A 112,182-nucleotide genomic window follows, 5' to 3' on the forward strand; every position below is an offset into this window, starting at 1 on the left:
TCTCCATGCGTTGCACTTCTAGTTTTTTTGATGGCGGCGCAAAATATTTTATAGTATTAAACTGGGCTTTGACTGAGAATGAAATTGCCACTGCAGCAACTAAAAAACTATTTTTCATTTGGTTTATAAAAATATTTTACAATAATCTCTACTTCTTCCCTGATCCGAAGCATATTGGTCATCAGTTCATCTTCCTTGTCCCTAAATTTCACTCGCACCGGCATCTTTGGATAATCCGCCTCTTCTTTTTCGATAGATTTTCTGTCAAGATTAATTTTTCCTGAAAACGCGGATGTTTTGTATTCGTCAGTTTGATTTTCTTCACTTTGCGCTATAATACCCACCATTTCTCCAGTTCTGAGGCTGGATATCTTTGCAGCAGGAATCATGTTATCCATTTTTTCATTTATTGATGTTGTAGTTCCCTGTTGAGAAATTGACTGTGAATATGATTTCTGTTTGATTTTACCGAACATAGTTTCAAGCCATTGCAGTGTTTCCTTATGTCTAACAGAGCCTGAAAAAATATTTCCCATAATAGATGTAATCGTATCTGCGGCTTCTTTCTTATAATATTGTTTAAGCTGTGTTAATTCCTGTAAACCAAGAACAACTGCGACTTTGTTGCTTCTCGCTGTAGCAACAAGGTTATCGATTTTATGGATATAGATGGTAGGAAATTCGTCAGCAATGATCGCACCTGGAAGATTACCTTTATGATTGATTAATCTCATTAATCTATTCAGAACAGCGGCGTAGAGCGCTGAATTAATATCCTGAGTATCAGGATCTGAAGCCAAGATGAGTATCGTAGGGTCGTTTGGATCGGTTATTTTGAGTTCAATATCATCTCCTGAAAAAATATATGCCGTTTCTTTCGTTCTTAGTCGTGAAAGGAAAATCTTAACCGTACCAATTTGGCCTTCTAACTGGTCGAAAGCCTGATTTCTGTAAGCCGATTCAAACGGCGAAAGCAATGATGTCAGTTCAAAATTTGAAAACAATGTATCAAAGATTTCCTTATAGTCCCTATTCATAAATTCAAGAATGTGAGGTAAATCTGAGAATTTTCCGTTGTCATACTTTGCAAAAAAATAGATGGTTGCAGCCAAAAAGTTAATTGCAGATTGAGTAAAGAACTGGTCAGAACCACCGCCTGAATTGCCGCCTTTCTGCATTGAGGAAACGAGGGCTTCCGCAATTTCTTGGGCATCGATAAGAGTTCTTATGTAGTCTTTCCGGAGCGGATTTACACGATAAGACATTTCAACTTGGTTAAGATTAATGATCGCGAATTTGTGCTTGTAATCTGGGTCTTCAAGCTTTTTCTTGATATAATGGTAATAGGCAATCTGAGCCAAATCAGGAAATTTGAAATCATAAATACAGGTGCAGAACCCCTTAGCCACCATCTGTCGAATGGTAGGGTTAATCACACCGTATGACTTTCCCGATCCGGGAGTTCCGATGACCATTGTTCCTCTGAATGGATTAATATTTAGCCATCCGTTATTAGTTCTTCCGCTATAGCGAAATTTATACGGAATATTAATTGAGTATGGAGATTCTACTAATTCAGTGTTTTGAGCGAAACTTTCTTGTTCGGTATTCCACCTGTCTTTGCCCATTTGTGTTTTCAGATATTTTGAAATTGAATCCGCTCCCATCTGAGTTATCATAACCCCAATTAGTGATAAGGCAATGTATCCTATCCCAAATACATTGACGCCGAAACCTATCACAACATTGTGGGTATTTCTTGCTTCGGAAGCTAAAATAATGGCACCTAACATTAGCAGGAGTCCTATTAGAATTGGTACTACAATTTCTTTTACGATATTGAGGTCTTTCTTTTTTTTAGCCTTTGTCCCTGTGGCTACGATGCCGATCAAAAGCACCGTAAACAGTTTAGCTGCCAACGGAGATTGAAGGAATGGCATCCCAGAAAAACTTTCCAACAGGTTGGAAAGAACAGGGATGTTTTTACCTCTATACAATACAATTAGACAGTCTAGAATAGTCATTCCGTAAACTGCCCGCTGCATAAATCCGTAAATTTTAATCTGGTGCTGTTGCTCCTGCATTTTTAAAACCTACTATGAAAATTCTTTGTTGTTTGATATTTTAGCTTGTAACTTGCAATGCTAATAATAGACATCAATTTATTAAAGAGTATCAGCGTTTAATACATCTGAATAATTTACTTTCATTTCTATTGTTCTTCCGGAAACTTGTTCCTCTATCAATCTGATTTTCAGTATCTTACTATCGGGAAAGGTAAATTTATCAAACACATAGATATTCCTGAACGACTTCCTGAATTTCCTTTTACCGTTCCACTGATACTTTGGCGTCAAGTCAATACTCTGATTATTTGTGGCCTTGTATATTTTCTTATCCTCTATTGAAAACTTGATGTCTTCAATATCATATCCGAGATTTGACTGATTTTCTACGGATATATCGAGAAATATGTGATCGTCAATCACATACACATTGTTCAGTGACATTTTAAGTTTTAGATTTCTTTCCGTTCTTATCGGTTTTTTAGCTTTGCTGAAAAGAATTTTATTAGCAAAACTTCTCATCTCACTCTCAGACATTGCCATTGAAGGATATTGCATTGGATGCATATCTTCCGCTTGAATTTGAATCTGTGTTGTTGTGCTTGCTGAATTGGAATAAACAACCTTATACTGAGCCATAAATGATTGAGCAACCAAAGTGATTACGCCAATATCTTCTCCGTTGTAATATTCGAATGGTTTTCCCTGTACTGAATCTATGACAGAATGGTCGTTTAATTTAACCCTTGCTATATTTCGTGCGGGGAGATCGCCAGAAAACTTGTTTGATGAGAGGTCGACAAACTGAATAGGTTCCGGAGAAATAAAATGAAGGTTTACATCTTTTGCCATCAGAACGGTTGTAAGGTTGTTCATTTGTTTGATTTCTGTTGGCGTCTGTGCAAATGCCACGAAAGAAAAGAGCAGCACAAGTGTGGAAAAAATCTGTTTCATAAATTTAATATGGATTAGAATTACCGGTTTCTTTCTCATCTACCAAATAGATGAAGCTGTTGTATTTAAGTTTTGCTTTGTTCTTCTGAATTATGTTAGCCATAGACTGGGAGGCTGAAGTAAAAAACTTTGATCCCATACTGGCAAAGAAGTTCATGTTATCCATCTCAAGATTTTGCCCCTGAACACTGTTTACTCCAAATTCCCGCATCATTTCCCGAAACATTGAAGCAGGAACATAAAGCCCTTTCATTCCGTCAACATCGTAAATTGCAAGATTCACAGGGTATATTTTCCCTCTTGAGAGAACGCTTAAAATATTAAGGTTTACCCTCTGCATTGTAAATCCAGTGATTTGTCCGTAAAGAATTGAACCTTTTGGAATAATGTTCGTTCCTACAGCGATATCTTCCAGAATTCTGAAGCGAATCCGGCTTCCCAGATAACCTTTATTAGTTTCGTCAAGCACCGCCTTTATAAAATTGCTTTCATATTCCACAGAAACGCTGTTAAAATGTGGACTAAGGCCAACCTTAGAAACGGACAGCGATGAATTCAGGAAGGCCTTCATTTTATCTTTATTTTTTTTCAGCTTTTCCTCCGCTTTAAGTTGCGCCTGATATTCAGGATCTCTGACTTTTTCAATACTATCCATCACAAGCATTTGCTGCCGCATCACCTTTACGGGATCATAAGGTTCCTCTTCCTTTTGATATGCTTGCGATTGCATAACATTATTCGAAGATGCCGTCCCTGAAATCTCTGAATTCAGCATTCGGATAATGTCTTTAGACCGTTGGAAATCCTGTTCATCCTGCTTTTGAGCATAATAATTATGCCGACGGATTTCTTCCTGCCGTAATTGTTTTGTGCGTTCAAATTCAAGTGAGTCAATCCTTCTTTTTTGGTATTCCGATAAATTTTCACTGTATGTATTAAGAGAATCATTCTCTTCATCTAGCCCATCTAGCATTGACCTGTTTTCGCCTTTCTCAAAATATATTTCGTAGGCTTCGTTTTTAGAAATTATTTTCTCGCTGCTTTCTCCAAGTTCCGTTGAAAGCTCTTGCGCTACCTTTGCTCTGTCACCAATAAACAATCCTGAAACTTGCGTTACGATTAATATTGATGGTATAAGGGCAATTAATGGAATAATATACTTAGGTTGTTTAAAGTTAATTTTCTTTAAATTCATTTCTTAACGCTTTCATATTGTTGTAGAAGATATTTAATCCTAAGGCTGTCATCTGCCGAAAGTTGTGATTTTGAAGCTTTATCTCGTAGAATCTGTAATTCTTCGGTAATCATCTTCATTTTCTGCTCCTTTTTTTCATATTTCTGTTGAACATTCACAAGTTTTTCATTATTCGAGAATTTCGGAATCATTGAAATTGATGATTCCGGAAATAGGAAATACTGCGTAATTGACAATACCATTGAGACAGCTATCAGGATTAAGGATATTTTATAAAATTGTTTTGGATTTCTGTTTAAAGTCTCAATGGCTTTTCTGTAATGCTTTTTCATCTCTCCCTATTTGTAATTTCTGTGTTATCGATAATTCTCCAGTTTGTTAATAGGACACCGTGCGGATTTTTTGGGCTTCTGATGATGTCTTGCAGGGCACCTTCGGTAATTAGATTTCTGGTTATTACCGAAGTCTTTCTGATAATAACCTGCCTTCCAAAATAACGAAAGAATTTTTTTGACATATCAAGCTGAATTGAATCTGTATGCATCGTCATCATTCCGCTTGAGGCGATTAACTGGTTGTAAAAACCTCTATCACGTAGGTTGGCATATTCCTTCTTACCTGAATCATCAATCAGATATAAAGATTTCTCAATATTTTCCCTAATAAATTCATCATCCGGAGCAAGGGTAAAAAACATACGATGAAACAGTTCAACCTGTGATTTATATTCTACCGGCCTGTTGAGCATTTCGTCTGTTTGCTTAACCAGCAAAGGCACACCGTTGTCTAGAATATAAATTGACTTCTGAGCATTTCTTACCATTGAGTAAGCAGTAATAAAAGCTCCTGTGGAGACAATCAGTGCCGCAACAATTGATGCTATAGAAACTGTTCTGTTTATTTTAATTTTTTCTTCTATGTTTTTAATGAGTGCCATGTGCAATTTGGATGTTTATCGTTTTGTAGTTGTCATTGTACGAGCAGACGCCGCTATTTCTTTTCCTGTTTTGGCAGCTGCAGCTGCTCCCTTGGTTACAATATTGCTTCCGGCCGAAGCTACACTTTTGGCTGCGCTGTAGCCGCTTTGCGCAGTTTGCTTAGCTTTTGACATAATTTGGGATCCGCCGCCGCTAATGATAGCATCTGCGATAGTTGGCGTCATTCTGATACCAATTGCTGTTACGATATATGGAACGGTACTGAATACCAGCATATGCAGAAAACCGCTTTGCGAAACGAATGTCAAAACCAGTCCAGGATCGGTAACTGTACCGCTTTCATCTATTAGTTTATTGTATCTATCCAGTTCCATTTTATACCCCGCAATAATTAATTGCTGACCGATATTGATTATTGTATAGCAAATGAATGGGTATAAGTTTATATTGATATATTTTGCAACCCAGTTACTAAAATTACTGTCAAAACCTGGAATCAAAGACAACCCTACTGGAATAGGGCCGAGAACCAGAAGAACATAGAGCCATATTTTATGAATGAAGAAGATGCAATATGTGCAAACACGGAGGATAATCAGCGCTAAATTTTCTATAGCATATGCAATGGTTCGCTGAAATTCAAAACTTAATCTATTAGCTAATTCAAGGAGCGGTCTTTCTATATTGTCCATAACATCCTGCGTATCCTCCTTAATATCTTGTACTATTTCTCCGAGTTTCCCTAACTTATTATTTGCTAATGCTTCTGTCCTTTCCACTTTTCTTTGTTCAAGCTGTACCTGAGCGTTTAATTCAAATACTTTATCCAACAGCATCATCTGTCTTTCGTACTTTTTTACCCTATATTCATCAGCGTCTTTCTCAATTTTTTGAAAGATGGCTTCAGGTGTTTCCGAAAGAGATTGTAGAGGCTTTTTGATTAAATGTGTAAACGGTACCCAATTACTCAATAGCATTGCGATTACAATAGGCTTTATCATTGGCGTTACCTCCCATGATCTTAAACCCTCCTGCATCTGCCAGCCAATAACACTTAGTTGTATTAACGCACCAGTTGCTCCTATGGTGCGTCCAATAATACTGAATTGCCGGGCGCGAGATTCGATTTGAGTGTCCAAATTCTTAAAAACCTGCATAAACCATGTTTCAAAAGTTCCCTGCCCTTTGAGAAATTCCACCAATTTGGCAGCGTCAGCTGGATTTACTGCGCCTGGACTTGCTGTTTGCTGTGCAATTGCGAGTGCAGGAAAACACATCAGCATTGCCAGTATTATGAAACAAATTTTTCTGTTATTCATATGATTAGAATTTGTCTTTGTATTGCGCCATAACTTGTTTGACTATCGCAACATCACCTTCCATCTGAGGAATATTTTTTTCACTTTTTTTCATTTTTGCCCATAATTTGTTGATCTCTAGAAGGGTAATGCCTTTTTCCCGATACCTTCTAAGATTTGAAAGGAAATCTCTCCACTCCATTAAAGCCTCATGGTATAGAAGAAATCGTTTTCCTCTTGGCATATCAGCTGATCTGGCTATCTGGTATTTATCCTTTGCCATATCTAATTGTTCCTTCAAAGACTTCAAATCTCCAAGTGATTGTGCAAGTTCAAACGATTCCTGATTTTTGAAGCCCCATTCCATGTAATTCACTGGTTCATCAGGAAAATTTTTTAGAGGTGTTAACATTCGTTTGTAATAAAGAAGCCAAAGTGGGTCGGCATCTACGGTAATGGGTGTCATATGCATAAAGTCCGCAAGTTTTCGTTTCGCTATGGAATCGGATTCAACCTCAATTTTTTTAGCGTCTGCCTCCTCCTCTAGTAGAAGGAGGTATCGTTGATTTTGTAGTCCGGTTGGTTTTAGCGGTCGGATGTCCTTCCCATTCTTATAGTCTCTGTTTTGTGATGGTGCCATCCATCCCCAAACAGATGCATATGCAACATTTGTGTTTATACCTAAAAACCGTTTTGCGGTCGGCTTCCAGTCTCCCCATTTCTGGAAGACATTCCTTTTTTCCTGAGCGACTATCGATGGGTCGTTAATTATTGTTACAGTTTGAGCAATTGTCAGTTGGCTGATTAACAACACCGCCAAGCATCTTTTGTTTAAAAATTCCATTTGTAAGTTCTAATAATGTCTTCTACAATAAATTTATCTGCATGTATCCAAGAATTTAGTTTAGGTACCTGCCAAAAAAATGACTGTTTTTTTGCGCTGTTTAGCCTATTTGTCAGATAAACTATATACATGTTGATTAGTCTGGCGTGATGAAGCATTTCGTCTATCATTAATGTTCTTTCATATGAATCCATTATATTACGATCGTTTACATGCAGAATTACATCCTGCACCTCTTTTTCCATTTCCGCAATTTCTTGGAATATCAGTACATAATACTTGTAATAGAGCGGTGCAAAGTGAGGATTGTTTGCAGTGGCTTTTCCGAGCTTTGCAGTGTTTTCACCAATCTTATTGAAATACTGAAAAAGGTATTTCAACTGCTTCCCTTGCTGGACTGTTGAATGAACTTCAGTTAATGATTTGTGAATATAATCCGTGATGAGCATCACCTGTGCGGCCTTTTCTGATATCTTTTCATAAAATTCAACCTGTTTCTTATATGAGTTAATATAGGCCTCCTCACTGGCTGTTCTCGCCGCAGAATTCACTAGTACTTGTCCTAAGAACTCAGGATTAAATGACAGTCCATATGAAAACTGGGCTGTGGCGTAATGACTTAGACATAATGCTGCCGCTGTATAAAATAGTTTAAGATTCTTCATGCTAAAAGTCTTTTATATCCTTCATGATATCCTTAACAATTTGTATATCTCTGTTTACATAATATTTTATAGAGAACGCTTTGAATCTAACGGTCTTCTTAAAATCTCTTACCAAAAACAATGTATTATAGGCTGAAGACTTTAAATTCCAAACTTCATTTAGGGCGTGGTTAAGTAAAATCTGCCGCTCAGCCTTTTCCATTTGATTGATGGCACCATACGATGAAACAATCCCTATCAAGAACCTTGAAATCATCTGTACCTGGTCTGCAAATTCGATCTGATCCTTCAGAGCTACAATTGCAGCATATGGGGTATCCTCAATTTCTTTAATTATTTCCTGTTCTATTTCTTTGATATCTTTAAATTCGAGATATAGTTTATAACCTGTAGGAATACCTTGAAGTGCAAAATCTACAAACCTTAACCGCTCCTGTATTTTTGTAGAAACCTTCTTTAATTTGTTCCATTCATTATTATTGTATTTTTCCAATACAGTCTGTTTTACCTGACCCTTACGCATGTCAACCTGCCTGTTATGTTCCTTCAATGTAGCTTCAATCTCCATATTTATCATCATCGGAGAGCAATATTCCTTTCTCTGTGCGTTTAGCAAAGAGGATACAACGACCAAAATCAGAAACAATCTTTTCATGTTTTTAGAAGTAAAATTTATATTGCTGCATTATGTTCTCTACAATGTTTTTGTCCGTGTTGATATAGCCTTGGAATGGATTTAGGCTTTTCCAAAAACCTAATCGATCTGCTCTTTCCAAAGCCAATTGGATAGATAGCAGATAAATGTTCAGCATCCGTAAATCATAGTTTATTTCCTCCAAAAGCCTATATCTATCCCCTGATGTTGCTAAATTTAATTCTCCTGGTGAAAGAATCTGTGACATTTTTGTAGTACACTCTACAATATGTTCACGGGTTGTTTGCGTGGCTTTTATTCCAAAAATGGAATACTGGGGATGTTTTTTAACCAATTCTCCAATACGCTGTGTTTTTTTTTTGGCATCGTTTAATATTTGCCCATATGTATTTCACTTGTATGGCGTTTTCTAAAGTCCCGGATACCTCACTCAGACCTTTATATAGTTTGTTCTGAATATTATTTGCCCGCTCCATCTGAAGGGATACAAATCCTTGAAGCTCTTGCAATTTCTCACTTTGCTCGATATGTTCTTTCTGTCTGTCACTCAGCGTCTCTGAAGCAAGTAAAATCGCAGCTGTCGTTGTTACATCGGCATAAATGCTCTGACTTTTAGCATTTAAACTACAGATTGTTAGCAGTATTACTAGAAGTGCCTTATGATGCATTGCTGTATTTATTAATTAGTTCATCGAATGTAATTTTCTTATCCTCCATTTCGGACTGCATATCCCTAAACAAATTGTTCGATTTAGAGTTCCTTAACCTATAATTCTCATAAAAACTGATCACAGAATCAGAAATCGGTTTTTTATTCAAATTCGTCAGCTGGACTAGAGCGTCAATATTTTTCCCGAGTTTGTTTGCATCATCTACAAATCGCATCAATGCTTTGTCATAATCTCCATCGATATTGTTTGCGTAATATTCGATTGCAGATTTCTCAGGTTTTTCAGTGGTGTAGGTTAAGTATTGCTCCAATGAAACCTCGTTTCCGTATACTTCACCTACAGAACCTCTTTTAAGATAGAATTCCTTAAACCTTGCACGACCATTCTTATTATTTAGATTGTTGATTGTGAATATTTTGTTCTGCTCGATCTGATTCAGGGAAAGAAGCGATGCAATCTTGTCAAAATTGTCCTTAAATTTTGTTTGGTCAAGCAGGATAAATGTGTCTGAGTTATTTATAATTGAATCCTTCACGACAGCATTTCCAATGATATCATCCAATTCTTGCGTAACAACAACAGCTTCTCCCCAGAATTTCCTTACGGTCTTGTAGAGATAAAGGATATATCCTCCCATGAGTTTGGAAGCGATAGCCTTCCAAGCCTCCTCAATGATCAGAGCCTTTCTGCGATCTTTTCTCAATCTCATCTTTTGAATAAATGTGTCCATGATGATGAGCGTAACAATGGGAAAGAGTTTGGGATTGTCTTTTACATTGTCAATCTCAAACACGATGAATGGTTCTTCAAACAATGTGTTATCTGCGGACTCGTTTAGCGTGGTGCCATATCTTCCGCCTTTGTAAAAATCTTTCAGAACGAACTGAAAATTACGAAGGTTAAATTCTCTATCGTTCACTGGATGCTTCTTATTGTTCAAGTATATTGGCAAAAAGCTGGATGCGAAATCATAAAAACTGTTGAATGACAATTCCTGGACTTTAAGGGTTTCCTGAAGAGCCATAATTCTTTTAATTAGAGCTTTCCGAAAATGTTCTGATTTGTCGCCGCTGGCTTTATATAACTTGATAACTTCATTCGGCGATATTAAAATCAGGGCATTCTGGTTATATTCACTACGCTTTTCCTCGTCATTCAGCGTTTGATATGCTTCCAAAATTCTAAAGAATACATCAGGATTGTAATTGCTATTCTGTTTGTTATTATCGGGATGATATTCCGTGATTAATTTTCGCCCTTGCTTACGGATCACATCTGTAGGAGAGTCAATCGGAATTCCCAAAATGTCATAATAAGTACTGTTGTCATTGAGTAGATAGTCGACATCATCGTATATATCATCTTCATGAATATTAAACTTGTCCAGATAAATCAGCAGCTCCTCATCCGTTTTGCTTTCATACCAAGCTGAATTTGCGGTGAAATATTGTTGGTAGTAAGCCATCATTGTGTTATCGAGAATTGATTTCTCTGTATTGTTCATCGTCGCGTCGGCACCTTTCCAAATTAGAAATATAAGGTTGGTAAGAAACTCGATCTTTTCTATATTGAATTCCTCTTTGCTCATTATAAAAGGGTTCATCGTTATCGGTTTCTCTTCGGTATATTGAATGTATCTCCCTCCTTTGTATTTGCATGTCCCGGAATAGGAATCACCAGTATCAACTATGACCACATCGTAATTATAGGTTAGGTATTGTTCAACTATATTATTCATTAGAAACGATTTGCCTGATCCAGATGGGCCAAGCACGAATTTGTTTCTGTTATTTATCCTTCCTGTTTTCATTGGGAGATCGCAAGGATCTATCTTTAACGGAACTCCTTGCCTATCAGTGAATCTAAGATAGAATGGCGAAGGTTCGTTTACGGGGTAACTTTCTTTAAAAAAAAAAGAAATCGCCGCCTCGCTGGTTGTCATAAATAAATCGTAATCCCGTAATTCTGCGGCGTTACCTGGGAGTGAGCATCTAAATAATTCTAGCTGATTCGTCGCTCTCTTACTTGTTACTATACCTTTCATAAACAGTTTGCTGTCTATTAAAGAATGAAGTTTATCAAGCTTCTCGAAGGAATCGGCTGAATACACCATTGAGAAATGTGCATCAACGATTAGTTGACCATCAATGGCGATATTATGAAGCAGTGTGGCGATTTCTTCCGCATTGATTGCATTGGATGGGCTGTTTTGCGCCAATCCCTGCAGTTTTCTCTGTCGCTTGTCCAGATCGCGCTGTCGTTGAGTTTGGTTAGGGATTGAAATAATCTGATTGTAAACCACCGTCGTATAATCTTCCATTTCATTTATAAATGAAAAATTATCTACCGCTGTGGAAGCAGCGGCCCCACTACCTCCAATAGTTGAGTAAGTTTCGATTTCGTTGGGAAGTTGAATATCCTCCACATCAACGAAGGAAATACCTCTGACCCATTGCCTGCCGATTTTTAAATATTCATCTGTTGCACTGATATTGTTAAGGTTGGGCACATCAGTAAAATGCATAGCCATTTGCCTAGCTATATAGTATTCATAATCTTTAGCAGAAATATATTTAGGTTCAAAGCCATTGCTGTTTAGAAGAAGTATAATGTACCCCTAAACTCAGACCACGAGTTAAGTTTAAAAAAAAGAATTAATTTTAACTCGTAAAAAGATGAAAAAACAAAGACGAAAATTTACTCCAAGCTTCAAGGCACAGGTTGCCCTCGAAGCACTGAAAGAAAGGCAAACGTTGGCAGAATTAGCCTCCCGGTTCGAAGTCCATCCCCAGCAAATCCAAAACTGGAAGAAGGAATTTTTAAGCAAGTCCGAGCAGGTTTTTGCTTTAGAAAAGAAAAAAGAACACTCCGCCGGGAAAGAGGAAAAGCTCTATCAGAAAATCGGGCAGCTGCAGATAGAAATCGATTTTCTAAAAAAAAACTTAGGGATGCTCGAGGAATAAAGGAAAGACAGGAAATGATAGACAGGAAGCACCGGCTGAGCATCCGCAAACAGTGCGATTTACTATGCATCAACAGGAGTAATTTGTATTATAGTCCGCAAAGAGAACGCGATGCAAATTTAATATTGATGACGGAAATCGATAAAATCCACCTGAAATATCCCAGTTTTGGCATCCGAAGGATCACCCGGGAACTCAAGGAAATGGGCTTTAGCGTGAACCGGAAGAGGGTTCGCCGCCTGATGCAGGTGATGGGCATCGCCACCATTTACCCTAAAAGAAATTTGAGTAAATTGGGCAAGACAAGCTATATTCGACCGTATCTTTTGAGGGGTTTAAAAATAGAAAGACCCAACCAGGTTTGGCAGATAGACATCAGCTACATCCCGATGAAAAGGGGCTTTATGTACCTTACGGCGATTATCGATGTGTATAGCCGCTATATTGTGGGCTGGCAACTTTCCAACACTTTGGAGATGGAAACCCAGACTTCGGCGATGAATGAGGCGATAAAGAAATATGGCAAGCCTGAAATCGTTAACTCCGACCAAGGGAGCCAGTATACTTCATCAAACTGGCTAGATTGCATGGAAGGACATGGCATAAAAATCAGCATGGACGGAAAAGGTAGAGCTACGGACAATATTTATATTGAACGCTTTTTTAGAACGATAAAATATGATTACATTTACTTGTATGCAATAGAATCAGCATGGGAATTGAGAGATGGTATTAGAGATTTTATTGATGAATATAACCAAAGAAGACACCAAGGAATTAATCATCAAAAACCAAAAGATTTGTTTATTTTTGAACCAACCAACAAACTTAAATCTGCTTAACCGTGGTCGAAATTTGGGGGACAGGATAGAAGGTAAACCTTTTGGGCTTTATCCCGTAATTCTTTATACTTTTTTTCAGAGAATTCATATTTCGCTTTTTTATTTCGAGTGTCAACTAAATCTGTAATAAAAAGAAGTGAATCAATCACCCTGAATTCTCTTCCGTCAAAATGTTCGGAATATTTCTGCTGAAGAAAATGTTTAGATTGTTCAGCCTTATATGTTTGTTTGCTAAATATGTCGAGCTTCTGTACGATGTGCTCCTCTCCGACAATCGAGACCACCTGGTTCATAACCGAATGAAAATTCAGATAAGCATCCGGATCGGCAGAATATTGCTGAACGATGTTCTTCAGTTTAAACCCAATAACAGGATTACCATAATGACTTATAACGGTGTCAAACGACCATCCGTGCGTTTCGCCAAAATCGTATCCTATAAATGGAATTTCAAACTGTTTTTCTTTTTTTTTCATTTCTTCTTGAGTCTTTTTCCCATCATATTTGGAATTTCGTGAACTTCACCGTCATTTTTAGTTTTGCTGTATAAACCCTTCTTGTCTTGTATTTTGAATATTATTAATATACCAACGCCTATAATAGCAAGACCTGCAACAGTCCCTAACGTTCCAACCGTCGCTGATAAAACCGCCAGCAACAAAAATCCTCCGAAAACTACTCCTAATGCGTAATAGATATATTTCTCCTTTAAGCCAAGAAAATACAGGGGCTTCTTCAGCCCCTTGTATAAGTAAAATGCCATGCTTAAGACCCTTTCATCATTGTATCTAGGAATGTAGGCATTAAGAAAAGAAACAGGCAGGCACCTGACCAACCAACGATTTCCTTATTGATATCTTGATCGCCGTTATTCCATTTGTTGTAAATCCGCACACCTCCTATTAGACCGGTAATGGCACCGATTGCATAGCAGATTTTTCTCACGTCACCTTTGTAACCGCTCAATGTATTTGCTGCCTCAGCCAATGCTGATTGAGCGCAAACCGGTACAAAGGCCAACATTACCAAGCCCAATGTTAGCATTCTTCCCAGCAGTTTTTTCTTGTTTACTTTGCTGAGACTCATTTTCAATCTGTTCATAGTTTATAAATTAAAAGGTTATTAAATTGCATATTTTCTTTCAACATATACCGTTTCGCCTTCTACCTCTTTGGCGACCACCAAACGATCACAGTTATTAAGGATGTTCATAAATTCCTCTGAGGTCATTCCTGTATCCTTAGGTTTCTGATCTTCTCTTTCTGTCAGTATGTCCTCCCCCTTCGGTTTGCTTACTTCCTCATTTTCTTCTTCTTCGAAGTCAGTAAAGTCAAATCCGTTAATTTTGCTTTCTTCTTCATAGACTTCTTGGAAATATTCATCGGGCAAATCTTTCTCGTCGAACTTCATTTTCTGCATGTGGCCTGGCGTTGTGATGTTTGCCATATCATCAAAGGAAACATCTACCGGTTCACCTTGTTCCTTCTCTGCCAGTGCAGCAATAGAGAAAACAGTTTCCCCCTGCTGATTCAGCGTGGGTTTTTCTTTCTTGAAGAAAAGATCATATGTGATCATGCCTGCGTAATACAGCACATACAGTCCTAATACGATAAGAGTAATTTTTCCCATAAAATCTTAAAATGTTGTATCAAAAGCTGTGTTCATCTTGGATATCAATTCAATACAGGTTTCCCTTGTGGCTTCTTTAACATCTGTCGGATAAGTCCTTGTATTAATCTTATGCATACAGTTGCGTTTGTAAAGAGGTGCCTCGATAAGAACCCCCGCATTCTTCAGATACGCATCAAATGTTCCCTGGGTGGGGTACCTATAGCCTTTATCCATTCTGCTCTTGATATAAAACCTTGTTCCCATAAATTGGCATTCATCAAGCATTGCATTGAACATAGCTGTAGATTTGGTAGACAAATCAGAATACTCAAAAGGAATTACGAACGCATCTGTTAGCTTTAGAAGTTGAAGATATGCAGCGTCCAGTGTTCCTGCTAAATCAAATAGCCATATTTCAGACGAATCATGATTTCCCAGCATCTCACTCGTATCGACTAATCTACCTGCATCTGCTACCAAGTTTATAACCTCATAAAGAGGCTCCTTTTCTGGTAACGATTCAGAATCTCGCAGCCATCGGGTATAGAATGACTTCTGATAATCGTAGTCAAATACCGTTAATGTCAATCCTCTTTCAAGACTAAGGAAATTAGCAAACGCCATTGCAAAAGTTGTTTTTCCTACACCGCCTTTTTGGTTTGAAATAGTTACAATCATCTATCTCCTTTTTCTTCGTTTTCGCTTTAATAAATTATCTTGACCGGATTCTTCCGTAGTTTTCCCCGTATAATGTGGTTTTAAAGTTTCCATTATAATTTTGTCGGCGGATTTCAGTATATCCGTAACACCTAAATTGATTTGCTGAGGAGCTTCCGAAAAATCCTGAATTTTCGTTGCAATTTCTTGGCTCAGCAGTTTATCCGCTGACTCAATTTTGTGAGATCGGAAATCAATAATGAATTTCTTTCCGCTATATTCGATGAGGCTAGCTTCACTTTTTACTCCTCTAAGAAGTTTAATGTATTCCTTACGAAGTTCCTTTCTTTCTTCGAAAGTAATTCTGCCTTTGGTTCCTAAAACCATGTTCGGTTTCAGACCTTTAAATTTGGTTGACAGAAAATTAACCAGAGCATCCCTATGTGCTTGACTTCCTATTTTGAAGTCGTTAACCGATTCGAAAGTCTTTTTGTCAATTCTGTCATCTGTGAATTGAAACAGCCTTTCCATTTTCAACAGACTGCTTCCCTTATAGATATTTCCTGTGCTATGGTCTATGAGTGTATAACCGAATGGTGTTCGGCCGTCTTTGGAATGAAAAACGATAGCCATTCCAAAAGATTCTTTCAAACGATGCTGGAGTTCACTGTTAAGAACGTAATTGTTTTTTACATTTTCCAGATTTCGGTGAAGCCCAAGCCCGTAGCGTTTGTCTTCAATAGTAAAAACCTTTCCAGACCATTGCTTAGAATATTTAGCAAGAATCGCCTTTACTTGGTTCTTTCTTGCTTCATCCGGTTCTTGGAAAAGTTTTGAGACATCTTCGATTTCTTTTACCTTGATACCTTTCGTATATATCGAAATCTTTTCGCGCTTGTTTTCATCAACAACAGCTTTGTAACCTGCTGTCTTTAATGCCTCTTCTAATTGTGATTTTGTCGTAAATCTGTATTTCAGAATTGCATCCAACCTTTTGTCGGTGTCTGCTTCAAATCTTTCGGCGTATGCCTGTCGCAAAGCCTGCTGTGCTTTAAGCCTCTCGAAACTTGCGTTAATCTTTTTACCTGTGCTTTTCGAAACCCTTGTGCTTACGATGTGGACATGATTATTTTCTGTGTCATTATGGAAAACTACTATATAAGGTTGTTCCCCATATCCCATCTTATTCATGAACTCCTGTGCAATGTCAGTCAGTTCCTCTTTGCTTTGCTCCCGGAACCTTGACGAAATTACAGCGTGAAACTGTGGTTTCTTTATTCGCTCGCTTTGCGAAATAGCTTTTAAGTAAATGCGTACTTCGCCGGCACTGTCACCGACATATGATGGGAAATTCTTTTTCAGCATTAATTCCCCCTTCTCGTTCGCTATTTTTTTGTCGTTATATTTTACACCATTGAAATTATCTCCGGCAGAATTCAAAATTTTAACGACCATGTGTCATCAATTCATAAATCTGATTCACTCTCTCGATTTCGAGCTTTTTCAGTCTTACTATTTCGATTAGCAACTGGTTAAAATCTTTAAGTAAATCATTTGAAATATGCTTCTGAGCGTTGGCAATCTTCGCAAATTGGTTAATATTATTTTCAACCTTCTTGTAAATATTGTCGTGCTTTTCAAGGAACTCACAAACCGTGCGTTTTTCACCAATGCTGATTCTGTTTTCGACAGAATTCACAATCAGGCTTTTCATAGAAATTTTTAAATCCTGACATTTTCTGATCCACCTTTGTTTCCGGTCATCTTCAATACGGATTTCAAGTCTTCCTTCCAGCACGCTTTGTATTCTGAATAAAATTCAATGCAAAAATGATCCGTTCGTAAAAACCTTACAAGTGATGTGTTCTTTTCGGCAGAAAGAAGTGGTTTATTAATTTACAAAGTGGTTTATTACTTCTCCGGGCAAATGTCTTTTTTTAGATTCAGCTTGCTGGACTTGAGTTCCGAAAGTTCTAAATCCTTTTCCCTTCAAGGAAAGGCAAGGAAGCCATTTAGGATTGTCGGTGCGCCGCTATCCGTACAATGGCACACCTTGCAATAAACCTTTATTTTAAAAACCTTCAAAAAATAACATAGTTTGAAAAAACAATTGTGTGTATGTATATTATAAAATAATATTATATAATATATACACAGAAAAAAAGAAAAATCTGAGACCTACAAATTATTTTTATTGAAATTTCTGAAAAAAAATGTAACAGTTTGGTTATCAAAAGATTATTTTTAAATAATTGTTGCAAAATCTGCAACAATGAAGTGCAGAATCTGCAACAATGAAGTGCAAAATCTGCAACAATGAAGTGCAAAATCTGCAACAATGAAGTGCAAAATCTGCAACAATGAAGTGCAGAATCTGCAACAATGAAGTTCAAAATCTGCAACAATGAAGTGCAAAATCTGCAACAATGAAGTGCAAAATCTGCAACAATGAAGTGCAGAATCTGCAACAATGAAGTGCAGAATCTGCAACAATGAAGTGCAAAATCTGCAACAATGAAGTGCAAAATCTGCAACAATGAATAAAAAAAAACTGTCCAAAAAGACAGTCTCTATTTATATATGTTTTCTGTAAGTTATAGTTTCACTTCAAACATCATTACAGCTTCTCTGATATCGATATCATACTTTTTGTTGTCGATTAAAACCTCTACAACATAGGCTTCATCATCCTTTCTCCAACTGGTTACTGTGCCTTTTTTATTCGCAATCTTTTTGGCGTTTCCGGACAAATTCTGAATATCCGCCACCGTATCAGCAGTGCGATTGATTGCTTCTGCACGGTTCATAACTTTTGTGGCTCCAACTACAGTCTTAATATTGTTTGATCCCATCCCAACAGCTCCGACAATGCCACCTGTTGCACCGGCAATTTTACCAATACTGCGCACGTTCATCACGTTTCCTTTTGGATTTATAGAAAGAAAATCCTTTCCAGCAGACGGCACACTGATTTGAATTTCATCCCCCTTGCTGATGCTTTTTTCTCCAATTATCAGTTTGCCGCCCTGCTCTCTGATACCGCTGGTAATGACGCCAAAAAGTTGATTAGTAGGATCATTACTTTCTAACTGTGCTATCATCATTGCTGTTATAACATTGTCGGATAAACCAGCCTTCTTTAGGCCTAAAATAGATTCAGTAGTAAGATCATAATCTCCCTTTGTAGTTTTGATTTTCCCTTGGATAAGTTCATCACTCAAGCCGGCATCCTTCATTTTAAGGATGGTAGCGTTATCCAATCTTTCCTGTGAAAACACTGCTGAACTGAATATCATTGCAGTTGTGAGTAAAATTTTCTTCATTTTAATGATGTTCGTATGACAAAAATACACCAATTATTATTCTAACGCCGTTAATAGTGTAAAATCTTTGGCTTCAAACATTTCTTTTTCATCTCTGTCTTTGTTTAGGTAATCCAGTTGGCTTTGAATCATCTCAGGAAACGCTTTATTCCAGAACCACTTCTGTATTTTAATCTCTGCTTTACCTTCATTTTCGCCCAATATTTGGCAAACTTTATTAGGAATAAAAAGCCACGGAGAAATGGTTATGTTACCAACCTTACAACTTAGCGTTGCCCTAACCGACTTTTCTTTTTGTTCGTAATCTTCTACGAAAACACTTAAACTATCTGGAGTAGATGGGTTTTGAACTTCTTCTAATTTCTCTTGCCAGAATTCCTCTTCAATTTCTAAATAATCTTCAGATTTAGTTATTTTTGATTTTGGAAACCAGGTTGTTATATTCTCTCCATTCAGATTGAATTCCACAAGCATTGCCTTTTCAGTTCTCTTTTTAATTGTAAAGTCACGTATAACCATATGGGTATTAATTTAATTTGGATTGTAGATTAGTAAGATATTCAGTAAGGAGTTTATTTTGCACTTCATTGTAAGAATTATATTCCAGTGTCATCTCTACATCTTTTAGTAGTTTATTTGCGAGATGATATTTCAAAGCAATTTTTCTCTTGTGATTATCATTTTTCATTAAAAAAAATTTCTTTCTTCTCAGAAGGCTGAGAATTTCTGATGATTGAGACTGAGCTATTTTATCCTCTCTGGTCGTAGCTTTATCTTTGACAAATTTTTCCTCAATTCCTATAAGTAAGTTGAGTTGGTCAATACTGATTGTCTGATTAATCTTTGCTATCATAATGTTATTTCTTTTTTAGTGTGAATTTTGAAAGCTATTCAAGGGAACATCTATTTTGTTCACGAAGTGAAAATATTGTTTCTTCATGTCCAAATTTCGTTTAATTGTTTGTTTACCTCCTTTACAAAATCATCTGGATTTGCTAAGCGAAAGTTATAGAGCAAATCGCCTGATGTAATACTAACTGTTCCAAGTTTAACTGATTGTCCTAAAGGATAATTTACATTTACAGATTTTACTGACCATAAGTAGATATCATGTGTGTTTTTCATAAGAATTCCGGATCTCAGTTGAATTATCCCATCAAAAACAATTATTCGAGTAGAAAGTTTAATCAACAAGATTCTAATGCAGTTGAGCATGATCAATAAAGGAATTAACAATATAGCTCTGAGGACATACGCATCTCTGACGAAAAAAAACAGTATTCCAGGAGAACATAGTAGAATCCCTACTGTAGGAATCACATACACGATCCAATGCAATTTTGCGATATAACGCACAACATTCATTTCCATGATTTATTTTGAAAGCTTGAAGTTGCTAAATTAATAATGAAACGTTGAAAATGTGTTGCCCCGTGTCTGTTTTTTTCGATAATAATTTCCGCTTGGTTGGCAGAGGGTAAGTCTATCATAGCAGGCTGACCATCATCATCTGTGTTCCAAGATGAAATTCCGTAATATTCAGGTCTGAAAATAAACATTACTACGTCGGCATCCTGTTCAATAGCTCCGGAATCTCTTAAGTCTGATAATTGTGGCCGCTTGTCACTGCGCTGCTCTAAATTTCTTGAGAGTTGAGAAAGTGCGATAACAGGGATATTAAGTTCTTTCGCAATTGCTTTTAAGCCCCTGCTTATTGACGAAATCTCTTGCTCCCGATTTTTTTTAGATTCTTGGTTTGTAACTAACTGCAGATAGTCTACGAATAAAATGCCGATATTATATCGCAATTTCATAATTTTCGCCTTTAGTCTTAGGTTTTGAATTGAAATGGCCGCACTATCGTCAATATATATCTGTAATGATTGCAGCTTGTCTTTTAATGACCAATAAGTTCGCAATTCCTCCTCGTTGAGACCTTTTCGTAATACAGCCCAGTTTGGAATGTTTGTTATATTGGTCAAAATCCTTGCTGCTATCTGTTCTGCTGACATTTCTAAAGAAAAAACGCCGACGGGAATGTGCTGTTCCACACAATCTACGATTTGCTGAACCATAAATGCGGTTTTGCCCATTCCGGGTCTTCCGGCAACGATGTTGAGATCGCTGTTTTGCCAACCACCCATAACATCGTTGATAAGTTTGAGCGAGCTCGATATTCCTATTTTCTTCCCTTCTAAGATTGCCCTGAAGTTATTTTCTACGGATTGAATTAATTCTGGAAATTGCTTTGTCCGTTTATTGCGATCAACAAACCTATCAAGAAAAAGATTATCAAAATATTCAAACGCTTTATCTCTTATCTCAAAAATGTCAACATTTGCAGTTTGCTGCGCTAAGTTTAACAGACGGGAAAATTTTGATATAAAGTCACGTTTTGTCGCTAATTCTGCTAAGTAAAATATGTGTGTTTCCAAATTTGCAGAACTTGCAACTAAAAGCGACAAATCTATGATGTAAGCATTAAGGTGAGTGATATTTTTCTTTTGCAATTCAAACGATACAGTCATCATATCAATTGCTATATTTTCATTCCACATTTTCTCAATTACTCCGTAAATGATTTGATGATCATGCACGGCAAATAAATCCTGCGAAAGCATCATGTGATAATTTTCCAAAACATTCTTCTCAATTAGCAATGTACCGAGAACAATTTTTTCGATTTCTACGCTGCTATCTATATTCTTCATTGTAAGTTGATAATGGTCTTTGTATAGTTGGTAAAACACTCTTAAAATTACCTTTATTTTTATACGCATCCATTGCTGTTCGCAATGACCCTTTCCAATTTCTAATTGGCGTCTTTCCGTTGCCAATTAGCAACTTCCAGCCGTTATCAATCCAAGATTGGTACTTGCTCGTAACAAAGAAATCCAAGCTACTGTCATAAATAGGTAGTGTTTTTGCATAATTTACAAACTCATGTAGCGTTGGGATATCAGAACTTGGAACAGAAGACTCTGTAACTTTCTCATGAATTTCCTGCTCGACTTTGTCCGCCGGTGGAATAATTAATTTATAAGTTCCGATATTTCCGAAACCCTTCCTTTTAAATTCCAAGAGACCCTTCCTTATTAATTCTTGCTTAGCCGAAGCTATTGTTCGTTTGCTACATCCTAATCGTTCTGAAAGTTTTATTTCCGAAATCTGAACGATTTCATCTTCAAAACATAATAGATATATAAGCAGAAGCTGTGAAGTTGAAGTAATCTTAGTTGTGGCCATCACTTTCCAAGCCTCTTCCAGAATCATACTTTAATTTTTTTCCTTTCTTGCAAGTAAGACATCTACTTTCTTCTTGTCCACCAAAATAATATGGCCTACCTGTATAATTGCTTCGTTAATCTTCCCTGAAGCCTTTATCCTGTGTGCAGTGCGCTTTGAGCAATGGAGGTGATTGGCAAGCCCATCGATACCATAACAATATGCTTTGTCTCCGCTCTTATTCATCGCCCTGAATTTTCCCGCATGGCCGAAATAGCAGCATCAGCATCGATTATAATCGTCCTTCCTTGCTGAATTATAGCATCACCGAAGATTCCACTTGCCTTCAGTTTGGAAGCGGTGCCGTTCGAGCAACCTAATAACTTAGCTAAACCACTGATACCATAAACATATTCTTTTTCCTTCTCCTTTACTCCGGGTTCAGTTTGTGAAAATTCTTGTAAGAGCTCACGAAATTCTCCTACGGTGAGTTCCCATAACGGTCTCTGAGCGTTCATTTTAATATATTTTTATTGTTATCAAATATTTCCTGCTCGGTATAACCTTTTTCTTTAAAAAAGTTAATGGCTTCATAACTAGCTAACCGACTGCTGTTTCTTCTGGCCTGTGCAAGCACCGAACTTTGTTTTAAACCGACACGAATAGCTAATTCTGCAGACAGAGCATTGTCTGTTAAAATTGATTTTCTAAGCTTCTCGCTAACCTTGTTCATCTTACTATTATTCTTTAAATGTATTTGTGACTATATTTGTAACTGTAACTGTAATACAATTGCAAATCTACAGTTAAATAATATAACTTCAAAATATTTTTATAGTTTTTTAAAATTTTTTCTCCCCTTTAAACCTATAATATGTCTGAGAACCAACGTTTAAAAGAATTGCAGAAATTATTGCAGTTTGACAATCAAGTAGAATTTGCTAAAAAATTAGGGATTAAGCAGGGTTCCCTCAGTAGTATCTACACGGGTAGAAATAGAGTATCAAACAACATTAAGTATAAGCTGAAAACAATGTTCAATGTAAATATGGAGTGGTTTGCAACCGGTTTCGGTGATCCGTTTCAAGATGGCTCTCAAAAAATTGAGGGCGTAACCAATGGAGGCATTAGTCAAATTAAGGGGAATAATGGAAACATCACCATCACTCATAACGATTTTACAAACCTATTAGATTTACAAAAGTCACAGCAAGAGCTTCAGGCTGAATGGCTTGAAAGACTTAAAGAATCTCAAAACCAGATCACCGAACTTATAAATCTTCTTAAAAACAAATGACCAGATATCACGGACAATTTCTTTTGGATAAAGAAAAAGGAAAATCAGATGCCAGGCTGAGATACCGGGTAAAATGGGAAGGTAATATTGTAGCATTCAATGTAGGCTACAGAGTTGAGATTGATAAATGGAGTACAGATACGCAGCGTTGCAAAATCAATACTACACACGGAAAAAAGAAAATCTCCGCCAGCATCATAAACAGGAATCTAACAAGGTTTGAAGATGCATTAGATAAAATATCCCATTCCGGACATAATTTTTCTGTAACAGATTTTAAAGAGGCTTTCAATTCTCTGGTGAATAAAAATGGTAAAAGTTCACAGAAATTAAAGTCTAAATCCTTATTTGATTTCTACGATGATTTCATCCAAGAAGAAGGTAGAAACCGATTATGGACAGAAAGCACATATGCAAAACTAAAGACCAACAAAAACCACATTTTCGAATTTAATTCATCCCTGAAGATGTCAGATATTAATGATGATTTAATGCAGAATTTGCAATTCTTTCTTCAGGATACAAAGGGGTTCCGAAATTCAACTGTGGAAAAACAGATTTCATTCTTCAAATGGTTTTTAAGATGGGCGAAAAGGAAAGATATTATGAAAGATGAGTCAGCAATTGCTTTCAAACCTAAACTGAAGAAAACACAGAAGACCATAGTTTTTCTGACACAGGCTGAATTGAAACAGTTGAAAGAATATTCACCGAAAGATGGACAAAACTATCTTAGACGGGTGAAAGATATTTTTCTTTTTCAATGCTTTACAGGTCTGCGTTTTTCGGATGTAATAAATCTTAAGAATTCGGATTTGCAAGATGGTGTATTACTCATTACAACAATCAAAACATCTGATTTATTACGCATCGATCTAAACGATTACAGTAAAGAAATAGTTTTACGATACTATAATCCAAAGCATCCAAACCTGCCGATATTTCCCACTATCAGCAACCAGAAAATGAATGAATATCTTCAGCAGTTAGCAAAAGATGCGCAAATTAATGAACCGGTTAGACAAACATTTTATATGGGAAATAAGCGGTGTGAAATCATGCTCCCGAAACATGAAGTTATTTCCAGTCATGCAGGCCGGCGCACTTTCATTTGTAACGCTCTGTCCATTGGTATTCCTGCACATGTTGTAATGAAATGGACAGGACATTCAGACTATAAAGCAATGAAACCATATATTGAAATTGCGGATGAAATCAAGGTGGATGCAATGGCCAAGTTTAACGGATTATTTTAGTCCCGCCTTTTAAAAAACAGGGACTAAAAAGCGCATAGTTTAAAAAAGTTCATGATTCTATATTACTGAGTAAATCCCGTATTAATCAGCATTCTAAGGAAATATAACACTTAGTTAATGTTTAAAATAGGGATTAAAGAATCCCTCCAACTCCACAATAACCCCTGTAAGTCATTGATTTACAGGGGTTTTTATTTTCAGGTGCTAATATAGGTGCTAAAGAAGTTTCTTTTAATAGTGGACTTTCAATGACAGATGTTATATTTAATAAAAGTATTAGTAATCTTTCACATATTGAAATAGTTTTTGAAAATCAAAAAAAAATTATTTATCAACAATGTTCTGCTTCATCTAACTGTTATGAAAATCCAAGAAACATTTTCAATCCAGCAAACTACGATGAAGAAAAGGAAACTTATAGTATCACACCTGAAGATTACCAAAACGGCAACAGATTGTAATGGAGGCTGCAACGTGACGGGAATAACTGTCGAAGGTACGCCTGCTTCTGCCCAGGATGGAGATATTTCTTTCGAAGCGTTGCGGAAGTTCGGCAAAACCGTTAACTTCGCTCGAGGCACGGTTCAGGAATTTGTTTGTCCTTAAATCCTCCGGAGATTTTTTGTAGCCATTTTATATGTTTTTAAGGGTTAATAAAAACAAAGGTACTAAAACGGCGAATGGGAAAAGCTACCGGAGGTTTAGTTCAACATCGGTTTTGCAAAAGCGGGATTGAAGTTTACATCGAAGATTTTAGCGGTTAATTAAGTTTTTAGCAAGTAGAAAGATTTCGTATTTTTAGCCCGCCTGCAGAAATACCCAAACGTTGTGCGTAATATTAAAACACTTACCGATGATAAAAACTTTTTTTGGATTATTAATTTTTACGTTGATCTCTTGTCAAATGGTTGGAAAAGAAAATGGAGTTAATTTTTCTATTGAAAACAAATCTGACCATCCTATTGAGAACGTTAGATTCACAACGTCTGAATATCTACATGAATTGAAATTTGAAATAATAAATCCGAATGAAAAAGTTTCTGACTTTCTGAATATGGAGGAAAATAGAAATGACGGAAGTTATGTAATTGAGTTCACTCGCAAAGGAGAAAATAAAGTAACAAAAGGTTTTGGATACTACACCAATGGTGGTGCTCTAGAAAAATGGGCGAAATTTCAAATAAAAAATGATACAGTAATATCGGAATTTGGAGGTACATCATATTAAAAATACTACGCACAATAACTAAGCTTTCGTCTTGTCCGCAGGACAGAAGATGAAAGCCCGTTGAACGGAAGCTCCCGTGGCTTTTCAGCAGTATGATGGTCCTCTTATGGGGATGTCGTTTTTAGAGCACCAAGGCTGCAACGTGACGGGAATAACTGTCGAAGGTACGCCTGCTTCTGCCCAGGATGGAGATATTTCTTTCGAATCGTTGCAGAAGTTCGGCAAAACCGTTAACTTCGCTCGAGGCACGATTAAGAAATTTGTTTGTCCTTAAATCCTCCGGAGATTTTTTTGTAGCCATTTTATATGTTTTTAAAAGGTTAATAAAAACAAAGTTACTAAAACGGCGAATGGGAAAAGCTACCGGAGGTTTAGTTCAACATGGGTTTTGCAAAAGAGCGGGTTAAGTTTAAACTTCAACATCTGTGCTTTTTTCCGCAAAAACCATTTTTTATTTGCTTAAAAAGAGTAAATTAGCAAATAAAAAAATGGTTTTGCTAACTGTAGTGCTGAATTGAGCTTTTGTGCTTTCTAATCCGCTCCTTCGCAAAGCCCCGAACCGTTGGTGGCAAGTGTATCAGAACTACCGCTGACAAACAAACTGACAAACAAAAAATGAACAATTTATACAGCAAAACAGACATAAACGGAATACTAAAAAGATTGGACAATCTTCAATCAAATGCCGAAAGACAGTGGGGAAAAATGGATGTGGCTCAAATGTTAGCTCACATAAATATTTCGCTTGAAACAGCAATGGGACTAAATTTTCCCAAAAGAATGTTTATTGGAAAAATCATAGGCGGATTTCTAAAAAAGAAATATTTAAATGACAAACCAATGGACAAAAATTCTCCGACAGACAAAAACTATGTTTTTACAGACAAAAAAGAATTTGAAAAAGAAAAAGCTAAAGCCATTCAACTTGTTGGACAATTTTATGAAAATGGACCTGAAAAATGCACAAAACATCCACATTCATTTTTCGGAAATTTTACACCAGAAGAATGGGCAATTTTGCAATGGAAACATTTTGACCATCATTTAAGACAATTTGGAGCATAAAAACAAGAAAAATGCACATAATCTCATTGACATATAAAACAACAATTGACGAAGTTGAAAAACATATTAAAGAGCATATTAACTTTTTAGAAAAATATTATGCCCTTGACAAATTTATATTTTCGGGGCGTAAAAATCCAAGAACGGGAGGAGTTATTTTGGCAAACAACATTTCAGACATTGAGATTCAGGAAATTATCAAAGAAGACCCATTCTATAAACATCAAATAGCTGACTATGAAATTACAGAATTTACACCAACAAAGTACGACCAACGATTTAAACCATTCATAACCGAATAAAACACCTGCCACCAATAACTAAGCTTTCGTCTTGTCCGCAGGACAGAAGATGAAAGCCCGCTGAACGGAGGCTCCGGTGGCTTTTCAGCAGTATGATGATCCTCTTATGGGGATGTCGTTTTTAGAGCGCCAAGGCTGCAACGTGACGGGAATAATTGTCGAAGGTACGCCTGCTTCTGCCCAGGATGGAGATATTTCTTTCGAATCGTTGCAGAAGTTCGGCAAAACCGTTAATTTCGCTCGAGGCACGGTTCAGGAGTTTGTTTGTCCTTAAATCCTCCGGAGATTTTTTTGTAGCCATTTTATATGTTTTTAAGGGTTAATAAAAACAAAGTTACTAAAACGGCGAATGGGAAAAGCTACCGGAGGTTTAGTTCAACATGGGTTTTGCAAAAGCGGGGATGAATTTCTCTTGCGTTGAAAGTTTCGTCATTATTAGCCGCAAAAAAACTTTTCCATTTTTAGTTTTTTTGTAATTTTGAAAAAACGAAAATGGTTTTTGCTCGGGTTCGTGTTTATGGAAAGTTTCGGATTTCTTAACCCCGCCTTCGCAAAGCCGTTTCCCGTTGGCGGTCATGCTATGAGCTGACACGATAAATCAAATAACAAACATTGACAAAATAGAATATGGTTCATAAAATTGCAATACTTGGAGACTTTAATCCAATCTATTCGACACATCATGCACTGAATGACAGTATTAGGCAGGTTCAAAAAATATTAAAAGATGAAGTTCAGTTTGACTGGATTGCAACTGACATTTTTAATTACAAAACAGCATTTAAAAAAATGTATAGTGGACTTTGGATTGCACCAGGTTCACCATACAGAAACATGGAAAACGTAATCAATACAATTACTTACGTAAGAGAAAATAATATTCCAACACTTGGAAATTGTGGCGGTTTTCAACACATGATAATTGAATTTGCAAGGAATGTCTGCGGTATCACAAATGCTGACCACGAAGAAACAAACCCAAATGCAACCGACTTATTAATTTCAAAATTGACTTGCTCGTTAGTTGAACAAGAAGAAGAATTAAGAATTACAGATACTAATTCACTACTGTTTGACACAATAAAAAGAGAAAAACTACTTGGAAAATATTTTTGCAGTTACGGAATTAATGGAAAGTACATTGACAATTTAAAAGCGAATGGACTTAAACTTACGGCTATATCACCAGATGGACAAGTGAGAGCTTTTGAAATTGATAAGCATCCTTTTTTTATAGGTACATTATTTCAACCAGCTTTGACTTCGACAATTGATGAGCCTAACCCATTAATAATTGAATTTGTTAATCGAAGTATAAAACATGAGTAAAAGCACGAACCGCCAATAACTAAGCTTTCGTCTTGTCCGCAGGACACAAGATGAAAGCCCGTTGAACGGAAGCTCCGGTGGCTTTTCAGCAGTATGATGATCCTCTTATGGGGATGTCGTTTTTAGAATTTAGAGGTGCAAAGCAGTTTTTTCGGAAGGACTGCTTTTTTTGTGGCGTTGGGTAGCCTTTGGAAGTGGTTTCTGCGGGGTTTTACCGGATTGGGTGACGAAAGAAATTCCTGCGGCGGACCGCGCTGCCCGAAAACGGCAATGGTCACCAGGTTTCCCTCCTTGCAGCACCGGCATTTATTGAGCAGCGTCTTCCGGTCGAAATCCAAATGCTGAAGCTTGGAATAGCGTTTAGATGTTCTGTCTTTTAATCGTACCATATTGGAATTGAAATTAGAGACGAGAGAAGAAGTAAGAATGTTAATCCGCTTTTAATCGCACCATATTGGAATTGAAATACAGGGAAAATTTCTACCTAGAGGAAACGCTTTCAGCTTTTAATCGCACCATACCATATTGCAATTGAAATTTCTGAAATTATCAGTTTGTGCGATATGACTAAAAACTTTTAATCACACCGTATTAGACTTAATAGTAGTTATTGGCACTATTTCGATTATCTTAAATTTTGGAAATTTCAAATCACCAGTTGGAAGAAATGTTTTTTTCATATTTCTTTATTAAGAAAATTGAGTTCCGAAATTTTCCAACCCTTTTTCTGAAAGAAAAGGCAAGGGCGTATTTTACGGGGATGTAGCGCAGCGAAATTCCGCTGAACAAATACACACAAATAGACATCGGAAACCGCGAACAGCAAAGCGTTCTGGAAGATTACAGGAAAAGTTTTGAGCAATAAATTTCTTGTCCTTATTCATTCCGAAGATTTTTTAATCATCGAATGATATCTTAAGTTTTTTTCAATAGATTCGTAACGGATAAATTTAATAGCAGATAAAATGAAGCCAACTCGTTTAAATCCAAAAAATATTCCTGCACCTGTCGGTAAATATTCACACATTACGGTTATTCCTAAAAATTCTAATCTATACACCTTTTCTGGGCAAATTGGCGTGGATATTAATGGCGGTATCCCAGAGGAAATGAATGAACAGATTCGCAATACTTTTAGGAATATCAGGCTGGTTTTAGAAAGCCAGAATTTGATTTCAGATGATGTTATCAAAGTAAATATTTGGGCGACGGAAGAAATTGATTGGGATTTTTTATATGCAGAGTGGGATTCGTTTTTCGGAAAGAATTATCCTTCGATGACTATTGGATATCTGAAAGCGTTGGGGCTTCCTGAAATAAAAATCGAAATAGAAATTTGGGCAGCAAAATAATTTTTTTAAAAACTTTCTAAATGGCTCTTATCTTTATTTAGTCCACAGAATTATTTTTTTAGTCGCCAAAATTTAGAACCATTCTCAAATTCAGGTGCTTAAGTTTCCGTAAATTTGCCGTGCAATGCGGAAGTTTATCGCCATATTTTTCCTGTCGGTTTACCTGCTTGCCTTCACGGAAGCAAGGCAGCTGCTGAAGCTGCCCGACCTTGTAGGGCACTACATCACGCACAAGCACGAAGATCCTGGCACATCTTTCTACTCGTTCCTCAGGATGCACTACCTGGAAAGCCACGGGAAAAATACCGACCCGGAAAACCACACCAAACTTCCCTTCAAAATGCACGACCTAGCTTTCGCACCGGCTTCCATCATTCCGCCGGCAAAGGAATTTAGCCTGCTGCCAAAGCCCGTCATTCCGCAGGACAGGAATTACAGCATCTTCTACATCGAGCCGTTTTCCGATGAATACCTCTCGTCCGTTTTCAGGCCGCCAAGCATCGGCTGATTTCTTTTTTTCCATTCTGCAATATTTTCAGTGATAAAATGCGCTGAAACCCTGTGCTGATAATCCTTTCGGATAAATCATCCCATTGCAGAATTTTTCAAACTAAAAATTTTCCTGGTTTTTTTAATCACTATCGTCAATAAAAACTTCGATAGAATGAATGTGTTTCTGAAATAAATCACAGTAAATAATCAGCGGTTTCACTTTGAATCTTCAGATTATTTTCAATAAAAAAACCAACTGTTTAAAAAGAAACCTTATGCTCAATAAAATCATTGAATTTTCCATAAAAAATAAATTCATCATCATCCTGATGACTTTGGGCCTAATATCGTTCGGCATTTACGAAACCACAAAATTGCCCATCGATGCAGTGCCAGACATCACGGACAATCAGGTGCAAATCATCACCGTTTCGCCAAGTCTTGGCGCGCCAGATGTAGAGCGCTTCATCACATTCCCGCTGGAACAGGCGAACAACAACATCGAAGGCATAAAGGAAATGCGCAGTTTTTCGCGCTTCGGTTTGTCGGTCATTACCATCGTTTTTGATGAAAAAATAAATGTTCACCTTGCAAGGCAGCAGGTTGCAGAACGGCTGCAGCAGGTTTCCACGGAAATTCCGCAAAATTTGGGAACGCCTACAATGGCACCGATTTCCACAGGCCTCGGCGAAATTTACCAATACATCATCCGCCCAAAAAAAGGCTACGAGCACCGCTACAACGCGATGGAGCTGCGCACCATACAGGATTGGATTGTGCGGCGGCAATTGCTGGGCACCGAAGGTGTAGCCGATGTGGCAAGTTTCGGCGGAGATTTGAAACAGTATGAAGTCGCTGTAAATCCTGCATCGCTGAAAGCAATGGGCGTCACGATTTCGGAAGTGTTCGATGCGCTTTCTGCCAACAACCAAAACACGGGTGGTGCCTATATTGAGAAGGCTGCCAGTGCTCTATTCATCCGAACGGAAGGCCTGCTTGCCAACATTCAGGATATTGAAAATACCGTCATCAAAAACCTGGACGACGGCACGCCGATTTACATCAAAAACATCGGCAAAGTGCAGCTGGGAAAGGCGGTGCGCTACGGTGCGATGACCTACAACGGTGAAGGCGAAGTGGCTGGCGCTGTGGTGATGATGATGAAGGACGCGAACTCAAACCAGGTGATAGCCGATGTGAAAGCGCGCGTTGCAGAAATCCAGAAAACGCTTCCGGAAGGCGTAGTCATCGAGCCGTTTCTCGACCGCACAAAAATGGTGAACAACGCCATCAGCACCGTGAAGAAAAACCTGATGGAAGGCGCGCTGATTGTAGTCTTCGTGCTGGTGCTGTTTCTCGGGAATTTCCGCGCCGGTTTTCTCGTGGCATCCGTCATTCCGCTTTCGATGCTGTTTGCCATCATTATGATGAACATCTTCGGTGTCTCGGGCAATCTGATGAGCCTCGGTGCGCTGGATTTTGGGCTGATAGTGGATGGCGCCGTCATCATCGTAGAAGCCGTGCTGCACAGGTTCCACCAAATTCCGGGCATCACGCAGCAGAAAATTTCGCAGAAAACAATGGACAGGGAAGTGCAGGCTTCGGCTTCGAAAATGATGAATTCCGCAGTGTTCGGGCAAATGATCATCCTGATAGTTTACCTGCCGATTCTCACGCTGGAAGGCATCGAAGGCAAGATGTTCAAGCCAATGGCACAAACCGTAATCTTCGCACTGCTGGGCGCTTTCATCCTTTCGCTTACCTACATTCCGATGATGAGCTCGCTGGTTTTGTCCAGGAAAATTTCCGGCAAAAAAACCATTTCCGATAAAATGATGGAAAAAGCGGAAAGCCTTTACGAGAAATGGCTGGCGAAGATTCTGCAAGTTCCGAAGCTCGTGTTTATCGGCGTTTCAATATTGTTCGGAATTTCCATTTTTGTAATGTCAAGGTTGGGCGGCGAATTTATCCCTACGCTTCCGGAAGGCGATTTTGCGGTGGATACCAGGGTTTTGCCGGGCAGCAATCTCAAAACTTCAACCGAAGCGGTTTTGCAGTCGCAGAAAGTTTTGCTGAAAAAATTTCCCGAGATTGAAAAAATCGTGGGCAAAACCGGAAGCTCAGAAATCCCTACCGATCCTATGCCCATCGATGCCAGCGATATGATGATCATCCTAAAACCGCGAAAGGAATGGACTTCCGCGAAAACTTACGATGAGCTTGCCGAGAAAATGACGGAAGAACTGCAGCGCAACATCATCGGCGTTACTTATTCCTTCCAATATCCGGTGAATTTGCGCTTCAACGAGCTGATGAGCGGTGCAAGGCAAGATGTGGTGTGCAAGATTTTCGGCGAAGATCTGGATTCGCTGAAAGTTTATGCGGAAAAACTCGGCGAAATTTCCAAAAAAGTAAAAGGTGCACAAAATATTTTCGTAGAGCCAATTTCCGGAATTCCGCAGATTGTCATCACCTACAATCGTGCCGCGCTTTCGCAGTACGGGCTGAACCTTGGCGATGTGAACAACATTGTGAACACGGCTTTTGCAGGTCAAGCCGCAGGCTCGGTGTACGAAGGCGAGAAGAAATTTGATTTGGTGGTAAGGCTGGATGAAGAGCAGCGGCAGAATCTGGAAAATGTGAGCAACCTGCTGATTTCTACACCTTCCGGAATCGAAATTCCGCTGAGCGCCGTAGCACAGGTGGAGCTGAAGGAAAGCGTGAACCAGATTCAGCGGGAAAATGCGCAACGCAGAATCATCGTGGGCTTCAATGTGCGCAACCGTGACATCCAATCCACCGTGGCAGATTTGCAGAAGGAAGTGGAGCAAAACCTGAAACTTCCTGCCGGATATTCCGTGAGTTACGGCGGCACTTTTGAAAATCTGCAGCAGGCAAAGGCACGGCTTGGCATCGCAGTTCCGGTGAGTTTGCTACTGATTTTGCTGATGCTGTATTTCGCCTTTCGCTCCGTGAAATACGGCCTGCTGATTTTCACGGCCATTCCGCTTTCTGCAATTGGTGGCATTTTTGCGCTGTGGCTTCGCGGAATGAATTTCAGCATTTCTGCAGGCGTAGGTTTCATCGCGCTTTTCGGCGTTGCGGTTTTGAACGGAATTGTCTTGGTGGCGGAATTTAACCGGCAGAAACAATTACACAGCGATTTAAAATCCGTGGTAAAAGCCGGCGGAATCACTAGATTGAGACCGGTTTTGATGACCGCATTCGTAGCATCGCTCGGTTTTTTGCCGATGGCACTTTCGCAGGGTGAAGGTGCAGAGGTGCAAAGGCCTTTGGCCACGGTAGTTATCGGCGGTTTGATGCTTGCCACATTTCTCACGCTGTTTCTGCTGCCAATTATGTACATTTGGTTCGAGACGCATTTTCCCAACAAAGAACGGAAATCGGAAACCGAAGCCGATGAAGAATTAATTGTTTCACCAAACAACGAAATCTGATGAAAATTTTGTTCAAGAAATATGTTTTAGCCTTCATAATTTTAAATGCTCAGCAAGCGTTTTCACAAATTCCTATTTCGCTGGAAACCGCTGTGGATAAGGCTTTTCAGAATAATCTCACTTTGCAGAACGGATTGCTGAAAATTGAGTATCAAGACAAGATCCGCAGTTCTTACCGTGAAATTGAGCCGCTACAAATTACCGCAGAATTAGGGCAGATGAATTCCATTTATTTTGACAACCGGTTTTCCGCCACGCAAACTTTCCGTTTGCCGAAATTCTACAACGCACAAAAAATGGTGCTGGAAGAAGAGTGGAAAAATGCAGGGATGCATCTCGAAATTCAGAAATGGCAGCTAAGAAGAGAACTGGCGCTGATTTACAACAACCTGAATTACCTCGATGAAAAGGAAAAACTGCTGCAGCAAGCCGATAGCATTTACCGTAATTTTTTTCGAAACGCAGAACTCAGACTAAAAGCCGGCGAAAGCAGCATCCTGGAAAAAACCACGGCTGAAGCCTACCGCAGCGAAGCGCAAATGCAGCTAAACGGCATCAGGAAAGACAGGGAAATTCTGCTGTTTCAGTTCAACAATCTGATAAATGATGCGGAAAAATTCACGAATGAAAGCGGTAGTTTTTTCAGCCAGGACCTGATGCCGTTGCTGGAAAATTTTGGTGAAAATTCCTTTGTGTTGCGCCAGCTTCAGCAGCAGAAAAATATTGAAGACGCAAGATTGGAAGCCGAGAAAGCGAAACTTTTGCCGAGCTTCAGCATTGGCGTAAATTCGATGACGATGAAGGGTGCTGGTGCGGATAATAAGGAGTACGATTACTCGAAACGCTTTCACAGCGCGGTAATTGGCGTGGCGATTCCGCTGTTTACAGGTGCGCAGAAATCCGTGATTGAAGGCCAGAAAATCAACCAGCAAATTGCGGAAAATAACTATGCCATCGGGCTGAAACAGCTGCAAAACCAGTATGCGCAGAGCTTTGGCGAATTTGAAAAACTAAAATCGGAAGTGGATTATTACAAAACGGCGGGCATTGCCAATGCGGAAAAAATTCTGTTCACCGCCAATCTTCTGCTGAAGGAAGGCGAAACGGATTATCTGGAATATTCCATTTTGGTGAATCAGGCGCTGGAAATTAAAAACAAATACATCGATGCACAGAAGCTGCTCAACGAAAAAATCATCGAGCTGAATGCATTGCACAATCAATAAAAATTAACCATAAAATTTATGAAAATGAAAAATTTCATCATAGCGTTTCTTGCGTTGGCAACGCTTTTTTCCTGCAAGCAAACTGAGGAGAAAGCGCAGGAACAATCTGCCATTTCTGCAGATGGCAACCAAATAACGCTCACGGAATTGCAGAAGAAAAACGCCGGAATTGAAGTGGCAACGCTTGAAAATCAGGACATTGCACACAAAATTCTGCTGAACGGTACGATAGATGTGCCGCCGCAAAGTATGGCGAGCGTTTCGTCTCAGCTGGGCGGCATTGTGAAATCCGCAAATTTTCTTCCCGGCAATTTCGTAAAACGCGGGCAAACCCTTGCCGTGATTGAAAATCCTGAAATGGTGCAGATGCAGCAGGATTACCTTCAGGCGAAAGCCAATCATAACCTGGCAAGGCAGAATGCGGAACGCCAAAGCTACCTGAGCAAACATCAGGCGGTTTCTGCAAAACAGGCACAAATTGCGCAAACCGAAGCGCAGACGCAGAACATTGCAGTGCAGGGTTTGGCGGCAAGGCTCTCGGCAATTGGTGTGAATCCGAACAGCGTTTCTTCGGGAAGCATCCAAAGAACGATGGCGGTACGGTCGCCAATTTCTGGCTATATTTCCAAGGTGAACACGAATGTTGGGCAATATGCTGCGCCGGCAGAAATTCTGTTTGAAGTGGTGAACACCGATCATCTGCACCTGGCACTGAAAGTTTTTGAAAAAGATTTGAGCAAAATTTCCGTAGGACAGCGCATTTACGCCTTTACCAATGATAATCCTGAGAAGAAATATCCTGCGGAAATCAAGGTGATTTCCAAAGATTTCGATGCGGATAAAAGCGTGATGATTTACGCGCATTTTCTGGAAAAAGATCCGGCCTTAATTCCTGGAACCTTTATGAATGCTGAGGTGGAAACCGATATGCACCAGGGCCTTGCGGTGCCTGATGATGCGGTGGTAAGCTGGGAAGGCAGGCAGTATATCTTTGAAGAAGTGGCGCAGAATACATACCGGATGTTCCCAGTTTCCATCGGAAATTCTGAAAACGGTTTTACGCAGCTGGTGAATTTTGATGTGAATAATGCCTCGAAAAAGTTTGTAACGAAGGGCGCTTACCAACTTCTGATGGCGCTGAAAAATGAGGAAGAGTAAAGATTTTTAAATTTGAAACGATGAAAGAAAATAAGGATATCACGCTGGAAAATCATCTGGACAACCACTTCATCAACCGCACCAACTGGCTTCGTGCGGCGGTTTTAGGTGCGAACGATGCGATAATTTCCTTATCCAGTTTGGCAATTGGCGTTGCCGCTGCAAGCACGACCAGAGAGCCGATTCTGCTTGCCACTACAGCGGGTCTGGTGGCTGGTGTCATCTCGATGGCTGCTGGTGAATATGTGTCCGTAAGTTCGCAGACCGACATTGAAACAGCCGACATTGAGCGCGAAAGGCAGGAGCTGCAGGAAATGCCCGCAGAAGAACTGGAAATGCTGACGCAGATTTACCAAAAGCGCGGACTGAAGCGGGAAATAGCGATGACGGTGGCCAGAGAACTTACGGAAAAAGATGCCTTGGCAGCGCACATCCGTGATGAACTGGGCATCACGGAAACCAGCCAGGCCAATCCTATGCAGGCGGCCTTTGCTTCAGGTGCAGCCTTTAGTTGCGGCGGCATTATGCCACTGCTCGTCACGCTTTTCGCACCGGTGGAAGGTATGGAATACTGGCTGTACGGCTTCACGATTTTATTCCTCATCATTCTCGGCGTGATTTCAGCGAAAACCGGCGGCTCAAGCGTTCCGAAAGCCATCGTCCGCATCACGATTTGGGGAACGGTGGCGATGATTTTGTCTGCCTTAGTGGGCTATCTCTTTGGCGTGAATGTGAGTTGAGAGATTTATTCTGCAGCGGTGTAGGTCGTGAAATCAATCGGCACATTGTTCGGGTCCATTATCACGAAATGCCTTTCGCCCCAAGGTTCATCGCGGATGTCCAGATAGATTTCCACGCCTTTTTGCTTAAGCTCGTGGTAGTAGGCATCCACATCGTCCACCTCAATGTTCAGGTAAATGCCCTTGCCATCGTAGGCTGGGTGAAAAATCGGATCCTGGCTCGGGTGATTCGGCATCAGGAAGCTGATTTCAGAACCTCCGTTCGGCGTGCTCATCAGGATGAAAAAATCCGCCTCGTACACTACGGAAAAATTCAAAACTTCCTTGTAAAATCTTTTCGATTCCTCTAAATTCTGCGTAATAATTCCCGGTTTCAGTTGCATTGTGGTAAAAATTTTATGGGTGATTTAATGCCGCAAAATTCAAAATATTCCCTCACCGGAAATTGTAAAAAACGGACATTATTTTATTCTGAAAATGCTTCGCCCGGCGTGATGCCGTAAAAAGTTTTGAACTCTTTTATAAAATGCGCCTGGTCGTGGTAGCTTTCATCAAAAAATATTTTCCTCCGCTGCAAACCAGAAGATGAAAGCTGCTGCCTGAGCATCGTTTGCAGCCGGACAACCTGACTGAAAATTTTCGGCGAAGCACCAATGTAATATTCAAAATACCGCCTCAGTTGCCGCTCGCTCAATCCGGTGTCAATGTCGCCAATTTTAATGTTGCCGCCGGATTTTAAAATCATGGCCAGCGCGTTGTAAAATCGCTGGTCTTCTACAAAATCAATATTCTGCAGTTTCTTTTTTAGAAAATCGTCAAGTGAATTGATGACCTTATCAGAATGCAATTCCGGTGGGATGTTTGAAATAAAAGTTGCGAAATCCGGAAGGATGTGCCGTAATTCCACTTCGGAATTGTGCAGTTGCCTGGCATTAATCCGGAACATTTGCGAGAAAAAAGACGGCAGAAAGCGTATCCCGAAATACCGAAATTTTCTGCCTAAATTGAATTGCACAAACTTTCGGCAGAAGCCCATCGTGTAGCTTTCCGCAGGGTTCATCCTGTTGAAATACACATCGGTGCAGCCGTCGGCAACCACTCTGTACACATAATCCTCAGCAAGCGGTTTTTCCGAATAAAGTTCCCAATAGCAAAAGACGGCGTGCTGCAAATGCTTTGCAGGAGGGTACTCCTCATAGCCAACGGCATCGTTGCTGCCGGAATCCGGCTGCTGCGGTACATAGAAATTTCTGATGACGGAGAAGGTATCCATAAAATTATCAGTGAAGGTAGGAAATTGCTGAGGAACGGAGCATAGATTGTCGTAAATTTAGCGCATCCAAATTCTTCCGAGCTTTCAAGTAAAAGAATGCGCAGAAAAAGTTTCCGGAGCAGGAACACCACGTGACTTCATCAGCTTCAATACGGCGGAAATCAAGGTAATCCGCTTTAATGAAGCGGTGGAGAACTGCAGCGAGATTAATGACGAGGTTTACCAGCCCGCTGAAATGACGCCACTGTACGATGCCGATGTAGTGCAGAATTTCTTCCAGCCGGATGAAGATTAATACGGGATTCCCTTCGGTAAGTGAAGGGAATATTTCGTAATTTACGGCAGATTTCAACAACAAATCAAAATATCGTGTGGTTTCAGGATCTGGTGGGCTTCCAGGAAATATCGGCGGAGAATGTGCGGGAGAATATTGCGCTGGAAGGCGAGTTTTTGACTTCCGCGATAAACGGCAGAAGCTTGCGCTGTGGAAGGCTGGAAATCCCAACGCTGCAGGAATTGCGTGAGAGGATACCGCTTTCGGATTTCGCAGGGAAGATACAGGTGGAGGAAGTCGTGGGGGATGCGATGGCGCTGCACAAGGATATCGCCAATGAAAACGCGGTATTTCAGGCGGCATCGCAATTTAACCTGCTAGAAATGGTGGGCCCGGGCTCACGCCGGAAGCCGGAGTTGACGGCTACGAAAACGATAAGACTCAGGGGCCTGCCTGCGCCATTGCCTGTGGCGCGGGAACGATTTACCGGAACTACTTCGTGCCGCTGAATGGGAGGATTGGGCAAAGTGCTGATAATCAGATTGATTGCCTGGAGGAAATAGGCAGGGTCCTGGGGAATGACGGCGATAAACTTTGGGAGATGCGGAACGGCTACGCGATGTTTTCCGAGGAGGGCTTGGCCATCCTTAATGGACGGCTGGCGGATTTAACAGGTGGGGAACGCGAAAATCTGAAGGCGCAACTGAAGGTGGGCATACAGTGGAACACGGAAGTTACGGCGGCGGAAAGCGGACATACGGTGTCGCAGGTTTACTGTTCGGCATTGCCGGTGGGCTATCATTATTTCGGGGATTCATCGGCATTTGAGGCATTCTCTCGGCTGATATTGGAAGCCGCATACGAGGCCACATTTTATGCAGCGGTGGAAAACTGGCGGCGCGCGAAATCGCCCAAACTTTTCCTGACATTAGTTGGTGGCGGCGTTTTCGGAAACGAAACTTGCTGGATTCTGAATGCCATCAACATCAGCCTTGAAAAATTCTGCGAAGTTCCGCTGGAAGTCAAGGTGGTGAGCTACGGGAGTTTGAATAGTCAGCTAGGGACGTTCTGCCAAAAGTTTTAAATTTACACATCTCAAACTTTAAATCTTTGACCAAGTATGTTCCGAAGAATATTTCCCGTGCTGATGATTGCTTTAGTAATTTCCTGTGAATCAAAAAATTCCGGGAAGGTGGAAGGTGAGGTAGACAGCCAGAATGCTGAAAGTTTTGAGCTGATAGAAAAAGTGGAGGCACTGGATCTATCGGTGGAGGGTGCGCAGATTGCTTTGCTGAGAAATAATGCCAATGCGGACTCGCTGATTAAGGCGGAAATTTACGGAGAAACCGGGCAGTCGGAATATGAGTTTTATTTTAACGGCAAGCTCAATCAGGCGAAGGAAAAGCGCTTCCGCTATAGGCAGCACCTGAACGAAAACAGCAATCCGGAGCTGATTCCAGACGGTGAGCAGACGCTGGAAACTTCCAAGGAATCAGCGGAAGAGCTGACCGCACTTTATAAAACCTGCAGAGATAAACTAGGAATTTAAAACCTTAAAATTCAGAACATTACCAGCTCCCCGAGGCACCTCCGCCACCGAAGCTTCCCCCTCCTCCGAAGCCGCCAAAGCCGCCAAAGGAGCCGCCGCCGCGCCCGAAAGAGCCACCGCCAAAACCCCCACCCATAGGCGGATACGGGAAGAAGCCACCGGTAACCACACGCCTGCCGCGCCGCGAAAGAATCACATCGTCACCGCGGCGGTATCCCCTGCCTCCGCCTCCTCCGCCGAACAGTATGCGCAGGATGATGAGAATGATAAACAAGGTAAGGAGGAAGCGCACAAGATCGAAAGCTTCGGGCCCGGGCTGTTTTGCTTTCGGGCTGAATTTCCCCTGTACCGCCTCCATAATCGCGGAAGTCCCCCGATTGATGCCCTCGTAATAATTGCCCTGCCGGAAATGCGGCGTCACGATATAATCGAGAATCTGCCCGGCTACGGATGCCGTGAGGTACTGCTCCACTGCCCTGCCCTGCTGGATGCTCATCGTGCGGTCTTCCGTGGCTATGAGAAACACCACGCCGTTATCCACGCCCTTCTGCCCTATCTGCCATTTCTGCCCGAACATTGTGGCGAGGAAATTCACATCCTCGCCTTTTGTGGAAGGTATGATGATGACCTCGATCTGAGTAGAGGTAGAATCTGCAAAGGCAATAAGCTTTCTGTTCAATGCCTGCCGCTCCTCGGGGCTCAGGATGCCCGCCTCATCGTACACGGGATAGAGGACCGCGGGCTTTTCGGGAATGCGGTACTGAGCAAAGGCACAGAACCCGCTGAAGAAAAAAGATAAAAGTAAAAGGATTTTATGAAAATGTGATCTCATCCGGGAGTTCATTGATATTATTTTCTTCGGAAGGAAAGAATTTCTTCAGTTCCTTGCCGGTCACCAGCACGGCATCCCTGAGGGCAGAGAAATAATTGCCCCGCTGAAACTCTGCCGTAATCTCATCGTGCAGCCGGTCCCAGAAGCTCTGATGCACTTCTCTGTGGATGCCCTCGTCCCCGATGATGGTAAGGTACCGCTGCTCGAAATTCACATGGAAAAGCACGCCGTTGCGCTCTGCGGTTTTGTCCATCCCCAGCCGCTGAAAGGCAGCATAAGCCACTTTGGCATTATCCCTCGGCTCGTCGGTGATTTCGTCTGTGGTGTTGTCTATGTGGATACGGATCTCTCCGGAGGTGTGGCCTTCCGCTACCTGAATAGCCTCCACGAGGGAGGCCATTTCTTCGTCAGATAAATACTCCGTCATAATTATTTAAAAACTTCCGGAGCAGTTTCTGCACCTGCTGCAGCCTTAAAGTACGGCTTCTCCCTTTTATTGGTGAAATTCGCAAGGATGTTGTTTGGGAATGTGCTGATGGTAGTATTATAATCCTGTGCCGCCTCGTTGTAGTACACCGTTTCCGTGCGGATGCTGTTTTCAATGGCGGTATATTCCCGCTGGAAGTTGATGTACTGCTGGTCGGCTTTCAAGTTGGGGTACTGCTCTACCACCGCCATCAGCCTGCTGAGGGCTCCCGTGAGCTGCCCCTGCGCCGCCTGAAATCTCGCCATATCCTGCTCAGTCATATTCGTAGGGTCCACGGTCACGGAAGTCGCTCTGGAGCGGGCTTCTATAACATTGGTAAGTGTCTCCTGCTCAAACTGGGAGTAGGATTTTACAGCCCTCTCCAGGTTGGGGATCAGGTTCGCGCGTTTTTGGTAAACAGTCTCCACATTACTCCATTTGGAGTTTACATTCTGCTCCTTCGTCACGAAAGTATTGTAGCCATTCTTAGCCCACATAAAAAGAATCCCGCCGATTACCAGCAGCGCTATGCCGATGGTGCCCGCGCTCATACAGCCTCTGTTTCTCATAGTATTTTTTATAAAAGATTTGCGAGCGCCAATATACAAATAATGTGCTAAATTTGTTAAAAATTTCAAAAAATTGATAACAGCCGTAGTTGCGATGGGCAAAAACCGAGGGATCGGGTTTCAAAACCGCATGCCCTGGCACCTCCCGAACGACCTGAAGCATTTTAAAAAAATCACCTCCGGGCATCCCGTAATTATGGGGCGAAAGACTTATGAAAGCATCGGGAAGCCGCTGCCCAACCGCACGAATATCGTGGTTTCCTCCCGGGAGGGCTGGTTTGAGGAAGGCATCCTGATTGTGGGAACGATAAAGGAAGCCTTAAAATTTGCAAAAAAGATTGATGAGGATGTCTGCATCATAGGCGGCGGGAGAATTTTTGAGCAGACGATGGATTTAACGGACGCACTGGAGGTCACGGTGATAGATGCCGAGCCGGAGGCGGATGTATTTTTCCCTGAAATTAATGAAAATAAGTTCCGCAAAGTTTCGGAAGAATGCCACGCTGCGGATGAGAAGCACGCGTACGGCTACTGCTTCCAGCGTTGGGAAAGAATCAAAGATGAATGATTTCCACGATTTGAAAAATAGCGCTTTGCGCTTTAGCGTGAAAACCAAACTTTTAATTATTGCTTTCTATCTTTGCACGAAATCTATCTATGAACAAAAATATAAAACCGGCCATCGCCGCACTGCTCATTCTGGCGGGGCTTTATATGATGATTTTTACGCGCAGCTTCGGCTGGGGCCTCGTGGTGTTCCTGCTTTCCGCCTTCCCGATCCTGCTATACTTTAAAAACGAATACATCCTGCTGGCTTTTTGGCAACTAAGGAAGCAAAATATGCCGAAAGCCGCCGAGTGGCTGGGCAACATAAAAGATTATAAAAAACAGCTGCACAAATCGCAGTACGGCTATTATCATTACCTGACCGGGCTAACTCTTGCGCAGGATACGCCGGCGAAGGTAGAGCCTTATATGAAAAAGGCTCTGGATTACGGATTGAATTTCAAGCACGACAGGGCTATGGCAACGCTAAACCTCGCAGCCGTGGCAATTTCCAAAGGAAGAAGGCAGGAAGGGCAGCGCCTGCTGGAGGAAGCGAAGAAGCTGGACTCCGCCGGTATGATGACCGATCAAATTAAAATGCTGAGAGACCAGCTGAAAATGCCCACAATGCAGAAACATATGCACAACCCGCATATGCGCCAGCGCGGGAAATATTACTGATACATTGCCCCATCCCCCTTACAGGTCGGGACTGTTTTTTTCAGGGTTGCTGCGCGATTTTTCGTTTAAATAAAATTTGGGCATCTCCCAATGATACTTTACCGCCAGGGTGCGTATGGCGACAATCAGGAGGATGGTAAAAACCTGGCTTAACGGATCGGAAATGTTCGTGTACTCCCTTAGCAGCAGGTAGGCACCGCCCCCCACAAGGCACGCCGTGGCATATATTTCCTTCCTGAAAATCAGCGGGATGCGGTTTAGCAGCATATCTCGCACCACGCCGCCCACCACGCCTGTTATCATCCCCAGATTCAGGCTGATGATGGGATGCATCCCGGCTATCTGCCCCTTCTGAATACCGATAATGGTGAAAAGCCCGAGCCCAAAGCTATCGAAAATAAACATCGGTACCTGGAAATTCTGCTCCACCGATTTAAATATCATTGCAAAAATCGCAGAGAAGAATATTACGGCGCAGATCAGCATATCGTCCATCCAGAAAACCGGCACTCGCAGCAGCATATCGCGCAGGGTACCGCCGCCCACGGAGGTTACGAAGGCAATGATGAGCACCCCGAAGGGATCCAGCCGCCGCTGCATAGCCGCAAATGCGCCGGACATTGCAAAGGATATTGTGCCAAGAATGATGATAGCCAGGTTGAGCTGATCGTTCACAACCGAGAAAATTAAATTTAAAATTAGAATCTTACCACATTTAAAACTAGACCCTTACTACTTCCGGCACTAGGAGTTCGTATTCTCCGCCGTGGCTGATGATCTCCCGCACGATGCTGCTGCTGATGAAGGATTTGCCGGAGGATGTAAGGAGGAACACGGTCTCCAGCTTTTTATGGGCAAGCGTTCGGTTGGTATGGGCTATTGCTTTCTCAAACTCAAAATCGGCTGGGTTGCGCAGGCCGCGGAGTATGTAGCCGGCATTTTTCTGAAGGCAGTATTCTACCGTGAGATTGTCGAAAGAATCTACCTCAACATTTTTAAAATGCGCTGTGGCTTTCTCAATAAATTCCTTTCGCTTCTCCAGCGGGAACATATATTTTTTTTGGCTGTTCTGCCCTATCGCGATGATCAGCTTGTCAAAAAGCGGCGCGGCGCGCTCTATGATATCCAGATGGCCGAGCGTGATAGGATCAAACGAGCCCGGGAATACGGCAATTTTCATTATTACTTACTGATGGTTTTATGGTACGCTCTCTCTACCTCGTTTCCGCAGAGGTCTTTTATCGAAATGCCGTAGTGGCGCGCCTGCTGTGGCAGTATGGATGCCGGGGAAAAGCCCGGGTTGGTGTTCATCTCCAGCATATATGGTTCTCCGTTTACAAGGATAAACTCGCTGCGGGAAAAGCCGGACATACCCAGCGCTTTGTAGGCACGCCGCGCGGCTTCTTCTACCTTCCGGCGGGCGGCATCATCCAGCCGGGCGGGGGTTATCTCCTGTGAGGCTCCTTCGTATTTCGCTTCATAATCGAAGAACTCATTTTCCGGGACTATTTCCGTAATGCCAAGCACCGTCACCTCCCCCCTGTAATCCACAACGCCAACGGAGACCTCCATACCGTCGAGAAATTCCTCCACGATCACCTCCTCATCCTCCTCAAATGCTCTCTGCAGCGCGGCGGGAATTTCTTCCGCTGTTTTCACTTTTGAAATGCCGAGGGAGGAGCCGCTGCGGTTGGGTTTTACGAAAAGCGGAAGCCCAAGTTTCGCTGTGATTTCCTCCGTCGGAATATCTTCATTTTTTTTTATGTAAATGCTCTCCGCAGATTTTATCCCGTACTTCGCCAGCACGGCGAGGGTGTCTTTTTTGTTAAAAGTGAGGGCGCTCTGGTAGAAGCCGCAGCCCGTGTAGCGCTGGCCTATGGTGTCCCAGTATGCCTGCAGCTCGCCGTTTTCTCCCGGCCTCCCGTGGATGATATTGAAGCAGACATCAAACTTCAGCCGGTATCCGCTCTGCATCTCCACGGAAAAATCTTCACGGCTGACAGGGGCCCTGTTGCCATTATCATCCAGGAAGTACCACTCATCCTGCAGGATCACCACCCTGTACACATTATAAAGCTCGCGGTCGAGGGAATCGTAAATCAGCTGCCCGCTTTTCAGGGAAACCTTGTATTCATCGGAGTAGCCGCCCATTACCACGGCTATATTCTTCTTTGTCATAATGCTGCATCAGCCAGTGGGGCAAATTTAAATATAATTTATTTTAAACCGCCGCTTTTCTTGTGATATTTGTGAGGCTTAGGGCGCCAGGGCATTAACATTATTTTTTATCTTTGCACGAATTATTCCGGCAATATTATGCTCAAATCCCTTTTTAACTGGAGAGTTCTGCTGAATTTCGTGCTTGCACTCGGCGTCTTTGCCGGCCTTGTGTGGCTTACCTTCCGCTGGCTGGATTACCATACGCAGCACGGGAAGGAAGTCCCGGTGCCGAATGTGATGAATATGCCGGTGCAGAATGCCATAAAAACACTGGACGACTCCGGGCTGGATTACGAGGTGGACAGCTTTCAGTTTGATCCCAAATACCGCCCCTACCAGGTGCTGCAGGTGTATCCGTCACCCGGCTCGCGCGTAAAGTACGGGAGGAACATCCTGCTAAAAGTAAACCCGAGAACCTGGGCAAAGGTAGTGGTGCCAGATGTACTGAACCGCTACAAAGGCCTAGCCTTCCGCCAGCTGGAGCAGGTGGGGCTGAAGGTGGGCGATACCATCTATGAGCCTAATATCCAGCGGGATGCGGTAATCCGCCTGGAGATGAACGGCACGAATATAAAGCCGGGAACCCAGGTGCCGCGCTTCTCGGTGCTGGATGTGGTGATAGGCACCGGGCCGAAGCGCAATGTGCCAGTGCCGAATGTGGTGGGGATGACAGTTGGCGAGGCGCGGAAAATGATCGCCTCTTATCTTTTCGAGGTGGGGCTCGTAACCTTTGAAGACGGCACCGGAAGCGACAGCGAGATCGTGTACTACCAAGATCCGGCGGTGAATGAGCTGCGCGACCAGGGTATGCAGATCGATATCTGGGCAAGCAAGAAATCGCCCGCGCAGATGAGTGAGGAAATCCGCAAGCTTGACGAAATTTATCGTGTAAAAATAGATACCACGCTGCCGCCCATCCGCTATGAAGAAATCCCCGTGGAGCCCTACCGCCCGCAGCCTGTGCCGATACCTGCCGACAGACCCCGAGCCGAAACTCCTGCGCCGAAACCCGAAAAACCTCCAGTAGAGCAGCCGAGAAGGGAAGAGCCTAAACCTGCCGCGCAGCCGAAGAAGGAAACCAAAGCTTCAACTGCCAATAGGCCAGAACCTGCCGCTGCACAACCTGCCAAAACTGCACCTTCCAAAGCATCTGAAAAGCCTAAGAAGGCGAGCACTGAGGACAAGCCTGCCAACGCAAAACCTGCACCAAAGGCAGAGAATAAACCGCCAGCAGAAGAAAAGCCGAAGGTTCGGAAAGTAATCGTGGAATAAAAAAAAACCGAAAGCCTTAGCGAAATGTTAAGGCTTTTTTCAACAAAAAATGAGCGAAGAATTAGAGCATTTTCCCGAAGAATTTCAGCCGGAAATCCCTTCGAACGACGATGAGAACGATGGACTTTTCGAGCATCTGAACATCGTGGTTGACAAAAACCAGGAACCTTTGCGGATTGATAAATTCCTGCTGATTTTCCGCCAAAATTCTTCCCGGAATAAAATTTCGCAAACCTGCAGGGCCGGCAATGTAAAAGTAAACGGAAAAGCAGTAAAACAAAACTACCGCGTAAAACCGGGCGACGAAATTTCCGTGCTCCTGGCAAGGCCGCCGAGAGAAAATGTCATCATCCCGCAAAACATCCCGCTCAACATCGTTTATGAGGACGATGATTTGCTGGTGGTGGACAAGGCAGCAGGCATGGTGGTGCATCCTGGTTTCGGAAATTGGGACGGTACCCTGGTAAATGCGCTGGCCTTCCATTTTGAGCAAATCGGGCTGGATACGGATTTGGACAGGATCGGGCTGGTGCACCGCATCGATAAAGACACTTCCGGACTGCTGGTGATCGCCAAAAATGAATTTGCGCTGAGCCACCTTGCCAGGCAGTTTTTCGACCGTACAACGCAGCGGCTGTACTGGGCGTTTGTCTGGGGTAATCTGGAAAACGACGAGGGGACGATAACCGGCCATATTGGCAGAAGCGAAAAAAACCGAATGCAGATGGCGGTGTATGAGGACGGCAGCCACGGAAAGCACGCCGTGACGCATTACCGCGTTCTGGAAAGATTCCGCTATATGACCTGGGTGGAATGCAAACTGGAAACCGGCAGAACGCATCAGATCCGTGCGCATTTCCGGCACATTGGCCACACGCTTTTCAACGATGAGAGGTATGAAGGGAATGTGGCTTTGCGCGGGCAAAACCTGCCTAAGTACCGCCAGTTCATCAGCAATGTTTTTGAAATCTTGCCACGCCACGCACTGCACGCCCACAGCCTTGGCTTCACACATCCTGTGACTGGGCAGCCGATGTACTTCGAGAGCCCGATGCCAGTAGATATGCAGCGTGCCGTGGAAAAATGGCGAAATTATCTGGCGAATAATTTATAATGATCTACATCCACATCCCCTTCTGCAGGCAGAAGTGTAGCTACTGCAACTTCCACTTCTCGGTCAACAAAAACCTAAGGGGGGAAATGGTAGCGGCTTTGCGCAGGGAAATCACGATGCGCCTTAACGAGCTTTCAGAAAAAACGCTGCAAAGCCTCTACTTCGGCGGCGGCACGCCTTCTCTTCTGAGCATTTATGAGTTGGAGGAAATTTTCAACGAAATCCAAAAATATTATAGTTTTTCTGAGAATATCGAAATCACTTTGGAAGCCAATCCTGATGATTTAAGCCGGGAATTTTTGCTCGAATTAAAATCTTTAGGGATAAATCGCCTATCCATTGGAACGCAAAGTTTTTATGATGAGGATTTGAAGCTGATGAACAGGGCGCATAATTCCACCGAAGCAGAAACTTCAATAAAATTGGCGCAAGATGTTGGTTTTGAAAACATTAGCATTGATTTAATCTACGGCTCACCAATTTCCGATTTTAGTATTTGGCAAAAAAATCTGCAAAAAACTGTCGATTTGCAAATTCAGCATATTTCTGCTTATGCGCTTACAATAGAACCGAAAACTGCGCTGGAAAACTGGATTAGCAAAAGGAAAATTCCATCACCAAACGAAAGCTTGCAGAACGAAGAATTTTATTTTATGTCTGCTTTTTTGAAAGAAAACGGATTTGAGCATTACGAAATTTCCAATTTTTCAAAGCCTGAATTTTATTCAAAACACAATATATCTTATTGGCAATCAAAGCCTTATGTAGGAATTGGACCTTCGGCGCATTCGTTTGACGGAAATAAAAAACGAAGCTGGAATATTGCCAATAATGCGATTTATATCAAAGAAATCAGTGAAGGAAAATTGCCATCCGAAAGCGAAACGCTTTCAGAAACTGATGCACTCAATGAATTTCTGATGACTGGTTTGCGAACAAGTTTCGGCGTAAATCTCGAATTATTATATTCAAAATTTTCCAACAATATTATTGAAAAATTAATAAAATCGATCGAAAATAAAATCTTTCACAACGAACTGGAAATTGAAAACAATTTCCTGAAAATTCCGCAGGACAAATGGTTTTTTGCAGATGGTATTGCTGCCGATTTATTTATCCTGAATGATTAATAATCGGTGGGCATTTTTTTATTTGGAAAATTTTTGTATTTTTGTTGTAACGATTTATGAGTAAATTCATGGGTTCGGGACCAAACCAATCCCCCCCCAGGTGTGCTGAAAATAAATTGGAAATAACATCTGTTTGGAGGTGTTATTTTTTTTTATTTCTAATCGATTCAATAAAAATCGTGAAATTTGCGAAAATAAAATTTTGAGAAAAAAGCAAAATTTTTCACAACTTGATGGAAATCAGCCGATTGGAATTTTCGACAGCGGTGTTGGCGGACTTACAATTGCGAAGGAAATCAAGCGCCTTCTACCGCACGAAAACCTAATTTATTTCGGCGATACGAAGCATCTGCCTTACGGCGAAAAATCGAAGGAGGCCATCATAAATTATTCCCTACAAATCACGGAATTTCTGCTCTCGCAAAACTGCAAATCCATCGTAATTGCCTGTAATTCAGCAACTGCCAATGCTTTGCTGGAAGTGAAAAATTTGGTTGGCGGCAAGGTTCCTGTCATAGATGTCATCAATCCGGTCGCCGAAAAAGTGGCGTACGAACTGCACAGCAATGTAGGCGTGATTGCGACGAAGGCCACCGTAAATTCAGGGCTTTACCGAAAAACAATTCGCCGGCACAATAAATTCATCAAGGTGGAAGAATTGGCAACGCCGCTTTTGGTGCCGGCAATCGAAGAAGGCTTCAAAAACCACGCTGTAACCAACGCCATCATCTATCACTATCTCAGTCAAAATAAACTGAAAAATATTGAAACGCTGATCTTGGGCTGTACGCATTACCCATTGTTAATCAATGAGATACAGCAATTTTACGGCAATAGAGTTCGCGTGATTGATTCGCCAAACATCGTAGCCAACCATCTGAAAATGGTGTTGGAAAAGCACGAACTTTTGAACGAAAACGAAACGCCGTACTACAAATTTTACCTTTCCGATCTAACGAAAAATTTTGAGAAAATCGCTAAAAGATTTTTCGGGAAAGATATAAGCTTAGAGTTAAAAACGCTCTGAATCACAATTTTCAATTTCGGAATTTTCTTCAGTATTTTTTACGAAAAAGCTAAAACTAAGATTTCCGTATTTCCTCGTTTCCGAAAGATTAGGATGCTCAAATTTCAAACGGCTTTGATGCTCTAAAACGAACAACCCATCATCCTGTAAGTAATTGTTACTCAGCACCATAGCAATTAATTCTTCGTATTTTTTCTCGTCAGTTTCGCTGAAAGGTGGATCCGCAAAAACAATGTCATACTGCTTTCTGCCCTTATTTTTCTTCAGCCAATCGTACACATCGGCACGCACCACATTGATTTGCAAACGCATATCCAGCTTTGCCGCGATTTCATCAATAAACGCCGTATGTTTCGGATTGATTTCCACTGCTGTTACATCCTCGTTCCCGCGGGAAGCAAACTCAAGCGAAATGGAGCCGATGCCAGCGAACAAATCCAGAACTGCCACAGAATCAAGCTCATAGCGATTGTTCAGAATACTGAAAAGTGCTTCCTTTGCGAAATCTGTGGTAGGGCGAACTTCAAAAAATTTCGGCGCGGCAATGCGTTTCGCTTTCCAGCGGCCTGAGACAATTCTGAACATCAGCTTAGCATAAAATTTTTTCCCGATGAATTTGCAAACACAATATTTACATCTGGTGCAAACTTCTGCAATTCCGTCGTAAATGTCTCATTTTCAGCAACTTCACCGTAAAGAAAAAACTTCGTTTCGGCGATTTCAAAATTCAGTTTTTTAAGCGTGAACATCACGAAATAAAGAAAATCCACTTCAGAATTGGCGTCCAGGTTATTATACAAAATCACGCGGCCTTTATCAAGCGCAAAAAACTCACACTGATTGTGGTAAAGATTAACATGAATCTCTTTGCCAGCCTTGGTTCGCAGCGAATTTAAAAATTTTTCTCCGGAAAAATTAAAGTGCGTTCTTGTATTCAGCGATTTAATTTCCCGATAAAAGCCCAGCGGAAAACTGTAATAAAACTGCACCGCATATTTTCGGTTTACAGACAGCATCAACTCTTCCCTATCCCTTTGTACATCGGCATTCAGCGCGATTAAATCAAAACCGGAATCGTGCTCTTTGAAACCTGATGGCATCAGCGTAAAATGATTGATTGCTGAAATCACAGAAATATCGGTAAATTTTTGCGATTTCAATATTTTCGAAAGTTCATTGAAAATCAAATCCTGCGGGCTATTCTCATCAGCGAAAAAAGATTTTTCTTCCAGAATTATCCGTTGATTGAAAGTGCGGTATTGCAGGCCATCCTTCGTGAAAAGCAGATTCAGCATCATAATCCGGCAAATTTACGGAAAATGCATCAGCTAAATTCTACAATGATGGAAGCAGACTGATGTTTCAGCACGGCATTGTGATGAAAAGTGATGCCAGACATACCTTCAAGTGTCTGAATAACAAGCTGTTGCAGCGTTCCATCACCAATACCGTGAATAATTTCCATTTTCTTTTGGCGGTGCGTTCTGCAAAAATCTAAGGCTTCCAGCAGCTTTTCCTTTTGAATGAAAAACCGCTCAAAACTATCGTACTTATCGGGATTTTCCACGAGTTTTTCAAAATGCAAATCAATGGTAAAATGGTTTCTATTGTGCTTTTTAGAAACAGGTTTGGAAAATTCAAATTTCTTCTCAGGCTTTACGCCATCATAAATTCCTGCATTTCGCAACACTAATTTCGATTGCGGAAATTCGTGCGAAAAGCCGTGCTCATCGATAAATGTAACGAGCTCACCTTTCACCGAAGAAATCTTTCCAGACAAATTCTCATCCAAAACCGAAACCCTGTCGCCAATTTTCATTTTTCACAAAAAATCATCGTTTATTTTGCGGAAACTTCACCGCGCTTTCCGAGCTCAATCACTTCTAAATTCTTCACTTCTCCAGCTTCAATCTCGAAGCGCATCATCGTGCGAACCTTGTGCCAGCCGATGTTTCCAGCAGCACCAGGATTCAAATGCAGCAGCTGATTTTTCTCATCAAAACCCGCCTTCAAAATATGCGAGTGCCCGGAAATAAAAAGCTTCGGCTTTCGTTCCGCGATTTCCTTCTTTGCCAGGGCAGAATATTTACCAGGATAGCCACCGATGTGAATCATCAGCACTTCCAAACCTTCACAATTGAAGCCCGAAACTTCCGAAAACTGCGCACGAACTTCCTGCCCATCGATGTTTCCAAAAACGCCGCGCAAAGTTTTCAGCTTCTGCAATTCTTCCGCAACGCCAGCGCCAAAATCGCCGCAATGCCATATCTCATCGGCTTCCGCGGCGTAATGCAGGATGCGCTCGTCAAGGTAGGAATGCGTGTCCGAAAGCAGCAAAATCTTCTTCAAAATTCTTACTTTTGCAGGGCAAATTTAGTAAATTGCGCTACTTCATCGAGTTTTCTTACAACGGCAAAAATTATTTTGGCTACCAGATTCAGCCGAAGGACATCAGCGTTCAGGAGGTTTTGGAAAAAGCTTTATCCACGATACTTCGCGAAGAAATCAGGACGACTGGTGCTGGCAGAACGGATACTGGTGTTCATGCCAAAAAGGCTTTTGCGCACTTTGATACGGCGCAAAATCTCGAGGAAAATTTAGCCGATAAGCTCAACAGCTTTCTTCCGCCCGATATTGCGGTACGAAGAATTTTTCCGGTGAAAGAAAACCTTCACGCAAGATTTGACGCCACTTTCCGAACTTATGAATACCATATTTCATTGGCGAAAAATCCGTTCACGAAAGATTTCGCGTGGCAAATCCCGAGAGGATGTTTAGATTTAACAAAAATGAATGAAGCTTGCGAAATCCTGAAAGGTTACGAAGATTTCGAGAGTTTTTCAAAAACAGGTGGAGATAACAAGACCACTTTTTGCAAAATCTATAATGCAGAATGGAAACAGAACGGCAGCGAAATTCTTTTCACGATCTCTGCCGACAGATTTCTTAGAAATATGGTGCGCGCCATAGTGGGAACGATGGTGGAAATCGGCAAGGGAAAAATGCAACCCGCTGATTTACACCAAATTATACAGGATAAAAACCGCTCATCAGCAGGAAGTTCTGCGCCGGCACACGGACTTTTCCTGGTGGATGTGGGCTACAATTTTGAATGATGCAGCAAGGCACCTGGCAAATTATCAAGCGGCTTTTTGGCATCGGGATGAAATTTCGGAGCTGGTTCATTCTTGCCCTCATCATTTCCGTTCTGCTTTCTGTGGTCTCCACCTACCGCCCGTACCTCACGATGCAGGTGGTGGACAATGACATCACCAATCTTCAGGACAAATCCTTGATGATGAAGCACATAGGCTGGCTCATCGCTCTTGTTTTCGCTGAAACTTTCCTGAATTTTTTCCTCGTATATTTCTCGAATTTCATCTCCCAGAATGTAATCCGCGACATCAGGGAAAGGCTCTACCATAAGCTGATTTATTTCCGCACTTCCTTTTTCGATAAAACGCCGATAGGGCAATTAGTGACACGCGCTGTGGGCGATGTGGAAACCATAGCCACCGTTTATACGGACGGTTTCTTGATGGTATTTGGCGATATTCTGCGCATCGTTTTTGTATTGGTGATGATGTTCCAAACGAATGTGGATTTGAGTTTCATTTCGCTGCTGATATTACCGCTGATGCTCATCATCACAAGGTTTTTCCAAAAAAGGCTGAAGAAGGCCTTCGGCGATGAAAGAAGCTGGACGGCCATCCAGAATTCCTTTGTGCAAGAACGGCTGCAGGGTATGCAGATCATACAAGTGTTCAACCGGCAGGATGCGGAATTCAAAAAATTCGACCAAATTAATCAGGAACTGAAAGCTGCGCTGCTTCGCACGGTCTTCATTTTCTCGCTGTTTTTTCCGGTGGTAGATTTGATTTCGTCCCTATTCATCGGCACCGTGCTTTTTTACGGCGGCTATATCACGATATCCGCAGGCGTCGTCATCGCATTCATCCAGTACATAAACATGCTAATACGGCCGCTGAGACAAATTGCCGACAGATTCAACAATATCCAGCGCGGAATCGTGGGCGCAGAAAGGGTTTTAGGGCTGATGGACCAGGATCTAGCAATGCCGAACGCTGGAACAATCGTGAAGGATGATATTCAGGGAAAGATAGAATTCCGCAATGTTCGTTTTTCTTACGATGAAAAGCAAGAGGTGCTGCAGGGCGTTTCCTTCACAGTAAATCCCGGCGAAACCGTGGCGATTGTAGGTGCTACAGGTGCCGGAAAATCCACCATCATCAGCCTGATAACGCGGCTTTACGACATTAATTCCGGGCAAATTTTAATTGATGATTTGGATGTTCAGGATTACGAACTTTACAATTTGCGAAGCCAAATCGGCGTGGTTCTGCAGGATGTTTTCCTATTTCACGGCAGCATTTTTCAGAACCTTTCCTTCGGGGATGAAACCGTGACTTTAGAGCGGATGAAGAAAGCGGCGCAGGAAATTGAAGTGGATGAATTCATCGAGCAGCTTCCCAACGCATACGATTATGTGGTAAGCGAGCGGGGTTCTTCTATCTCATTGGGACAGAGGCAGTTACTATCCTTTCTAAGGGCCTACCTTTCCAACCCTAAAATATTGATTTTGGATGAAGCCACATCTTCCATAGACACGGAAAGCGAAAAACTCATCCAGAAAGCCACGGAAAAAATCACGAAAAACCGCACATCCATCATCATTGCGCACCGGCTTTCCACGATAGAAAAGGCGGATAAAATCATCGTGATGGACAAGGGCAAAATCGTTGAAGAAGGGCACCACCACGAACTTCTGCAGCAAAACGGCTACTATGCCACGCTGTATCAATCACAGATTAGCGGCAGTGATGAGTGATTGGTAATCGGAAATAAGCAATCAACTATCACTTATCGATTAAGCCTCACCTATACATAATCCTCATCGCATTTAAGATCGCTAAAAGCGCTACGCCTACATCGGCGAAAACCGCTTCCCACATGGTTGCCAAACCAAAACTGCCGAGAATTAGAACCACCAATTTTACGCCGAAGGCCAGCGAAATATTCTGCCAAACGATGCGCTTCGTTTGCCGCCCAATTTTGATGGCCAATGGAATTTTCAGCGGTTTATCATCCTGAATTACGACATCGGCGGTTTCAATCGTGGCATCGCTTCCAAGGCCACCCATCGCAATGCCCACATCGCTCAGCGCAATTACCGGTGCATCGTTCACGCCATCGCCCACAAAAGCCGCGCTGCCATTTTGCGCCCGTATTTCGCGAACCTTTTCCACCTTGTCTTCCGGCAAAAGTTCGCCGTAGAAATCCGCAATGCCGATGGTTTTCGCTACTTCTTCCACCACGGAAACTTTATCGCCGCTCAGCATCGTGGTTTTTACGCCAAGCCTTTGCAGCTCGGCAACTGCAGCTTTGGCATCGGGTTTTATCTCGTCCGAAATCGCGATAATTCCGGCGAATTTTCCGACATAAGCCATAGCAATCACGGTTTGTGCGGCGGAAGAATTTTCAGCATTAAAATCAATATTAAATTTCTCCAAAAGTCTGAAATTTCCGGCGAGAAACTGCGCACCATTTATCATCGCAGAAATGCCGTGCCCAGGAATTTCTTCCAAATTTTCCACCTTAATCTCTGGATTAATTTCGCCCACAAATTGTTGAACTGCGGTAGCAATGGGGTGTGTAGTCTTGCTTTCCGCTGCGCACAGCATCTGCAGAATTTCCCGCTCATCAAAACCATGGGCAATTTTCACCTCTTGCACCTGAAAAACGCCCTTCGTCATCGTGCCGGTTTTATCCACCACTACATTTCTCACCTTTGCCAAAATGTCGAGAAAATTGCCGCCTTTGAACAAAATTCCGTTACGGCTTCCCGCACCAATTCCGCCGAAATAACCGAGCGGAATGGAAATGACCAAAGCGCACGGACACGATATTACAAGGAAAACAAGCGCCCTGTAAAGCCAATCTTTGAACACATAATCGCTGGCGAAAAAGTACGGCAAAAGGCAGATGGCTACTGCCAAAAAAACGACGATAGGTGTGTAGATTTTTGCAAATTTGGAGATGAATAATTCGGTGGGTGCCTTTTGTGAAGAGGCTTCCTGAACGAGTTGTAAAATTCTCGACAGCTTGGAATCTTCATAAGCCGCGGAAATTTCGACAAGTGCCAAATTGTTAAGGTTGATCATCCCGGCAAAAACTGCATCACCCTGAGATTTGGTGTCGGGCAGACTTTCCCCCGTTAAAGCTGCCGTATTAAAACTCGCTGATTCTGAGCGCAATACGCCATCCAAAGCTAATTTTTCGCCGGGTTTTAACTGGATGATTTCGCCGATTTTCGCTTCGGTGGCCTTCAAGATTTTTGGCTGATGATTTTCAATAACCGTCACTTCGTCCGGCCTTTGATCAAGCAGGGATTTGATGTTTTTTCTCGCCCTGTTCACAGCCATCGCCTGAAAATTTTCGCCGACGGAGTAGAACAGCATCACTGCCACAGCTTCTGGAAATTCACCGATTGCAAAAGCACCAATGGTGGCAATCCCCATCAGGAAAAATTCCGAGAAGATATCGCCTTTCGCAATGCCTGCCGCCGCTTCCTTCAGAACCGGAAAACCAACGGGGATGTAAGCCAAAATATATAGCGCCAACCTATACCATCCTGAAAACCAATCATTTACAATCCACTTTTGATCGAGAAAAATGCCGAGCATTAAAAGTAAAAAAGAAATAATGCTTGGCAGAAATAGCTTCCACAAAGGCTGCCCATCCGAATCGTGGGAATGGCCGCGGTCATGGGAATGTTCGTGGTCATGGGAATTTTCGTGAGAATGCCCGTGCGAACAGGTGCAGGAAGCATCGTGATGATTATGGAGCGCCACAGATTTTTTTGCAAATTTAAGAATATTGGGAACATTTCAATTCCGAACAAATAAATCAGAAAAAAGTTTAAATTTGCTGGATAAATCTTGCAATGAAAAAAATTCTTGCCACTTTGGCTTTTTCAACTTCTGCCCTGCTATTCGCTCAGAAAAGCGAAATTCCCGAAGCGGTAATCGTGCAGCAATATGGTGCCGGCGTTTCGGATGCGGAAGTTTTCAATGTGTATGATACTGCGCAACTTGCGAAGGAGCTGGGCGAAAAAAACAAGCTGGAAAACATTGTGCTGAAAGCGAAAGTGATGGCGATTTGCGAAAAGAAAGGCTGCTGGCTGACGCTGGAAAACGATGGCGGCGAAACAGTTTTTGTGAAGATGAAGGATTATGCATTTTTCCTGCCACAATCCATCATCGGGAAAACGGTGCTGATGACCGCTGATGCGGAGCGCAAGGAAACGAGCGTGGATGAGCTGAGGCACTACGCGAAAGATGCGAAGAAAAGCGCGGAAGAAATTGCGAAAATCACGAAGCCGAAGAAAGAAATCCGCGTTTTGGCCAGGGGCATTAAGGTGGTTTCGTAAAAATATTCTGGCAAGGAAATTCAAAGGCGGCTTTCTGAAAGGGAAGCCGTTTATCATTGAAAATCTATTTCATTTCTTGGCCTGAAAGCCGTATTTTTGCAGGATATGAAGCGGTGGTACCTTGCCCCGTTTGCCGTTCTCTACGGACTGGCGACGGGCATCAGGAATTTTCTTTACGATGCCGGAGTGCTGAAATCAACACGGTTCGGCACGCCGGTCATCTGCGTGGGGAACATTACGGTGGGCGGTTCCGGGAAGTCCCCAATGGTAATGTACCTGGCTGAGCTGCTCTCCGGATACTGCCGCACGGGCGTGCTATCCCGTGGCTATGGGAGAATCACGAAAGGATATGGCATCACCAACTACGAGAGTACTTACAAAACTGTAGGCGATGAGGCAATGCAGCTATTCGAGCGTTTTAAAAACCGCTTCGTGATCGGAGTGTCGGAAAAGCGGGTGCCCGGCGCAAAAAAAATCATCGAGGATATGGACTTGGATGTGCTGATCCTGGACGATGCAATGCAGCACCGCGCCCTGCGGCCTGGCTTCACCATTATGATGACGGATTTCAGCGATCCTTATTTCAATGACCACCTTCTGCCGGCAGGAAATCTCCGCGAAAGCCGCCGCGGCGCGAAGCGGGCGGATATCATTATGGTCTCCAAATGCCCCGCCGGGCTTACGGAAGAAGTGAAACAGGAATTCATCTCAAAGATAGCCCCCCAGCCGCATCAGCAGATCTTTTTTTCGTCAATCGATTATGATGAAAATATTTATTCTAAAACCAAAAGCCTTCCAGACAATAATTTAGCCTACTACGACATCCTTCTGATTACCGGCATCGCCAACCCGAAACCCCTCCTGCGGCATCTGGAAAAATTTGCAAAAAAGGTAAAACACCTCAAATTCCGCGATCACCACGATTTCACAGAGGAGGACATAAAAAAAATTTTTGAAGAATACCGACGCCTCGGGGATTACAAACTGATCCTGACCACGGAAAAGGACTATGTAAGGCTGAAAACCTACGACCAGATCAGGGATTTGGTGTATTTTTGGCCTATTAATGTAAACATTGACCGCGAGCCTGAATTTAAAAAAATAATTTTGGAATATGTTCGGAAAAATCAAAGAAACTTCTGACTTCATCCGGAACGAAATCGGCGAAACACCAGATTTTGCCATCGTTCTTGGCTCTGGGCTTGGCGCCCTGAAAAATGAGGTAGAAGCCATTAAAACCCTGAAATACCGGGACATACCGAACTTCCCGCAAACTACGGTGGCAGGGCATTCCGGGAAATTAATCTACGGAAGGCTGGAAGGGAAAAAGGTGCTGATGATGAGCGGAAGGTTCCACTATTACGAAGGGCACGATATGCAGACCATCACTTTTCCGTTCCGCGTTTTTCATTTGCTGGGCATCAAAAATCTCATCGTTTCCAATGCTTCTGGCGGCGTTCATCCGGATTTCCAGGTGGCGGATATTATGATTATCAAAGACCATATCAATATGATGCCGGAGCATCCTTTGCGCGGAAAAAACCTGGATGAGCTTGGGCCGCGCTTTGTGGATATGAGTGAGCCATATAGCCGGAGGATGATTGCGCTGGCGAAGCAAGTGGCGGAAGAAGAAGGCATAGATGCGAAGGAAGGTGTGTATGTGGCGCTGCAAGGCCCTACTTTTGAAACGCCTGCGGAATACGGTATGGTGCGGGCAATTGGCGGCGATGCGGTGGGAATGAGCACCGTTCCGGAAGTTATCGTGGCGAAACATCAGGGGATGGATGTTTTCGGGATTTCGATAATTACGGATTTGGGCGGGCCGGAAATTGCGTTCGCCGTATCGCACGAAGAGGTGCTTGCAGCGGCAGATAAAGCGATGCCAAAAGTTATCAGGCTGGTAAAAGGCCTGCTGAGAAAGTGCTAAAAAAACTCGCCGACTGAAATTTCAATCGGCGAGAGTTTTTTTGTTGTGAGATTAAATTAGTTTTTAATCACCTGTTTTGATTCGGTAGTTCCGTCGGCATATTTCACTTTCAGGATGTAAACGCCTTTAGGGCTTGCCGTGATGTCCACATTCTCTGCCGCGGTTTTCACAAGTTTTCCGTCAACAGAATAAACTTCCGTGGAAAGCACCTTCTTGTCAGACTTCACTGTGAAAACACCTTTGGAAGGATTTGGGTAAACCGCAGCCTTCGCCTTTCCGGTTTCAGAAGTTCCTAGCGTCTGGGTAGTCACTTTCAAATCATCTACCAGCATCATATAAACATCGGCAGAGATATAGTTGATAGCAAGGTAAACCGGCTTCTCATCGTAGGTTGCAGGGATATCCACCGTTACTTCCGTCCAGGTTGTAGGTGCCTGGCGTGTTCCGCCAATTGCCACGAAACCTTTGGAGGTAGTAGGCGCAGCGCCGCTGCCATCCATAATCGCGACGCGGTATTTTTCCAAACCGAAATCCGAAGCCAGAGACTTCACCCAGAAAGAAAACTTGTTGCCAGTGCCAAGCGTGATTTTCGGAAGAACCAACCAATCATCATTCTTCAGAACTCCGGCAGCAGGCTGCGGAACGCCTCCCCAAAATGCGAAATACTTATCGCCGCTATGCGGATCAAAATTGGATTGCTCGTTCCCGTGACCATTCACAACGCCGGCAATATTCGGGTTGAAAACCTGCGCTACCATCGGCTTGCCAACATTCGGCCAGTTAGCCGCATTCTCGTCAACGCCGCCGTAATAGGTGTTCATCTTGTCATTATCAATCAGCGTATATTTGCCGATGTTGGCAATGATGAAATCCTCGTGGCCTTCCACATTATCTTCAAAAAGCGTAACCTGTGCGGTAGCTTTCGCGCCGAATACTAACATTGCGGCAGCCAATAAATTTTTTTTTCACAATCGTTAAGTTTTAGTTTTAATGGTAAAATTAAAAGTTTTTTTCCAAAGAAGTGCAACTTTATTTCAAAAAATTTTATTCCGAAAGGAAATTTACCTAAAAATTAAAAAATTCCACCAAAGGAAATTTTACTAAATTTGGCGACATCAAACAAGCGTTTATGAACGGAACAATGCTGCAGGCATTCCACTGGTACACACCTGGTGACAGCACTTTTTACGATGATATTGCAGGAAAGGCGCCCTCCCTTTCCAAACTGGGAATTACGGCGGCCTGGCTTCCGCCGGCTTACAAGGCTGCTGGCGGCGGTTTTTCCGTGGGCTACGATCCGTACGACCTTTATGATTTGGGCGAATTTGACCAGAAGGGAACAATACCCACAAAGTACGGCACGAAGGAGCAGTACCTGAACGCCTGCAAAACCTTGCAGAAAAACAACATCTCGGTAATTGCCGACATCGTGCTGAACCATAAGGCTGGAGGAGATGAAAAGGAAAAATTCCGCGTGGTACAGGTGGACGAGCACAACCGCAACCTGGATGTTTCGCAGGTTATCGAGATTGAATCTTACACGAAATTCAATTTTCCGCGTGGCGAAAAGTATTCTGATTTCCAGTGGAATTTCAACTGCTTTACCGGAGTAGATTATGCGGAAGGCAGGGAGGGCGGCATCTACCGAATCATCCACGATCATGGCGAAGGCTGGGAAGATGTGATAGATGATGAGCTGGGCAACTACGATTTCCTGATGTACAACGACATTGAGCACCGCAACCCTTTCGTTCGGGAAGAGCTGAACAAATGGGCGGAATGGTACGAATCCCAAATCCATTTCGATGGCGTGAGGCTGGATGCCGTGAAGCACATTTCACCGGATTTCTACAAAGAATGGCTCACTCTTTTGCGCGCCAACACAGGCAAGGACATCTTTGCAGTGGGCGAATATTGGGCACCAGGATTGGTGGAGCTTCTCCTGAAATACATCGATGCTACAGAAGGCTGTATGAGCCTTTTCGATTCATCTTTGCAGCACAATTTCCACATCGCTTCCAACCAGGGCAGCGATTATGATTTGCGGAAAATATTCGATGAAACTTTGGTTCAGGCAAGGCCAGACTTAGCCGTAACCTTGGTGGATAACCACGATACCCAGCCACTACAACAATTGGAAGCACCGGTGGAACACTGGTTCAAGCCGATAGCCTACGCGTTAATTCTACTTCGGAAGGATGGCTATCCGTGCATTTTTGAACCGGATTTGTTCGGTGCCAGCTACAAAGATCAAGGAAGCGACGGCGGTGAATACGAGATATTTCTGAACAAGGTGGACGGCATAGAGGAGCTGATAAAAGCCCGCAAGGAAAATGCCTACGGTGAGCAAAGGGATTATTTCGAGGATGCCAACTGCCTTGGTTGGGTGCGTGAAGGCGACGGCTACCACAAAGGCTGTGCAGTGGTACTCAGCAATAAGGAGGAGTATGCAAAGCCAATGGAAATGGGTGCGCAGTATGCCGGACAAAAGTTTTTCGACAGGCTGGGAAGGTTTCAGGAAAAAATTACCATCGATGAAAATGGCTGGGCGAATTTCCCTGTGCCCGCAGGAAATGTGAGCGTGTGGATTCCAGAATAATTTGCAAAATTCTCAATTATTATCTTTGCAAGTATGGAATATAATACTTCGCGAAATGCGCTTCGCCTCCCGGAATACGGCAGAACCGTTCAGGAACTTGTGGAACGGCTGAAGCAGCTGCCCACAAAGGAAGAGCGCAACGAAATGGCGGAAGGCATTGTGGAATTTCTCGGGCAGAGAAACCCGCAACTTCGTGATGAGGAGAACTACCGCCACAAGCTTTGGGACCACCTTTTCATCCTGGCAGATTATGATTTAGATGTGGATGCCCCCTACCCTGCACCTTCGAAAGAACAGCTGCTGGAAAAGCCGAAAAAAATGGAATATCCTAAGCTGGAAGGCGAGTATAAATTCTACGGCAAAAGCATCGGGCAGCTGATTGACAAGGCGATTGCGCTAGAAAACGGCGAAGAGAAGGAAGCGCTGATACAGGTGATTGCCAATAATATGAAGAAATCGTACAACATCTACAACAAGGAGCATGTAACGGATGAGGTGATTTTCCGGCACCTGAAAGACCTTTCTGGCAACCGCCTGGATTTGGACGGCATTGAGACCTTGGATAAAAGCAAAATTTACCACAGCCAAAACCGCAACAACAGGAAAAATCAAAATAATCCGCAGAATAGGCGGCGGAATTTCAACCCAAATAAAAACCGCAACAACGGATGAGCACGGCGTTCCGCATAAAGGGCGGCCAAAGGCTGCAGGGCGAAATAATACCACAGGGCGCGAAAAACGAAGCGCTGCAGATTTTGTGCGCAGTTCTGCTGACTGATGAAGATGTACGCATCCAGAACATTCCGGACATACACGATGTGAACCGGCTAATTGACATACTGAGCGATCTGGGTGTGGCAGTGCGCAGAAACGGTAAGGGCGATTTCACTTTCTGTGCGAAAAACATTAATCTGGATTACATCAAATCTGAAGAATTCCGGAAGGAAGGTGCGAAACTTCGCGGTTCGGTAATGCTGCTCGGTCCGCTTTTAGCGCGTTTCGGCGAGGCGTATATGCCAACGCCAGGTGGCGATAAAATCGGCAGGAGGCGGCTAGATACGCACTTTCAAGGTTTTGCGGATTTGGGCGCGGAATTTTATTTTGATGAAAAATCTCACATCTATTCCGTAAAAGCCAAAGAGCTGCACGGTAAATTTATTTTGCTGGAAGAAGCTTCCGTCACAGGAACTGCGAACATCCTGATGGCAGCGGTTTTGGCGAAGGGCACCACGCAAATTTACAATGCAGCCTGCGAACCTTATCTACAGCAGCTTTGCAAAATGCTGAACAGAATGGGCGCGAAAATTTCCGGCATCGGTTCTAATCTTCTGACGATCGAAGGCGTTTCTGAACTGGGCGGAACAGAGCATAGAATGCTGCCTGATATGGTGGAAATAGGCTCGTGGATTGGGCTGGCAGCTATGACGAAATCGGAACTTACGATTAAGGATGTTAGCTGGGAAAACCTGGGCATCATCCCTTCCACCTTCAGAAAATTAGGCATCCAGCTGGAAAAGTCGGGCGATGATCTTTTTATTCCAAGTCAGGAAAATTACAGGATTCACAAATTTATCGACGGCTCCATCCTCAGCATTGCTGATGCACCGTGGCCAGGCTTCACACCGGATTTACTGTCGATAGTTTTGGTAGTGGCTACGCAGGCGAAAGGCACGGTTTTAATTCACCAAAAAATGTTTGAAAGCCGCCTGTTTTTCGTGGATAAGCTGATCGATATGGGTGCGCAGATTATTCTGTGCGATCCACACAGAGCTACGGTAGTAGGGCTCAACCACGAATCGCCGCTTCGTGCCACTACGATGACTTCGCCGGATATCCGTGCTGGAAACGCCCTGCTGATTGCGGCGCTTTCTGCGGAAGGCACCTCCACGATTTACAACATCGAGCAGATAGACCGCGGCTACGAAAATATCGATGGCAGGCTGAAAGCCATTGGCGCGAAGATTGAACGGGTTTAGTATTCCTGAATCAAAGTTTCTGCAGGAATCTTCAGTTCTTTGTTCAGTTTGCGTATCATTCCCAAGCTTAGTCTTCTTTTTCCGCTAAAAATTTCGGATTTCCTTGAGCGGTTTCCAAGAATTTTATTCAGGTCAGATTCCGCCATATTCATTTGCTCCATCCTGAATTTTATCGCTTCGATAGGGTGCGGCTTAGGAATGGAAAAATGCGTGTCCTCATAATTTTTGATTAAGACTGACAGAACCTCAAGTTCATCAAATTCTTCTGATGATTCCTGCGGCCTTTTCTGTATAAGATGGTAAGCCTTTTCCAGGGCTTCGTCATACTCTTTCTCGGTTCTAATCGGCTTTATCATAATTGATGTTTTTTGCGTCAATTCTGTCATAATCTTTGTGCTGCCCAAACCATACGATGAAAATCAGTCCGATTCTGTATTCAATATCTACGATTAATCTGAACTTGTTTCCGTGAATATTGAACACCACTCTTTTATCATCAAGAATTGAAGCATTTGCAAATTGAGATTTCAAGGCTTGTGGGTTTCTCCATTCCGCTTTTTCCGCTTCTGCAAACCACGCCAGCAAAGACTGCTCTGCTAAAGGATATTTTTCACAATACCGCTTCAAAGTTCGAACGGCAATAATTCTCATCAGCAAAAATACAAAAATGTTACCAAAATGGTTGCTACACTACCAGCCGCCGCCGCCGCCGCCACCGCCACCGCCGCCGGAAAATCCGCCGCCGCTGCTTCCTGAGGAAGAAGATGAAGGCTGTGTAGAAGCAGAGCTAAGCGTGTTGGCCAGCGAAGAATTCAGCGTGTTGCCAAAGCTGCTCGCGCTGAAGGTATTCGGGCTGACATACCAGTCGCTTTGGTAATTCGTGGCGCTGCGCACCAGCATATTTTCGAACTTTTGCCCCCAGATTTTATCCACGCCCAAAACCATTGCATAAGGCAACAGCTTCTCGAAAACTTCCGGCGTCATTTTTGGCGGATTGTGGAACTGCAAAAGCTGATTTTCCGCCGCACCCATATACATCCTGAAACCACTGATGAGCGAGCGTGCCTCCAGTTTCTGCTCGGAAGGCCGCTTGATAAGCCAAGAGTAAATGGCTATCATTATCATCGAAAGTATTGAGAAAATATTGACTGGCAGCATATTTTTATCCATGAAAAGCGAAACCAGAGTTCCGGCAGCACCCACCGATCCAAAAATCAGGATGGTCACAATTCCCAGAAAACTTCCTTTTCTGTTTTTGAAAAATGACCAAAATACCACCACGAAAATTACCTGCACGAAAACCACCCCAAAGTTTCCGAGAACTGTTTCAAAACCGTAAATTGTGCCAAGAATTGCCATCGCAATGCCGTAAACCAGAATGGTGATGATGATGGGCAAAATCAGGAAATTCCGGTTATTGCCCTCATCCAAGAATTTTTGATGCTGAGTTTTCAGGCTTGAGTGGAAATCCTTCACGATGCTCTCGATTTTGCTATCGTAGCTGCCGTCGATTGTCAGCGTATCACCCTTGGAGAAAAACCTGTTCATCAGCAGGGTTTCTTCGGCAGGCAGGCTGTCGTCATCGTTTTTTATTTTTTTTAATGTAAAACTTTTCCGGCTGAAAAATCCTGATTTCCCGCTTTCTTCAATTTTAATAAAACCTTTCGTGGCAAGGCTTACGATGGCCGCAGAAAGTAAATCCTTGCTCAGTTTGCCGTCATCAAGATAGCCCATTGTAGCAGGCGAAAAATTATTGGGCGGATTGAACTGCGGATAAACCGTTGGTTTTTGCGGGTCTTTGCCGTATTTCAGCCAGGTGAATATGTAGTAGAGCGAGAGCGCGCCCAAAGTGAGCAGCAGCAGAATAGGCACGCCGTATTTCTCGAGAAATGTAGGTGGAGGCGGCGGCTGAACCTGCCCTTTGGTAAAGCCTGCAGCCACGGTTAAACCTTCTCTGGAGCCAAGATTCAGAGCCTGCCAGGAAATTGAATTTTCACCGATTTTCCTCGAGGTACAGTTTTGCGCATTACTGCCGTATCTGCCTGTATAGCAGGCGTTTTGCAGAATTTCCACACCTTCCGGAAGATGCACTGTGGCTTTCGCAAAATCTATCGGAAACTGCCATTTATCACCGGTGGCATTCCAGTAAAATTCATCGAAATCATCGAAGAAACCTACCTGATTCGTAATGGTGTATTTCAACTCATACTCGTAAATTCCACGGGTAAGATACACGCTTTTGCTGCCGATGTAAACAACCCTGTTGCCGTCCTCAAACTCCGTGTGGTAAGATTCTGTGGCACTATCTTTCTTTACAGAAATCAGATTGAAATTTGGCGGACGGTGCTGACCTTTGGCTTCCTTGAACGGCGGAAAAGTCCGGAAAATACCGTGCTCGATGGCATCGCCTTCCGATTTCACCTTTATTTTTTCGGTGATGGTAGCCAGGCCGTTTCGGTCGATATCCACATCCACCTCGTAGCGTAGGATGCGCTCACCATAGCGTGACTTAGCGCTGTCACGGCCGCTGTAATCCTGACCGAACGCCTGAAAACACAGCATCAGGCAAAGAAATCTGAGCACCGCCTTCATTACGGGAAAATCTGAAGAAAACTTAAAACTGAACTTTCGGCGTTGTTCTTTCCGCTGTATTTTCCAGCTCGAAGAACTGCTCTTTTGAGAAGTTGCCCATATTTGCAACAATGCTGCTCGGGAAAGATTCCACCGTGATGTTGTAATCGCGCACCGTACCGTTATAATATCTCCTCGCTTTCTCGATATCACCCTCCAGATTAGAAAGCTCGCCCTGAAGTTCGCGGAAATTAGCATCAGCCTTCAAATTCGGATATTGCTCTGCCACTGCGTTCAGGCGCATCATCGCATTGCTTAGCTCCGTTTCAGCCGCCTCTTTTTCCTGCATCGTATTGGCACCCATCGCTTTGGCCCTTGCCTGCGTCACGCTGTCCAGCGTCGCTCTTTCGTGCGTGGCATAGCCCTTCACTGTTTCCACAAGATTCGGAATCAGGTCGTGGCGTTTCTTCAGCATCACATCTATACTGCTGAAGCCTTCGCGCACCATATTTCGAAGCCTCACCAGCTTATTGTAAATAGCAATTCCGTAGAAAGCCAATAGAAGAATGAGGAGGAGGAACACGCCTAAAACAGTAATAATCATAGCTTTATAATTTTCGCTAAAGATAAATATTTTTTGAAATGAAGTGCTGTTAATTGAAAATTAATTTTTTGAAGCTAATCAAAACTCCAGCACACGCACAAAAAATATTTTCTCAGAATTTGCCATACCGTTCGGGTTGCAGCCCGGCTCCCCTTCTGGAACGGGAATGCCCAGCCTGTCGTAGAATTTTTTCCAGTAATCGTCGGTTTTTCCAGTTTTTGGGTTGATGAAGGTCATCGGCTGAAGCTCGAAGATGCGGTTTCCGCGGAATGCCCTTTCCACAAAATCCGAGCAGTAGTAGGATTCCTCGTTCAGAACATAGCTGAAGTTGTAGGGCTTGCCAAGCATCGCCTTTGCATTTTCCAAAGCCTGCGGTATCGCGTGCTGGTATTGCGGTTTCAGGCGGTAAATTACAAGCTGCTGCCGCTCTTTTCCCGCCTCATCTACAAAATCTTTCAGCGGCTGCCTTTGCGAGCCGCCTTTCGGCGCAGCGTGGTACACGAAGTATTCCCTGCCGCTTTTCTCAATTAGGCCCAGATGGTCGTAGGAAAATTTCGCGCCGGTTTCGGTCACGCGGCTTATCGCGCCGGAAAGGTTTTCAGCATTTGCCGTTACAAAAATTAAATCTCCGTTTTTTAAACCGCGGAATTTTCCCGAGGCGCAGCTGTGGAGCAAGACTAAAAAAAGCACGAGGCAGAGTAATTTTTTCATTCTTAATTTCATAGTGTAAAAATGGGACTTTTTTGTAAATTAGCCCTAAATTTTTTAACGGTAAAACACTACTGCCATGCCAAAAATTTCCCGACGCGCGCAGGAAATGCCCGCCTCCCCAGTAAGAAAATTAGTGCCCTATGCCCTGCTCGCCAAGCAGCGCGGAACTAAAGTTTATCACCTGAACATCGGCCAGCCGGATATCGACACGATTCCCGCGGCGATTGAAGCTATAAAAAATATCGATATGAAAGTGCTGGATTATGCACTTTCCGAAGGCAATATAGAATACCGCACCGCTCTGATGAACTATTACCACAGGCTGGGCTTTACCGACCTTACGACTGATAATTTCATTGTGACCAACGGCGGCTCGGAAGCGCTGAATTTCGCCATTTCGCTGGTTTGCGATCCTGAGGATGAAATCATCATCCCCGAGCCTTACTATGCCAACTACAACGGCTTCGCACAGGCCTTCAATGCAAGGGTAATTTCCGTTCCAAGCAGCATTGAAACTGGTTTCTCCCTGCCGCCGATTTCTGATTTTGAGAAGAAAATTACCTCCAACACACGCGCCATCCTAATCTGCAACCCGGGAAACCCTACCGGCTATCTCTACTCCCGCGAAGAGCTGGGGCAGCTCGCGCGCATCGCTCTAAAGCACAACATCGTCATCATCTCGGATGAGGTATATCGTGAGTATGTCTATGACGGTAAGGAGCAGGTTTCTATGCTGTCTTTCCCCGAATTGAAAGATCACTGCATCGTAATAGATTCAGAATCAAAGAGATACTCAATGTGCGGGGTGAGGATCGGCACCTTTGTGACAAGATCCAGGGAACTGCACGATGCGGCTATGAGATTCGCACAGGCGAGGCTTTCCCCGGTTCTCATCGGCCAGATCGCGGCAGCTGCGGCACACAGCGATGATTTTGAATACATTAATAATGTGCGGCAGGAATACACGAAGCGCCGAAACCTGCTGGTAGATTTGCTGAATGCAATCCCGGGCGTGATTTGCCCGAAACCGCAGGGCGCATTCTACTGCGGCGTAGAGCTGCCGGTGGATGACACCGACAAATTCTGCCAATGGATGCTGGAGCATTACTCCAACAACGGCGAAACGGTGATGATGGCACCTATGGGCGGCTTCTACAGCAACCCTGAGCTAGGGAAAAAGCAGGTGCGCATGGCGTATGTCCTTAATGAGCAGGATCTGAAACGCTCGGCAGAAATTTTGGAGGATGCCCTTTTGAAATATAGGGAGGAGTTTAATATTTAATTTAAACAAGAATGAAAATCGGAGAAAAAGCCCAGGCTTCGCCTAAAATCACCGGTCTTGATGAATGGATTGAAGGCATCATCATCCGCATACGCAACAATCCTTTTATCGGTGTGGAGATTGCGATAAAAGACAACTTGGGACGGATTTTTTTTGGAGCGGAAAAATACTTCAAAGCATTATAATAATGTTCGCAATTAGTTTTGATATGGTTGTTGCAGAATTGAAAAAATACTACAATGATCCATACAATAATGCCTATTATGAAATTAGTTCCATCCTGGATAAATACGGATTTTTCGGTGTTCAGGGAAGTTTGTACTTGAGCAACAACAACGATATGTCCAATCTTGTTGATGCAATTGATGCGTTAAATGAGAAGGAATGGTTTGTAAATTCGGTAAGGGATATCAGAGCTTTTCGGGTAGAGGATTGGAGTAATTTTACTGCGAGAGCAAAACGAAAAGCCACAAACACTGACAGAGAATGATTCAGGAAAATTTTTCATTGAAGGCGCACAATACCTTTGGTGTGGATGTTTCGGCGAAGTACTTTGCGGAAGCGTCTTCCGAAGGCGAACTGCTGGAGGTTTTGCAGGAATTTAAACAGAGAAATGCCGGCGGAAGCCTGTTGATGATGATTCTTGGCGGCGGAAGCAACATCCTTTTCACCAAGGATTTTGAAGGCCTGGTGCTGAAGCTCAACCTGCTGGGAATTTCGGAAGAAATGACAAATGACGAGGAAATTTTGGTGACGGCAAAATCGAGCGAGAACTGGCACAATTTCGTGATGCACTGCGTTGGGAAGAATTTCGGCGGGCTGGAAAATCTTGCGCTGATTCCAGGGAATGTGGGCACTTCGCCGATGCAGAACATCGGAGCTTACGGCGTGGAAATCAAGGATGTCTTCCATTCCTGCAAAGCCCTGAACCTGGAAACTTTGGAGATTGAGAAGTTTGACAAAGCGCGTTGCCAATTCGGTTATCGCGATTCTTTTTTCAAAAACGAGGGCAAGGGCAAATACATCATCCTGGAAGTTACTTTTAAACTCAAAACCAAAAACCACGAAATTCACGCCGATTATGCAGCGCTGCACAGCGAACTTGAAAGGCGGAAAATTGAGCACCCTACAATTCAGGATATCGCAGAAATCGTGATTACGATTCGTGAAAGCAAATTGCCTAATCCTTCCGAAATCGGCAATGCCGGTAGTTTTTTCAAAAACCCAATAATTTCGCAGGAAAATTTCGAAATCCTCAAACAGCAGCATCCGGAAATTCCGGCCTATGGAGATGGAGAAAATATAAAAGTTCCTGCAGCGTTTTTAATTGAAAAAGCCGGCTGGAAAGGCAGGCAAATCGGCAATGTGGCCACGCACGAAAAGCAGGCACTGGTAATTGTTAACAAAACCGGGGCAGCAACTGGAAAAGAAATTTTTGAATTTTCTCGCCAAATTATTGAAGATGTTGAAAAGCAGTTTGGCATCAGATTAGAAAGGGAGGTCAATATTTATTAAATTTAAAATAGTTTAAGCTGGTCATTACATCAGATCATCTAAATTTACACCGCCTAATTTCAAGCATAGCATTAAACACAAAACTTACTTATGGCTAAGACTACCATCGGAAAATATCTGGCTTCCAGGCTGGAAGAGATCGGACTGAAATATTATTTTACAGTTCCAGGAGATTATAACTTAACCTTGCTGGACGAGCTTATCAGCAATAAAAATATGCAGTATGTGGGCAACTGCAACGAACTGAATTCCGCCTACGCCGCCGAAGGCTATGCCCGTGCCAATGGCGCCGGCGCAATGATTACCACCTTTAATGTTGGGGCATTTTCAGCATTGAATGGTATCGTGAGTGCCTATGCAGAGCGGCTGCCGGTGATTTTTGTTTGCTCCGCGCCCAACAGCAACGACATCTTTTCCAACCGATTTGTTCACCACAGCATCGCCACTCACGATTTTAGCTATCAATTTGAAATGATAAAGCGGGTGACTTGTGTGGCTGAACGAATATTGCATGCGGAAAACGCGCCGAGACAAATTGACAATGCCATCCGCACCGCCATTCGGGAGCGAAAGCCTGCTTATATTGAAATCCCAGCCAATCTTTCCACGGCTGAATGTTCAGTACCGCAACCGCTGCTACTGGATGCGCCAGTTGGCGGCAATACACCTTTGGCTGTGAACGAGGAGGCGCTTAATGCTGCAGTAAAATCAATAGCGGAACAACTCAACAAAGCCGAAAAACCGGTTCTGCTTGCAGGCCCTCATCTACGATCTTTCGGAGCTGTGGACGCATTTCGCCATTTAGCCGAAGCGCTAGGTTGCGCGGTAGCTGTAATGCCAAATGCCAAAAGCTTTTTCCCTGAAGATCACCCCCAATTCATCGGGGTATATCTAGGCAAAGTCAGCAGCCCAGGTTGTGATGCGATTATGGAATGGTCGGATATGATTTTAGCAGCTGGCGCAGTCTTCACCGATTACTCAACTGTTGGGTGGACTATGGCACTGCCAGAGAGGGAGAAAATGATTGATGTACGCGCTTGGGATGTGCAGCTTCCACAGGATGATTTTACCAATGTCCCGATAGCAAAAGTATTGGAAGGCTTGGCTAATTATGTGAACAGTAACAAAACTTCGCTCGAGCAGTTCAATCGAGAAAGCCAACAAGGTAAAATGGTTGATTATGATTCACAGGCTGCAGATGAACGGCTTAGCCGAGCTGAAATGGTAAATCAAATTGAACACAACCTCATCGATGCCAATACCACGCTGATTGTGGAAACAGGGGATTCCTGGTTTAATGGGATGTATATGAAACTCCCTAGCGGCGCCGGATTTGAAATTGAAATGCAATACGGCTCCATCGGCTGGTCTTTGCCAGCGAGCCTCGGTTACGCGCTGGGCGCCGAGCCCGGCCGCCGCACCGTGCTTCTCATCGGCGATGGCTCCTTCCAGCTGACCGCGCAGGAAATCTCCAAGATGATTGAATTGAAACAGGAAATCATTATGGTGCTAGTGAACAACTATGGCTATGTCATTGAATCGGCAATTCACGAAGGGCCTTATAATTATTACCAAAACTGGGATTATGCCGCATTAATGAAGGCATTTAACGGCAACGATGGTAATGGCCTTGGCCTCACCGCAGCCACAGCAGGAGAACTTGCTAACGCCATCGCACAGGCGAAAACTCATAAAGGCGGCCCGGTGCTCATCGAATGCCAGATAGAGCACGATGATTACACGAAGGAACTCATCACCTGGGGTAGTGCTGCCGCTGAAGCCAATGCACGCGAGCCGAAGGAGATTTAATCTATTTTTATTACCTTTAACCCAAAATTTTATCATTATGAAAAAAATCCTCTCGATCCTCACAGTGCTGATGTTCAGCCTGAACGCATTCGCTCAGAAACATTACGAAAGCGACGCGGCACACTCCAGAATCGGCTTCAGCATCATCCACATGGGCATCAATGACATTTCAGGCAACTTCGATAAGTCGAATGTTATGATCGATGGCGACATTAACGCCCTGCAAAATGCGAAAATCAATTTCAACGCAGAAACCGCAAGCATTAACACACAAGTGGAAAAACGCGATGAACACCTTAGAAATGCTGATTTCTTCGATGCTGCCACTTACCCGAAAATTGCCTTCAGCTCTACCTCGATAAAACCGACAAAGAAAAATTACTACGAGATGAAGGGCAACCTGCTGATGCACGGGGTTACAAAGCCTGTGACGCTGGTGCTGGTATACCGCGGCAGCAGCAAAAATATGAGCGGTAAAACAGTGCACGGCCTGCAGGTGCTGGGCACGCTGAAGCGCTCCGATTTTGGAATTGGCGGAAAATTCCCAGAAGCGGTGCTTAGCGACAATGTGCGCATCAAAGGGGATTTTGAAATCACCGAGAAGTAATTTCCAATTATAAAATTAACGCTGCGGACTTAATAGTCCGCTTTTTTTTGCAAAACAAATCCTTAATTTTGGTGTTAAATTCCCCATCGGTGAAACATATCATAATCTCGTTGATTTCCGCGGCATTGCTGGCGATTTCGTGGCCAACCTACGGCATTCCGTTTTTTATTTTCGTGGCGCTCGTTCCGCTGATGATGGCAGAGCACGACATTGCGAAATTTTCAAAAATAAAGCGAAAAGGCTGGCGAATCTTCATTTTGGCATACCTTACATTTTTCATATGGAATCTTGTGACAACAGGTTGGCTATACGGCTCAAGAAATCCGGACGGAAGCCATTCCATACCGGCTGTTGCGCTGCCCGTAATTCTCAATTCGCTGTTTTACGCGCTGGTTTTCCTATGCTACCACTGGTACAAAAAAACGCAGGGCACTTATTGGGGACTGGCTTTCCTCGTGGCAATCTGGATGGCTTTCGAAAAGCTGCATCTCTCCTGGGAATTCACCTGGCCTTGGTTGAATTTGGGCAATATATTTGCGGAGTATCCGAAGTTCATCCAATGGTACGATACGGTTGGTTCAACCGGCGGAAGCTTCTGGATTTTGCTCGTAAATGTATGGGTGTTCTACACTTTGCGAATTTGGCAGGCAGGCAGAAAGCGAAAGGTCTTAATCAAAAATTTATCGATTTTAGCACTCGGAATTTTGTTACCAACAATCATTTCCATTTACAAATACAACAATTTTAACGAGAAACCGATAGGCGAAGTTTCTGTGCTGATGCTTCAGCCGGAACTCGATCCTTATGAGGAAAAATACCAGAAGGACAGTCTTCAGATTTTGCACGAATTGCTGGATTTGGCGAAGGTTGACGGCAATGTAAAAGTGGATTATTTCCTGGCTCCGGAAACCGCAGTTCCTGGCAGAGGTTCGATTTCTGAGACAGGATTTTCGCAAAGTTTACTTTTGCAAGAAATTCAAAAATTCCTCGAAAACAATCCGAATTCCGTATTTGCAAGCGGGATGTCCACACATCGTTTTTTCAAAGCTGGCGAAGCGCTGCCTTCCCAGGCTTACGAACTGGATTCCGGGGATTTCGTGGTAAGCTATAATTCAGCAGTTCAGTTAACGAACGGAGAAAGTCCGGTGGTTTATCACAAAGCGAAATTGGTTCCCGGCGTGGAAATTTTCCCGTATATGAACTTCCTAAAACCGGTGATTGGCAATGCGATGCTGGATTTCGGCGGCACTGTGGCTTCGCTGGGAATTGATGAGGAAAGGGCGGTTTTCGCCAACCCTTACAATCAGGGGAAGATGGCGCCGGTTATCTGTTACGAAAGCATTTACGGCGAATTTGTGACGGAATATATTCGGAAAGGCGCGAATTTCATCGGGATAATGACGAACGATAGCTGGTGGGGCGTTTCGGAAGGGCACCGGCAGCTGCTGTCTTACGCCAGACTTCGGGCGATAGAAACGCGACGCGAAATTGCGAGGTCGGCAAATTCCGGGATTTCGGCGCACATCAATGCTTTGGGCGAAATAGAGGCCGATACGCTTTACGGCGACAGAACGGCGCTTTTCGCAAAGGTGAAACTTTACGGCGGCACCACGCCTTATACTAGAGGCGGCGACCTTATTTCAAGGATTTGTATTTTCGCTCTCGGCTTTCTGATTTTTTACACTTTGATTAAAAAATGGCAGGCCAAGCGGCAGCGGAAAATTTAAATTAACTTTACAGAAAAAATGGAAACGATTACGATAAAGATTGACAGGCGCACCAAGCACGGCAAGGCTTTTAGGGATGTTCTGGAAGTTTACGCTCAGCAGGATGGGGTGGAAATTGTGAAAAAGAACGGCTACTCCAAAGAATTCATTGAAAAAATGAAAAGAGCTGAGGATGACATAAAGAATGGCAGGGGAATAAAAGTAGATATAAATGATGTATGGAAAAATATTCTGTAATCATCCTGCCCGAAGCACAGAAGGACATTAGAAAAATAAGCAAATCTGGTGATAAAAGCAGCTTGTTGAAAATCGAAAAGATGATTGTGGAATTAGCATTTCATCCCTACGAAGGCACAGGAAAACCCGAAAAGCTCAAGCACAATTATTCCGGATATTGGTCAAGAAGAATTAATAAAAAGGATAGGCTCGTTTACAAGGTGGAAGAAGAAATCGTAACCGTTTTCGTAGTTTCTGCACTTGGTCATTATGAAGAAAGATAATTATGCTTGATATTCTCATCCTGCTTTTCGGGGCTGCAGCGGCAGGGCTCCTGGGCTCGCTTACCGGGCTGGGCGGCGGCGTTGTGATCATCCCGCTGCTTACGCTGGGCTTTGGCGTGCCGATGCACTATGCTGTGGGCGCTTCGCTGATTTCCGTCATCGGAACTTCCTCAGGCTCAGCGATTTCCTATGTGAAGGAGGGCTTCAGCAATATGAGAATCGGGATGTTCCTGGAAATTGCGACTACGCTGGGCGCCATCATAGGTGCGATAGTTGCTGGGATGCTGAATGCCAATGCCATCGCCATCGTATTTTCGCTGGTGATGCTCTTCACGGTGATTTCAAATTTGTTCGGAAAGCCGGATCACCAGGAAACATTAATTCCAGGAAGCATCGAGCAAAAGCTGAAACTCTACGGCACATTTCCGGACAATGGTGTGATGAGGGAGTACAGCGCGCGAAACACGGTGCCCGGTTTTCTGATGATGATTTTTGCGGGCGCAATGTCGGGACTTTTAGGCATAGGTTCCGGTTCGCTGAAAGTGATTGCTATGGATAACCTGATGCGGTTGCCCTTCAAGGTTTCCACCACTACGAGCAATTTTATGATTGGCGTAACGGCTGTTGCAAGCGCGCTGATTTATTTTCAGCGCGGCGAAATTCTGGCGGAAATTGCGGCGCCTGTTTTAATAGGCGTGGTGGTGGGAAGCTTCATCGGCTCGAAAACTTTGATGCGGAGCAAAACGAAAACGCTGAAGATAATCTTCGCCGTCCTGGTAGGCTCAATGTCTTTATATATGATGTACAACGCGATTTTTGGCGGATTTAAATAATGGAAATTAACACGGAAAATACCGACCAGAAGCTGCGTGAAACCGTGGGCAACCTGCTGAGAACTGGCGTGGTTTCTTCGGTGGTGCTGGCGGTTTTTGGCATTGTAAAATTATTCTTGGAAGGCTTTGAAATGCCGAAGAATTACGACGAAATCAGCCAAAGTTCAGAAAATATCTGGCGAGATTTCTGGCAATCCCTGCTGAATTTTGAAGGGCAAGGCATTATTTTACTGTCCATTTTAATATTGATTTCCACGCCGGTTCTTCGGGTGGTATTCTCATTAATCGGGTATTACAAAGAGCGGGATTTCCTGTATGTGGCCATCTCTCTAATCGTGCTATGCATCATTGCTTTCAGCTTTTTCACGGGATACGGCTAAGGATTTTTTTGGGGAAATTTCTCATAAAATTTTGCCATTCCAAAAATTGTATGTAATTTTGCCGTCTCAAATATTTACAACGGAAAAGCACATCGGGATATGTCAAGAATTTGCCAAATAACAGGAAAGCGTGCGATGGTGGGGCACAATGTATCTCACGCGAACAACAAAACGAAGCGCCGTTTTGAAATCAACCTATTGGAAAAGAAATTTTACCTTCCGGAAACAGATGAAAACATCACGCTGAAAGTATCTGCACACGGATTGAGAGTTATCAATAAAATTGGTATCGAGGAAGCTGTAGAGCGCGGAAGAAGAAACGGATACATCAAAAAAACTAAGTAATGGCTAAGAAAGGCAACAGAGTACAGGTGATTTTGGAATGCACAGAGCATAAGGAAAGCGGTATGCCTGGAATGAGCAGATACATCACCACTAAAAATAAGAAGAACACGACTGAAAGGCTGGAGCTGAAAAAATTCAACCCAGTTTTGAAGAAATATACCGTTCACAAGGAAATTAAGTAATCTCTAAAGATTTTCAACAATGGCAAAGAAAGTAGTAGCAACGCTGCAAAGCGGCCAATCTAAGAAAATGACTAAGGTGGTGAAGATGGTGAAATCACCAAAAACCGGAGCCTATGTTTTTGAAGAACAAGTGATGAACGCAGACGATGTGGACGCGTTCCTGAAGAAATAATTGCGGTTTCGCAGCAGAGTTTTGAAACTATCCAACTATTGGATAGTTTTTTGTTTATATTTGTATTTCAAGCAATTGCCAATGAGTTGGTTTAAGAAAATTTTTAAGCAGGAAGAAAAGGAAAGCCTGGACAAAGGTTTAGAAAAAAGCAGCCAAGGTTTTTTCGAGAAAATGACTAAGGCAGTAGTCGGGAAAAGCAAGGTGGATGACGAAGTGCTGGACGACCTGGAGGAAATCCTGATAGCATCGGATGTGGGTGCAGAAACCACAATAAAAATCATCAGGCGGATAGAAGACCGCGTGGCGCGTGATAAATATGTGAACACAGATGAGCTGGACAGAATCCTGCGGGAGGAAATTTCGGCTCTGCTGCTGGAAAACCCACATTCTGGTTCAGGGAATATCGACGAAAACAAGAAGCCTTATGTGATAATGGTGGTGGGCGTAAACGGTGTGGGAAAAACCACGACGATCGGCAAACTGGCTTACCAATTCAATTCTCAGGGGAAAAAGGTGGTCCTTGGTGCGGCAGATACCTTCCGTGCTGCAGCGGTGGATCAGCTCACGATTTGGTCTGAAAGAGTGGGCGTCCCTATTGTGAAGCAGAATATGGGCTCAGACCCTGCGTCCGTAGCCTTTGACACGGTGCAGAGTGCGGTGGCGCAAGATGCTGATGTAGCGATAATCGATACTGCGGGAAGGCTTCACAATAAAGTAAACCTGATGAACGAGCTGAGCAAGATAAAGCGCGTGATGCAGAAGGTAATTCCGGATGCACCGCACGAAATCCTACTGGTTCTTGATGGCTCTACCGGGCAAAATGCTTTCGAACAGGCGAAGCAATTTACTGCGGCAACCGAAGTGAATGCACTGGCTGTAACGAAACTGGACGGCACGGCGAAAGGCGGCGTGGTGATTGGCATTTCGGATCAGTTTCAGATTCCAGTGAAATATATTGGTGTGGGCGAAAAGATGACGGATTTGCAACTTTTCAACGGTGAGGAATTTGTGGATTCGTTCTTCTCGGTGAGAAAAAACCTAAACAATGCATAACATTAATTAAAAATTAGTCTGATTTTTATCATTTCGGAACAATTTTAGCTATCATTAAAATAACATTAAAAAATTATTATTATGATTGGAGGAATTCTTTCGTGGATCATTTTCGGAGCAATTATTGGTGCTCTTGCTAAAATGATAATGCCGGGCAACCAGGCTATGGGCTGGCCAATGACCATTATTCTTGGTATCGTAGGATCTATGGTGGGCGGCTGGATTGGTGATTTGTTATTTGGAGGCGGTGGTGCCAACGACTATTCCAAATACAATATTGGTTCGATAGTTCTGTCTATCGTTGGAGCGCTTATTGTACTATGGGCTGTAGGTGCAGCTACTAGAAGAAGATAAGTTTTAAAAAAAATAAAAAAAACCGGCCTCGAAAGAAGCCGGTTTTTTTTTAGAATTTAAGCCTGATTGGGCATTCCATAAAGATCGTGGATTTATTATCTGGCTCGCTCAATTGCTGTAAAATTTTATAATTTTCTTTACCTATTTTATTTTCTATCAGCTTCGTTGCAAAGCTATTATTACTCTCTTCCGTATCCATTAATTGTTCGAAGAAATTTAGCTGTTTAGGATAGCTTTCCACTTTGTATTTTTTCAGGTTAGCTTTAGCAGCTGCGAAATTTACCGCATCCATAAGGCTCCCGGTTTCATCGGCAAGGCCAAGTTCTTTAGCTCTTATCCCGCTCCATACCCTGCCTCCGCCCAGGGCATCTACCTGTTCAAAACTTTTTTTCCTGTTCTGCATCACAAACCCTGCAAATCGCCTGTAGGTTTGCTCCACACTTTTCTCAATCACGGAGCGTGTGCCAGGCGAGAGGCCATTAATGACCGAAAATCCGTCCGCATTGGCATTGGTTTTCACACTCTCTGCGTGGATGCCGTTTCTGTTGGCAATCTGTTTTACATTGGGGATCACTCCGAAAACACCGATAGACCCAGTGATCGTATTGGGCTGTGTGTAAATTTTGTCGGCAGCCATGGAGATATAGTACCCGCCAGAGGCCGCATAATCACCGAAAGAAACAATTAATGGTTTTTTCGCTTTGAGTTTTTTTAGTTCAAACAAAATTTCATCGGAAGCGTTGGCAGACCCTCCTGGAGAATTTACGCGGAACACCACTGCCTTCACTTTATCATTCTCGGCAAGTTTCTGAATTTCCTTCACATATTTCCTCGCGCTGATGCCCTGATACCGGTATCCATTAACAATATCTCCGGAGGCATACAAAATTGCCACCGCATCCCCGCCTCCATCTGCCTTCGTGCTTTCTGCATACTTGGCGAAGGAAATCTTACCAAGTTTGTCCTTGGTTTTTAAACCGATTCTTGTTTTGATAAAATCTTCATACTCAGATTTTTGTATAAGCTTATCCACCAATTTTTTGCTCAGCGCGGTTTCAGGAATGTAGCCGTCCAGGCTGTCCGTCGATTTCTGAAATTCAGCCACACTCAGCTTTCGGGATGCCGCCATTTTTCCTGCTAAATTATTCCAGACATCATTAAGCAATGTGGAAAGCTGCTCGCGATTCTCTGCAGACATATCGTCTCGGAGGAATGGCTCTACCGCAGCTTTGTAATCGCCGTGCCGTATTACTTCCATCCCGATACCGAATTTATCGAGCATCTGCTTCAGGTAGGGAACTTCCGTACTCATCCCCCGGAGCTCAATGCTGCCGGCAGGGTGCAGGAAATACTGCTGCGCGGCAGTCCCGAGGTAGTAGGCAGACTGCTGGACATTATTTCCGTAGGCATAGACGAACTTTCCGGATTTTTTGAAATCTTCTAGCGCCGCCCGTACATCGTCAATCTGGGTAGTGCCTGCGCTCAGGTTGTCCGCCTCAATGCTGATGCCGCTGATTCTGTCATCCGTCTTAGCGCGGCGGATCGCTTCAAGCATATCGTAAAGCAACACGGGCTGGTCTTCCGCATTCAGGCTGGAAAATGTTTCATTATAGTCGGTCGGGCTGTCGTTTAGCACCATCTTATCATCTATCACTAGCACGGAATTCTTCCCGAACGAAGGCGAACTCCCCCTGAATATGCCTGCTATAGCAAAGATGAGCAACAGCAGAATTGGCAATATAAACACTATAATAATAGCCGTTATATTTGCAAGAACATTTTTAAAAAAATCTTTCATAATAAAAAATATGTCTGGGTACAAAGTTATATTAATCCTGGGAAGTAACTTAGGAAATACCAAAAAAAATATTGAAGATGCAATTTTAGAACTTGAAAAATCGGCAGGTGCAATATTAAATAAAAGTGAATTTTTATACTCAGAACCCGTAGAATATTGCAGTAACAATATTTTTTGTAATATTGCACTGAAAATTCTCACCAAACTCTCTCCGTGGCAGCTTTTACAGGCTGCAAAACGGATAGAAATAAAGATGGGAAGAATGATGGACAGTGCAGCAGCAGGCCATTACCAAGATCGCATAATCGACATTGATATCGTGCAGTTTGGTAATATTAAATTTGAAAGCAAAAGGCTGAAACTGCCGCACCAGAAACATCTTTATGAGCGTGAGTTTTCAAGAAAATTGTTAGAAGATAAACACTTAATAGAATGAGAATTACTTTCCTTCTTCTTACTCTCCCGGTGGCTGCTGCCTATGCGCAAAGTGCTACGGAGACTAATGACCGCCGCATCTACGACGGGTACCCGAATACATTTTCGTCCGAAGTGCCTTATGTGGAAAAATTCCGCAGGGATAGCAAGCTCTTCCGCGACTGGACTGTCACAATAGGCAGCGGCGGGGCCTTTATGCACTCTGCCGACCTACATTCTTTTTATGACGACAAAATTGAGTGGGGATACTCTGCTTTTGTAAATTTGGAAAAACATCTGAGCCACACCTTCGGGCTCGCTCTTCAATATCAGCACGGGGAGACCAACCAAAAGGGCCAGGCAGACTGGAATTCCTGGGCCGCAGCCGTTCAAAAACACAACGGCCGCACACCAAAATATGAAGACTGGGGCGTAGGTACTGCTTCAACGAAGTTTGACCAGGTAAGTTTATTGGGAGACATAAATTTCAGCTCCCTTATGCGCCGCGTGGACAGCCGAAATAATTATCGCTGGGCGCTTCACGGATACGCAGGAATCGGTATACAGCATTATGAGACGCTCCTTACCGACAACTCTACCCGATGGAACAATCCGCTGGAGATTGATCAAAAAATGGATCAGGCTTCCTTTTTCTCGCAATTCGGCTTGGGGCTAAACTATAATGTAAACAAACTTATCGACCTTGAATTGCGTGGAATGTACTACATCACCGGGGATGATGAATTTGATGGTGGTGGATGGGAATCTTCTTCTGCACCAAAGGATAACAGGTATTCAGCTCCGAGGGAGGTGAACTACCCTTATAACTTTATCAAAAAAAATAATTCCGATAATTTCTTCACTGTCTCGCTTGGCCTTTCGTTCAAACTTGGTAAGCACGACCAGCACCTTAAATGGGCAGCTCCACTGAAGGAAATTGATCAAAGACTCGCTCTTATCGCGGTAGAGCAGCAGCCATTGGAGGTTTGTAAAAAAGGTGACGGTGATAATGACGGCGTTTGCGATGACTGGGACAGGCAGCTTGACACGCCTGCCGGCGCAAGAGTGGATGGTGCAGGTGTAGCACTGGATATGGATCTGGATGGAGTAATCGATCTATATGATAAGTGCCCAACGGTGCCGGGACCTTTGGAAAACAACGGCTGCCCTACTACCACGGCGGATATAATGCACGAAATTAATAGGAGTCTTGATGGTATAGAATTTGAATTAAACAGCGATAAAATTAGACCTTCATCTTACGCGAAGCTGGACCAGGCTGCCAGCCTTTTACTTAGCGGTGGTGAAGTATCTGGTTATAAAGTAATCGGGGCTACTGACAGCAGAGGAAAGGCTGCATATAACCTCAATCTTTCTCAAAGAAGAGCAAATGCAGTTGTACAATATCTGGTTCAGAAAGGTGTTTCCAGAGATATTCTTCAAGCCGAAGGACGCGGAATGTCTGACCTGAAATATCCGGAATGTGTACCTGCAACCAAATGTCCGGAGTGGAAGAATGAAGCTAACCGACGAGTGTTTTTTGAAAGAAAATAAATTAAAACTATATTAGGATGAAAAAAAATTTAGCAACTTTGTTTCTCGCTGGGATTCCGGCGGTAGTGCTTGCTCAAACAACTGACACCCTCTCGGTGAACAGGAACTACTACCCCAATAATGGAGAGTATCCGAATACATACACTTCCGGATCTACCCAAATAGCTCCGCAAAGAGAGACCAAGAGATTTAATGATTGGGCTATCTCCATCGGTGGAGGTGTTCCGCTGGTACAAAGTGCGGATCTTACTTCACTTAAGAATGGGAACGGTAAAAATCTTGTTGGATACTCCGCTTACTTCAGTGTTGATAAAGCTTTGACGCATGCCGTGGGCATTAACCTTCAATATGACAGAGGTGAGACCCGCCAAGGTTTCTTTAATACTAAAAATAGAGATGCTTCACCGGCTGAGCCGTTTGGTGCAAGAACCCAATACGATGCTATTTCACTTCTTGGGGATGTAAATTTCTCCAACCTATTAAGAAGAGTTGATAATAAATCTCCTTACAGGTTTGCACTACACGGGTATGCCGGTGCTGGTACATTAGCTTATAGAGCATATCTGGAAGATCAGAACGGACAAAGAAAAACTTGGGAAGTTAAGCCATTTAAAGGTACATCCTTGTTCGGTCAGGCTGGTGCTGGTTTAAAGTATAAACTGGGCAAGGCTGCTGATCTAGAGCTTCGCGCAATGTATGTAATCACTGGTGATGATGAATTCGATGGCGGCGGTGAGCAATATAGTGCAGTAAATATGCGCGAAGATAACACATCCGATAACTTCTTTAATGTAACTCTCGGTGTAAGCTTTAAACTTGGAAAGCACGAGTCTCATGTAATGTGGCATGATCCATTACAAGAGGTTTATTACAAGCTTGATGTCCTTGCTAACCAAACTCAGGATGTTGAGGTATGTAAGAAAGGGGATGCCGATAATGATGGTGTATGCGATGATTGGGATCGTCAGCTTGACACTCCTGCCGGCGCGAGAGTTGATGGAGCTGGTGTCGCTTTAGATACAGATCTTGACGGTGTAATTGACCTTTATGATAAGTGTGTAACTGTTCCCGGTCCTGCTGAAAATCAAGGCTGCCCTACAGGAGTAACTATGGGTGTAGTGGGAGATCAAACAAGATCTTTGGAAGGTATCGAGTTTGATTTTGATTCAGACAGAATTCTCCCATCCAATCAGCCTATCCTGAATAATGCTGTTAACTATATCAATTCTTCAGGAAGCAACTATAATGTAGTAGGCGGCACGGATACAAGAGGATCTGATGCTTATAATCAGAAGCTTTCTGAAAGACGCGCGAACAATGTTAAAAATTACCTTATCCAAAACGGGGTAAGTGGTTCTAAACTTAAGGCAATCGGGCGTGGCGAGAAAGATCTTAAGTATCCAGAATGTAATCCTGCAACTAAATGTCCGGAATGGAAAAACCGGGCTAACAGAAGGGTTTACTTCGAAGCTAGATAATTTGAGTTTGCTATTAATTAAAATGCTGCATAAATGTGCAGCATTTTTTATTTTTACAAAAAACTATTAAGCTTGCCTGCCAAATCTCATATATTAAAAACTTTCTGGGGGTATGAACATTTCAGGGAGCCGCAGGATAAAATTATAGACGCTGTAATCTCCGGCAAGGACACCCTGGCCATTTTACCGACGGGCAGCGGAAAATCTCTCTGCTACCAAGTTCCTGCTTTAATGCTGAGTGGCTGCTGCATCGTAATATCTCCCCTGCTCGCTCTTATGAAAGATCAGGTGATCCAGCTTCAAGGCTTGGGTATAGAAGCGCAATTACTCTCAGCGGAAACGGATAGCCTGAAGCAGGACTTGATTTACAGCAGCTGCAAAAACGGACAGACAAAATTGCTATACATCTCCCCGGAACGGCTCGGAGATAAGAAGTTTTTAGCTAATGCGGCAGAAATTCCCATATCCTTTCTTGCAGTGGATGAAGCTCATTGCATCTCCGAATGGGGGCAAGATTTTCGGCCGGCTTATCTTCGGATCAAAAATTTTCGGGAGGTATATGCAAATGTGCCAATAATTGCACTGACGGCTACTGCCACAAAAAAAGTTTCTCACGATATAGTCTCTCAATTGGGGCTGAGAAGCCCAATAATTTATAACCAAAACCCTGAAAGGAATAACCTAAATATTTATCATAAAAAAAGTGCGGATAAGTATCAGGAAATTCTTAATTTCTTAAAATACACATCCAAATCCGGAATCATATATGTTCGCACCAGGGGCGAAGCTGAAAATTTATTTAATTTTCTAAAAACCAACAAAATTCCCGAAATAAACTTTTACCACGCAGGCCTCCCCTATCGAGAAAGAACCGAACGGCAAACTGAGTGGCAAAACTCCGAGACAGCCGTAATAGTGGCAACTAACGCCTTTGGGATGGGCATTGATAAAGAAAATGTAGGTTTCGTAATCCACCACACTCCTCCGCAGTCCATTGAAAATTATTACCAGGAAATTGGCCGAGCTGGCCGCGGGAAACAGGATGCGGATACCATCCTTTTTTGGAACGAAGAAGATTTGAAGCAGAGAGATGAGATTTTCGCTGGGCAGATTGCTGAAAGGGATCAATTTGTGAAAATTTTAAAAAGCCTCTATTCCACTTACCAGATCGCTGAACACGAACTGCCCGATGCCACCTTCGAGTTCAATTATAATAAAATTCAAACACAAACTGGTGAAAAGAGAGCGATTATTAAAAATATTCTTGCCTTTCTTCACCGTCAGGAAGTTATTTTTTTTGATGAAAGTTCATCGAAATCCTGCATCCAGCTGTCATTTGACCCTCAACAATTACACCTGCTGGCGCCAAAGGATGCCTGGTTTGCGGAGCAGCTGCTGCGGAGCCTCCCGGGAATCCAATCCGGGGATGCATATTTTAACGAAGATTTTCTAGTTCAAAAACTTAACACGGAAAAAAAAATTCTCAAGTCCAGGCTAAGAGAATTGGAGCTTAAAAATCTCCTAAAATACACGGATGGAAACAATGCAACCATCAAATTTCTCAGCCCGAGGGAAGATCGTTTTTTTGAAGGCAAGTACTGGAAAAATTACAAGGAAACGCAGCGCAATAAACTGCAGAAATGGGAGGAAATGAAATATTTTATACTTGAAAATCATTTTTGCAAAATGCAGATGATACTGAAATATTTCGGCGGTAAATCACAAAAAAAATGCGGAAGATGCTCAGTCTGCTTAAGGAATTCTTACAAAATATTTTCCAGCTCAGTAAAGGATGATTTACTGAGATTTTTAAAGCAGAAACCTGCTTCTGCAGAGGAAATTTTCGCAGCGTTAAGCAGGCACCAAAGGCAGGACATCCTGGAAAACCTCATCCTGCTGCTGAACAGCGAACAGATCTTTATGGTAGATCACCGTACATATGCACTGACATAGGCTATCTTTGCAATATGAAAAGTTTAAAAATTGTCTTTTTCGGAACGCCGGAATTCGCAAAAACCTGTTTGCAGCACATCTACGAATCGCCACACGAAATCGTGGGCGTTGTCACAGCGCCCGATAAATCGAGCGGCCGAGGTTTAAAACTTAATGCTTCCGCCGTGAAAATTTTTGCAGAACAAAATAATTTGCCGCTTTTCCAACCGGAAAAATTGCGCGATGAAAACTTCTTGCAGGAAATGAAAAATCTTGGTGCCGATGTTTTCGTGGTAGTAGCCTTCCGGATGATGCCCAAAATGCTCTACAGCATCCCACCGCTTGGAACATTCAACCTGCACGCATCGCTTTTGCCGGATTATCGCGGTGCAGCGCCCATCAATTTTGCCATCATCAACGGCGAAGAAAAAAGCGGCGTTACCACATTTTTTATCAATGAAAAAATTGACGAAGGCCACATCCTGCTTCAGCGGGAAACGGCAATTTTCCCAGATGAAACAGCCGGCGAACTTCACGACAGACTGATGGAAATGGGCGCCGATTTAATCGTGGAAACCTTGGACGGTTTGTCTGAAAACGCCATTCAGGAAAAGCCGCAGCCTTTCGTGGAACAGCCGAAAAACGCATTTAAAATTTTCAAGGACGATACGAGGATTGACTGGCGGAAAAATTCTGCGGAGGTTCACAATTTCATCCGTGGTATGTCGCCCTACCCCGCAGCTTTCACGGAAATTCTGATTGGTAATTCTAAAAAAAACCTGAAGATATTTGCAGGAAAATTTGAAATTACTGACCACCAAAAAACGCCGGGCGAAATTGAAATTTCGAAGGATTCTCTGAAATTTTTCACAGCGGACGGAATTTATTTCCCAACTGAAATACAGCCGGAAGGCAAAAAACGGATGGACGCTAAAAGTTTCCTGAACGGCATCCAAGATTTTTCGGAAATAAAAAGCGCGAATTAAAGCTTCACCATTCCCACCGCTTCCACATCGTAGCCTGCGGTTTGCGGTTTTATTTCAGGATGCTGGGTAAGCACTTTAAATTTGCGAATTCCTAAATTTTTCAGGATTTGATTGCCAATTCCATAATCTCTAAAATTAGTGGTTAAATTAGAATCCAACTCTTTACCTTCCTGAAAATCAAGGAATTGCTGAAGTTTGCGCATCGTGTTCTCCGCCGTCGAAACATTGTTGATGAAAATCAGCGCACCCTTCCCCTCCGCTTCAATCATTTCCACCGTTTTGCCCAGCAAAGGCTTCTCACCCTTCACCATTCTGCTCAGAACATCGAAGTAAGAATTGGACGACTGCACCCTTACCAAAACCGCTTCATCATCGTTCCAGTGGCCTTTCGTGAAGGCAAAGTGAATCTGATCTGTGCTGGTTTCGCGGAAAGCGTGGAAATCAAATTCGCCGAATTTCGTACGAACTTTCCGCTGTTCAATCTTCTCAATCAGGTCGCCTTTTTTCAGTTGGTAATGAATTAAATCTTCAATGGAAACAATTTTCAGGTCGTGCTTTTTCGCCAATTCGATCAATTGTGGAAGTCGTGCCATTGTGCCGTCTTCATTCATAATTTCGCAAATCACGCCTCCCGGTTTCAATCCTGCCAAAACCGTCAGATCAACCGCAGCTTCGGTGTGCCCTGCCCTTTTCAGAACGCCGCCGTTTCTTGCACGAAGCGGAAAAATGTGGCCTGGTCGCATAAAATCGGACGGCTTGGAATTTTCGTCCATTAATGCCAAAATCGTTTTGGAACGGTCGCTCGCTGAAATTCCCGTGGAAACGCCGTTGCCAAGCAAATCGACGGAAACCGTAAACGCAGTTTCCTTCGGATCGCTGCTTCTGGACACCATTATATCGAGGCCTAATTCTTCGCAGCGCCTTTCGGTAAGCGGAGTGCAGATCAAGCCACGGCCGTGAATCGTCATAAAATTGATGATTTCCGGCGTTGTTAATTCTGCGGCGGAAAGGAAATCGCCTTCGTTTTCGCGGTTTTCATCATCTACCACGATGATTATTTTGCCGTTTCTGAGATCTTCAATTGCTTCGGAAATGGTATTTAGTCGGATTTCGGACATTTCAAATTTGATTAATTGAACAAAGATACTGATATTGCTTGCAAGAATGCTTGCAGGTGTAAACGAAAAATTTGCTATATTTGCAGTCCGAATAAAAAGGGTACTTTGGCCGAGGGGCTAGGCAATGGTCTGCAACACCATCTACAGCGGTTCGAATCCGCTAGGTACCTCAACAATATCCCAGGCATTCTGCGCACTGGGATTTTTTTTGCCTTTATTTATCCCACTGATTTTTATCACAAATTTTTTTTAAATTTTTATTTGTACTTATTCTAAATTAAATTAGATTTGCAGCGTTAAATCATTGTAATGAAGAAAACTTTTTTCGCTGCAGCCCTGATTGCAAGCTACTTTGCCTCAGCGCAAATAGTAAAGACAGATACCATTGATTCCAAGAAAATTGAACCGGTGGAACTTTTCGGCGTGAAAAACCGTCAGCCGGAAGGCCTGGAAATTATCTCGAGAATGCCCCTAAAACCGAGAGACCAGATTCAGTCCATCTCTGTGCTTTCCACAAAAGTAATTGAAGATTTGGGCGGCCTAACGCTAACGGATGTGGTGAAGAATGTGCCTGGCGTTACGCAGTTTTCATCGTATGGTGGCACTAAGGAAAGTATGACGCTCCGCGGTTTTCGCGGCGTTCCGGTCTTAAAAAACGGTGTGAAGATGGAAACGGATTTCCGCCGCTCTGGGATGCTTACCGATATGCAGGGCGTGGAAACGATACAGGTAATAAAAGGCTCTGCAGCGATTACGCAGGGCATTGGCAACGGACTTGGTGATGCTGGTGGCGTTATCAACATCGTCACGAAAAAACCGCACTTCATCAACGCCGGCAGCATAGGTTTCCGTGCAGGAAGCTGGGACAATTACCGCCCGTTTTTTGATGTTCAGCGCGTGTTGGATTCTCAGGGCAGGGTGGCTTTCCGCCTAAATGGTGCATATCAGAAGGGGAACAGCTTCCGCCATTTGGTGGAGAAGGAAAGTTTTTACATTAACCCCTCAATCGCTTTTAGGCCGGATGACAAAACAGAAATCGTGGCGGAAATGGATTATTTCAACGGCGATAATACGCCAGACCAAGGTACGAGGAACATTGCGCCGGAAAGCACTTATGCCCTCTACACGATGCCGAAGGACAAGTTTATGGGCTTTAAGGGTGACAATAATCACACGGAAAATTTCAACTATGCGATTACTGTGAACCGCAAGCTGAACGACAATTTTAAACTTCGAGCGGCTTACTTCAACAATGATTATTACCAAGATCTGGTGATGGCAAGCATCATCACGCCAAAAGGCACAAGGACGGATTATGCCAAGTTTTTAAGGAACCGCACAAGAACTGAGAAGCATGACAGAAACCAAACCTTCCAAATGGACTTCATAGGGAAAGATGTGAAAACCGGCCCGCTGAAACACACCTTCCAGATAGGCGGAGATTTCTCACAAGTTGCTCTAAATCAGTGGAGTTACGATTATCCAACGCTGAAAAAGGCGGGCAATGTTGTTTATATCGACGAAATAAACCTGCTGGAAAACATCAGCAATGAACTTCCTGCACCACCGCAAGGAAAGCAGTGGGAGTTTACCAACAGAAAGGAATCCAAAACGCCGATTGCACCTACCTTCGGTTTTATGGCGCAGGATGTGATGACCATTAACAAATATGTGAAAACTTCGCTGGGGATACGCTACAGCAGGCTGAACGGTGCGATTGACAAAGAGAACAACGATGCCTGGAATCCTTCCTTCGGCATCCTGGTTTCGCCGGTTGAAAATGTGAATGTGTTCGGCTCTTACACCAACACTACAAGCCTTCGTGGCGCGAACAATAAAAAGCAGGACGGCTCTCTAATTGGCCCGCAGAAAACCAATCAATTTGAAGCCGGCATAAAATCTGACTGGTTCAATGAAAGGCTAAGATTTAATGTGACATATTTCAACATCAACACGGCGAACCTTTCCTACGAAGTGCTCAACCAGAATTTCCAATCCTACAACCCGAGAATTTACGAGCTTGCAGGAAATCTGAAGAGAAGCGGCGTGGAAATTGAAGCCATCGGACGCATCCTGCCGAACCTTCAGGTGATGGCTGGCTGGGCTTACCTGGATGCACGCTACCAAGACAGCCCGGCTTACATCGATAATTCGAGGCCGAGCAACGCACCGTGGAACACGGCAAACGGCTGGTTGAATTATAAGTTTAGCCAGGGGGCACTTCGCGGACTTGACCTTGGTTTCGGCGCGTACTACATTGGCGCAAGACCAACGAATGAATGGACGAAAAGAACCGTGATACAGGGGCATGCCAACCAAATTCAAGCAGGCGTAAAGCCGCTGGAAATGAAGGCCTATACTACGCTGGATGCGCAGATTGGCTATGAATTTAAAAACTTTGCGGTACGCATTTTCGCGAACAACCTGACCAACGAAGTGAACTACACATCCTATTATCGTGGCGGCTACATCGACCAGATTGCGCCGCGCAATTACTCAGGCCAGGTCATTTTCAAGTTTTAAAACACGCTTTCATTCATATTATTTGGTTTTTACAGAGCTGTCGGCAAATGCCGGCAGTTTTTTATTTTTGAAGATGCTTTCCATTTTTTGCACGCTCATCGTTTTGCTTGCCGCAATTTCCGGTTTCGGAACGCTTTTTCTGAATTTGTTCAGGATTTATGAAGACGGTTTGGCTGAAAAATTAATCGGCGGAATTTTTTCCATTACGATGATTTTCACTTTGCTGACCTTCTTTCTTCCACTAAATTTTTGGGTAGAAATACTAACAGTTATTATAGGAATTTCTGCGTTTTTCTTTTTTAGGATTTATGAAAATTTTATTGTTTTTTTTAAGAATAATTCAAAATCAGCAATCCTAATTCTGATATCAGTTTTTGCTGTGTCTTTTCCGCCGTTCATCCTGGATCATTTCGGCTACTATGTGCCGAGCATTTTATGGCTGAGAGAAATCGGTTTGGTGAAGGGTATTTCCAATCTGGATTTAGTTTTAGGGCAAATGTCCTTCTGGCATATCTTTCAGGCTGGTTTCTCCAATTTTACTGATACAGCATTGAAAATCAATATTTTACCTTTGGTAATTTTCATAATTTATTGCTACGAAAAGCGGCAAAATCTTCCGTTAATTTTCCTGCCGATACTCTTTTTGTTTTCACAATCGCCAAGCCCAGATTTACCGGTTTTAGCATTTTCAATCATCCTTCTCGTCGAAATTTTAAACGGCAATAAAAACTTAAAATGGCTGTTCGCGCTCTCAGTTTTCATTTTTGCAATAAAGCCCACGATGATTTGGCCGCCAATCTTGGTAATACTCTACGGAATTGCCATTTTGAAAAATTTTCGCATCGGTTCTCTGGGAATTTTCGTGATGATAATTTTCATTACTAAAAATATTTTCTGCTTCGGTTACCCGATTTTTCCCCTGACATATTTCGATTTAAACCTTCCGTGGAAACCCAATCCTGAAGTAATGAAAATTTCTGAAAACATCGCTGTACAAAAGACTTACGATATGCAATACAGCGCAGAAGAAATTGCAAACTTCACTTTCGGAGAGAGAATTTCCAACTGGTTTTTTCTGCCAGGAATCAAAGCTGTAATTCACTGGCTGTTTGCAATTTCACTTTTTTTCTTCACGATTTTTACTTTCAGGAAAAATAATACACTCATCAAAATTATCTACTTTTCGCTTATCATCAAATGCATTTTAGTGCTGATAACTTCGGCACAGTATCGTTTTTTTATCGATGTGTTTTTCGTAATAATCACCGTTATTTTTTACGAAAAATCAAAACTGAAAATCTGGAAAAAGTTGGCTTTTGGCGGAAGTTTGGTCGTGCTATTTTTTCTCAGCTACCCGAAAATTCTCAATCAAATGGTGCCAAGTTTCCGACTTTCTGCGATGATGCGTGGTTTCAAAACCGAACAGCTCTGGATACCAAAGGTTTACAACGCAGTTCAGTTTGAAACTCATCAAATCGGCAACCTAAAATTCAACTTCTCTGCCAATTATCCTTTATCTTACAGCACGCCGGTTCCAGCAATTTCACCGGACCGTTTTATCGAATACCGTGACGCAAAAATATTCCCACAACTTATTGACAATCAAAATATTAGAAGCGGTTTCTATCACGAAAAACTTGGTAAAAAAGATTTGAAAAAATTAAACCAAATCATTTCCCGACAAATGGAAGAAATGCAAAAAAATTCCCGACAAAACGCCGGGAACAATCAGTAGGTATTTCTTTGCAATTATTTCTTTTCGCCTTCAGGCAATGCATCAGGAAACCTTGCCGCCGTAAATTCGCGGGAAACCGCCGCCTTCTCAAATTTCAGCTTTCCGGAAAGCGTTTCGATGATGAAGCCATCATCCTGAATTTGCGCAATTCTGCCGTGAAGCCCTGAAGTCAGCACCACTCTGCTTCCCACTTTCAGCGAGTCCTGAAAGTTCTTTTCCTTCTTCTGCCTTTGCATTTGTGGGCGTATCATCAGGAAGTAAAACGCGGCGAACATTATTGCCATCATCAGCATCGTAGGCAACATTGAATCCTGCGGCGCTGCCTGTAAAAAAGTTGTGAGCATCATTTAAAATTTAGGGTTGAACATCCGCTGAAAACGACAGCGTAATCGGTGATTTTTCCGTATTGGTAAAGACTTCGGCGGTTTTCTGCACGGCGCCGTCAAAATTCGTCGGGTCAAATGCCAAGGTTACTTTTCCCTTTTGGCCGGGCATTATCGGTTCCTTCGTGTATTCCGGCGCGGTGCATCCACAGGCAGGCTTCACGGCAGAGATGATGAGCGGTTTATCGCCGGTGTTCGTCAGTTCGTAATCGTGCGTTACGCTTTGTGCCTTGCCGATTTTCCCGAAATCGTGGTGGTTGCTGCTCAGTGCTACGGTTGTCAGCGGCTTGCTTTGGGCTTCAGCTGCTAGTTCTTCCGCAGATTTTTCGGCAAAAATTTCTGCAGAATTGTCCACAATCTCCGTTTCATTGGTTACCAAAGCATCGGCTTTTTCATTTTTTTGGCAGGCAAGCAAAGCGATTGCAGCGGCTGCCGTCAGAAAATATTTTTTCATAGCAATTAATTTATTCGGTTTTGGTCTTTAGCATAGCGGTCCAGAATTCCGTTGATGAAGATGTTGGATTTCTCGCCGGAATATACCTTCGCAATTTCCACATATTCATTGATGATGATGCGTGAAGCGGTGAACGGGAAATTGTCCAGCTCAGAAATTGCTACCAGCATTATGATTTTATCCATCAGGGAAATTCTCTCGAAGTCCCAGTTTTGCAGGCGTTCCTGAATTTTCTTCTCATTCGGCTCAAAATCTTTCACGGCGGAGCGAAGCAGCTTCACGGCGAAATCCCTGTCATCATCATCCTTGAAAACTTTTGCCAAACTAATGTGCTCATCGGGCTTCAGGAAGCCGATGGTTTTCTGCGTCATCGAATTGGCGATGTGGAAATCATCCGCCCAGCTTATTTCCAGCTCTTCCAGGTGAGAATGGAAATCATCGTTTTCCGCCACATATTTCAGGAAAAGCTTGCCGAGAAATTTCTGATCTTCTTCAAAGGAAAAGCTCTCTTCCTTCATAAAATCCTGATAGCGCTTCCCTGCCAAAATCCTGCGGAAAGTCTTGAGAACCAGCTCGTTATTCACATCCCATTTCAGCTCCTGATGCTTCGTGGTAAAATCCAGCCTTTCAGGGTTTTCCTCCAGCATTATCAGCGCTCTATTGTTGATGAATTTTTGGTTCGGGTTCAGGTTTTCCTCAGTTTTCAGGAATTTATTCTTCCCGATTTCTATTTGCTGCTCGGCAAGGTGTTTCAGCACCACTAAAAAATTCAGCTGATAGAGGTAAAGATGATAAACTTTTTCGATCTCCGTTAAAAAATTCTTTTCCACAACCTCAATTTTTAAAGGGTTTTGCGAAAAGGAATAAAGGTTCTCCACCACTTTCTCACGGATTTGTCTTCTTCCAAGCATTCAAGGAACTTTGCGCAAAGATAAGGCTTTCGGCAAAAATCATCTCATCCGAAAAGTTTACTTTTGCAAAATCGTGCAGGCCCTGAAAACCCTTAACCCTTATTTTTGGAAGCACCGGAAACTTCTTTTCTTCGGGCTGCTGTTCATCATCGCCAGCAATTTTTTTAACATTTTCAAGGTTCAGTTCGTTGGAAAATCCGTGGACGAACTGGCGCAGAATCTTGGTACGGGCTTCAATCCGCAGGTTCTGAAATATGTGGGCATCATCGTAGGTTCCTCCCTGCTTACCGGCTTTTTCACCTTTATGATGCGGCAGACCATCATCGTAGCCTCCCGGAAGATCGAGTATGAGCTTAAGAATAAAATCTACCGACAATATCAGGAGCTGTCGCTCACTGAATACAAGCAAACCACCACCGGCGACCTGCTGAACCGGCTGAGCGAGGATGTAACCGCCGTGCGTATGTACCTGGGCCCCGGCGTGATGTATCTGGCAAATCTTTCTATCCTGCTGATTATCACCACGGTGTATATGCTGCGCACCGATCCTTCTATGACGCTCTGGACGCTGATACCGCTGCCGCTGCTTTCGTTCGTGATTTATAAAGTGAGCAGTATTATCAACAAGAAATCGAAAATAAAGCAAAAAAGTCAGTCGGAAATCTCCACATTCGTGCAAGACAGCTTCTCCGGCGTCCGCGTCATTAAATTTTTTGCTAAAGAACCTCTCTTCCACAAAATTTACCAGAAAAAAGTAGCCGATTATCAGGATAAATCCCTTGATCTGGCGCGCACGGAGGCTTACTTCTACACCATTATCCTCTTCGTCATCGGTATGCTCAATGTTATCATTCTCTACATCGGCGGCTCGAAATATATCGCGGGAGAAATTTCTGTGGGGAAAATCGCGGACTTCTTTATGTACATCAACATTTTGATCTGGCCGTTTTCTATGGTGGGCTGGGTAGTTTCTGTAAATCAGCGGGCAGATGCTTCTATGTTCCGCATTAATGAATTTCTGAAGAAAAAATCCGAAATAAGGAACACGGGAACTATCAGGGGCGCAATCAGCGGAGATATAGAATTCCGCAATGTTTCCTACACCTACCCAAACACCGGCATTACGGCGCTGAAGAATTTAAGCTTCAAAGTAAAAGCCGGCGAAAGCCTTGCCATAATGGGAAAAACCGGCAGCGGAAAAACCACGGTAGCCCTGCTTTTGGCAAGATTGATAGACCCTACCGAAGGCGAAATCTTAATCGATGGGAAAAACCTGAAAGCACATCATCTCGGGAATTACCGCGAGCAGATAGGCTACATTCCGCAGGAAAGCTTCCTGTTTTCCGACACGATTGAGAACAACATAGGCTTCGGTTTGGACGAGCCTTCCCACGAAAAAGTGGTGGAAAATGCGAAGAAAGCCGATGTGCACAAGAACATCATCGGCTTCCGTGAGCAATATGAAACGATGGTGGGCGAGCGCGGTGTAACGCTTTCCGGCGGGCAAAAGCAGCGGGTATGCATTGCAAGAGCCTTAATCATTGAGCCGAAAATTTTAATTTTTGATGATTCACTTTCTGCGCTGGATACGGAAACGGAAAAAAATATTCTGGACAACATCCGGGGGGATCTGAAGCGCACCACATCCATCATCATTACCCACCGTGACAGCACCGCTGCGCAGGCGGACCGACTCCTGATACTGGAGGCATAATTAAAAAAACATTATAACCGCAATTTGGTAGTGCTGAATTAAAGATTTCTGTTATATTTGTTAAAAAAAATCAAATAACCATTTAAGTAATGAGCGAATACAGAGAGCGTCAGGAAAATGAGATTTTCACCAGGGTGCTGAAGGCAGGCAGGAGGACCTATTATTTCGATGTGAGGGAGACCAGGGCAGGCGACTATTACCTCACCATCACCGAGAGTAAGAAAAACTATTCCGAAAGCGGCGAAGCCACAGTAGAAAAGCATAAAATCTACCTCTACAAAGAAGATTTTAAGGCTTTTAAGGAAATGTTTGAGGAAAGTACTGCATTTATCCTTGACGAAAAAGGTGAAGATGTGATTTCTGAGCGGCACGAAAAGGATTACCACTCCAGAAATTTTACTATTAATTCGGACGAAGAAATCTAAAAATCTTCTGAAAATAGGGAAAGAAAAAAGCACCTGAAAATCAGGTGCTTTTTTGGGTGAATGATGGGTCTCGAACCCACGACCTTCGGAACCACAATCCGACGCTCTAACCAACTGAGCTACAATCACCGTTTTGGATTGCAAAGATAATAATTTCCCCCGAATTACAAAACTATGGAATCGAAATTTTTGATGGCCATCAGTTTTTCCGTGGTAAAGCCTTCAGCAAATCCCACGCCGGAAAGCCTCCCTAAATTTTGCGCACGGTAGGTCAGGCTTTCTTTAAAATCCTTCGTGGCAATCGGTGTTTCAGGCTCTTTGGAATCTGGGTCGAAAAACTGCGTTTTGTAAGCCAGACAGGCTTCCAGCTTTTTATCCAGAAAATCCGAAATATCCACCACAAAATCCGGCTGAATTTCCTTCCACTGAATGTAATGGTAAACCTGCTTTGGACGCCAGGCTTCCTGTTCATCGCCGTTCAGCTGGGTTTTAATCTTTACCAGGCCAGAAAGAAAGCACACATCAGAAATCAGTTTTGAAGCTTTGGCGTGGTCAGGGTGCCGGTCATCAATTGCATTGGCAAATACAATTTCCGGACGGTATTTCCTGATCACCTTCACCAGCTTCATTTGGTTCTCTTCGCTGTTCAGGATGAAGCCATCCTTCATTTCCAAATTTTCCCGGTGAGAGACGCCGAGAATTTCCGCAGCATCAGCCGCTTCTCTTGCACGGGTAACTTCAGTTCCGCGAGTTCCCAGTTCACCTTTCGTCAAATCTACAACCGCCGCGGTTTTTCCCTGAGCAATCAGCAACGCCAAAGTTCCGCCGCATCCTAATTCCACATCGTCTGGATGAGCACCGATGGCTAAAATATCAACTTTCATCATTCGAAAACGAAAAAATCCCTGCCGAAAAAAGGCAGGGATTGAGATTAAAATTATTTATTCAGCGCTTTGTTCAGCTTCGCAGCATCTTCGTAGCCAGGGTTCAGGTCCACGGCTTTTTGTGCATATTCCTTAGCTTTGGCAGGATCGCTCTGCTGAGAGAAATAAGCGGTAAGGTAGTAGGCGTAGGAAAGCGTCGTTTTGTTCGCTTCCTGCTCTGCCGCAGGCTTTTTCGTCAGCGTATCGATGTATTTTTGGTAAGACTGCTTAGCCATTTCTTCATTGTTCAGCTGCTGATAAGCCACACCCTGACCATAGTAGGAATATTCCCAATCCGGTACCAACTGAGCCATTTTTTGCCAAGTGCTGAGGGCGCCTTTCCAGTTATTTGCCTCCTGATACGCCGTGCCCAGCTCTACCAACAGATTACTGTCGTTAGGGTTCGCGGCTACTTTTTTCTTTAGCGATTCTATTTTAGGATTCGTAGGCCCGGCTACCTCACCGGAGGAGGCTGTAGCCTCTGCTCCGACGCTACCCGACTGAAATGCAAACTCCCTATTCCAGTCGAGGGTTTCATCCTGAGCGTTTTTCGCGATGTCCACTTTTTGCCTTGCTTCCTGCATAAGTAATGATTTTTTTGCTGAATCTTTTTCATCCTTAGCTAATGCAGCAATTAGCAATCCTTCCAGACCGCGGTCCGCAGGCTGTATTCTATATTTGTCTTTTACTGTGGTCATAAATGTATCCAAGTTCTGCTTTGCAGAAGAGTAATCGCGGTCTGCGCTGTACTGAATGTATGCTCTTAGTTTATATTTTATAGGATCGTCAACTTTATCAAATACCTTATCCAAAGTTTGTTTTGCATTGGAATAATCAGCGTTGGAGAAATAAAGTTTAGCTATTTCCAGAGTGGTATACGGATCTTCGTCGGCGTATTTTGTATAATTGAGCAAATCCTGCGTCATCGCATCCGGCTTTTGGAATTTGTAATTATAATTAGCCTGCGCCATATAAGCCGGAGCGTAAGTAGGGTCCGCTTGAATTGCTTTTTTAATATTCGCTTCTGCTTGCTGATACTGCTGCGCCGCCATCCATAGAGTTGCCATCCTGGTGTAGACCGACGCCTTATTCTTAGCAAGTGGCAAGGCTTTATCATAGGCAGTCATCGCCTGTCCCGGATCTTTTTTCAGACGGTAAGCGTCACCAAGACTGTAGTAATAATAAGCCGGTACACCGCTTTTGCCCGATCTTTCAATGGCTCTGTTCAGAAGATCTATCGCGGCATCGGGAGCGTTATTTTTTTCAAAGAGCGTTAGTGCCTGTGCAGCACGGTACAGCTCCTCGGAGTCCTTAGATTTAGCTACAAGGTTGGTAATTTCTGATACAGCAGATTTATCTCCTTTCCCCAATTTTACAGTAGCAAGGCCGATTTTGTTCAGAGTGCTTCTTGAATCTACCGCTAAGCCTTCGTTAAAATATTTTGAAGCCTCTTCGAAATTAGGATCCGTCTGGAGTAGGAAGATATTACCAAGGTAAAAGTAATTCGAGCCGTCCTTCGGGTTTTGCTGGATCATAGTTTTATAATTCTCCTTGGCGGCTGCATATTTATGGCTGTCTGCACTTGCAATACCCTGCTGCAGGCTTTGGGCATTCGCTGTACCAGCAAGTATGAATGTTGCAGCAGCAACTGAAATTCTGTTCAAAAAAATTCTCTCCATTTTTATAATTTAGTTTTAAATGTAAATAAAACTGACAATAATCATTCCAATTTTACCTCATTTGGACTTCTCGCTTATACAAATTGTACGGCTGAAGGCCTTCTTTCTGTACCACCTTTTGTCCCACATGTGTACAGGAAAACCTTACAAAGCCATTGGCAAGAAGGAAACTTCCTTCATTTTCAAGAAAATACACCACCCTGGTAAAAGGATATTCCATAGAACGAAGACTTTGCATATCCGGGAGATAGCTGTCTTTTCCGTCATAAACTTTTAATATTTTAATCCCGCTCATCAACTCATTAGTCTTGGGGTCATATTGCCTGCTAAGCGAATTTAAACTGACTGCGCCTATCTTGCCTGGAAACTTTGAAATATTCATTAGAATCTCCTTATTGCCCGGGAGCACAGAATATTTGAGCGAATTTGCTTTTTTGCCAAGCCGTTGAGCAATGAAATTAAGGTTGCTGGCGTTGGCACCATCAAAAATAATAGGTTTCTCATCGGAACTCAGAAGTTTGTCAATTTCACTAACAGAGACCGAGTCCCGAGAGTCGTTTTTGGGTACAATAAATACCAAAGCATCAGCGGCAAAAGGTGCTGGAGTAAACTTTAAGCCTGTAATTCTCTTATATTCTTCCTGTTCTTTTTCTGTTAAGCTCCGGGAAAGCACTATCAGTCTTGCTTCCTTTTTCAAAAGTCTTAAGAAAGATAGATCCTCTTTCTCAGTTTCTACAGAAATTTTCGCTTCTGGATAGGCAATGGCATAGGCGTCTGCAAGAGCCTGCACTACGCTGACAAATGATTCATCAGTGTAAACAGTAAGGTTCCCTCTATAATAAGTTTCAGCGTCTTCCTTCTTCTTTTTGCAAGCCGACAAAAATAATAAAGGGAAAATAACATAAAAAAAAGAACGGAATTTACCCATCTTCCTTTATCTTTTTCAGTCGAATAACCGCTCTGACAATCCTGAAAATTCCATAGCTGATCATTAAGATACCAAGTATCCAAACCACGCTGAGATCTGTAAGCGGTACGAAAAAAAATTTATAGTAAATAATTGCAATGCCCAGAACAATATAGCCGAGGCCGGCGACAACCGAAAACCACTGAATCATACTGGCAAATATATAAAAAATGGGGAAGTTTCACTTCCCCCTATTTTAAAACAATTTTTCAAAAATTACTCGAAATTCATCGTTACCGGCAGTCGGAATCTTGAACGAACAGGCTCTCCATTCAGCTTGCCAGGAGTCCACTTAGTTTTGATGGCTTTAATAGCGCGCTCAGCTTCTTTATTGAAAGTGGAATTTTTACCGTTAACCTTAATTTGGCTAATGGAACCATCCGGCTCTACTACGAATGTAATTTCTGCTTTTAGCGTTCCCTCGTCCCCGCTCATTACGCTGGTATCGAAGTTATCAACAAACTTTTGACGGAATCCGTTAATACCCCCACTCGGGAAATCTGCCGCTTGGTCTACACGATCATAGATCTCTGTCTTACTTACGGTAGGAGCTGGCGGAGCTTTTACTTCTGCTGTACCGGCCCTTGTACCTGTAGAAGGTGGTGGCGGTGGCGGTGTATAGCTCGGAGTTTTCACACCTTCCTGATTTACCAAACCAGTAGTTGTTTCCAGCTGCTTGGAAATTGGTGGTGGTGGGGTTTCTACCTTCGGAGCTTTTTTAGGTTCAGGAACAACATTCTGAATAACTTCCTGCTGAACCGGTTCCTCCTTCGGCGGTGGTGGCGGTGGTGGCGGTTCTTCTTCTTCTTTCGGTTGTTCCAGAATTACATCCTCTTGCTGGATTTCTACAAGATTTGCATCAACTTCCGTTTTCTCACTTTCCTGCATTTGTTTCAGTTTTACAATGATAAACGGCGTTAAAGCAGCTATAAGAAACAATGCAGTACCTATTAGGAAGGCCCTAGTAAGATATTTCGGATAATTCGTGCGAAGCGCGTAAGCTCCGTACTCTTTATTCCTATTTTCAAATACAATGTCGTCCAAATCTGGTACGGCATTGTAAACTGTATCATTTGCCATAATTAAACCAATTCTTTAACAGCAATTACTTGCCAATTTTTTTATTGTAAATTGCTTGCTCCCAAGGCTTCACATCTGTAACACCATACTGTTCAGACTTTGTAATCTCCATTTCATCAAGAATATCGACGAAATTCTTATACACAGCGTCGTCAGTAGGTTTTATGATCACTGTAAATTTGGACTGATCTGCAGCATTTGCCTTGGCCTGCTGGATAACTTTTCGGATTCCCTCCCTGTCATAAGTGGTTTCATTAAGGTTAGCATCTGTCAAGGAGGTATTATCCTGCTGGTGCCAGAAAATCCTGTTGTCTTTACCCAGAAGCAGAGATATGGAATTTGAAAGCTTAATTTCCGTATCTGGTGCCTTTTGATCCTTTTTAGGTTTTGCCGGGAGACCCAAGTCCATTACATTTGGTTTGGTAAACGTGGTGGTAAACATAAAGAACATCAGCATCAAAAAGTTGAGGTCTACCATCGGCGTCATATCTACCCTGGGGTTGTGTTTTTTGGCGCGCACTTTACCGTCGCCGCCTTTCTCCTGTACTTGTACTTCAGCCATGTTTACTATTCTTGAGGTTTACCTTCCTGGGAGGTTATCAGCCAAAATTTAAGAAAATCAATATCTCTTAAACCTTCGAACAAATACTTTACCCGCGGATATTGTGTCTCTACATCCCCCTTAAGGGCCAGTTTATAATCCGGGTTTACAGCCAAGCTTTGCTGCACCCAGTCAATCAACTCCTTCTTAGTGCTGTCCATCGGGATCCCAGAACCCTTGTATTCCTTACGCTGTTCTTCAGGCAATGCCAGGAAGCCTTTCAATTGGGACATTGGCACACCGATAAAATCTGTATTTACAAAGGCTTTCTTTTCCTGTGGAGTAAAAGTCAATCCGTATTTCTCCCCCATATAATCCAGGAGTTGAGATCTTTCGGATGAATTTTCCACCGGCTGGAAGTAGAATCTTCCGTCTTTCGTAGCATTTATAGCCATCATGCTGGTTTCAGGAAGAAGCTTTTCTGAGATGGAAGATGGCGGCTGTATGCTCTCCACTTCCGGCTTGCGGAATTGCGTGGTCATGATAAAGAATGTAAGTAGCAGGAATGTAACATCACACATCGCTGTCATATCCGTAACTACTCCATGTCTTTTTGGTTTTATTCTCGCCATTTTACATTATTAAGTTTTAAATTACCATTAAGTTTTAAACAGATCAGATCTGCTTTGAAACTAATTAGTGGTATTCTGCAAAAGAAGATTGGATTGCCATCGCGATCTCATCAATTTTGAAGGTAAGCCCATCAATCTTCGAAGTAAAATAGTTGTAAAGGATGATCGCAATTGCAGAAGTACCGATACCAAGTGCAGTGTTAATAAGTGCCTCGGAGATACCTGTTGAAAGCGCAGCTGCATCCGGCGTACCGCCTCCGGCACCCAAAGCGAAGAACGCACGGATCATACCAATTACGGTACCAAGGAGCGCCACGAGTGTAGCAACCGTACCCAGAGTGGAGAGGATGATCATGTTTCTTTCTAGCATCGGCATTTCAAGTGTAGTAGCCTCCTCGATAGTTTTATTTAGCGCAGCCATCTTTTGCTCCTTGTTCATCGTAGTGTCAGCGGAAAGAACCTTGTAGGTAGTAAGACCTTCCTTTACTACATTACCAATAGAACCTCCCTGTTTGTCGCACTCTTCAAGAGCTTCATCGATTCTGTTTTGGTTGAGCAGCCCTCTCACTTTGTTTACAAAAGCATCCACATTACCGTTGCCGGCTGCCTTGCCAAGTACGATTGCACGCTCAATGGAGAACACAATAACTGTAAGCATAAAGGTGATAAGGATAGGTACGATAATACCTCCTTTATAAATGATCCCCATGAAGGATTCCGGGTGGATCTGGTTTCCGTCTACACCGGAGAATGCAACGGAGCCGCTGCCAAGTTTTTCTGCATCTTTAAAGTTCGAAGGATTACCCAGAACGAAAAAATAAATGCAGAATCCAATCGCAAGGAGGATTGGGATGATGATCGCAGGATTCAGACCCGCCTTCTTTCTCGGTTGAACATCTAGATGCTCATTTGTAACATTCGTTTCCATTGTGATAAGTAATTAATAGTTGTTTTTTGTTTTTCGGGTGTAAAATAAAGTGAAAATTTTCAAAGCCACAAGAGTTTAGCCATCTGAAAGCGTTTTTTTTTAATATTAAACTTTGTTAATATTGTAGAATATCCAATTAATGCAATTTAAAGTAATTAAAATTAAAAAATATCACAATATTATTGAAAATTATAGCTATCGCCAGCTTAAAATAAAAAATTAATTAATTTCATTTTTTTCTGTCAGTGAACAATATTCACAATCTTATCCTTCACTACAATCACCTTTTTCGGCGAGTTTCCGGCAAGCTGCGCCAAAACTCTCTCGTCAGCAAGTGCCGCTTTCTCCACATCTTGCGGTTCCATACCTGTAGGCAAAGCCAGTTTGAAACGCATCTTCCCGTTGAAACTTACCGGATATTCAAATTCATCTTCCACCAGAAAATCTTCGTTCAGTTCAGGGAAAGTCGCAAAATCGACCGAAGTTTCGTGACCTAATTTTTCCCAGAGCTCTTCGCAAATGTGCGGTGCATACGGCGAAATCAAAACCGCCAAAGGTTCCAGAATCTGCCGCTTGCTGCACTTCAGCTTCTGCAGCTCATTCACCGCAATCATAAACTGCGACACCGATGTATTGAACGAAAAATGCACGATATCATAGGTGAACCTTTTGATTAAAGTGTGTAGCACTTTCAGTTCGGCCTTCGTAGGCGCTTCATCCGAAACCGAAAATTCATCACCATTATAATATAGGTTGTAGAATTTTTTCAGGAAACCGTAAACGCCCGACAAACCCTGCGTGTTCCACGGCTTGCTCTGTTCCAGCGGGCCGAGGAACATTTCGTAAAGCCTTAGGCAATCGGCGCCGTACTCATCACAAATATCATCAGGGTTTACCACATTGTATTTGGATTTCGACATTTTTTCGACTTCCCGCTCTACCAGATATTTTTCGTCATCCAAGATAAATTCCGCGTCGGCAAATTCAGGCCGCCAGTTTCTGAACAATTCAATATCCAGCTCATCCGTTGCACCTTTCAGCAGCGAAACATCCGCGTGGATTTTCTGCGTCTGATAATCTTTGGCTAAATTTTTCGAGACAAATTTATTCGTTCCTTCAATCCGGAAGACAAACGCACTCATCCCCAAAATCATCCCCTGATTAATCAGCTTTTGGAAAGGCTCTTCCTGCGCTATGAAACCGCGGTCTTTCAGGAACATATTCCAGAATCGCGAATACAGCAGATGCCCTGTGGCGTGCTCACTTCCCCCGATGTACAAATCAACCTGCCCCCAATAATCCGATTTTTCCTTTTGGCAAAAATACCCATCATTCCGCGGATCCATATACCTCAGGAAATACCAGGAACTGCCCGCCCAGCCAGGCATCGTGGAAAGCTCAATCGGGAAAACCTTCTCATTATCAATCAGTTGAGATTCCACAACTTCCTCGTTGGCTTCGTCCCAAGCCCAATTTTTCGCATTTCCAAGCGGCGGATCGCCGTCTTTTGTCGGCAAGTATTTTTCAACTTCCGGCAATTCCAGCGGCAGTGCAGATTCCGGCAAAGTGTACGGCAAGCCGTCCTTGAAATACACCGGCACAGGCTCACCCCAGTATCTTTGGCGGGAAAATATCGCATCGCGCTGCCTATAGTTCGTCATCCCCTTTCCGATGCCGCGCGCTTCAATTTCTGCAATGATTTTCGCTTTCGCTTCATTATAGTTAAGGCCGTTCAGAAACTCAGAATTCACGCAAACAGAATCCTTGGAATCGTAGGACTCTTCCTGCACATCGCCATCGTGTTCAATGACATTTATAATTTCTAGCTCGAATTTCTTCGCAAAACGGTGGTCTCTTTCATCGTGGGCAGGCACCGCCATCACCGCTCCAGTTCCATAGCCCATCAGCACATAATCTGAGATGAAAATCGGCAATGCCTTTCCTGTAAATGGATGCACGGCATAGCTCCCCGTGAAGGCGCCTGAAACATTTTTCACATCGGCCATCCTTTCCCGCTCCGATTTTTTCGAAGTTTCTTCGATGTAATTTTCCACTTCGGCTTTCTGCTCATCGGTCGTCAGTTCTTCCACCAAAGGATGCTCCGGCGCCAGCACCATAAATGTGGCACCGAAAATGGTATCAGGCCTTGTGGTGAAAATTTCAACCGAAGATTTTTCATTTTGGGAAACTTCAAACTTTGGATTTTGAATTTCAAATTTAATGGACACCCCCACGCTCTTTCCAATCCAGTACTCCTGAGAATCCTTCAAAGGCTGCGGCCAGTCGAGATTTTCAAGGCCGTTCAGAAGGCGTTCGGAATAGGCTGAAATCTGCATACTCCACTGCATCATTTTTTTCTGGAAAACCGGATGGCCGCCGCGCTCAGATTTGCCATCCTTCACCTCATCGTTCGCCAAAACGGTCCCTAGTGCAGGGCACCAATTCACCGTAGTTTCAGCGCGGTAAGCCAGGCGATAATTCAGCAGAATATCCTGCTGATCGGCTTCTGATGCGTTGTTCCATTCTTCCGCTGAAAAATTCAAGGCGTCGGTTTGCGCTGCATTTAGATTTTCAGTTCCAAATTTTTGAAAATGGTTAACGAGCGTAGAAATCGGCTCCGCTTTGTCGGTTTCAAAATCATACCACGAATGAAACAACTGAACAAAAATCCACTGCGTCCATTTATAATAGGCAGGATTAGAAGTTTTCAGCTCACGGCTCCAGTCGAAAGAAAAGCCTATTCTGCGAAGCTGCTCTTCGTATCTCGCCGCATTTTCTTCAGTCGTAATTGCAGGATGCTGCCCCGTCTGAATCGCATATTGCTCCGCCGGAAGCCCGAAGGAATCATAGCCGATTGGGTGCAGCACATTATAACCCTGGTGCCTTTTGAAGCGCGCATAAATATCCGAGGCGATGTAGCCCAGAGGATGCCCTACATGCAGACCTGCGCCCGATGGATAGGGGAACATATCCAGCACATAGAACTTCGGTTTCTCTGTTTCGTTCGGTTCTGCAGCACGGAAAGTCTGCCGCTCTTCCCAGATTTTCTGCCACTTTCGCTCAATCGCTTGATGGTCGTAAAACATTCGTGAAAATTTTCGCAAAACGCAAATTTAATGTTTTTGGAAATTTTAGGTTAAGGTTAAAGTTGAGAGTAAGGGGCGGCGTAACAAAATACTTTTTACTTGGCTTTTTTACTTGGCTTTTTTACTTGGCTCTTAAATTTCCATTATTTTTGCAAAATGATGCCCGAAGTTTCCATCATCACGCCCTGCTACAATTCTGCGAAGTATTTGCAGGAAACGATACAATCGGTTAAAAATCAATCGTTTACAGATTGGGAATGGATTATTGCAGATGATGCTTCTCAGGATAATTCTGCGGAAATTATCGGTCGGGAAAATGATGAGAGAATCATCCTGATAAAATCGGCGCAGAACGGTGGTGCAGGCCACGCAAGAAATCTGGCGCTGGAAAAGGCTTCCGGAAGGTTCATCACTTTTCTGGATGCCGATGATTTTTGGGAACCAAATTTTCTTGAAGAAATGGTGGGCTTCATGAAGCGGGAAAATGCTGAGCTGGCGTACTCCAATTATGCACGGTGTGATGAAAATCTGAAACCTGTTCTCGAAGATTTCAAAGCGGATAAAACCGTGACTTTCAACAACTTACTGAAAACCTGCAGGCTTTCTCTGCTGAGCTCTATGTACGATTCTACGAGAGTTGGCAAGGAATTTTTCCCGGAAAGCAGCAAGCGTGAAGACCATGTGATGTGGCTGAATCTTCTGCGAAAAATACCCGAAGGAAAGCCGCTGCCGAAAACTATGGCAAAGTACAGGATGCATTCTGCAAGCGTTTCTCGGCGGAAATCGAAAATCGTGCGGGATCAGTATTTGGTTTATCGGGAACATATGAAATTTTCCGCGCTGAAATCGCTGTATTACACGGCAAATTGGGCGTTCAACGGTTTTTTGAAATATTCCAAGTTATTCAATTAGGGCATATTTCTTCAATTTTCCCGATGATGATTTCCGTGGCATCTGGTTGATTTTCAACGAATTGCCTTGCTGCATTTCCCATTTCTGAAATCTGCTGTGGATTTTTCAGTAATTCAAAAATAAATTCCGCCGCTGATTTTTCATCGGGGAAAGATTTCGCGCCATTTGCTAAAATCAGGGCATCGGCCTCCGGATTTTTTCGGTAATGATTTCCGAAAATTACAGGCACCCCAAACACCGCGGCTTCCAGAATATTGTGCAGGCCTTTGGAATGAAAACCACCGCCAACCACCGCAATATCGGCATAGCTGTAAATTTTCGAAAGCAAACCGATGCTGTCAATTATCAAGGTTTGAAAATCGAAACTATTAGTTTCATTTTGAAACTCTGAGTAAAGTTTTGCGGCTGGAAATTTCCTTTTGATTTCAGGAATTCTTTTCAAATCGTGCGGCGCCAAAATGATTTTAACCTGCTGATTTTCAGCTAAAAGCTCAGCAATATTCTCTTCAGCTTCCCACGAACTTCCGAAAACCACCAGTTTTGAATTACCTTTAAATTCGCCAATAAATTCCACAGAATTATCCCGCATCAAATTCTGCTTCACCCTGTCAAAACGCGTATCGCCAGAAACTGCGCCATTTTTTAAGCCCACAGTTTTTGAAAGTTTTAAGGATGAACTGTTTTGATGAAAAAAGAAACTCACAGTTTCATTGAGTTTCCGCACAAACCACTGCCCGTAAGGTTTGAAGAAAATTTGCCGCTCATAAAACAGCGCAGAAACCACGAAAATTTTAGCGCCGTTTTCTTTCAAAGTTTCGAGCAGATTGTACCAGAAATCATACTTTACCGTGAAGAAAATTTCCGTCTGAAAATTTCCGCAAAACCTTTGCACATCAGTTTTCGTGTCGAAAGGCAAATAGCACACTGCATCAGCAATGTGATTTTTTTTGGCAACAATTTCATAGCCTGAAGGCGAGAAAAAAGTGACGAGAACTTTCCTGTCGGGAAATTTTTGTTTCAGCTGCTGCAAAACCGGCAATCCCTGTTCGTACTCGCCCAAACTTGCAGCGTGCATCCAAATTACACGGTCGGTTTCGCTGATTTTTTCACGCACGATCGCTTCGCTTTCCCTCCTGCCCAGGATGCCCTTCCTTGCTTTTTCATTGAAGGCTGCGGCGATCTTCATCCCGAGAACCAAGATTTCAATAAAGATATTGTAGAGAATTTTCAAGCTGCCGACCTTTCCTTTTTATTGATTCTGTACCATTTCACTGTGAACCCAGAGGTTTAGTATAAAATTCGTTTCAGGAAGCGCAGCTTGTGCGTGTATTTTTTCAGTTCAGCGTTGTATATCCCCGTGGAATCCAGCATATCAATCCGCACTTTACCGTGGGCGTGAATGATTTTCTGCTCCTCCAGCATTATGCCGATGTGAATAATTCTGCCATCGCTGTTCTCGAAAAACGCCAAATCGCCGGGCTTTGCTTCGCCTACAAAATCCAGCAAAGTGCCTGTTTCTGCCTGCTGATAGGCGTCTCTCGGCAATTGGATGCCGTGAATTTTAAATACCAGCTGCACAAAACCGCTGCAATCTATCCCGAAAAACGATCTTCCGCCCCACAAATAAGGCACATTCAGAAATTCCCGTGCTGCAATGGCGATGCTTTCACTCAATATATCGCTGCGCTGTGGCACCGTGGTTTGGAAATCCACTTCAGAGCCCATCGACAAAAGGATTTTCCCGCTTTGCAAAACTGCGGAAGTGAAGGTTTCGCATACCAAGTTCACTTTTCTGCGCTGCCAATCTTCGTGGGAAATCGGCGTGATTTGCTTGGTATCCAGCCAGCCTTCGTAGCCGTCGAAATCCATCCGGATTTTCGTCCAGTTGTTCTGAACATCCAGTACGCTGCAGCTTTCGCCGAAAAGCATTTGGGTTACCATTTCAGCGCGGTCGGAATTTTCCGCACGGATTGGCGCCACAGAAACCGAGCAAACCGCTTTTTCCATAAATTATTTTTTTCTCAGCAAATGAACACCATCACGAATTGGAAGTATAACATTCTCAAAATCAACATCTTGCGTGATTATTTCGTTCGCTTCCTTTATTTTTAAAGTCTGCTTTGATGTCGGGCTTTCCTGCAAAACCTTGCCGTACCAAAGCACATTGTCAAACAAAATTACCGAGCCGCTTCTCGTTTTTTCCTTTGCCAATCGGTAATATTCCGGGTAGTTCTGCTTATCGGCATCCACGAAAATCAGGTCGAAAATTTCATCCGTTTCATTTAAAAAATCAACTGCATTTTTCAGCCTGAAATCGATTTTCTCGGCAAACTCACTTTCCGCAAAATATTTTTTGGGAAGATACGCCAAATCTTCGTTCACATCCAGCGTTGTGATTTTCCCGTTTTCTGCCAGGCCTTCCGCCAAGCAAAGCGTGGCAAAGCCTGTGAAAGTCCCGATTTCCAGCACCTTTTCAGGCGAGAGCATTTTGGAAATCAGGCTCAGCAACCTGCCCTGAAGATATCCGGAAATCATATGTGGCTGCGTGGTTTTTTGGTAAGTTTCGCGGCGCAGCCTGCGAAGAATCTCCGGTTCCTGCGAAGCGTGCGCTTCCAGATATCTGTCCATTTCAGGATGCTGCTCTTCAAAATAACTCATCGCTCAAATTTATAGAAATATTTCTAGCCCAGAGATTCCGGCAGCATCCGCAGAAACGGCAGCGCTTTGGAATAATCCACACTGTAAAAATCGAAACCGAGACTGATGTTTTTGTAATAATCCGCACGGTTTTCCTTGTAAAACTTTTCGGAAGGCAGCTTCCAAAATTCCTTGCCGAGCTTTTCGGCGAGAAACCATTTCTCCATAAGCCTTGCCGCCCTTCCGTTACCATCCAGAAATGGGTGAATGTGCGCCATTCTGAGATGAATCAGCGAAGCGAAATAGAAGGCTTCAGCAACATCCAGCCTCTCATTCAGCAATGCGGAAATTTCCGCAAAAAACTCGGACATAATTTCTGGCACCAGATGCTCTTCCACAGCCATATAAACCAGACCCTCACTGCCAAAAACGCCAACTTTGGAGTTGCGGTAATTGCCGCGCAAACTTTTTATGAGAAGCTCTTCGGAAAAAATGCGGTGCGCTTCCAGAAAACTTCCTTCGGTTAATGGGTTGTTCTGCGCGAAATTATAGGCTTTGCTCAGGTCATCTATTTCCTTTAAATCCTTGGCTTCCCGATGGATTTCTTTTTGGAGGCGGAAATTCATAAAGGAATTCAGATCCACCGTGTTGCCTTCGATATTGGATGAATAAACCGCCGAAGCATCCGTCTGATACCCAAAATCCTGAGTTTCAGAATTAGCGCTGAAGCCGCTCACTTTTTGCAAAATTCTGCTACCAGCTTCTTCGATAAACTGATTAAAACAAGGCCTGTCCGAAAGTTTCATCATACCAAAAATAAGGAATATTCACCTTCCGCCAAAAACCAAAAATGCCAAAGCAAAAGGCCTTGGCACTTGTGATTGTTTTTGAAAAATCAACGCTTTTGGTTGGTAGGTGCGATGTCCATCAGCTTCATAAACTCATCAAGCTTCGGCATAATGATGATTTCCGTTCTGCGGTTTTCCGCCCTGCCGGAAACTGATGCGTTCGTAGTTTTCGGGTTGTATTCGCTTCGGCCGCCAGCTGTAATTCTTGATGGATCTACACCGAATTCATTCTGCAGAACCTTAGCCACGGAAGTTCCGCGAAGTGCGGAAAGATCCCAGTTGTCACGCGGCAAGTTGCTGGAGTTCAGCGGCACATTGTCCGTATTACCTTCGATGAGAACGGAATAAGTATCGTAATCGTTAATTACCGCTGCCACCTTTCCAAGAACCGCCTTGGCTGCAGGAAGAATGCGGTAATCACCAGTGTTGTAGAGCATTTTGTCTGATAGCGAAATCATCACCACGCCTTTCAGCACTTTTACCTGAACATCATTATCCGCCACATTATCCAGCGAGCGTTTCAGCTTGTTTGAAAGCGCGAGGTTCAGGCTGTCGTTCCGTGCGTTTGTGGAAATCAGTTGCTTGATGTACTTGTTGGAAGCGTTGATTTCCCCGATCAGTTTATCAATGTTCGCCGAGCCTTTCCCAGCATTGCTCAGGCAGGCATCCAGCGAAGATTTCAGCGCGTTGTTCTGATCTTTCAGCAGGCTGTTCTCGCTCATCAGTCCGCTGTTCTGCCCTTTCAGGTCTTGGATTTCCCTTTGGCGCTCGCCCAGGTTGTCAATCGCCGTTTTGTAGTTAGCGTTCAGCGCATCGTACTGCTTCTGGCTCACGCAGCTTGCCAGCGCCAAAAGCATCATCGCCAATGCGAAAAACTTCGTGGTTTTCATCATATTCTCAGATTTTGTTTGGTCAAATTTACAAATTCCTTTTTTAAAAGCCATTATCTTTGCCGATGAAGATTGCCAATGAAGCTTACGCCCGATACTTTTTCCACCGAATTTTTGCGCCTGGCAGAAGATTTTGTCGAAAGGAAATTCCTTTTAGGAATCAGTGGCGGTGCGGATTCTATGGTGCTGGCAGACCTTTGCCTGAGGCTGAATCTTCGGTTCGAAATTGCGCACATCAACTATAATCTTCGTGGGGAAGATTCCGAAAAGGATGAAGCATTGGTACGGCACTTCGCCGAAGAAAACGGGATTGCACACCATATATATAAGGTCTCGGCAAGTGATGGCAAACCGCGGCATTCCGTTCAGATTTGGGCCAGAAACCTGCGCTATGATTTTTTCTTCAATCTTTTATCGGAAAGAAACCTGGCCGCCGTGCTTACAGCGCACCATTTAGACGACCAGCTGGAAACCTTTCTCATCAATCTTTCCCGTGGATCTGGGATAAAAGGCCTGGGCGGAATTCCTGAGAAATCCGATAAAATCCTGCGGCCGCTACTGAATTTTACCAAGGATGAAATCTACGATTATGCTGAAGCGCACGGCGTAATTTTCCGTGAAGATTTAAGCAATTTTTCAGATGATTATTTGCGGAACAGGGTGCGGCACGATGTTTCGCCGAAACTGAAGCAGGTTTTCCCGAAATTCCTTTCTGGTTTTAATGAATCTTTGCAACATTTAAATTCTGCGAATGCCTTTATACAAAGGGAAATTGCCAAGGCTTTTTCAGAAATTTTTGTAGATGGTGATGATGAGAACTTCCGCCTGAACCGCGAAAAACTTCTGGGAAAAGATGAGTTTTTATCAAGGGAAATCGTCCGCAGGTTAGGTTTCAGCGGGGAAGAAATCGCGAAGGTTTTATCGGCGGAAAGCGGCAAAATGCTCCGTAGCAGAACGCACGAAATCTGGATCACGCGCCAAGAAATAATATGCAGAACTCGAAGTAGAAACAAACAATAAAAAAACCGCTAAATAAGCGGCTATCATTTATTAAGTAATTTTCTCGACCTGCATAAAATTCAGCTCCATCGGGGTTTTTCTGCCAAAGATTGATACCGAGACTTCTATTTTCTTTTTATCTTCAAGAATTTTTTCTACAGTTCCGGTAAAGCTGTTAAAAGGTCCGTCTATCACTTTTACACTTTCGCCAATCACAAAAGGAATCGCTGCGTCTACAGGGAATTCGGAAAGCTCGTCCATTTTTCCAAGCATAC

At 43.1% G+C, this 112,182-nt stretch carries 125 protein-coding genes, 2 tRNA genes and 4 pseudogenes (2 of these 131 cut by a window edge); 59 read left to right on the forward strand and 72 right to left on the reverse strand.

Features of this window, described 5'->3' with window-relative positions; all coding sequences use genetic code 11:
• The 13 genes and pseudogenes from IMZ16_RS04015 to IMZ16_RS04070 all read right to left on the reverse strand — a co-directional run.
• Window positions 1-118, reverse strand: partial view of a M23 family metallopeptidase gene (locus IMZ16_RS04015; protein WP_193440592.1) — the 5' end (the start) only. It extends 698 nt beyond the left edge of the window; the window shows 118 of its 816 coding nt (coding positions 1-118); its start codon is at window positions 116-118; its stop codon lies beyond the left edge, outside the window.
• Window positions 108-2,084, reverse strand: a complete 1,977-nt coding sequence (locus IMZ16_RS04020) for a type IV secretion system DNA-binding domain-containing protein (protein WP_193440593.1) — start codon at window positions 2,082-2,084, stop codon at window positions 108-110. The genes IMZ16_RS04015 and IMZ16_RS04020 overlap by 11 nt, the downstream gene beginning before the upstream one ends.
• A gap of 81 nt (window positions 2,085-2,165) precedes the next feature.
• Window positions 2,166-3,020, reverse strand: coding sequence for a conjugative transposon protein TraN (gene traN, locus IMZ16_RS04025; protein WP_193440594.1), 855 nt, complete (start codon window positions 3,018-3,020; stop codon window positions 2,166-2,168).
• A gap of 4 nt (window positions 3,021-3,024) precedes the next feature.
• A complete protein-coding gene (traM, locus tag IMZ16_RS04030) occupies window positions 3,025-4,215 on the reverse strand; it encodes a conjugative transposon protein TraM (RefSeq protein ID WP_193440595.1) in 1,191 nt (396 codons plus the stop codon).
• A complete protein-coding gene (locus IMZ16_RS04035) occupies window positions 4,212-4,547 on the reverse strand; it encodes a hypothetical protein (RefSeq protein WP_193440596.1) in 336 nt (111 codons plus the stop codon). Before IMZ16_RS04035 ends, traM begins: the two co-directional genes overlap by 4 nt.
• Window positions 4,544-5,152: a conjugative transposon protein TraK gene (traK, locus tag IMZ16_RS04040; RefSeq protein WP_193440597.1), complete on the reverse strand. Its 609-nt coding sequence runs from the start codon at window positions 5,150-5,152 to the stop codon at window positions 4,544-4,546. Before traK ends, IMZ16_RS04035 begins: the two co-directional genes overlap by 4 nt.
• 15 nt (window positions 5,153-5,167) lie before the next feature.
• On the reverse strand, window positions 5,168-6,472 hold the full coding sequence (locus IMZ16_RS04045) for a type IV secretion system protein (protein WP_193440598.1): 1,305 nt from the start codon (window positions 6,470-6,472) through the stop codon (window positions 5,168-5,170).
• A 4-nt stretch (window positions 6,473-6,476) separates the two neighbouring features.
• On the reverse strand, window positions 6,477-7,295 hold the full coding sequence (locus IMZ16_RS04050) for a hypothetical protein (protein ID WP_193440599.1): 819 nt from the start codon (window positions 7,293-7,295) through the stop codon (window positions 6,477-6,479).
• On the reverse strand, window positions 7,283-7,960 hold the full coding sequence (locus IMZ16_RS04055) for a hypothetical protein (protein ID WP_193440600.1): 678 nt from the start codon (window positions 7,958-7,960) through the stop codon (window positions 7,283-7,285). Before IMZ16_RS04055 ends, IMZ16_RS04050 begins: the two co-directional genes overlap by 13 nt.
• Before the next feature lies 1 nt (window position 7,961).
• Window positions 7,962-8,615: a hypothetical protein gene (locus IMZ16_RS04060; RefSeq protein ID WP_193440601.1), complete on the reverse strand. Its 654-nt coding sequence runs from the start codon at window positions 8,613-8,615 to the stop codon at window positions 7,962-7,964.
• A gap of 4 nt (window positions 8,616-8,619) precedes the next feature.
• Window positions 8,620-8,862: a hypothetical protein gene (locus tag IMZ16_RS10330; protein ID WP_227411559.1), complete on the reverse strand. Its 243-nt coding sequence runs from the start codon at window positions 8,860-8,862 to the stop codon at window positions 8,620-8,622.
• 79 nt (window positions 8,863-8,941) lie between these two features.
• The gene (locus IMZ16_RS10335; RefSeq protein WP_227411560.1) at window positions 8,942-9,283 is read right to left on the reverse strand and encodes a hypothetical protein; all 342 of its coding nucleotides are present in this window, start codon (window positions 9,281-9,283) and stop codon (window positions 8,942-8,944) included.
• Window positions 9,273-11,897, reverse strand: a pseudogene (locus IMZ16_RS04070) (TraG family conjugative transposon ATPase); the annotation flags it as partial. The pseudogene IMZ16_RS04070 and the gene IMZ16_RS10335, both read right to left, overlap by 11 nt.
• Window positions 11,898-11,961: 64 nt before the next feature.
• Here IMZ16_RS04070 and IMZ16_RS04075 point away from each other — a divergent pair.
• Together IMZ16_RS04075 and IMZ16_RS04080 are read left to right on the forward strand one after the other, a co-directional pair.
• A pseudogene (locus IMZ16_RS04075) lies at window positions 11,962-12,150 on the forward strand (transposase); the annotation flags it as partial.
• Window positions 12,102-13,091: an IS3 family transposase gene (locus IMZ16_RS04080; RefSeq protein ID WP_227411574.1), complete on the forward strand. Its 990-nt coding sequence runs from the start codon at window positions 12,102-12,104 to the stop codon at window positions 13,089-13,091. The pseudogene IMZ16_RS04075 and the gene IMZ16_RS04080, both read left to right, overlap by 49 nt.
• Here the strand turns inward: IMZ16_RS04080 and IMZ16_RS04085 are convergent.
• The 16 genes from IMZ16_RS04085 to IMZ16_RS04160 form a co-directional block, all read right to left on the reverse strand.
• A complete protein-coding gene (locus IMZ16_RS04085) occupies window positions 13,088-13,567 on the reverse strand; it encodes a hypothetical protein (protein ID WP_193440603.1) in 480 nt (159 codons plus the stop codon). The genes IMZ16_RS04080 and IMZ16_RS04085 overlap by 4 nt on opposite strands.
• Entirely contained in the window at window positions 13,564-13,854 is a 291-nt protein-coding gene (locus IMZ16_RS04090; RefSeq protein WP_193440604.1) for a DUF4133 domain-containing protein, read from the reverse strand. Before IMZ16_RS04090 ends, IMZ16_RS04085 begins: the two co-directional genes overlap by 4 nt.
• A 2-nt stretch (window positions 13,855-13,856) precedes the next feature.
• Complete coding sequence (locus IMZ16_RS04095; protein WP_227411561.1) at window positions 13,857-14,192, reverse strand: DUF4134 domain-containing protein; 336 nt, start codon at window positions 14,190-14,192, stop codon at window positions 13,857-13,859.
• Window positions 14,193-14,213: 21 nt separating this feature from the next.
• Window positions 14,214-14,666, reverse strand: coding sequence for a hypothetical protein (locus IMZ16_RS04100; RefSeq protein ID WP_193440605.1), 453 nt, complete (start codon window positions 14,664-14,666; stop codon window positions 14,214-14,216).
• Window positions 14,667-14,726: 60 nt separating this feature from the next.
• A complete protein-coding gene (locus IMZ16_RS04105) occupies window positions 14,727-15,380 on the reverse strand; it encodes a ParA family protein (protein WP_193440606.1) in 654 nt (217 codons plus the stop codon).
• On the reverse strand, window positions 15,381-16,799 hold the full coding sequence (locus tag IMZ16_RS04110; protein ID WP_193440607.1) for a relaxase/mobilization nuclease domain-containing protein: 1,419 nt from the start codon (window positions 16,797-16,799) through the stop codon (window positions 15,381-15,383).
• A 4-nt stretch (window positions 16,800-16,803) separates the two neighbouring features.
• On the reverse strand, window positions 16,804-17,073 hold the full coding sequence (locus tag IMZ16_RS04115) for a hypothetical protein (RefSeq protein WP_193440608.1): 270 nt from the start codon (window positions 17,071-17,073) through the stop codon (window positions 16,804-16,806).
• Window positions 17,074-17,953: 880 nt separating this feature from the next.
• Complete coding sequence (locus tag IMZ16_RS04120) at window positions 17,954-18,682, reverse strand: hypothetical protein (RefSeq protein WP_193440609.1); 729 nt, start codon at window positions 18,680-18,682, stop codon at window positions 17,954-17,956.
• Between the two features lie 36 nt (window positions 18,683-18,718).
• The gene (locus IMZ16_RS04125; protein ID WP_193440610.1) at window positions 18,719-19,201 is read right to left on the reverse strand and encodes a hypothetical protein; all 483 of its coding nucleotides are present in this window, start codon (window positions 19,199-19,201) and stop codon (window positions 18,719-18,721) included.
• Window positions 19,202-19,208: 7 nt separating this feature from the next.
• Window positions 19,209-19,535 (reverse strand): hypothetical protein, encoded by a 327-nt coding sequence (locus IMZ16_RS04130; RefSeq protein WP_193440611.1) that lies wholly within the window; start codon window positions 19,533-19,535, stop codon window positions 19,209-19,211.
• Between the two features lie 83 nt (window positions 19,536-19,618).
• Window positions 19,619-20,053 carry a PH domain-containing protein gene (locus tag IMZ16_RS10505; protein WP_394368278.1) on the reverse strand — a complete coding sequence of 145 codons (435 nt, stop codon included), beginning with the start codon at window positions 20,051-20,053 and terminating at the stop codon, window positions 19,619-19,621.
• Complete coding sequence (locus tag IMZ16_RS04140) at window positions 20,044-21,393, reverse strand: replicative DNA helicase (protein ID WP_193440613.1); 1,350 nt, start codon at window positions 21,391-21,393, stop codon at window positions 20,044-20,046. The genes IMZ16_RS10505 and IMZ16_RS04140 overlap by 10 nt, the downstream gene beginning before the upstream one ends.
• The gene (locus tag IMZ16_RS04145) at window positions 21,377-21,955 is read right to left on the reverse strand and encodes a helix-turn-helix domain-containing protein (protein ID WP_193440614.1); all 579 of its coding nucleotides are present in this window, start codon (window positions 21,953-21,955) and stop codon (window positions 21,377-21,379) included. The genes IMZ16_RS04140 and IMZ16_RS04145 overlap by 17 nt, the downstream gene beginning before the upstream one ends.
• A 3-nt stretch (window positions 21,956-21,958) precedes the next feature.
• Entirely contained in the window at window positions 21,959-22,153 is a 195-nt protein-coding gene (locus tag IMZ16_RS04150; RefSeq protein WP_193440615.1) for a DUF3853 family protein, read from the reverse strand.
• Window positions 22,150-22,425, reverse strand: a complete 276-nt coding sequence (locus IMZ16_RS04155) for a DUF3853 family protein (RefSeq protein WP_193440616.1) — start codon at window positions 22,423-22,425, stop codon at window positions 22,150-22,152. The genes IMZ16_RS04150 and IMZ16_RS04155 overlap by 4 nt, the downstream gene beginning before the upstream one ends.
• A complete protein-coding gene (locus IMZ16_RS04160; protein WP_193440617.1) occupies window positions 22,422-22,640 on the reverse strand; it encodes a hypothetical protein in 219 nt (72 codons plus the stop codon). Before IMZ16_RS04160 ends, IMZ16_RS04155 begins: the two co-directional genes overlap by 4 nt.
• Window positions 22,641-22,781: 141 nt before the next feature.
• Here IMZ16_RS04160 and IMZ16_RS04165 point away from each other — a divergent pair, with 141 nt between their 5' ends.
• From IMZ16_RS04165 to IMZ16_RS04180, 4 genes are all read left to right on the forward strand, one after another.
• Entirely contained in the window at window positions 22,782-23,204 is a 423-nt protein-coding gene (locus tag IMZ16_RS04165; RefSeq protein WP_193440618.1) for a helix-turn-helix domain-containing protein, read from the forward strand.
• Window positions 23,201-24,460 carry a site-specific integrase gene (locus IMZ16_RS04170; protein WP_193440619.1) on the forward strand — a complete coding sequence of 420 codons (1,260 nt, stop codon included), beginning with the start codon at window positions 23,201-23,203 and terminating at the stop codon, window positions 24,458-24,460. The genes IMZ16_RS04165 and IMZ16_RS04170 overlap by 4 nt, the downstream gene beginning before the upstream one ends.
• A 306-nt stretch (window positions 24,461-24,766) precedes the next feature.
• Window positions 24,767-25,066 carry a hypothetical protein gene (locus IMZ16_RS04175; protein ID WP_193440620.1) on the forward strand — a complete coding sequence of 100 codons (300 nt, stop codon included), beginning with the start codon at window positions 24,767-24,769 and terminating at the stop codon, window positions 25,064-25,066.
• A gap of 298 nt (window positions 25,067-25,364) precedes the next feature.
• Complete coding sequence (locus tag IMZ16_RS04180) at window positions 25,365-25,688, forward strand: hypothetical protein (RefSeq protein WP_193440621.1); 324 nt, start codon at window positions 25,365-25,367, stop codon at window positions 25,686-25,688.
• 121 nt (window positions 25,689-25,809) lie between these two features.
• Here IMZ16_RS04180 and IMZ16_RS04185 read toward each other — a convergent pair whose 3' ends face one another.
• Entirely contained in the window at window positions 25,810-25,989 is a 180-nt protein-coding gene (locus IMZ16_RS04185; RefSeq protein WP_193440622.1) for a hypothetical protein, read from the reverse strand.
• Window positions 25,990-26,303: 314 nt separating this feature from the next.
• Between IMZ16_RS04185 and IMZ16_RS04190 the strand changes: the two genes are divergently transcribed.
• Both IMZ16_RS04190 and IMZ16_RS04195 read left to right on the forward strand, forming a co-directional pair.
• The gene (locus IMZ16_RS04190; protein ID WP_193440623.1) at window positions 26,304-26,753 is read left to right on the forward strand and encodes a DUF1569 domain-containing protein; all 450 of its coding nucleotides are present in this window, start codon (window positions 26,304-26,306) and stop codon (window positions 26,751-26,753) included.
• Window positions 26,754-26,764: 11 nt separating this feature from the next.
• Window positions 26,765-27,055, forward strand: a complete 291-nt coding sequence (locus tag IMZ16_RS04195) for a YciI family protein (protein WP_193440624.1) — start codon at window positions 26,765-26,767, stop codon at window positions 27,053-27,055.
• Between the two features lie 121 nt (window positions 27,056-27,176).
• Here IMZ16_RS04195 and IMZ16_RS04200 read toward each other — a convergent pair whose 3' ends face one another.
• Entirely contained in the window at window positions 27,177-27,356 is a 180-nt protein-coding gene (locus IMZ16_RS04200; RefSeq protein ID WP_193440625.1) for a hypothetical protein, read from the reverse strand.
• A gap of 326 nt (window positions 27,357-27,682) precedes the next feature.
• Between IMZ16_RS04200 and IMZ16_RS04205 the strand changes: the two genes are divergently transcribed.
• Window positions 27,683-28,384: a CTP synthase C-terminal region-related (seleno)protein gene (locus tag IMZ16_RS04205; RefSeq protein ID WP_193440626.1), complete on the forward strand. Its 702-nt coding sequence runs from the start codon at window positions 27,683-27,685 to the stop codon at window positions 28,382-28,384.
• 212 nt (window positions 28,385-28,596) lie between these two features.
• On the opposite strand, the pseudogene IMZ16_RS10520 reads toward IMZ16_RS04205, so the two are convergent.
• Window positions 28,597-28,707: pseudogene (locus IMZ16_RS10520) on the reverse strand (IS91 family transposase); the annotation flags it as partial.
• Window positions 28,708-29,349: 642 nt separating this feature from the next.
• On the opposite strand from IMZ16_RS10520, the gene IMZ16_RS04215 reads away from it, so the two are divergent.
• From IMZ16_RS04215 to IMZ16_RS04240, 5 genes and pseudogenes are all read left to right on the forward strand, one after another.
• Window positions 29,350-29,736, forward strand: coding sequence for a RidA family protein (locus IMZ16_RS04215; RefSeq protein WP_193440627.1), 387 nt, complete (start codon window positions 29,350-29,352; stop codon window positions 29,734-29,736).
• Window positions 29,737-29,860: 124 nt separating this feature from the next.
• The gene (locus tag IMZ16_RS04220) at window positions 29,861-30,244 is read left to right on the forward strand and encodes a hypothetical protein (RefSeq protein ID WP_193440628.1); all 384 of its coding nucleotides are present in this window, start codon (window positions 29,861-29,863) and stop codon (window positions 30,242-30,244) included.
• A 259-nt stretch (window positions 30,245-30,503) separates the two neighbouring features.
• Window positions 30,504-34,912 (forward strand): annotated as a pseudogene (locus IMZ16_RS04225) (CusA/CzcA family heavy metal efflux RND transporter).
• Between the two features lie 18 nt (window positions 34,913-34,930).
• Window positions 34,931-36,070 carry an efflux RND transporter periplasmic adaptor subunit gene (locus tag IMZ16_RS04235; protein WP_227411562.1) on the forward strand — a complete coding sequence of 380 codons (1,140 nt, stop codon included), beginning with the start codon at window positions 34,931-34,933 and terminating at the stop codon, window positions 36,068-36,070.
• 20 nt (window positions 36,071-36,090) lie between these two features.
• Window positions 36,091-36,810 (forward strand): VIT1/CCC1 transporter family protein, encoded by a 720-nt coding sequence (locus tag IMZ16_RS04240; protein ID WP_193440631.1) that lies wholly within the window; start codon window positions 36,091-36,093, stop codon window positions 36,808-36,810.
• 5 nt (window positions 36,811-36,815) lie between these two features.
• Here IMZ16_RS04240 and IMZ16_RS04245 read toward each other — a convergent pair whose 3' ends face one another.
• Together IMZ16_RS04245 and IMZ16_RS04250 are read right to left on the reverse strand one after the other, a co-directional pair.
• On the reverse strand, window positions 36,816-37,193 hold the full coding sequence (locus tag IMZ16_RS04245) for a VOC family protein (RefSeq protein WP_193440632.1): 378 nt from the start codon (window positions 37,191-37,193) through the stop codon (window positions 36,816-36,818).
• Window positions 37,194-37,276: 83 nt separating this feature from the next.
• Window positions 37,277-38,083 (reverse strand): AraC family transcriptional regulator, encoded by an 807-nt coding sequence (locus tag IMZ16_RS04250; protein WP_193440633.1) that lies wholly within the window; start codon window positions 38,081-38,083, stop codon window positions 37,277-37,279.
• A 315-nt stretch (window positions 38,084-38,398) separates the two neighbouring features.
• Here IMZ16_RS04250 and IMZ16_RS10340 point away from each other — a divergent pair, with 315 nt between their 5' ends.
• The 3 genes from IMZ16_RS10340 to IMZ16_RS04260 are packed head-to-tail and all read left to right on the forward strand — an operon-like array spanning window position 38,399 to window position 39,906.
• Complete coding sequence (locus IMZ16_RS10340; RefSeq protein WP_227411563.1) at window positions 38,399-38,866, forward strand: hypothetical protein; 468 nt, start codon at window positions 38,399-38,401, stop codon at window positions 38,864-38,866.
• Window positions 38,857-39,441: a hypothetical protein gene (locus IMZ16_RS10345; protein WP_227411564.1), complete on the forward strand. Its 585-nt coding sequence runs from the start codon at window positions 38,857-38,859 to the stop codon at window positions 39,439-39,441. The genes IMZ16_RS10340 and IMZ16_RS10345 overlap by 10 nt, the downstream gene beginning before the upstream one ends.
• Before the next feature lie 36 nt (window positions 39,442-39,477).
• Window positions 39,478-39,906 carry a hypothetical protein gene (locus IMZ16_RS04260; RefSeq protein ID WP_193440634.1) on the forward strand — a complete coding sequence of 143 codons (429 nt, stop codon included), beginning with the start codon at window positions 39,478-39,480 and terminating at the stop codon, window positions 39,904-39,906.
• 19 nt (window positions 39,907-39,925) lie between these two features.
• Here IMZ16_RS04260 and IMZ16_RS04265 read toward each other — a convergent pair whose 3' ends face one another.
• The 3 genes from IMZ16_RS04265 to IMZ16_RS04275 are packed head-to-tail and all read right to left on the reverse strand — an operon-like array spanning window position 39,926 to window position 41,773.
• Window positions 39,926-40,738, reverse strand: a complete 813-nt coding sequence (locus tag IMZ16_RS04265) for a TPM domain-containing protein (protein ID WP_193440635.1) — start codon at window positions 40,736-40,738, stop codon at window positions 39,926-39,928.
• Window positions 40,719-41,168, reverse strand: a complete 450-nt coding sequence (locus IMZ16_RS04270; RefSeq protein WP_073177293.1) for a TPM domain-containing protein — start codon at window positions 41,166-41,168, stop codon at window positions 40,719-40,721. Before IMZ16_RS04270 ends, IMZ16_RS04265 begins: the two co-directional genes overlap by 20 nt.
• Window positions 41,168-41,773 carry a LemA family protein gene (locus IMZ16_RS04275; RefSeq protein WP_073177951.1) on the reverse strand — a complete coding sequence of 202 codons (606 nt, stop codon included), beginning with the start codon at window positions 41,771-41,773 and terminating at the stop codon, window positions 41,168-41,170. The genes IMZ16_RS04270 and IMZ16_RS04275 overlap by 1 nt, the downstream gene beginning before the upstream one ends.
• 73 nt (window positions 41,774-41,846) lie before the next feature.
• Here IMZ16_RS04275 and IMZ16_RS04280 point away from each other — a divergent pair, with 73 nt between their 5' ends.
• Complete coding sequence (locus IMZ16_RS04280) at window positions 41,847-42,341, forward strand: dihydrofolate reductase (protein ID WP_193440636.1); 495 nt, start codon at window positions 41,847-41,849, stop codon at window positions 42,339-42,341.
• 89 nt (window positions 42,342-42,430) lie between these two features.
• The gene (locus tag IMZ16_RS04285) at window positions 42,431-43,000 is read left to right on the forward strand and encodes a hypothetical protein (RefSeq protein ID WP_073177297.1); all 570 of its coding nucleotides are present in this window, start codon (window positions 42,431-42,433) and stop codon (window positions 42,998-43,000) included.
• Between the two features lie 18 nt (window positions 43,001-43,018).
• Here the strand turns inward: IMZ16_RS04285 and IMZ16_RS04290 are convergent, their stop codons facing one another.
• From IMZ16_RS04290 to IMZ16_RS04300, 3 genes are read right to left on the reverse strand one after another with little or no spacing between them, the layout of a single operon-like run.
• Complete coding sequence (locus tag IMZ16_RS04290) at window positions 43,019-43,675, reverse strand: trimeric intracellular cation channel family protein (RefSeq protein WP_193440637.1); 657 nt, start codon at window positions 43,673-43,675, stop codon at window positions 43,019-43,021.
• A gap of 46 nt (window positions 43,676-43,721) precedes the next feature.
• Window positions 43,722-44,180 (reverse strand): pantetheine-phosphate adenylyltransferase, encoded by a 459-nt coding sequence (gene coaD / locus IMZ16_RS04295; RefSeq protein ID WP_073177303.1) that lies wholly within the window; start codon window positions 44,178-44,180, stop codon window positions 43,722-43,724.
• A gap of 2 nt (window positions 44,181-44,182) precedes the next feature.
• Window positions 44,183-45,178: a D-alanine--D-alanine ligase gene (locus tag IMZ16_RS04300; RefSeq protein ID WP_193440638.1), complete on the reverse strand. Its 996-nt coding sequence runs from the start codon at window positions 45,176-45,178 to the stop codon at window positions 44,183-44,185.
• Between the two features lie 138 nt (window positions 45,179-45,316).
• On the opposite strand from IMZ16_RS04300, the gene IMZ16_RS04305 reads away from it, so the two are divergent.
• From IMZ16_RS04305 to murI, 4 genes are all read left to right on the forward strand, one after another.
• The gene (locus IMZ16_RS04305; RefSeq protein WP_193440639.1) at window positions 45,317-46,492 is read left to right on the forward strand and encodes a PASTA domain-containing protein; all 1,176 of its coding nucleotides are present in this window, start codon (window positions 45,317-45,319) and stop codon (window positions 46,490-46,492) included.
• A gap of 49 nt (window positions 46,493-46,541) precedes the next feature.
• Window positions 46,542-47,606, forward strand: a complete 1,065-nt coding sequence (locus tag IMZ16_RS04310) for an RluA family pseudouridine synthase (RefSeq protein ID WP_193440640.1) — start codon at window positions 46,542-46,544, stop codon at window positions 47,604-47,606.
• A complete protein-coding gene (gene hemW / locus IMZ16_RS04315) occupies window positions 47,606-48,736 on the forward strand; it encodes a radical SAM family heme chaperone HemW (protein ID WP_193440641.1) in 1,131 nt (376 codons plus the stop codon). The genes IMZ16_RS04310 and hemW overlap by 1 nt, the downstream gene beginning before the upstream one ends.
• 199 nt (window positions 48,737-48,935) lie before the next feature.
• Window positions 48,936-49,763 (forward strand): glutamate racemase, encoded by an 828-nt coding sequence (murI, locus tag IMZ16_RS04320; RefSeq protein WP_193440791.1) that lies wholly within the window; start codon window positions 48,936-48,938, stop codon window positions 49,761-49,763.
• On the opposite strand, the gene IMZ16_RS04325 is transcribed toward murI, so the two are convergent.
• Genes IMZ16_RS04325 through IMZ16_RS04340 form a run of 4 tightly spaced genes read right to left on the reverse strand, consistent with a single transcriptional unit; the run spans window position 49,749 to window position 52,112 of the window.
• On the reverse strand, window positions 49,749-50,348 hold the full coding sequence (locus IMZ16_RS04325; protein ID WP_193440642.1) for an RsmD family RNA methyltransferase: 600 nt from the start codon (window positions 50,346-50,348) through the stop codon (window positions 49,749-49,751). The genes murI and IMZ16_RS04325 overlap by 15 nt on opposite strands.
• Window positions 50,348-51,064 carry a DUF3822 family protein gene (locus tag IMZ16_RS04330; protein WP_193440792.1) on the reverse strand — a complete coding sequence of 239 codons (717 nt, stop codon included), beginning with the start codon at window positions 51,062-51,064 and terminating at the stop codon, window positions 50,348-50,350. The genes IMZ16_RS04325 and IMZ16_RS04330 overlap by 1 nt, the downstream gene beginning before the upstream one ends.
• A gap of 23 nt (window positions 51,065-51,087) precedes the next feature.
• Window positions 51,088-51,582, reverse strand: a complete 495-nt coding sequence (locus IMZ16_RS04335) for a DNA mismatch repair protein (RefSeq protein WP_193440643.1) — start codon at window positions 51,580-51,582, stop codon at window positions 51,088-51,090.
• A 20-nt stretch (window positions 51,583-51,602) separates the two neighbouring features.
• Window positions 51,603-52,112 (reverse strand): metallophosphoesterase family protein, encoded by a 510-nt coding sequence (locus IMZ16_RS04340; RefSeq protein WP_193440644.1) that lies wholly within the window; start codon window positions 52,110-52,112, stop codon window positions 51,603-51,605.
• A 32-nt stretch (window positions 52,113-52,144) separates the two neighbouring features.
• Between IMZ16_RS04340 and truA the strand changes: the two genes are divergently transcribed.
• Together truA and IMZ16_RS04350 are read left to right on the forward strand one after the other, a co-directional pair.
• On the forward strand, window positions 52,145-52,879 hold the full coding sequence (gene truA / locus IMZ16_RS04345) for a tRNA pseudouridine(38-40) synthase TruA (RefSeq protein WP_193440645.1): 735 nt from the start codon (window positions 52,145-52,147) through the stop codon (window positions 52,877-52,879).
• Complete coding sequence (locus tag IMZ16_RS04350) at window positions 52,876-54,612, forward strand: ABC transporter ATP-binding protein (RefSeq protein ID WP_193440646.1); 1,737 nt, start codon at window positions 52,876-52,878, stop codon at window positions 54,610-54,612. The genes truA and IMZ16_RS04350 overlap by 4 nt, the downstream gene beginning before the upstream one ends.
• Window positions 54,613-54,658: 46 nt before the next feature.
• Here the strand turns inward: IMZ16_RS04350 and IMZ16_RS04355 are convergent, their stop codons facing one another.
• Window positions 54,659-56,635 carry a heavy metal translocating P-type ATPase gene (locus tag IMZ16_RS04355; protein WP_193440647.1) on the reverse strand — a complete coding sequence of 659 codons (1,977 nt, stop codon included), beginning with the start codon at window positions 56,633-56,635 and terminating at the stop codon, window positions 54,659-54,661.
• 92 nt (window positions 56,636-56,727) lie between these two features.
• Between IMZ16_RS04355 and IMZ16_RS04360 the strand changes: the two genes are divergently transcribed.
• The 3 genes from IMZ16_RS04360 (at window position 56,728) to IMZ16_RS04370 (ending at window position 59,140) form a co-directional block, all read left to right on the forward strand.
• Window positions 56,728-57,213, forward strand: coding sequence for a DUF4920 domain-containing protein (locus IMZ16_RS04360; RefSeq protein WP_193440648.1), 486 nt, complete (start codon window positions 56,728-56,730; stop codon window positions 57,211-57,213).
• A gap of 105 nt (window positions 57,214-57,318) precedes the next feature.
• Window positions 57,319-58,356 carry a tetraacyldisaccharide 4'-kinase gene (gene lpxK, locus IMZ16_RS04365; RefSeq protein ID WP_073177338.1) on the forward strand — a complete coding sequence of 346 codons (1,038 nt, stop codon included), beginning with the start codon at window positions 57,319-57,321 and terminating at the stop codon, window positions 58,354-58,356.
• Window positions 58,328-59,140, forward strand: a complete 813-nt coding sequence (locus IMZ16_RS04370; RefSeq protein WP_193440649.1) for a purine-nucleoside phosphorylase — start codon at window positions 58,328-58,330, stop codon at window positions 59,138-59,140. Before lpxK ends, IMZ16_RS04370 begins: the two co-directional genes overlap by 29 nt.
• Before the next feature lie 56 nt (window positions 59,141-59,196).
• Here the strand turns inward: IMZ16_RS04370 and IMZ16_RS04375 are convergent, their stop codons facing one another.
• Complete coding sequence (locus IMZ16_RS04375; protein ID WP_193440650.1) at window positions 59,197-60,081, reverse strand: T9SS-dependent choice-of-anchor J family protein; 885 nt, start codon at window positions 60,079-60,081, stop codon at window positions 59,197-59,199.
• Window positions 60,082-60,281: 200 nt separating this feature from the next.
• Between IMZ16_RS04375 and IMZ16_RS04380 the strand changes: the two genes are divergently transcribed.
• From IMZ16_RS04380 to murA, 3 genes are read left to right on the forward strand one after another with little or no spacing between them, the layout of a single operon-like run.
• Complete coding sequence (locus IMZ16_RS04380) at window positions 60,282-61,739, forward strand: alpha-amylase (RefSeq protein WP_227411565.1); 1,458 nt, start codon at window positions 60,282-60,284, stop codon at window positions 61,737-61,739.
• Between the two features lie 33 nt (window positions 61,740-61,772).
• Entirely contained in the window at window positions 61,773-62,411 is a 639-nt protein-coding gene (locus IMZ16_RS04385) for a DUF4290 domain-containing protein (RefSeq protein ID WP_193440652.1), read from the forward strand.
• A complete protein-coding gene (murA, locus tag IMZ16_RS04390; RefSeq protein ID WP_193440653.1) occupies window positions 62,408-63,715 on the forward strand; it encodes a UDP-N-acetylglucosamine 1-carboxyvinyltransferase in 1,308 nt (435 codons plus the stop codon). The genes IMZ16_RS04385 and murA overlap by 4 nt, the downstream gene beginning before the upstream one ends.
• On the opposite strand, the gene IMZ16_RS04395 is transcribed toward murA, so the two are convergent.
• The 5 genes from IMZ16_RS04395 to IMZ16_RS04415 form a co-directional block, all read right to left on the reverse strand.
• Window positions 63,712-64,101: a helix-turn-helix domain-containing protein gene (locus IMZ16_RS04395; RefSeq protein WP_394368279.1), complete on the reverse strand. Its 390-nt coding sequence runs from the start codon at window positions 64,099-64,101 to the stop codon at window positions 63,712-63,714. The genes murA and IMZ16_RS04395 overlap by 4 nt on opposite strands.
• Window positions 64,055-64,366, reverse strand: coding sequence for a type II toxin-antitoxin system HigB family toxin (locus IMZ16_RS04400; protein ID WP_193440654.1), 312 nt, complete (start codon window positions 64,364-64,366; stop codon window positions 64,055-64,057). The genes IMZ16_RS04395 and IMZ16_RS04400 overlap by 47 nt, the downstream gene beginning before the upstream one ends.
• A gap of 39 nt (window positions 64,367-64,405) precedes the next feature.
• On the reverse strand, window positions 64,406-66,277 hold the full coding sequence (locus IMZ16_RS04405) for a DUF2207 domain-containing protein (RefSeq protein WP_193440655.1): 1,872 nt from the start codon (window positions 66,275-66,277) through the stop codon (window positions 64,406-64,408).
• 52 nt (window positions 66,278-66,329) lie between these two features.
• Window positions 66,330-66,890 carry a LemA family protein gene (locus IMZ16_RS04410; protein WP_193440656.1) on the reverse strand — a complete coding sequence of 187 codons (561 nt, stop codon included), beginning with the start codon at window positions 66,888-66,890 and terminating at the stop codon, window positions 66,330-66,332.
• A gap of 78 nt (window positions 66,891-66,968) precedes the next feature.
• Complete coding sequence (locus tag IMZ16_RS04415) at window positions 66,969-67,601, reverse strand: YiiX/YebB-like N1pC/P60 family cysteine hydrolase (protein WP_193440657.1); 633 nt, start codon at window positions 67,599-67,601, stop codon at window positions 66,969-66,971.
• A gap of 76 nt (window positions 67,602-67,677) precedes the next feature.
• Between IMZ16_RS04415 and IMZ16_RS04420 the strand changes: the two genes are divergently transcribed.
• The 16 genes from IMZ16_RS04420 to IMZ16_RS04495 all read left to right on the forward strand — a co-directional run bounded on the left by IMZ16_RS04420 (window position 67,678) and on the right by IMZ16_RS04495 (window position 78,360).
• Entirely contained in the window at window positions 67,678-68,883 is a 1,206-nt protein-coding gene (locus tag IMZ16_RS04420) for a pyridoxal phosphate-dependent aminotransferase (protein WP_193440658.1), read from the forward strand.
• Between the two features lie 11 nt (window positions 68,884-68,894).
• On the forward strand, window positions 68,895-69,068 hold the full coding sequence (locus IMZ16_RS04425) for a hypothetical protein (protein ID WP_193440659.1): 174 nt from the start codon (window positions 68,895-68,897) through the stop codon (window positions 69,066-69,068).
• A 23-nt stretch (window positions 69,069-69,091) separates the two neighbouring features.
• Complete coding sequence (locus tag IMZ16_RS04430) at window positions 69,092-69,373, forward strand: virulence protein (protein WP_455423663.1); 282 nt, start codon at window positions 69,092-69,094, stop codon at window positions 69,371-69,373.
• The gene (murB, locus tag IMZ16_RS04435) at window positions 69,370-70,398 is read left to right on the forward strand and encodes a UDP-N-acetylmuramate dehydrogenase (RefSeq protein ID WP_193440660.1); all 1,029 of its coding nucleotides are present in this window, start codon (window positions 69,370-69,372) and stop codon (window positions 70,396-70,398) included. The genes IMZ16_RS04430 and murB overlap by 4 nt, the downstream gene beginning before the upstream one ends.
• A gap of 90 nt (window positions 70,399-70,488) precedes the next feature.
• Window positions 70,489-72,207 (forward strand): alpha-keto acid decarboxylase family protein, encoded by a 1,719-nt coding sequence (locus IMZ16_RS04440; protein WP_193440661.1) that lies wholly within the window; start codon window positions 70,489-70,491, stop codon window positions 72,205-72,207.
• 37 nt (window positions 72,208-72,244) lie between these two features.
• A complete protein-coding gene (locus tag IMZ16_RS04445) occupies window positions 72,245-72,814 on the forward strand; it encodes a YceI family protein (RefSeq protein WP_193440662.1) in 570 nt (189 codons plus the stop codon).
• A gap of 89 nt (window positions 72,815-72,903) precedes the next feature.
• Window positions 72,904-74,541, forward strand: coding sequence for an apolipoprotein N-acyltransferase (lnt, locus tag IMZ16_RS04450; RefSeq protein ID WP_193440663.1), 1,638 nt, complete (start codon window positions 72,904-72,906; stop codon window positions 74,539-74,541).
• A gap of 18 nt (window positions 74,542-74,559) precedes the next feature.
• The gene (locus IMZ16_RS04455; protein WP_073177372.1) at window positions 74,560-74,778 is read left to right on the forward strand and encodes a DUF2683 family protein; all 219 of its coding nucleotides are present in this window, start codon (window positions 74,560-74,562) and stop codon (window positions 74,776-74,778) included.
• The gene (locus IMZ16_RS04460; RefSeq protein WP_073177374.1) at window positions 74,760-75,041 is read left to right on the forward strand and encodes a Txe/YoeB family addiction module toxin; all 282 of its coding nucleotides are present in this window, start codon (window positions 74,760-74,762) and stop codon (window positions 75,039-75,041) included. The genes IMZ16_RS04455 and IMZ16_RS04460 overlap by 19 nt, the downstream gene beginning before the upstream one ends.
• A gap of 2 nt (window positions 75,042-75,043) precedes the next feature.
• Window positions 75,044-75,874, forward strand: coding sequence for a sulfite exporter TauE/SafE family protein (locus IMZ16_RS04465; protein ID WP_193440664.1), 831 nt, complete (start codon window positions 75,044-75,046; stop codon window positions 75,872-75,874).
• Window positions 75,874-76,254, forward strand: a complete 381-nt coding sequence (locus IMZ16_RS04470) for a DUF1634 domain-containing protein (RefSeq protein WP_193440665.1) — start codon at window positions 75,874-75,876, stop codon at window positions 76,252-76,254. The genes IMZ16_RS04465 and IMZ16_RS04470 overlap by 1 nt, the downstream gene beginning before the upstream one ends.
• A 99-nt stretch (window positions 76,255-76,353) precedes the next feature.
• Window positions 76,354-76,599 (forward strand): 50S ribosomal protein L28, encoded by a 246-nt coding sequence (gene rpmB, locus IMZ16_RS04475; protein ID WP_073177378.1) that lies wholly within the window; start codon window positions 76,354-76,356, stop codon window positions 76,597-76,599.
• Window positions 76,599-76,781 carry a 50S ribosomal protein L33 gene (rpmG, locus tag IMZ16_RS04480; protein WP_073177380.1) on the forward strand — a complete coding sequence of 61 codons (183 nt, stop codon included), beginning with the start codon at window positions 76,599-76,601 and terminating at the stop codon, window positions 76,779-76,781. Before rpmB ends, rpmG begins: the two co-directional genes overlap by 1 nt.
• 19 nt (window positions 76,782-76,800) lie before the next feature.
• Window positions 76,801-76,953: a DUF4295 domain-containing protein gene (locus IMZ16_RS04485; protein ID WP_073177382.1), complete on the forward strand. Its 153-nt coding sequence runs from the start codon at window positions 76,801-76,803 to the stop codon at window positions 76,951-76,953.
• 81 nt (window positions 76,954-77,034) lie between these two features.
• Window positions 77,035-78,006, forward strand: coding sequence for a signal recognition particle-docking protein FtsY (gene ftsY, locus IMZ16_RS04490; RefSeq protein WP_073177384.1), 972 nt, complete (start codon window positions 77,035-77,037; stop codon window positions 78,004-78,006).
• Window positions 78,007-78,087: 81 nt separating this feature from the next.
• Window positions 78,088-78,360, forward strand: coding sequence for a GlsB/YeaQ/YmgE family stress response membrane protein (locus IMZ16_RS04495; protein WP_073177386.1), 273 nt, complete (start codon window positions 78,088-78,090; stop codon window positions 78,358-78,360).
• A gap of 49 nt (window positions 78,361-78,409) precedes the next feature.
• Here the strand turns inward: IMZ16_RS04495 and sppA are convergent, their stop codons facing one another.
• Window positions 78,410-80,083, reverse strand: a complete 1,674-nt coding sequence (gene sppA / locus IMZ16_RS04500; RefSeq protein ID WP_317173239.1) for a signal peptide peptidase SppA — start codon at window positions 80,081-80,083, stop codon at window positions 78,410-78,412.
• 85 nt (window positions 80,084-80,168) lie between these two features.
• On the opposite strand from sppA, the gene folK reads away from it, so the two are divergent.
• The 5 genes from folK (at window position 80,169) to fmt (ending at window position 86,522) form a co-directional block, all read left to right on the forward strand.
• On the forward strand, window positions 80,169-80,594 hold the full coding sequence (gene folK, locus IMZ16_RS04505; protein WP_193440667.1) for a 2-amino-4-hydroxy-6-hydroxymethyldihydropteridine diphosphokinase: 426 nt from the start codon (window positions 80,169-80,171) through the stop codon (window positions 80,592-80,594).
• Window positions 80,591-82,126, forward strand: coding sequence for an OmpA family protein (locus IMZ16_RS04510; RefSeq protein ID WP_193440668.1), 1,536 nt, complete (start codon window positions 80,591-80,593; stop codon window positions 82,124-82,126). Before folK ends, IMZ16_RS04510 begins: the two co-directional genes overlap by 4 nt.
• Before the next feature lie 17 nt (window positions 82,127-82,143).
• Window positions 82,144-83,604, forward strand: a complete 1,461-nt coding sequence (locus IMZ16_RS04515) for an OmpA family protein (RefSeq protein ID WP_193440669.1) — start codon at window positions 82,144-82,146, stop codon at window positions 83,602-83,604.
• Window positions 83,605-83,676: 72 nt separating this feature from the next.
• A complete protein-coding gene (locus IMZ16_RS04520; protein WP_227411566.1) occupies window positions 83,677-85,557 on the forward strand; it encodes a RecQ family ATP-dependent DNA helicase in 1,881 nt (626 codons plus the stop codon).
• Between the two features lie 14 nt (window positions 85,558-85,571).
• Window positions 85,572-86,522 carry a methionyl-tRNA formyltransferase gene (gene fmt, locus IMZ16_RS04525; protein WP_193440671.1) on the forward strand — a complete coding sequence of 317 codons (951 nt, stop codon included), beginning with the start codon at window positions 85,572-85,574 and terminating at the stop codon, window positions 86,520-86,522.
• Here fmt and ribB read toward each other — a convergent pair.
• On the reverse strand, window positions 86,519-87,640 hold the full coding sequence (ribB, locus tag IMZ16_RS04530; RefSeq protein ID WP_193440672.1) for a 3,4-dihydroxy-2-butanone-4-phosphate synthase: 1,122 nt from the start codon (window positions 87,638-87,640) through the stop codon (window positions 86,519-86,521). The two genes, fmt and ribB, sit on opposite strands and share 4 nt — an antisense overlap.
• 99 nt (window positions 87,641-87,739) lie before the next feature.
• On the opposite strand from ribB, the gene IMZ16_RS04535 reads away from it, so the two are divergent.
• From IMZ16_RS04535 to IMZ16_RS04545, 3 genes are all read left to right on the forward strand, one after another.
• Window positions 87,740-87,810, forward strand: a tRNA-Cys gene (locus tag IMZ16_RS04535).
• Between the two features lie 139 nt (window positions 87,811-87,949).
• Entirely contained in the window at window positions 87,950-90,163 is a 2,214-nt protein-coding gene (locus IMZ16_RS04540) for a TonB-dependent siderophore receptor (protein WP_193440673.1), read from the forward strand.
• 73 nt (window positions 90,164-90,236) lie between these two features.
• Window positions 90,237-91,898 carry an LIC_10190 family membrane protein gene (locus IMZ16_RS04545; protein ID WP_193440674.1) on the forward strand — a complete coding sequence of 554 codons (1,662 nt, stop codon included), beginning with the start codon at window positions 90,237-90,239 and terminating at the stop codon, window positions 91,896-91,898.
• A gap of 14 nt (window positions 91,899-91,912) precedes the next feature.
• On the opposite strand, the gene yajC is transcribed toward IMZ16_RS04545, so the two are convergent.
• From yajC to IMZ16_RS04560, 3 genes are read right to left on the reverse strand one after another with little or no spacing between them, the layout of a single operon-like run.
• The gene (gene yajC / locus IMZ16_RS04550) at window positions 91,913-92,242 is read right to left on the reverse strand and encodes a preprotein translocase subunit YajC (RefSeq protein WP_073177401.1); all 330 of its coding nucleotides are present in this window, start codon (window positions 92,240-92,242) and stop codon (window positions 91,913-91,915) included.
• A 10-nt stretch (window positions 92,243-92,252) separates the two neighbouring features.
• Window positions 92,253-92,735, reverse strand: a complete 483-nt coding sequence (locus IMZ16_RS04555; protein WP_193440675.1) for a DUF1573 domain-containing protein — start codon at window positions 92,733-92,735, stop codon at window positions 92,253-92,255.
• A 5-nt stretch (window positions 92,736-92,740) separates the two neighbouring features.
• Entirely contained in the window at window positions 92,741-93,646 is a 906-nt protein-coding gene (locus tag IMZ16_RS04560; RefSeq protein ID WP_193440676.1) for a transcription antitermination protein NusB, read from the reverse strand.
• Between the two features lie 73 nt (window positions 93,647-93,719).
• Here IMZ16_RS04560 and IMZ16_RS04565 point away from each other — a divergent pair, with 73 nt between their 5' ends.
• Window positions 93,720-95,360, forward strand: a complete 1,641-nt coding sequence (locus tag IMZ16_RS04565; RefSeq protein ID WP_193440794.1) for an ABC transporter ATP-binding protein — start codon at window positions 93,720-93,722, stop codon at window positions 95,358-95,360.
• A gap of 89 nt (window positions 95,361-95,449) precedes the next feature.
• The gene (locus IMZ16_RS04570) at window positions 95,450-95,785 is read left to right on the forward strand and encodes a DUF3276 family protein (RefSeq protein ID WP_073177406.1); all 336 of its coding nucleotides are present in this window, start codon (window positions 95,450-95,452) and stop codon (window positions 95,783-95,785) included.
• A 54-nt stretch (window positions 95,786-95,839) separates the two neighbouring features.
• Here IMZ16_RS04570 and IMZ16_RS04575 read toward each other — a convergent pair.
• The 10 genes from IMZ16_RS04575 to leuS all read right to left on the reverse strand — a co-directional run bounded on the left by IMZ16_RS04575 (window position 95,840) and on the right by leuS (window position 105,621).
• Window positions 95,840-95,915 (reverse strand) — tRNA-His (locus tag IMZ16_RS04575).
• Between the two features lie 34 nt (window positions 95,916-95,949).
• Window positions 95,950-96,669, reverse strand: a complete 720-nt coding sequence (gene bshB1 / locus IMZ16_RS04580; RefSeq protein WP_193440795.1) for a bacillithiol biosynthesis deacetylase BshB1 — start codon at window positions 96,667-96,669, stop codon at window positions 95,950-95,952.
• A 53-nt stretch (window positions 96,670-96,722) separates the two neighbouring features.
• Window positions 96,723-98,387: a tetratricopeptide repeat protein gene (locus tag IMZ16_RS04585; protein ID WP_193440677.1), complete on the reverse strand. Its 1,665-nt coding sequence runs from the start codon at window positions 98,385-98,387 to the stop codon at window positions 96,723-96,725.
• A gap of 52 nt (window positions 98,388-98,439) precedes the next feature.
• On the reverse strand, window positions 98,440-99,315 hold the full coding sequence (locus IMZ16_RS04590) for a PstS family phosphate ABC transporter substrate-binding protein (protein ID WP_193440678.1): 876 nt from the start codon (window positions 99,313-99,315) through the stop codon (window positions 98,440-98,442).
• Window positions 99,308-99,505, reverse strand: coding sequence for a C4-dicarboxylate ABC transporter (locus IMZ16_RS04595; RefSeq protein ID WP_193440679.1), 198 nt, complete (start codon window positions 99,503-99,505; stop codon window positions 99,308-99,310). The genes IMZ16_RS04590 and IMZ16_RS04595 overlap by 8 nt, the downstream gene beginning before the upstream one ends.
• Window positions 99,506-99,570: 65 nt before the next feature.
• A complete protein-coding gene (locus IMZ16_RS04600) occupies window positions 99,571-100,434 on the reverse strand; it encodes an energy transducer TonB (protein ID WP_193440680.1) in 864 nt (287 codons plus the stop codon).
• A 25-nt stretch (window positions 100,435-100,459) separates the two neighbouring features.
• Complete coding sequence (locus IMZ16_RS04605; RefSeq protein ID WP_073177415.1) at window positions 100,460-100,996, reverse strand: biopolymer transporter ExbD; 537 nt, start codon at window positions 100,994-100,996, stop codon at window positions 100,460-100,462.
• Between the two features lie 5 nt (window positions 100,997-101,001).
• Window positions 101,002-101,607, reverse strand: a complete 606-nt coding sequence (locus tag IMZ16_RS04610; RefSeq protein WP_073177417.1) for an ExbD/TolR family protein — start codon at window positions 101,605-101,607, stop codon at window positions 101,002-101,004.
• 64 nt (window positions 101,608-101,671) lie between these two features.
• Window positions 101,672-102,535: a MotA/TolQ/ExbB proton channel family protein gene (locus IMZ16_RS04615; protein ID WP_193440681.1), complete on the reverse strand. Its 864-nt coding sequence runs from the start codon at window positions 102,533-102,535 to the stop codon at window positions 101,672-101,674.
• Window positions 102,536-102,777: 242 nt separating this feature from the next.
• Window positions 102,778-105,621: a leucine--tRNA ligase gene (gene leuS, locus IMZ16_RS04620; protein ID WP_193440682.1), complete on the reverse strand. Its 2,844-nt coding sequence runs from the start codon at window positions 105,619-105,621 to the stop codon at window positions 102,778-102,780.
• A gap of 159 nt (window positions 105,622-105,780) precedes the next feature.
• Between leuS and IMZ16_RS04625 the strand changes: the two genes are divergently transcribed.
• Window positions 105,781-106,533, forward strand: coding sequence for a glycosyltransferase family 2 protein (locus IMZ16_RS04625; protein ID WP_193440796.1), 753 nt, complete (start codon window positions 105,781-105,783; stop codon window positions 106,531-106,533).
• Here IMZ16_RS04625 and IMZ16_RS04630 read toward each other — a convergent pair.
• The 5 genes from IMZ16_RS04630 to IMZ16_RS04650 form a co-directional block, all read right to left on the reverse strand.
• Entirely contained in the window at window positions 106,526-107,764 is a 1,239-nt protein-coding gene (locus tag IMZ16_RS04630) for a 3-deoxy-D-manno-octulosonic acid transferase (protein ID WP_193440683.1), read from the reverse strand. The two genes, IMZ16_RS04625 and IMZ16_RS04630, sit on opposite strands and share 8 nt — an antisense overlap.
• A gap of 56 nt (window positions 107,765-107,820) precedes the next feature.
• Window positions 107,821-108,540: a C40 family peptidase gene (locus tag IMZ16_RS04635; RefSeq protein WP_193440684.1), complete on the reverse strand. Its 720-nt coding sequence runs from the start codon at window positions 108,538-108,540 to the stop codon at window positions 107,821-107,823.
• Between the two features lie 3 nt (window positions 108,541-108,543).
• Complete coding sequence (locus tag IMZ16_RS04640) at window positions 108,544-109,191, reverse strand: O-methyltransferase (RefSeq protein ID WP_193440685.1); 648 nt, start codon at window positions 109,189-109,191, stop codon at window positions 108,544-108,546.
• Window positions 109,192-109,214: 23 nt separating this feature from the next.
• Entirely contained in the window at window positions 109,215-109,979 is a 765-nt protein-coding gene (locus tag IMZ16_RS04645; RefSeq protein WP_227411567.1) for a Fic family protein, read from the reverse strand.
• 86 nt (window positions 109,980-110,065) lie between these two features.
• Window positions 110,066-110,908, reverse strand: coding sequence for an OmpA family protein (locus IMZ16_RS04650; protein WP_193440798.1), 843 nt, complete (start codon window positions 110,906-110,908; stop codon window positions 110,066-110,068).
• Window positions 110,909-110,986: 78 nt separating this feature from the next.
• On the opposite strand from IMZ16_RS04650, the gene tilS reads away from it, so the two are divergent.
• On the forward strand, window positions 110,987-111,928 hold the full coding sequence (gene tilS / locus IMZ16_RS04655; RefSeq protein WP_193440686.1) for a tRNA lysidine(34) synthetase TilS: 942 nt from the start codon (window positions 110,987-110,989) through the stop codon (window positions 111,926-111,928).
• A 30-nt stretch (window positions 111,929-111,958) separates the two neighbouring features.
• On the opposite strand, the gene nusG is transcribed toward tilS, so the two are convergent.
• Window positions 111,959-112,182 carry the end of a transcription termination/antitermination protein NusG gene (gene nusG / locus IMZ16_RS04660; RefSeq protein WP_193440687.1) on the reverse strand. 325 nt of this gene lie beyond the right edge of the window, so the window shows 224 of its 549 coding nt (coding positions 326-549); its start codon lies off the right edge, out of view; its stop codon occupies window positions 111,959-111,961.

Source organism: Cruoricaptor ignavus (genome assembly GCF_014961145.1).
In the GTDB taxonomy this organism is placed as follows: domain Bacteria; phylum Bacteroidota; class Bacteroidia; order Flavobacteriales; family Weeksellaceae; genus Cruoricaptor; species Cruoricaptor ignavus.

Bases quoted from the DNA above. Each gene is read 5' to 3' on its own strand.
- IMZ16_RS04495 (WP_073177386.1), top strand. From the start codon at position 78,088: ATGATTGGAGGAATTCTTTCGTGGATCATTTTCGGAGCAATTATTGGT.
- folK (WP_193440667.1), top strand. From the start codon at position 80,169: ATGTCTGGGTACAAAGTTATATTAATCCTGGGAAGTAACTTAGGAAAT.
- IMZ16_RS04045 (WP_193440598.1), bottom strand. From the start codon at position 6,472: ATGAATAACAGAAAAATTTGTTTCATAATACTGGCAATGCTGATGTGT.
- IMZ16_RS04610 (WP_073177417.1), bottom strand. From the start codon at position 101,607: ATGGCGAGAATAAAACCAAAAAGACATGGAGTAGTTACGGATATGACA.
- IMZ16_RS04155 (WP_193440616.1), bottom strand. From the start codon at position 22,425: ATGAACGCTCAGAGACCGTTATGGGAACTCACCGTAGGAGAATTTCGT.
- IMZ16_RS04300 (WP_193440638.1), bottom strand. From the start codon at position 45,178: ATGACAAAGAAGAATATAGCCGTGGTAATGGGCGGCTACTCCGATGAA.
- yajC (WP_073177401.1), bottom strand. From the start codon at position 92,242: ATGCTCACAACTTTTTTACAGGCAGCGCCGCAGGATTCAATGTTGCCT.
- IMZ16_RS04250 (WP_193440633.1), bottom strand. From the start codon at position 38,083: ATGGATACCTTCTCCGTCATCAGAAATTTCTATGTACCGCAGCAGCCG.
- IMZ16_RS04125 (WP_193440610.1), bottom strand. From the start codon at position 19,201: ATGGTTATACGTGACTTTACAATTAAAAAGAGAACTGAAAAGGCAATG.
- IMZ16_RS04545 (WP_193440674.1), top strand. From the start codon at position 90,237: ATGCTTTCCATTTTTTGCACGCTCATCGTTTTGCTTGCCGCAATTTCC.
- IMZ16_RS04105 (WP_193440606.1), bottom strand. From the start codon at position 15,380: ATGATTGTAACTATTTCAAACCAAAAAGGCGGTGTAGGAAAAACAACT.
- IMZ16_RS04540 (WP_193440673.1), top strand. From the start codon at position 87,950: ATGAAGAAAACTTTTTTCGCTGCAGCCCTGATTGCAAGCTACTTTGCC.
- IMZ16_RS04380 (WP_227411565.1), top strand. From the start codon at position 60,282: ATGCTGCAGGCATTCCACTGGTACACACCTGGTGACAGCACTTTTTAC.
- IMZ16_RS04185 (WP_193440622.1), bottom strand. From the start codon at position 25,989: ATGGCTACAAAAAAATCTCCGGAGGATTTAAGGACAAACAAATTTCTT.
- IMZ16_RS04335 (WP_193440643.1), bottom strand. From the start codon at position 51,582: ATGAAAATTGGCGACAGGGTTTCGGTTTTGGATGAGAATTTGTCTGGA.
- IMZ16_RS04615 (WP_193440681.1), bottom strand. From the start codon at position 102,535: ATGGAAACGAATGTTACAAATGAGCATCTAGATGTTCAACCGAGAAAG.
- IMZ16_RS04465 (WP_193440664.1), top strand. From the start codon at position 75,044: ATGCTTGATATTCTCATCCTGCTTTTCGGGGCTGCAGCGGCAGGGCTC.
- traM (WP_193440595.1), bottom strand. From the start codon at position 4,215: ATGAATTTAAAGAAAATTAACTTTAAACAACCTAAGTATATTATTCCA.
- IMZ16_RS04095 (WP_227411561.1), bottom strand. From the start codon at position 14,192: ATGAACAGATTGAAAATGAGTCTCAGCAAAGTAAACAAGAAAAAACTG.
- leuS (WP_193440682.1), bottom strand. From the start codon at position 105,621: ATGTTTTACGACCATCAAGCGATTGAGCGAAAGTGGCAGAAAATCTGG.
- ftsY (WP_073177384.1), top strand. From the start codon at position 77,035: ATGAGTTGGTTTAAGAAAATTTTTAAGCAGGAAGAAAAGGAAAGCCTG.
- rpmB (WP_073177378.1), top strand. From the start codon at position 76,354: ATGTCAAGAATTTGCCAAATAACAGGAAAGCGTGCGATGGTGGGGCAC.
- IMZ16_RS04060 (WP_193440601.1), bottom strand. From the start codon at position 8,615: ATGAAAAGATTGTTTCTGATTTTGGTCGTTGTATCCTCTTTGCTAAAC.
- rpmG (WP_073177380.1), top strand. From the start codon at position 76,599: ATGGCTAAGAAAGGCAACAGAGTACAGGTGATTTTGGAATGCACAGAG.
- IMZ16_RS04260 (WP_193440634.1), top strand. From the start codon at position 39,478: ATGTTCCGAAGAATATTTCCCGTGCTGATGATTGCTTTAGTAATTTCC.
- IMZ16_RS04215 (WP_193440627.1), top strand. From the start codon at position 29,350: ATGAAGCCAACTCGTTTAAATCCAAAAAATATTCCTGCACCTGTCGGT.
- IMZ16_RS04350 (WP_193440646.1), top strand. From the start codon at position 52,876: ATGATGCAGCAAGGCACCTGGCAAATTATCAAGCGGCTTTTTGGCATC.
- IMZ16_RS10330 (WP_227411559.1), bottom strand. From the start codon at position 8,862: ATGTCACAGATTCTTTCACCAGGAGAATTAAATTTAGCAACATCAGGG.
- bshB1 (WP_193440795.1), bottom strand. From the start codon at position 96,669: ATGAAAGTTGATATTTTAGCCATCGGTGCTCATCCAGACGATGTGGAA.
- IMZ16_RS04190 (WP_193440623.1), top strand. From the start codon at position 26,304: ATGAACAATTTATACAGCAAAACAGACATAAACGGAATACTAAAAAGA.
- IMZ16_RS04130 (WP_193440611.1), bottom strand. From the start codon at position 19,535: ATGATAGCAAAGATTAATCAGACAATCAGTATTGACCAACTCAACTTA.
- IMZ16_RS04560 (WP_193440676.1), bottom strand. From the start codon at position 93,646: ATGCTTGGAAGAAGACAAATCCGTGAGAAAGTGGTGGAGAACCTTTAT.
- IMZ16_RS04050 (WP_193440599.1), bottom strand. From the start codon at position 7,295: ATGGAATTTTTAAACAAAAGATGCTTGGCGGTGTTGTTAATCAGCCAA.
- IMZ16_RS04205 (WP_193440626.1), top strand. From the start codon at position 27,683: ATGGTTCATAAAATTGCAATACTTGGAGACTTTAATCCAATCTATTCG.
- IMZ16_RS04395 (WP_394368279.1), bottom strand. From the start codon at position 64,101: ATGACAGAATTGACGCAAAAAACATCAATTATGATAAAGCCGATTAGA.
- IMZ16_RS04305 (WP_193440639.1), top strand. From the start codon at position 45,317: ATGCTCAAATCCCTTTTTAACTGGAGAGTTCTGCTGAATTTCGTGCTT.
- IMZ16_RS04120 (WP_193440609.1), bottom strand. From the start codon at position 18,682: ATGAAGAAAATTTTACTCACAACTGCAATGATATTCAGTTCAGCAGTG.
- IMZ16_RS04400 (WP_193440654.1), bottom strand. From the start codon at position 64,366: ATGAGAATTATTGCCGTTCGAACTTTGAAGCGGTATTGTGAAAAATAT.
- IMZ16_RS04165 (WP_193440618.1), top strand. From the start codon at position 22,782: ATGTCTGAGAACCAACGTTTAAAAGAATTGCAGAAATTATTGCAGTTT.
- IMZ16_RS04170 (WP_193440619.1), top strand. From the start codon at position 23,201: ATGACCAGATATCACGGACAATTTCTTTTGGATAAAGAAAAAGGAAAA.
- IMZ16_RS04370 (WP_193440649.1), top strand. From the start codon at position 58,328: ATGTTCGGAAAAATCAAAGAAACTTCTGACTTCATCCGGAACGAAATC.
- IMZ16_RS04020 (WP_193440593.1), bottom strand. From the start codon at position 2,084: ATGCAGGAGCAACAGCACCAGATTAAAATTTACGGATTTATGCAGCGG.
- IMZ16_RS04160 (WP_193440617.1), bottom strand. From the start codon at position 22,640: ATGAACAAGGTTAGCGAGAAGCTTAGAAAATCAATTTTAACAGACAAT.
- IMZ16_RS04510 (WP_193440668.1), top strand. From the start codon at position 80,591: ATGAGAATTACTTTCCTTCTTCTTACTCTCCCGGTGGCTGCTGCCTAT.
- IMZ16_RS04150 (WP_193440615.1), bottom strand. From the start codon at position 22,153: ATGAATAAGAGCGGAGACAAAGCATATTGTTATGGTATCGATGGGCTT.
- coaD (WP_073177303.1), bottom strand. From the start codon at position 44,180: ATGAAAATTGCCGTATTCCCGGGCTCGTTTGATCCTATCACGCTCGGC.
- IMZ16_RS04415 (WP_193440657.1), bottom strand. From the start codon at position 67,601: ATGAAAAAATTACTCTGCCTCGTGCTTTTTTTAGTCTTGCTCCACAGC.
- IMZ16_RS10505 (WP_394368278.1), bottom strand. From the start codon at position 20,053: ATGGAAATGAATGTTGTGCGTTATATCGCAAAATTGCATTGGATCGTG.
- IMZ16_RS04600 (WP_193440680.1), bottom strand. From the start codon at position 100,434: ATGGCAAATGATACAGTTTACAATGCCGTACCAGATTTGGACGACATT.
- IMZ16_RS04145 (WP_193440614.1), bottom strand. From the start codon at position 21,955: ATGATTCTGGAAGAGGCTTGGAAAGTGATGGCCACAACTAAGATTACT.
- IMZ16_RS04420 (WP_193440658.1), top strand. From the start codon at position 67,678: ATGCCAAAAATTTCCCGACGCGCGCAGGAAATGCCCGCCTCCCCAGTA.
- IMZ16_RS04425 (WP_193440659.1), top strand. From the start codon at position 68,895: ATGAAAATCGGAGAAAAAGCCCAGGCTTCGCCTAAAATCACCGGTCTT.
- IMZ16_RS04325 (WP_193440642.1), bottom strand. From the start codon at position 50,348: ATGTTCAGAATTGTCTCAGGCCGCTGGAAAGCGAAACGCATTGCCGCG.
- fmt (WP_193440671.1), top strand. From the start codon at position 85,572: ATGAAAAGTTTAAAAATTGTCTTTTTCGGAACGCCGGAATTCGCAAAA.
- IMZ16_RS04470 (WP_193440665.1), top strand. From the start codon at position 75,874: ATGGAAATTAACACGGAAAATACCGACCAGAAGCTGCGTGAAACCGTG.
- IMZ16_RS04115 (WP_193440608.1), bottom strand. From the start codon at position 17,073: ATGAAAAGCCTGATTGTGAATTCTGTCGAAAACAGAATCAGCATTGGT.
- IMZ16_RS04485 (WP_073177382.1), top strand. From the start codon at position 76,801: ATGGCAAAGAAAGTAGTAGCAACGCTGCAAAGCGGCCAATCTAAGAAA.
- IMZ16_RS04385 (WP_193440652.1), top strand. From the start codon at position 61,773: ATGGAATATAATACTTCGCGAAATGCGCTTCGCCTCCCGGAATACGGC.
- tilS (WP_193440686.1), top strand. From the start codon at position 110,987: ATGAAGCTTACGCCCGATACTTTTTCCACCGAATTTTTGCGCCTGGCA.
- IMZ16_RS04265 (WP_193440635.1), bottom strand. From the start codon at position 40,738: ATGAGATCACATTTTCATAAAATCCTTTTACTTTTATCTTTTTTCTTC.
- IMZ16_RS04585 (WP_193440677.1), bottom strand. From the start codon at position 98,387: ATGGAGAGAATTTTTTTGAACAGAATTTCAGTTGCTGCTGCAACATTC.
- IMZ16_RS04235 (WP_227411562.1), top strand. From the start codon at position 34,931: ATGAAAATGAAAAATTTCATCATAGCGTTTCTTGCGTTGGCAACGCTT.
- IMZ16_RS04445 (WP_193440662.1), top strand. From the start codon at position 72,245: ATGAAAAAAATCCTCTCGATCCTCACAGTGCTGATGTTCAGCCTGAAC.
- IMZ16_RS04595 (WP_193440679.1), bottom strand. From the start codon at position 99,505: ATGATTCAGTGGTTTTCGGTTGTCGCCGGCCTCGGCTATATTGTTCTG.
- IMZ16_RS04285 (WP_073177297.1), top strand. From the start codon at position 42,431: ATGAACAAAAATATAAAACCGGCCATCGCCGCACTGCTCATTCTGGCG.
- IMZ16_RS04410 (WP_193440656.1), bottom strand. From the start codon at position 66,890: ATGATTATTACTGTTTTAGGCGTGTTCCTCCTCCTCATTCTTCTATTG.
- IMZ16_RS04590 (WP_193440678.1), bottom strand. From the start codon at position 99,315: ATGGGTAAATTCCGTTCTTTTTTTTATGTTATTTTCCCTTTATTATTT.
- IMZ16_RS04460 (WP_073177374.1), top strand. From the start codon at position 74,760: ATGGAAAAATATTCTGTAATCATCCTGCCCGAAGCACAGAAGGACATT.
- IMZ16_RS10335 (WP_227411560.1), bottom strand. From the start codon at position 9,283: ATGCATCATAAGGCACTTCTAGTAATACTGCTAACAATCTGTAGTTTA.
- IMZ16_RS04455 (WP_073177372.1), top strand. From the start codon at position 74,560: ATGGAAACGATTACGATAAAGATTGACAGGCGCACCAAGCACGGCAAG.
- IMZ16_RS04515 (WP_193440669.1), top strand. From the start codon at position 82,144: ATGAAAAAAAATTTAGCAACTTTGTTTCTCGCTGGGATTCCGGCGGTA.
- IMZ16_RS04650 (WP_193440798.1), bottom strand. From the start codon at position 110,908: ATGAAAACCACGAAGTTTTTCGCATTGGCGATGATGCTTTTGGCGCTG.
- IMZ16_RS04605 (WP_073177415.1), bottom strand. From the start codon at position 100,996: ATGGCTGAAGTACAAGTACAGGAGAAAGGCGGCGACGGTAAAGTGCGC.
- IMZ16_RS04440 (WP_193440661.1), top strand. From the start codon at position 70,489: ATGGCTAAGACTACCATCGGAAAATATCTGGCTTCCAGGCTGGAAGAG.
- IMZ16_RS04360 (WP_193440648.1), top strand. From the start codon at position 56,728: ATGAAAAAAATTCTTGCCACTTTGGCTTTTTCAACTTCTGCCCTGCTA.
- IMZ16_RS04640 (WP_193440685.1), bottom strand. From the start codon at position 109,191: ATGAGTTATTTTGAAGAGCAGCATCCTGAAATGGACAGATATCTGGAA.
- IMZ16_RS04220 (WP_193440628.1), top strand. From the start codon at position 29,861: ATGCGGAAGTTTATCGCCATATTTTTCCTGTCGGTTTACCTGCTTGCC.
- IMZ16_RS04405 (WP_193440655.1), bottom strand. From the start codon at position 66,277: ATGCTGTGTTTTCAGGCGTTCGGTCAGGATTACAGCGGCCGTGACAGC.
- IMZ16_RS04625 (WP_193440796.1), top strand. From the start codon at position 105,781: ATGCCCGAAGTTTCCATCATCACGCCCTGCTACAATTCTGCGAAGTAT.
- IMZ16_RS04430 (WP_455423663.1), top strand. From the start codon at position 69,092: ATGGTTGTTGCAGAATTGAAAAAATACTACAATGATCCATACAATAAT.
- IMZ16_RS04645 (WP_227411567.1), bottom strand. From the start codon at position 109,979: ATGATGAAACTTTCGGACAGGCCTTGTTTTAATCAGTTTATCGAAGAA.
- IMZ16_RS04195 (WP_193440624.1), top strand. From the start codon at position 26,765: ATGCACATAATCTCATTGACATATAAAACAACAATTGACGAAGTTGAA.
- traK (WP_193440597.1), bottom strand. From the start codon at position 5,152: ATGGCACTCATTAAAAACATAGAAGAAAAAATTAAAATAAACAGAACA.
- IMZ16_RS04140 (WP_193440613.1), bottom strand. From the start codon at position 21,393: ATGAAGAATATAGATAGCAGCGTAGAAATCGAAAAAATTGTTCTCGGT.
- ribB (WP_193440672.1), bottom strand. From the start codon at position 87,640: ATGTCCGAAATCCGACTAAATACCATTTCCGAAGCAATTGAAGATCTC.
- IMZ16_RS04635 (WP_193440684.1), bottom strand. From the start codon at position 108,540: ATGGAAAAAGCGGTTTGCTCGGTTTCTGTGGCGCCAATCCGTGCGGAA.
- hemW (WP_193440641.1), top strand. From the start codon at position 47,606: ATGATCTACATCCACATCCCCTTCTGCAGGCAGAAGTGTAGCTACTGC.
- lpxK (WP_073177338.1), top strand. From the start codon at position 57,319: ATGAAGCGGTGGTACCTTGCCCCGTTTGCCGTTCTCTACGGACTGGCG.
- IMZ16_RS04375 (WP_193440650.1), bottom strand. From the start codon at position 60,081: ATGTTAGTATTCGGCGCGAAAGCTACCGCACAGGTTACGCTTTTTGAA.
- IMZ16_RS04090 (WP_193440604.1), bottom strand. From the start codon at position 13,854: ATGGCATTTTACTTATACAAGGGGCTGAAGAAGCCCCTGTATTTTCTT.
- IMZ16_RS04570 (WP_073177406.1), top strand. From the start codon at position 95,450: ATGAGCGAATACAGAGAGCGTCAGGAAAATGAGATTTTCACCAGGGTG.
- traN (WP_193440594.1), bottom strand. From the start codon at position 3,020: ATGAAACAGATTTTTTCCACACTTGTGCTGCTCTTTTCTTTCGTGGCA.
- IMZ16_RS04310 (WP_193440640.1), top strand. From the start codon at position 46,542: ATGAGCGAAGAATTAGAGCATTTTCCCGAAGAATTTCAGCCGGAAATC.
- murA (WP_193440653.1), top strand. From the start codon at position 62,408: ATGAGCACGGCGTTCCGCATAAAGGGCGGCCAAAGGCTGCAGGGCGAA.
- IMZ16_RS04085 (WP_193440603.1), bottom strand. From the start codon at position 13,567: ATGAAAAAAAAAGAAAAACAGTTTGAAATTCCATTTATAGGATACGAT.
- IMZ16_RS04245 (WP_193440632.1), bottom strand. From the start codon at position 37,193: ATGCAACTGAAACCGGGAATTATTACGCAGAATTTAGAGGAATCGAAA.
- murB (WP_193440660.1), top strand. From the start codon at position 69,370: ATGATTCAGGAAAATTTTTCATTGAAGGCGCACAATACCTTTGGTGTG.
- IMZ16_RS04100 (WP_193440605.1), bottom strand. From the start codon at position 14,666: ATGATCACATATGATCTTTTCTTCAAGAAAGAAAAACCCACGCTGAAT.
- IMZ16_RS04180 (WP_193440621.1), top strand. From the start codon at position 25,365: ATGGTTGGAAAAGAAAATGGAGTTAATTTTTCTATTGAAAACAAATCT.
- IMZ16_RS04555 (WP_193440675.1), bottom strand. From the start codon at position 92,735: ATGAAAAAATATTTTCTGACGGCAGCCGCTGCAATCGCTTTGCTTGCC.
- IMZ16_RS04055 (WP_193440600.1), bottom strand. From the start codon at position 7,960: ATGAAGAATCTTAAACTATTTTATACAGCGGCAGCATTATGTCTAAGT.
- IMZ16_RS04275 (WP_073177951.1), bottom strand. From the start codon at position 41,773: ATGAGAAACAGAGGCTGTATGAGCGCGGGCACCATCGGCATAGCGCTG.
- IMZ16_RS04035 (WP_193440596.1), bottom strand. From the start codon at position 4,547: ATGAAAAAGCATTACAGAAAAGCCATTGAGACTTTAAACAGAAATCCA.
- IMZ16_RS04240 (WP_193440631.1), top strand. From the start codon at position 36,091: ATGAAAGAAAATAAGGATATCACGCTGGAAAATCATCTGGACAACCAC.
- IMZ16_RS04200 (WP_193440625.1), bottom strand. From the start codon at position 27,356: ATGGCTACAAAAAAATCTCCGGAGGATTTAAGGACAAACAAACTCCTG.